We start from the raw sequence: 84428 nt of genomic DNA on the forward strand, positions 1-84428 counted from the left end.
ATTTTATTCCATTTTTCCATTATTGTCTTTAGAAAAATACAAAAATATAAAAAAGAATGCAAAAAACTGTATACACCCAGTAATCTATACAACATTTCAATATATGAACTATAAACTAAAATCCATTTTTCTATTATTTAGATTACTATTTTTTCATCACAGTCATAAAATGAAACCTCAATCAGCGGAGTTCTTTATTTAAACGAAGGAATAGACCCCCTTTTAAAAGGGGAATCTTTTTCTAAACGTTATTATTAATATTTACCGTAAAATGAATTAGCCTTCATTCGCCCATCATTTGCCATAATCATTTCTTCCAAAATCTTTTGCTTATCTCGGATATGCTGAGCTGCCTTAATAATGAATGGGCTTACTTCTGCTGCAACTTGCGTACGTTTTTCTTCATCTAGTGTCATCATCCAACGATTTAACATCTCACTCTTCTCAGCAAACTCTTCATCTGACACTTGCAATTCACCGATTTCATTAAAACAGCCGACAAACGTTCGATAAATATCATTGTTCATTTTCAAGCGCTCCACGGTATCCGTCTATTAAATCCTGTAGCACTTGCACAATGGCATCAATATCTTTTACTTCACGCGTGACTTTCATCGTTTGAATTTGAATGCTAATCCAGTCATATAAACCATATAGACTATCATATAAATCTTTCGTAATCTCAGGATTTAATTGAAGCTTTAGTTCTTCAAAAATACGTTCTAATTTTTCAAGAAGTGCGTCCCCTTCTTGTAGTTTAAAAGTATGTAAAAGTTCTTCTAAATTACGAAACTTTACAATACATCTTTCATAAATAAAAATTGTATTTTTAATCGGATTACTCGTCATAATATCATTTTGCATATAACGTTGCCATGCTTGCATACGATCACTTCCTCAACTTTCATTAATCATCACTTTTTTGTTTTGTCATTGCTTTAATTGTTTTTAGTTGGCTATCAAGCGCCGCTAATGTACTTTCTAGTTTTTGATACTTTTTCACAATTTCATATTGTTTTTGTTTATTTTGCATATCAATATCGCTAATTTTTCTATCTAAATCACTTACACGCGAATCTATACTCTTTACTCGTTCCCCAACGACACCTTTATCACCGAAAAGCTTTTCAAGCGGGGCTTCCATCATTTTTCCTAAACCATTTGAGCTAAAGAAAAATTGTTTAGCTGTATCTGGCTTTTCTTTTAATGCCTTTGTTAGAGTTTCATCATCGACTTCTAATGTCCCATCCTGCTTTATTTGGATACCAAAAGTAAATAAATAATTATCATCTTGAGAAAATGTTACAACACTATTCATTACTTGGCGTATACTTTGCATAATTACTTGTCCCTGGAAGGCTCCATCTTTTCCAGCAAAAAGATCTACTGTAGAAACCGCTTTATTATAATCTGCCACCATTTTTTTTATAAGGTTGGATGCTTCTGTTACGTTTGAATCACTTACTGTAAATTTTAAATCTATTCCTTTTGTGTCTGTACCAGTTCCACCGTCCGATACCTTCGATTCAGTTACTTTTAATAACTCCACTTTTACACCAGGGAGTGTTTCAATTGTATTACTAGCACTTTTTCCTTCAATGCCATTAATACTGTATATTGCATCCTGTGCTTCATTAACGACGTTCACTGCTTTACCATCCACTGTAGATAAGCCCATTTTTTGGAACAAATCAGATTTTTCACTTGTAAACTTAATTTCGCCTCCCATTCCCTCTTTTTTAGCAGACATAAATACTTTGCCACCAAGCGTATATGCAGAAACACCATAGTCACCATCATTAATTTTATTAATTAAGTCCTTATAAGTCATATCCGTTGTTACTTTAAGTGGTTTCCCATTAATTTCCAATGTTTCTTCTGTAGGTAATTTTTCATCAATTTTAATATCATTTGAAGCAATTTGATGGCGTTGCGCAAGTTGCTTAATTGTCATATTGAATGTTCCTGAGATCGCTCCGCCATCAGCTATTACATTAATATAGCCATCCTGTGTTGTTGAAACTTTTTTTTCATTCCCTTTAAATGATGCTAGGTTTTTAAATGTTTGTGTAAAAGAACTAAATTCTGTTTTTAAACTTGTATATAATTGTTTATCTTGTGTAAGTTGTTGTTTTTCCGTTGTATACGGTGTTTTTTTCATATTTAATGCTTGCAATTCTAATTCTACAAGATTAGAAGTATCAATCATATTATTTCCTAGGTTCCAAATTTGTTGTCTACCGCCAATACCTGTTAATGTTCCTGCCATGTTGTATCACTCCTTATTCGTTTACATATAATCTAAAATGCTCGTTTTACTCATCGTACTAACTGCTTTAAGCGTCGCTTCATACGTTGCATTTATATATGCTAAGTCAGAAATTGCGACCGCTAAATCGACATCCTCAATTTCTTTACGGTTTTCTTGAAGCGCTAAATTTTGCTCGCTTAAAATTGTTTTAAACGTCTCCATCGTGTTCATTGTTGAACCAACTTCAGTTGTACGGTTAATGATGCCATCTAAGTTTTTCTTATTTTCCCCTAATAACGGTTGTAACGCTTTTTGGTCACCTTTTTGCATCGCTTCGCTCATCTGTTTTAACGTTTTTATAACCGGGGATAATAATGCTTCTCCGTTACGGAACGCCTTGAATTCATAACCGTCATTTAGTTGCCAGTTCACATCATTTTTTCCGCCCTGGTATGTACCATCTTCTGTAAATGGTGGATTCTCTGCACTATCACCACCGAAAATATAACGGCCTTGCTCTTTCGTATTCGCTAAATATACAACTTGTTTTAAAATTTGATCAATCTCTGCACCGATTGCTTTCAATTCTTTTTCACCATTTTGCTCACTTAATGCTTGTACTGTTAATTGATCTGCTCTTGTTAAAGATTTCAAAACACCTTGTAAAGTATTTTCAGTTTGTGTTAATACATTTTTCGAATCCGCTATATCTTTTTGCATTTGCTCCATATTCGCCAATGAATGTTGAATCGCAAATGACTTACTCGCTGCAAGTGGATCTTCACTCATAAGAAGGTTTTTCTTCCCTGAAGTTACTTGATTTCGATGATATTGCTGTTGCACGTTCAAATCCATTAACTGATTCTTTGCCCAGTTTGCATTTTGAAATGTAGATACTCTCATTTCTATCTCCTCCTTATATATTTTCATTCAATTACTATCGAATAATCGAAAATAGACTATCAAACACTTCATTCATCGTAGTAATAGCTTTAGAGTTCGCCACGAAATATTTTTGGAAGGCCATTAAATTTACCATTTCCTCTTCCATATTTACCCCTTCAACGCTCATCTTTTCTTGCTGAATGCCTTCTAATAAGTCCCCATGAATTTTTTGATAAGCATTCACTGCACTTTTATCAGAAGCTACACGAACTATAAATTGGTCTAATGCTTGTTTATAAGAAAGACCTTCTTTATAATCTCCATCTGTAATTGCTGCTAGTTTATTTGCTGTTTCAGCAGATATTTTCATTTTCGAAATATCTTTTTGGAATTCTGGATTTAACTTCATATCTTTCGCATGATCTCCAACGAAGAAATCTTTTCCCATCACTGTATTCACTTGATTTTTCATCGAACTCATTAAGTCTTCAAGATTTTTTTTATACTCAACAATCTTCGCTTTCGTATCAATCGCTGATTTTATCGCCCCGCTAGTTACGGAGATTTCTGAACCGTAAATCTCAACTGACATTGGGTCTTTTTCTTTATTTAATTGAAGTGGATATGTATCTTGTCCATTTACTGTTAAAACACCATTCATTCTAACACTCGCGATATTAGGATTCATAGATTCATAAGATACTTCTATATTTGCATACTTAGACATCTCTGTAACGATACGATCTCGTTCGTCTAAAAGTTGATTCGGCACTTGTGTACCTGCTTGTCCAATTTTATGATTCGCTTCTGCTAAACTAGCAGCAAGACGATTAAATTCATTAACATGCGCTTCAATATCTTCTGCCGTCTGCGCTTCCACTGTATCTAAGTTTTTCGCAAGACGATTTACTTGACTTGTGAACTTCCCAGTTTCAGAAATTAATGTATCGTAGTAGTTTGGTTGTTCTGGATTTTTTGCCACTTCACGAAAGGCATTAAAGAAACCGTCCATTAAACTAGATAATGAATTCTTTCCTGTCGTTCCAACCATAGACTCTACACGTGATAAAGTCGAATTCATATAGTTATAGTAAGAGAGCTGAGATAATTGATCATTAAACTGCTTCGTCTTTACCTCATCAGTAATACGGTCAACACCTAGCGTTTGTACACCGTAACCAATTCTCTGTTCTGGCGTATGACCATTACTTGCTCCAACAGATCCGTAATTCACCATTTGACGCACATAACCCGGTGTATGAATGTTAGATAAGTTTTGTTTCGTTGTTTGTAATCCCATTTGAGCCGCTAGCATCCCTGATAGCGGTGTATTATAATCAGATAATCTCATAAAGCTTCACTTCTCCTTTACAATAGTTCATTCATAAAGATTTGCGAATTATTGTTTCGCTCTAAATTATATTCAGAAACAGAATCCACAATACTTTCTGTAGTTTTTAATAGTACGTTTAAGTAATATTGATTTTTCAAAAGAATCATTTTTACATTCTCTTCTAATTCAGTTACGTTTTTTTGTAATTCTTCCATTTTTTCAATTTCTTCTTGAGAAAAATACGAAAATAATGCACTTACACGAGATGCTTCAACATCTTTTTCTTTACAAAACTGAACAACCATTTCTTCGAATGAGCTAGATAGTCCTTTTAAACCATCAATGTACTGCAATTGTTCTACTTGTAACTTTTGAACTGCATTTATATCTTTATTTTTTAAATTCTCATATATTTGCTCTCCAAGCGCTTGAATATTTTCATACGCCTTTTGTATAATAACGAGTTTTTCATATAATTGTATGTACATATAGCTTCCTTCCTTTTACAAGACTAAATTCACAATTAAACCATGGATTTCTCCAATTTGATTTAACATTTCTAAATGTCCTGTTTTCGTATTAATTAAATTCATAACATCTTCTAATTCATTCAATCCCATTTCTGCCTGTTTCACAATCGTCATTTTCTGTGAATATCCATAACGTGGGTGACGAGACATGACATCTTTATACTGCAATACATTATCAACGTAAAAATTCAAAAATGATTTTACTGTATTTTTGTATTCCATTACATTATCAAGCGTTAATTCCATTTCAATTTTTTCTTTAATTTCTCCAATATTATCGACAAACGCTTCCATTTGTTCTAGTAATTTATCTTTTTTCGGATCTGCATGCAAATTATCCGAAAATGCAAGTCCTGTCCTGACATTTGCATCTTTCGGCATTTGAGTAGCAGGCGGTATATGCGATAAAATTGGATTATGCGAGATAGAACGTAGCATATATATCACCTATTTATTTTTTTATTTCTTCCTAAACTTAATCGTAAAATCCAGTTATTTATAATTATACTCTGAACAGTAATATTTTGCAGTTATTTTTTATAAAAGATATGTTACAATTTAGCATGAGGTGGCACAATTCTATGAATATTTTCCTTTGTGGTTCAAATCAATTAACAGCATTAGATCAAGAAGAAATCAAAAAATTTTTAACTGACTATGCTCACAAACATAAAATTTACATATTATGTTATAAATCTATTGAAAATGAGGTTCTTCGTTTTTTCGTTGAGAATGAAAGACTCGCTCAAAATTTATGCCTTTACACGCTGCAACCATTGCAAGCAATAACAGATGAATTTCAAGAAGTCGTTGATTACTTAAAAAAACACGGAGCCGAATATGTTGCTTTCGATCATCCTTCTGACTCCATTTACCGATCAGATTATATGTTTTTTGTTAAACAAATTATTGAAGACACTGATTTAGTTCTCTGTTTTTATAATGGGGACAAACATACATCTGTCATCCCTGTCGATGTTGCAAAAGAAGCAGGTATTGATGCTGTCATTTATGATTTACCAGGATTACATGAAAAGCAAATGAAAAAAAGCTTTGAACAAAAAATTCGTATGATGTAAAGGGGGCGGCACAATATCATTATTGTGCCCATTGTAAATATGATAATTGAACAAGATTATGATCATTTTATCGCGAGTTTTAAACAACAATTCAATATGGATATCGCTTCGTATAAGCAAGATAGAATGCGCCGTAGAATCGATGCTTTCATTTCGAGAAAAGGCTTTGAAAACTACACTAATTTTTTAAACAAATTACGTGCTGATCAAAATTTATTTTTAAATTTTATTGACTATATTACAATTAACGTTTCAGAGTTTTTTAGAAATAAAGAACGATGGCAAACTTTAGAGTCGAAAGCACTACCTAAATTACTCGAACAAAATAGCGGAAAATTAAAGGTATGGAGTGCCGCTTGCGCTGCTGGTGAAGAACCGTATACACTTTCTTTAATTTTATCAAAGCATCTAGCTCCATTTCGTTTTGAAATTCAAGCAACAGATCTTGATTTTCATATTTTAGAAACTGCAAAACGCGGTCAATATACAGAACGTTCGTTAAAGGAATTACCTAATGATTTGAAAGAACGTCATTTCACAAAAGAGAATGATCTATATTCATTGCATCAAAACATTAAACAAAACGTCTCGTTTAAACAACATGACCTTTTAATGCAGTCGTTCGATACAAATTATGATTTGATTATTTGTCGCAACGTAATGATATATTTCACAGAAGAAGCAAGAGTAAAACTTTACGAAAAATTTAGTCGTTCTTTACGAAAAGGCGGTGTACTATTTGTTGGTAGTACGGAACAAATTTTAACACCCGAGCGTTACAATCTTCAGCGATTTGATACATTCTTCTACGAAAAAATATAAAAAAGGTCGTCACAATGGAGTGACGACCTTTTTACATAACTCGAATTAAAATAATACCGACAATCCATATGAAGAGAAAAAGAAACGTCATAGACCATTTATGTTCTTGCATCGTTTGTTTCAATGCCTGTGATAATTGTGTCATGTTCATTTCCGCAAGCGCTCTCCATACACTTACATCCCGATCTTTAGCAATGCGGTCTGTAACGCTAATTAAAATTGTTTCGTTAGACAATTTCGTTATATAAGCAGTAATAACCGTTACCATCAAATTTATATTTCCTTCTGAAGAATCACTTTCCACTCTAGAAATAAGTGCGCTCACATCTAGTAACGGAATATGTACTTTTCTACCAAATGATAGTTGTACTTCAGCGAAATCATATGTTCCATCTAACAAAGGAAGGTCTTTTATATGCGCCTGCTTAACAAGCCCTTGTAGGCTTCTAATTACTTGTTCAAATATTTTTTCTGTTTGCTTACCTTCTCCAGATAACGTATGTAGCTTTTTAAAAAGTTGTAACACTGTATCCATCTCTTTAGAAAGCATTTCCTTCATAATCTTTCCATCACTTAAACTTGCAAGTAAAATACCTATTTCATTATTTTTCGAAATAATTTTAGACTGTCCAGTAAACACTAAATTGCTACGCTTTCGTTCTTTCTGGATTTCATGCTCCGAAATAGCTGCAGGCTGTTTTAATGGTTGTAGCGTCTTATCTTCAATTGTCGTACGTTTAATCTCCATTTAAGCGCCTCCACTACTATGAAATAATTAGCCCCATTCTTTATTACTCTTTAAAACTAAAAACAGTACGAATAAACCTGACATGATAGTAAACACATCCGAAGCTTGTACTCCCTGTTCACCTTTTTCTTCTTTCTTGTCTTTTGATTCTTCTTTTTGTTCTTTCTTTTTAGAGGCAACTTGTTTGTTATTTTTCTCTTTTTGGTCCTTCGCCTTATGTACTTCCTTGTTGTCTTCGAACGGCTCTTTTATGACGTAAGTAAATTCCTCTTTCTCTTTCAACGGTTCTTTTATAAACTTATTTACTTTCTCATCTTGCTTCGGAATTTGAACAACTGGTAATTTTTCTTCTGGAAGCGGGTTTTTGACTTTCAAATCCTCTTGCTTCTCATTTTCTTTCTTATCTTCTAATTCATTTTCTAGTTTATTATCTAATTTATCTTCTTTCTCTTTCTCTTCTATCTTTTTGTCATCTTCGTTTTTTGGCGCCAAAATAGAAATGGTATATTCACTTTCCTCAACAAGTTTATTACCTGCTGCATCTATTATCTCTACATGTAATTCGTATGGCCCAGCTGGCAATTCTTCTGTTATTTCAAATACTTTTTGCCAATCCATATCATACTTGTTGTAGTCTAATAAAAACGAAAGCTCTTTATTTTCTTTCCCTTTTAATGTAACGCGCACTTCTTTTACAGCCGATTCTATATCTGACGCTTTTACTCGTATATGTATAGAATCTCCCTGTTTTCGTTCAACTAAGTTTTCTTTTACTTCATCAATAGTAACTTCCTGTAACTTTGGCAATTCTTTATCTATAGTAGGCGTTTCATTTTTAATACGAATGAGCGGGACTTTCAATTCATTTTTTATGAGGTCTTCTTTCTCATTCTCTTTGTAACTTTGAAAGAGCTGAAGATTCCAATCACCTTGCAAATCAAAATCCCCTGCTTTATAGTTAGCAACCCAGCTCTTCGTTTCTTCATCATACTCAAAAGATAGCATTCTTTCTTGCGCATATTGCTCGCCATTTTTTTGTAACTGCAATATACCTTTCATGCTTTGAATGTTTTTCCCATTTGGTTCTACAGCAATTCGCACTTCTTCGCCAACTTTAAGCTCCGGCTTATTTACTGTAACAATTCCTTGTTCCGTTTCTATCTTTCTTTCACCCAATTGTTTATTTACTACTTCTTTTTGTTCTACTTCTTGTTGTTTTACTTCTTTTTGTTCTACTTCTTTTTGTTTCTCTTCATCTTGTTTCGTTTCCACTTGCTCTGACTTTTCTTCTTGTACATTCACTTCATTTATTTTTTGATCTGGCTCAATTTGTTCCTCAGCCTGACTTTGCAAGGGGAAGAACAAGCACACATGTATGCATAGCCAACTCATTAGAAAAAACTTTACGTTTTTCATCTACTAGTTCAAACTCCTATTTCATTGCCTTATAGTGATTTCGTCACTTTTACTCCGAAAAATCCATCTACATTTACAAGTTCACCATACGCCACTAATACATCATTTACATAAATACGAATCGGTTCATCAATATCTTCATCTAGTACAACTGCTTCATTTTCTTGTAAACTTAATATATCTTGAATCGTTTTCACTGTACTTCCAAATACAAATTTCACGTTCATTTCTACATTTTGTAGAATGGACGTGTCCATATATACTGGCTCCATTTGTTTTACTTCTTTAAATTCAATAGGTTGCACAACTGGTTCTACAATTTTTTCTTCTTCAATTTCTTCTGTTGCAATCTCTTCTTCCACCATTGGATACAGAAGTCGCCTTACCATTTCTTTCGCTTCATAAATTGGCAAAATTTGATACATTTTCGATTGAAGCAGATCGCCAATTTCAAGATTGAACGTAATTTGAACGAGTTCGTCCACTTCCATTGACTCTCCCAAATACTCCATTTCTTCTTTTAACGTTACAAATTTAACATTTGGCGGCGTCATGTCCATTTTTTCTTGAAACATTTCTGACATCGCCGTAGCAGCATGCCCCATCATTTGGTTCATAATCTCTTTAATACCGCTCAGTTCTAATTCAGTCAACTCTTTTTCCGGATCAACTTCCCCTGTTCCCATCATCATTAAATCTACCATTGTTAAGGCGACATCTTTTGTAAATACGAATACATTCTCATTCTTTAGCCCTTCAACAAAGTCGACATTTAAAATAACAAATGGTACTGGTACTCCATCATAATGCCGAACATTGATTGCTTCCACATTTGGTGTACTAATTGTAACTGGCTGATTTAAAAGCGTTGACAATACTGTTGAAGCGGAACCAATTGAAATATTTGCAATTTCACCAAGCACATCTTTCTCTTCTTGTGTTAAATGCTCTTTTTCAACTTCTTCTACAATCTCAGTTTCCACTACTTCTGCTGTCTCGTCTTTTTCTTCTACTCCACCAGATAATTGCATTAATTTATTTACCATTTGTTTCGCATGCTCAACAGAAACAATTTGTACAAGTTTAGAGTTTACAAGATTATCTATCTTTAAATCAAACGACACTTTAACAATCGTATGATTTCCATCGATTTCAGAGATTTTCTCCATTTCTTCTGATAACTTTACAACTTTAATCGTCGGCGGAGACATATCTACTGTATCTTGGAAGAATTCCGACATAGATGTAGCTGCGAATCCCATCATTTGATTCATCGCTTCTTGTACAGCACTTAGCTCTAATTCACCAAGTTCTTTTCCGTCCTCCACCTCGCCTGTTCCCATCATCATTAAATCAGCAATAGACAATGCAACATCTTGCTTAAGGACAAGAAGGTTTTCCATATCTAATCCTTTTGTAAAGTGAATGTTTAATACAACATGTGGAACTTCGACATCTCTTGAATCATATAAATCTACCAACTCTATGCGAGGAGCAGTAATGCTTACTTGCCTATTTAAAATTGTTGATAATACAGTCGAAGCTGAACCAAATGATATATTTGCAATTTCGCCAAGAATATCGCATTCTTGAGGCGTTAAATGCTCATTTTCTTTTTCTAGCACAATCGTGCTCGTATCCCCTTTTGTGTGTTGCTCAGGCATTTTCCCTGCCTCCTCATTTCTGTTTTTCTATCAAATGATATAAACTCTCATTTGATTTTAGCAAACTTATTATATAAAACGTTAATATGTATTTATTGCCATTATTAGAGTAGTAACGATTAGTCAAAAAGCTCCCCAATTGTATACAAGTGGGGAGCTTTCCTTCATTCCTATTATAAACCTTCTGGGTTTAAAATGAGGACCACTCGTCCATCACCGAGAATCGTCGCACCAGAGAAATAATTAGAACTCTCTGCAAAGAAGTCACCTAATGACTTTAAGACTATTTCTCTTTGACCGATAATTGTGTTTACAATAAGTCCATAGCTGCGATGTGTATTACGAACAATTAACACAGGAACCATTTGACCATCATATGACGCAAACGCCTCATCTACTGTTTTTTCACCAAATACAGTACTTAAATGTTTCACTTCAATAATTTGATTACGATAATTTAACACATCTTTTCCTTGTAAGGATTGGATGTCTTCTTTCTTAATTCGAATTGCTTCAACGATATTTCCAAGAGGTAAAGCATAACGCTTATCATTCGTTTGAATAAGCATAGATTGAATAATAGACAACGTTAACGGAAGTTCAATTCTAAATGTACTTCCCTTTCCTTCCTCAGAATCAATGATTAAATGTCCACCTAAACTATGAATCGTATGTTTTACAACATCTAATCCGACACCGCGTCCAGAAAGATCTGATACAACTTCAGCTGTACTAAATCCTGGTTGGAAAATAAGATCAAACACTTCACGATCTGTTAATCTATTTGCATCTGCTTCAGTTACAACGCCATTTTTAATCGCTTTTTCTAATACTTTCCCTTTATTAATACCGTTTCCATCATCCGTAATTTGAATAACGACATGATTTCCACTATGAAAGGCTTCTAATTTAATAGTACCTGTCTCATTTTTACCTGCATCACGTCGTTTTTCAACAGTTTCAACACCGTGATCGATTGCATTTCGAATTAAATGAACGAGCGGATCACCGATTTCATCAATAACAATTTTATCTACTTCAGTATCTTCACCTGTAATTTGTAAATCGATTTTTTTCCCTAAATCTTTCGCTAACATACGTACCATACGCGGGAAACGATTGAACACAGTTTCAATTGGCACCATACGCATATTTAATAGTACATTTTGAATATCTTTTGAAATATCGCCTAATCGATTTAAATGTTCAATTAGTTCCTTGTTTTGAATCGTTTGAGCCAATTCATCAATGCGCCCACGTTCAATTACACTTTCTTCAAACATATTCATTAATCTTTCGATTTTCTCTAATTGAACACGAATTGAACGATTCTCCACTTTAGCATTTTTCGTTTTTGTAGTACTTTTAGCTGGCTGATTCGTTGCCACTATCGGTGATTCTACCTGCGTAGCCACAGCTGGTTGTAGCGTTTCTTCTACTTGCACAACTTCTTGTGTAACGACTTTTTTAGAAGCTACTTCCCTCGATATAGGTTCTCCTTGCTTTACTTCCACTTTCTCAATTTCAGAAACATGAAGTACTACTTGTTTCAATTCTTCTATACTACAATCCGTATCCATAAATACTGTAAATTCAAATCCGAAAGCATCTGCTTCAATTTCTTCAATACTCGGAGCTGTTTTTTGTATATTCCCCACATTTTGTAATGCTTCAATACACATAATGGCACGTACTGCTTTTAAAATTGCTTGCTGTTCAACTGTTATATGCACTTCATGTGAAACTGCATCATCGTTGTCTATATGATTTTGCTCTATACGTTCCGTAGTAGTTTCTACATTGCCGTTCAATAATGCTTCTAATTTCTGTTTAGTTGAGACTACATCAATATTGCCCATTCCACCTTGTTGCACATCTGCAACCATCTTCTCCAAATTATCAATGCACTCAAAAATCACATCAATAATATCCGCATTTACAACTATATTCCCATGACGAATTTCATCTAACACATTTTCCATCTTATGCGTTAAATCAGCCATCTCTGTAAATTCCATACTCGCAGACATACCTTTGAATGTATGAGCGGAGCGGAATATTTCTCCTACAACATCCATATCAGCAGGATTTTGCTCTAACACTAGCACATTTTCATTTAGCGACTGTAAATGTTCTTCTGACTCTTCAAAAAATATATTTAATAGATCTGTTTGCATTTTTATCCCCTACCTGTCTAACAAACATTTCATTTATGTATAACAATTTAGTGTTTTATAATGAGAAAAAAGGGGGCCACACGTCGATCCGCTATCACTGTTTTGATTCCTTGTGGCACCCCTTCTATATTAACTGTTTGCTACTTTTGTTAAAGCTTCAATTACACGATCCGCTTGGAATGGCTTTACAATAAAGTCTTTTGCCCCGCCCTTAATTGCATCTAATACCATACCTTGTTGTCCCATCGCAGAACAAATGACAACCTTTGCACTTGAATCAATTTTAATAATTTCTTTTAATGCTTCAAGCCCATCCATTTCTGGCATAGTAATATCTAATGTTACAATATCAGGTTGAAGTTCTTTATACTTTTGAATTGCTTCTATCCCATTCTCTGCTTCGCCAATAACTTCAAATTCAGCATTACTTTTTAATAAGTTTTTAATCATCGTTCGCATAAACATCGCATCGTCTACTACTAAAATTTTATGTGCCATTCTTTTTAATTCTCTCCTTCTATGTATAAATATATCTTAATATTTCACCTTATCATTCTCACTCATTATACAAAATAAAATGATAAAATTTAATATTTTTTTAAAAGAATTTTCGTATTTTTATTATTTTATTATTAAAATAATAATATACTACTCTTTTATATAAATAACAACGCGACGGTTTTTTTCCCAGTTTTGCGGTGAATCATTTGGTACAATTGGCTTTGTGTCTGCATATCCTACCGCAGCTAGCCTTTTATCATCCACATTATACACTTCAATTAAATGGTGAATCATATTTGCCGCTCGTGCTGAAGATAACTCCCAATTTGAAGGGAATTTCTCGTTATGAATAGGTCTACTATCTGTATGTCCCTCTACAACAATTGGGTTAGGTACGGATTGAAAAAATCCAACTAATTGACTTATTATCCCTTTCGCTTCGGGCTTAACGTTTGCATCGCCTGTATCAAATATTAAATTATCTACTATAACGACGCTTACCCCTGTATCCTCTCGATATACATTCACTTGACTAATACCGTTATTATCTACATACGCTTTTAACTTCTTATATAATTCATCCATTCTCTTTTTTGAGATCATCTTTTCATCATTTTTTTCATGTGAAATATCCGGTATTGTATTTTCCATTACTTTTGCATCTACTTGCCCCGTATCACTAAACTTTTCAAGCATCTTTGACAATTTTACTGCATCTTGCTTTGATGTAGCAACTAGTAATACAAAGAAAGTTAATAATAACATTGTTAAATCTGTAAAAGTCGTCATCCAACGAGGCGATCCCTTTTGCGGTCCTTTACTCATCATACCACTCCTTGAAATATTAGGCTGCTCCTTTTACCTTTTTTACCTTTGTTTCGTATACGTATGTATCCAGTTTCAACTTTAATTTAGAAGGGATTTGTCCACGATACAATTCTGAAATTGCTTCTATTACAAACTTCTTCTCTGTATATAAATCTTCAATACCACGATATACTTTTTCCGCAAGAGGGATTGCAATCATATTCGCAAGTACGGACCCATATAATGTCGTTAACATCGCAACTGCCATCCCTGTACCAATTTGCGATGTATCTTGTAAGTTTTGGAGCATAATGATAAGACCGATTAACGTACCAATCATTCCCCAAGCTGGAGCAAAATCACCAATTTTATCTAATAATGCTGCTCCTTTTCTTAACTCATACACTTCCGTTTCAATATCTTTCAGTAACACTTCTTTTAATTCATCTTCATCGTAACCGCTTAACATTAATCGAATTCCTTTTTGAATAAAAGGATTGTCTACTTGCTCTCCATCAACCTCTAAAGAAAGCAAGCCGTGCTTTTTAGACTTTTTCGAAAAATCGACAAACAAATCCGTTAACTGTTCTAAATCTTCTTCTCTTCTATGTAAAACAGTAAAAATGCTTTTCGTATATTTTTTTATTTCTCCAAATCGATATGCCACAACAATTGTCGCTGTTGTTCCCCCTATGACAATTAAAATAGATGAAACATCTAAAAAGTTTTTAAAAGCTTTTATTCCACCGCCGCCAAGCATAATTGCCGCTATCACTATAATGAAACCTACTATAATGCCCACTGGGCTAGAAATATCAAACTTCCTTTTTCTTCTTTGTGGTCTAGCTAATACTTGATTTTTCTCTCCCATATTTCTGCCCTTTCCTTTCCATTTTTATATAACATTTTTTTATTTTAATAATACGTTTTCACATATAACATGTATTATACGCTTATCATCTGTTTATCGCAATATACTCATGAAATTGACACATTTCATTTCTATATTAGAATTATAGTATGGATAAATGAGGAGGATCACGATGGAACACAACATTTTACAAGTCATTGCATTAGCAGAAAAACTAAAATATGAAATGCGACATAGCTGGCTTTCTAACGGACGTCAAGAAAGTGTTGCCGAACATACATGGCGTATGTCTCTAATGGCTATTTTAGTTGAACCTTATTTGGATCAAAAAGTAAATATTGAGAAATTACTTAAGATGGTTATTATTCACGACCTAGTCGAAGCCGAAGCTGGTGATATCCCTGCTTTTGATACAATGAATAGTCACGAATTACAACTACAAAAACAAAAAAATGAACTAGAAGCTATTTTAAATATTAAACAAACATTAACAAGTTCTCTCGGTGAGGAATTATATGACTTATGGATGGAGTTTGAAGCGAAAGAAACGTACGAAGCAAAAGTTGCTAATGCACTCGATAAACTTGAGGTGAAAATCCAACATAACGAAGCTGATATTGATACGTGGTTACCAATTGAACATAAAATGACATTCCAAGTAGCAAAGCATACAAACTTTGATTCTTTCCTATCTAAATTACAAAAAATTATTGAACAAGATGGAGAAAAGAAGTTAATTGCTGCCGGTATTGATGTTGAGGCATGCAAGCAATAATGAAATAAGACACTCAACAAGAGTGTCTTATTTCATTATTGTTGATATAGCCTGCTTATAAATAAGCTGTTGTTTTCCATCCACTAATATTAAAACTGTAAATTTATCTACTCCAACAACTTCTCCTACTATTCTAACGCCACTCTTTAAGAAAATTGTAACTGTACCTTTTTCTTCTTTTATTTGTTTATACAATTCTTCCTGTAAATGTTCCAATTACTGTCCTCTCCTTCTCGTGAAACATCTTAATATAAAAAACTACAAATTTTTTATTTATGCACTTTGTCTTTTCCATTCATAAACTTATTAATAAGTATATCTAAATCACGACTAAATAACAAAACTTTATCATGATCCAATCCGTGTCTCGCAACAAGTTGAATTAACTCTTTCTTTTTGTTTTCTATTTTATTTTGTAATTGTCCCATCTCCATCTCTATACTAAAACTCCCTTTTCCCATAATATTACTTGTAAAATTATAGTACATATTCTCTCATAAAAAAATAAGAAAATGGTTTTTTTTACAACTTTTTATTTTTTATGCCTAAATTATGAATTACGTAAAGGTTTATTTACAAATCACTAACATGCAATCCTAATGAATCTACAGGCATTTGTCTAATTATAAATGAGACTGGCTCGTTTTCTATACAAAAAACATACTGTATATAGTAGTCCATGAACCATATAGATTAACTTACTAAAAAGGAGGAAAACATATGAGTTATGGTGGAAGTTGCGCTGGTTTCGGCGGTGGATTTGCTTTGCTTATCGTACTATTCATCCTTCTAATCATCATCGGATGTAGCTGTTGGGGTGGCGGCGGATACGGATATTAATATATCCTATCCTTAACAAATGAACGAAAAAATATAGAAAAACAGCTCATATTTGAGCTGTTTTTTTCATACTTTCGTATGAATTTATATCCCTCTTATTTGCGATTTCAACTAACAAAATATCGTTTAATATGGAATAAGAAACATTTTTCACTGATATAAAAGATCGTTATACATACATATTACAAACAAAAATTATTTTAACATTAATTCTTGTCGGCATTTCATGGGGCATTATTGGAGGCGCTTATCAGCTACTCCTAACGATCTATGCCGAGAGAATTTTCCACACTAACATTGGAATTTTATATACAGTTCAAGGCATTGGGCTTATGATTGGAAGCCTCCTCGTTAATCTTTATATGTCTCATAATAAAGAAAAAATGAAAAAAGTATTCGGTTGAGCCTAATTATTACAAGGAATTTTCTTTCTCGGATTCATTCTATCCGATCAACTTATTATCGGTATCGTTACTTTATTCTGTATGCGCATAGCAGGAGGAATCCTCGTTCCACTTGATACGACATTACTTCAAACTTACACACACGAAAATATGATGGGTAAAGTTTTTTCATTCCATTATTCCGTTTACGGATCTCTTATTCAGTTATCTATGTTTTTTACAGGAGGGCTGTTAGAAATTCTTTCTCCTCAAATAATTGGCAGTTTATTAGCTACATGCTGTATTTTTGTAAGTTTTATATGGCTGTTCTTGTTTTATCGCGGGGATCTCAGTGAATAATTTAATGATAATCAATACATTTTGATCCCATTCCTTATTTGTTTCCCCATAATAAAATTGTTTAAAAATACAAGTCAGATTTTTTAATTAAAGAGCCTTATATGGCAACACTATTTGAGAAAAAACTAGATATTTATGTTAAAATACAAATAAGTTTGTGAAACATTGCACTTAAATAATAGACTTTAACTAGTTAAACTTGATTAAATAGGAGGGCTGTTTTGAGTATCACATTCATTTTCATATGTATTATATTAGTGGCTTCTATTCTGCAAGCAAGTACAGGTTTTGGCTTTTCCATAATGGCAACCCCTTTCTTACTTATGTTATTTCTACCACAAGAAGCTATACAAATAAACATTATTTTATCTTTAATTATCTCCATTTCACTTATTTGGAAAATAAGAATGGACGTTGATTTTGTTCTACTGAAAAGGTTTATTTTTGGAAGTATAGTTGGTGTTCCTTTTGGCATTTTAATTTTCATTTCCGTTAACATAAACACTTTTAAATTAGCAGTTAGCATCCTACTCTTACTATTAACATTGTTGCTAATATGCAACGTTAAGGTTAGATCAACACAATCTAGAGATTTCATAGTTGGCGGATTATCTGGTCTTTTAACGACAAGTATCGGTATGCCAGGTCCACCCCTGTTACTTTATTTTACAGGAACTAATACTGAAAAAGAGAAGTTAAGAGCAACTACATTAGCTTTTTATCTGTTTATATATTTCATTAGTCTAGTAACTCAAATACTCTTTACTGGCACAAACAAAACCATTTGGGAATCAAGTTTTTATGCCATTCCAATTGTATTTTTAGGTTTGTTTATAGGTCAAATTATTTTTAAATGGCTTAATCAACGGATTTTTAAAATATTTACGTATATCCTTTTAAGTTGTACGGGTATGTATCTTCTTATTGAAAGTTTGCATTTATTATAGAAGTTGCTTTAGGTTATGCATTAAGAATTAGGTTTCGAATGAAATATCATGATATATTTTTAAACGTGATAACGATAAAAAGCGGCTATTATGCCGCTTTTTACATTATCAAATTGGTCGATATTAAACCAAATGACAGTAAATACATCGTTATAACAATCATCCACATATTGTTTTTCAATAGGGGTACTTAATGATTTATGAATAATGTACAAAATTAATTTTCCATATTGATCAATCACTTCTTTCAAAGCATCTTGATCATGTTTTTTCATAGCTATAATTAAATCCTCTTCAGAATTGAAAATCATAAGCATCTTCCTTCCTCAGTTCCCCTTTAGCAGCTGCTTTTACTTACTATTGGCATTTCATTCTCTTTTTCTATCACTTTTGTAAAAAATTATTAATTTTTATTTCTATGTATATGATAACAAACCAAATACCTAAGTTCAGAAAGAATAAAGAACTTTCTGGCCTTAGGTATTTCTCCTTCCAAAAAAGGCAAACCCACATCACAGGTTTGCCTCTTTACTCACTTCTTATTTAAACCTTTTTCACTTAAAAACTCTTTCATATGCATTCTTTTTTCTTTGGACATAAATGAACTCATTGATTCCGTCCACGTTACGTTTTTTTGATTTGATGATCTTTCTTTGTAATACGCGCTCATCGTTTCATCATATTCATTTAGTAATTCATCATATTTCTGTTCATTATATCCATTTTCATGAAGAACTGCTGCTACTGGTAAACGTGGTTTAACTCCATGTTCTTCATCTGGTACACCGACTGTCATTCCGAATACAGGATATACTTTATCCGGTAAATGAAGCAATTCGCTCACTTCTCTCGGATTATTACGAATACCACCAATATAACAAATACCGTAGCCTAATGACTCTGCCGCTAGTGCTAAGTTTTGCGCAAAAAGTGATGCATCTACCGTCGCAACGATAAAGTCTTCTACTCCCTCATGCTTTATCTCTGTACCATGTTTTTCACATGCAATTTCAAGTCGTTTTAAATCTGCACAACAAATAAAAAATGCTGCACAGTCTTTCACATGGCGATTTCCGGATAGCTCTGCTAGTTTAGCTTTTAATTCCTGATCTGTTACATATATAACAGAATACGCCTGTACAAAATGTGATGAAGCTGCATGTTGTGCAGCGTGCACCATCTTTTCTACTACATCTTTCGGAATTGATTCTTCTTTATATTTACGAACTGAAACATGTTGCTCCATCTTATGTATCATCTCATTCATGAAAATCACTCCTTTTTTCTCTTCATAATGAAAAATTAACATATCTTTTTCAATATTCACAACTTATAAGCACAAAAAGAGCAATTCTTTTTGAATTGCTCTTTTTTAAAACGTTTATCAATACGGTAAATGAAATTATACTTATCTTATTACGCCGTTTTCAAAACTTTAATACCTCTGACAATATTCCAAATAAAGTAATAAATTCCTACAAGAATGAACACTGCATATGTGATAATCATTCCAATTCCAGCACCGTCAGATTGATCGAAACCTAAACCGTACATTCCTGATACTGCTAGTCCTCCAAATAAGATTGCGTATGGGAAAACATGTGACCAAAATGCTTTTTTCGCGTGATACTTCACTTCATCTTCTGCAACAAAGTACACGATAATTGGTAGTAAAAATGGTGCAAAAAATATACTAAAGTAACATAACGAAGATAAAATATTATTTCCTTTCATCCGATTCACCTCTAAATAGTTTTTGTTACCTTCATTATGTCAGGAAACCATTCCAGAAACTATCGCTTTACCTTTCACGAACGTGACATATTTGTAAGATTTTCCTCTAAAATAATCCCGCCTGAAATTTCAGGCGGGATTATTTTCTCTATATTCGATTCATAAACCAATATTGTGTAATTGCTAAATATTCTCGTACATTCGATGGAATGATGATTGGTTTCGGTGTTTTTGCCGGAAGGCCTTCTAATTGTAAACCTTGTTTGGCCGCTATTTTTTTTGCTCTAAACATATGAAAATCGTTTGTTACGATCATACCTTTTTTCATATCGGCTGGTATTAACGGTTTTGAGAATGTAATGTTCTCATCTGTGCTCGTAGATTTGTCCTCCATTATAATACGGTCTTCTGCGATGTTTTGTTTTATTAATCCTTGTTTCATTGCTAATGCTTCTGAAATGTCTTCACCTTTTCCTTGTCCACCAGATACAATAGCAATTGTTTTCTCATGTGATTTTAAATATTCAGCTGCTTTATCAATACGATATTGCAATGAATAAGATGGTTTCGTCCCATTTACTTTCGATCCTAGTACAATTATGTAGTCAGCATCGTAGGTTGCATTCATATGCCCATGCTTATAAATGTGATATTGTAAAAAACCCATATACACGGCGCAAATCATTATGACAACTAAAATGCACTTCATTATTTTCTTCTTTCTCATATTCATATACTCCTATTTTCTTTTACTTCCTTCATGATAATATCCATTTATTTGTTTGTATACAGACAGATTTCAATAAACCCTAATTTATCCTCTGAAAGGTAATATTTATATTACTTTCGGGAATAGTAAGTACAACTTTACACAAAGGAGTGTCTCTATTGCTTCTCTTTTTATGTAACGTGTCGTTCTTTTTTATCTTATTTTTACTATCGCTTAAGTTACTCGGTAAATCCGCGTTAGCACAACTAACTCCTCATGATTTTGGGGCTATAATTTTTTTATCTTATTTAGCTTTCCAGGCCATACCCGTCTCTGGTGCTTTACAAGCATTTCTCGGTATGGTTGTTATCACATGTTTACATTTACTCCTTACAAAATTAAGCCTATTTAACAAACTAAATCGCTTTATTCTCGGACACCCTATCATTTTAATTAAACATGGTGATATTATTTTTGAGAACTTACAAAAAAGTAGATACCCCATTGCAGAACTCCTTTCTAATCTTCGCGTTGCAGGATATCCAAGTGTTCATGAAATTGAATACGCTATTTTAGAAGCGAACGGCGCTATTAGTATTTTACCAAAAAGAGAACTTGTACCATTAACTCCAAAAGATTTAAACATAAATGTTAAGTATGCCGGGTTACCAATTGCCCTTATCGTCGATTCACAAATTCAATATGATAACTTAAAGTTAATACATAAAAATGAAAAATGGTTATATAAAGAATTAAAAGAAAAAGGAATTACAAATATTAAAAACGTTGCCTTTGCTTCTGTTCAAGAAACGGATGGATCTTTTGCGATTAGTTTAAAGGAATAAAAAATCCCCTTAATTGCTTAAGGGGATTTTCTTCATCATATCGCTTCTTTCTCTCCTGCCATATTTAATGGAACAGGATGTTTTATACGATTCATCGTAAATACGATAATCGCTGTCATTACTTCCGCAACTGGCATAACGAGCCAAATTCCGTTTATCCCAAATAATTTTGGCATAATCCATAACAATGGAAGAATAAATAGTAATCCTCGGCTCATTATAATAAGTACTGATTTCTTCGTTTGTCGCACTGATTGGAAGTACTCTCCATACACAATGTTATAACCTAAAAATACGTATTGGATAAAGAATAAACTAATACCTGTTAAGGTTAACTCCAATAATTCTGGAGATTGAACATCAAATAAACCAATGATATATTTCCCGAAGAATAATCCGACAATTATCGCAATGCCTCCGAGGACAACTGCAATTTTCACAGCAAACTTCAATCCTTCACGCAATCTTTCTGATAAGTTTGCACCATAATGGAAACTAGCAATTGGTTGCAATGCAGCACCTACACCGAAGAATAATAGTAATGTCATTGCATGAATACTATTCACCATCGCATAGGAAGCTACTCCTACTTCTCCTGCATATTGGACGAATGCGATATTAAAACCAATCGTTACGATTGCAACCGTACTTTCTGCTGTAAAACTTGGGAAACCAATCACCATAATTTGTTTGACAGTATCCCATTCAAAATGGAATTTCGTCCACTTTAAGATACTACTTTTTCTAAAGAAATGAGTTAATAATACAAGGAAACCAATCGCTGCTGAAAGAATAGTCGCTGAAGCAGCACCTGTTACGCCCCATCCAAAAATAAAAATAAAGATGTAGTCAAACACGATATTTAATACAGCCGTTACAACAAGACCTGCCATCGCTAAATTAGGATTTCCATCATTTCGAATAAATGTACTTAAAATATTTTCTAAAACGTATATCATTCCAAATGTTAATAATACGTGTAAATAGTCTAATGCATACGGTAAAATCACTTCATTTGCACCAAATAAGTATGCTAAATCTTCTATTCTCCATAAGCAAATAGCTGCTAAAACACCTACGATAACAACTGCTACCGTCATTGATTGAGTAAAAATAGACCTTGCTCTCTCTCGTTTATTTTCACCTAATGCAATGGAATATAACGTTGCCCCGCCCATTCCAATCCATAATGAAATAGAGAAGAAAATCGAAAAGGCTGGAATAGCCACGTTCACTCCTGCTAAACCGTTCGCCCCAACTCCTCTACTAATCATAACCGCATCAATTACAATATTCACTGACATTAATACCATTCCGAGGACGGCTGGTATTAAATAAGAAATAAATAAACTTTTAATTGGTTTTTCTCTTAATTTTTCTGTTGCTTCCATACTCTAATATGCTCCTTTTTTTCAACTCTCTTTTCTTAGTTTAAACCTTCAAGTAACTTTAAGGTCAATAGAGAATTGAAAATTAGGTAACTGACTTATATGAATGAATGTAAATTTGTAATCAATTCAAAGGTTTTCATCTTATTTTTTTACTACAGGAATTTGAATTTCTGTTACTTGCTCCTCAGGATCTTCTGTTACAGACCAATCAATCAATCCAATCTCAATCGAATCTCCATGTACTTCGTAACCTTCTTTATCAATGTATGTAAGTAACTCCTTGTACGTTGCATCTGTTTCTTCATATGGTCCATGATGATAAGAACAAGCATATAAACCTTCTTTAATTTCATCTGAAGTATGCACTTCATACGGCATATAATCCAAAAGAATAAATACACTGCTATATGCTTGAAACTCATTTTGCATTAATCCTTTTTTCGCAACAGTTACACCAATATCTCCAGAAAATAAACTATCATCCATTTGCCTCATATTTTTTTGCAACGAATGGATGTAGTACTCAAACATATCATCCGTCGTATTTGGAGCAACCGCAATTGCTGTAATTTTCCGCTGCGGGATCTCTTTAATTACCATTTGTTCAGCTTTTGCTTTTGTTGCTTCCTTAATTAAATGAATTCTATGCTCCATTTTCGCCAAAGCATACTCAATTTCTCTTTGTTTTTTCAACATCATTTCTTGTTGTTTTTCCAGTAAATTGAGTGCGTATGCTGGATTTCTTTCATCAATATATTTCTTAATTTCCTTTAACGGAATATTTAACTGGCGTAAAAATTTAATCGTATCTAATAGTGAAAATTGATCGATTGTGTAATAACGATAATTTGTTTGCGGGTCCACAGTGGACGGACGAAAAATTCCCTTCTCATCATAATAGCGTAAAGTTGATTCCGCTATATTATGCATTTTTGCCATTTCTCCAATTGTAAAGCGTTTATTTAATAACATCTTTTATTTCCTTCCATTTCTATTTATTTCATTATATGTTCATTTTGTCTTCAAAACAAAAAAGAATTCCCATACGAGAATTCTTTTTTTACTATTAAACCTCTATTATTATAGGAAGAATCATCGGCTTTCGTTTTGTATTTGTATATATATACCTCCCTAACGCTTCTCTTACCTCCCTTTTCAAAATACCCCAGCTATTCACATTCTCTTTCTTTAAATTATTAATTGTAATAACAGCTAATTTATTTAATTCTCTTAAAAATTCTTCTGAATCACGAACATAGACAAATCCACGAGAAATAATATCAGGACCTGAAATTATTTCTCCATCCACTTTATTAAAAGTAATAACTATAACGAGCATTCCATCTTCTGAAAGTTGTTTACGATCACGTAATAATGCATTTCCAACATCTCCAATTCCTAATCCATCTACATATATATTTCCTGCCTGTATTCTTCTAGATTGAATTGCCACTTCATTACTTATATCTACAACATCTCCATTACGTACGATAAAGATATTTTCCTTTTCAATACCAATTGATTCTGCTAACAAACTATGGTGATGTAGCATTCTAAACTCTCCATGAATTGGAATAAAATATTTTGGCTTCATTAATGTAAGCATTAACTTCAACTCTTCTTGATATGCATGACCGGATACATGCACTCCAGTAGAACTACCTGATCCGTAAATCACCTTTGCTCCTAATGCAAATAAATTATCGATAATTCGAGAAACGTTACGTTCATTTCCTGGGATAGGGGTCGCGGCTATAATAACCGTATCTTCTGGTAAAATATCCACTTGTCTATAGTTTCCACTAGCTAAACGCGCTAAAGCTGCCATTGGTTCTCCTTGACTTCCTGTACAAAGTAATGCAACCTGCTTTGGATCTAAACGATTTACCTCATTTGCTTCAATTAACATACCTTCTGGAATATGTAAATAACCTTTCTCTAGAGCAACCTCTACTACATTTACCATACTTCTCCCTAGCAAAGCTAGTTTTCGATTTGTTTTTATACATGCTTCAACTATTTGCTGAACACGATTCACATTAGAAGCAAACGTAGAAATAATTACTTTTCTATTTGCTTTCATAAATATTTCCTCTATCCGTTCTCCTACTGACCTTTCTGATGGAGTAAAACCTGGGCGTTCTGCATTTGTGCTTTCAGATAATAAAGCTAGTACACCTTCACTTCCTATTTTAGCCATTTTATGAATATCAGGATGTTGATTGTTTACTGGTGTTAAATCAAATTTAAAATCACCTGTATGTACTACAGTACCTTCTGGTGTATGAAAAACAATACCGAGACAATCCGGAATACTGTGGTTCGTTTTAAAAAAGGTTGCCTTAATAGAACCACAATCAATTTCTGATTCTGAATGAATAACGATTAATTCCGTATCATTTTGAAGATTGTGTTCCTTTAATTTAATTTCAATTAAACCTAACGTTAACTTTGTTGCATAGATTGGTACATTTAGTTGTTTTAAAAAATATGGTATTCCGCCAATATGGTCCTCATGCCCGTGCGTTACTACTAAACCGCGAATTTTTTCTTTATTTTCTTGCAAATATGTGACGTCTGGAATTATTAAATCAATCCCTAATAAACTTTCATCTGGAAATTTAGACCCACAATCAATGACGACAATATCATTTTCATATTGGATAGCATACATATTTTTTCCTATTTCATTTACTCCACCTAAAGCAACAATAGACAAGTTATTTTTTAATGAATTCAAATGATAAAACCTCCTTTTCACATTTATAATTCGTGAAATAGCATTTAGGCTTTATTATTTGTAATGAAAAAGGAATTCATACTATTTTATACATATAAAATTCACACGCTACTCTTACACCTATATCTCAATAAGACAGCTTCTTCCTCAAAAAGCTCCCATTTTTTCATTGATTTTTTATAAAATCTATTATATATTAATTACAGGTTCAAATCACGAGTTCAAAAGAACTTGTAATCAGACCCTTTTGTTTAATGGGTTTTACATATTTTCATTAGGCAAATTCCGAGAAATCGTATGATAAAACTAAAAATGATGAGGAGAGGATCAGATGGAATTCGAATTTTTCTTTCAAATTGCACTTATTTTATTAAGTACAAAGCTTGCTGGTGATCTTAGTGTTAGATTAGGTCAACCTTCTGTGCTAGGTAAATTAATTGTCGGTATCGTTATCGGCCCAGCTATATTAGGTTGGATTGAAAATTCAGAGCTTCTAACACAATTAAGTAATGTCGGTGTTATTCTTTTAATGTTTATGGCAGGACTTGAAACAGACTTAGATGAATTAAACGCAAATCGCAATTCTTCTTTAGCAGTTGCACTCGGGGGTATCATTCTTCCATTCGTAGGTGGTTACGTTTCCGGTCTTGTTATGGGAATGGAACAAGGAAACGCTGTATTCTTAGGGTTACTTCTGTGCGCGACAAGTGTTAGTATTTCCGTTCAAACACTTCGTGATTTAGGTAAAATGAAAACACGTGAGAGTACGACGATGCTTGGAGCCGCTGTATTTGATGATATTCTTGTTGTTATTTTATTAGCATTCGCAATGAGCTTCTTAGGCACTGATGATGTTAACTTAACAATGATTATCTTGAAGAAAGTAGTATTCTTCGCTTCTATTATTTTAATTGGATGGAAAGGTGTACCAGTGATTATGCGTTGGTTATCACCATTGCGCGTATCTGAGTCTATCGTGAGCGCAGCTCTTATCATCTGTTTCTCATTCGCATATTTCGGCGAATTATTAGGAATTGCTGGTATTATTGGTGCTTTCGCTGCTGGTATTGCAATTTCTCAAACAAACTACAAACATGAAGTAGAAAAGAAAGTAGAACCAATTGCTTACGCTATGTTCGTTCCAGTATTCTTCGTTAGTATCGGTATGAATATTACATTTGACGGTATTGGCAATCAAATTTGGTTCATCCTAGCATTAACAGTAATCGCTGTATTAACAAAACTAATTGGTTGTGGTGTTGGTGCACGCATGACTGGATTTGATGCAAAGTCTTCTGCAATTATCGGTTCTGGTATGGTTTCTCGTGGTGAAGTTGCACTTATCATCGCAGGAACAGGACTCTCTTCAGGTCTATTAGCACAAGATTACTTTACAGCAATCGTTATTGTCGTTATTTTAACTACAATGATTACACCACCAATGTTAAAATACACTTTTGGTGCTAAAGATAAAGCAATGAATAAAAGCAAGTAAATAAGTTTACTATAATAAAAGGAGATTGCTATCTTATAAAATAGCAATCTCCTTTTTGTTTTACCCTTAAACAATCTCGTTCTTTTTTAACCATTTTTCAAAAATAATTCGTGCTTCTTCATCATCGATATCATTACTAAATGAATACACCTTAATGCCATAATCATCTATATATTCGCCTAGTTTCATTTCCTCCACTTTCTTATAAAAACCGTCTACCTCATAGTGCGGAAGATAAGCATCCCAAACTGGTTCATTTATTCTTTTGTACGCCGTCACTTCTAAATCATATCCATCTTCATAATATCCGATGTGATAATGTTTGTTCGGATCATATTTCTCCATTAAAAGTCCCCTCCTACTAAACAAAAGCGAGCCTTATATTACAGCTCGCTCCTCTCTCTATTTATTAAATACGTTCCATCGCCGTCTTCAACGTTCCAACAACAAAGGCAATTTCTTCACTTGAAATAATAAGCGGCGGTGCTAATGTTAAGACGTTATTATATCCTGCTGTTGTCATACCGTTGCGTCCTATAATTAAGCCCTTTTCTTTACAAGCATTTACGACACTTGCAATTTTGTCGTTATCAATTGGCTCTTTCGTCTCTTTATCATTTACTAGTTCGATTCCAACTAATAGACCTTTTCCTCTAATATTCCCAACAAGCGGATGTTCTCCAATTTCATCTTTTAGTTGCTCTAATAAAAGGGAGCCCATTTGTGCAGATCGCTCGATCAAATTTTCATTTTCCATAATCTCTAAATTTTTAAGTGCTAATGCACAAGCTGCTGGATTTCCACCAAATGTATTAATATGGCGGAAAAATTCATATTCTCCTTTACCTTTAAAAGCCTCATATATTTCTTTTTTCACAGCCGTTGCAGATAATGGTAAATATGCGCTCGTAATGCCTTTTGCCATTGTAATAATATCTGGCTTCACATCATAATTCATAAATCCAAATGCTTTTCCTGTACGCCCGAAACCGCAAATCACTTCGTCACTAATAAGTAGCGCACCGTGTTTTTGACACGTCTGATGAACAGCTTTCATATAGTCTTGTGGTGGCATTAATATGCCACCGCCTGTGATAATTGGTTCCATAATAAAAGCGGCAATTGTTTCACTTAATTCCCACGTCATAACACGATCGACTTCTTTCACACATTCTACATCATAAATATGCTGCCCTTCAATTTCAGGCATACGGTAACAATCCGGTGGTGTTACATGTAAAAAGCCTGAAGCAAACGGTTCATATTGATATCTACGCTGCGCTTGTCCCGTCGCTGCCATTGTCGCCATTGTATTCCCGTGATACCCACGATAACGTGACATAAATTTATAACGATGTGGTTCACCTTTTTGAGCATAGTATTGTCTTGCTATTTTAAAAGCTGTTTCGTTCGCTTCTGAACCACTATTTGAGAAGAAAATAACATACTCTCCCCCAAGCCACTCATTTAACTTTTCAGCAAGCTTTATAGCTGGTTCATGAGATTGTGACATTGGAAAGTATGATAATGTTTGTAATTGCTTATAAGCCGCCTCTGCGAGCTCCTTTCTTCCATATCCACTATTCACACACCAAAGACCACTCATACCATCTAAATATCTTTTTCCTTGTATATCTTCAACCCAGCACCCTTCAGCTTTTGCCCCTACCATTGTACTATTTGGACTAAAGGGACGCATTCCGTGCCAAACATATTGCTCATCTTTTGCTAATAATTCATCAGTTTGCTTCGTTTTCATCATTACTTCCACCTTCCATAACAACTTATTTTTCACAAAAGCTGCCCTGGTGCCATGATGACTTAAATTTCTCCCTGCTATTTTCATTCCACAAAATTAAGACAAATCCTACTTACAAATCAGTAATATTTACAAGAAAATGACAAAAGAAAAAAGAGCTTTTCTTATCTATCGAAAAGCTCCTCTTTTATTTAATGTGAAGACGCATCGCTAATACCGTGACCAGTATTAGATTTCACGAGAATTTCATCAAATTTCGCTTCATCTTCTTTCTTACTAGATAAAACAGTTCCTAAATACGCTGCAAGAAATCCGAGCGGAATTGAAATAATTCCTGGTGTCGTATATGGGAATAACGCTTCCCCAACAAAAATAGCTTTTCCAGCTACAGGGTTCCAAACATTAGGACTCAAGGCTACCAGAACAATTGATGATACGAGACCTACAATCATACCAGAAATCGCACCCGTTGTGTTAAAACGCTTCCAATATATTGTAAATAATATAACTGGTAGGTTTGCACTCGCCGCAACAGCAAATGCTAAAGACACTAAAAATGCTACGTTTAATGTTTGGGCAAATAATGCAAGTATAATAGATAGTATCGCTACTCCAATAGATGCATAACGAGCCATGGATACTTGCTCTTTTTCCGTTGATTTCCCTTTGCGAATGATCTCATTATAAAAATCATGTGCAAATGCTGATGCTGCTGTTAATACAAGACCTGCCACTACAGCCAAAATCGTCGCAAAAGCAATTGCTGATACGAAAGCAAATAAGAAATCTCCACCTAACGCTTTTGCTAATAAAGGTGCCGCCATATTACCAGCTGGGTTCGCTTTAATAATCGCTTCATTTCCTACAAAAGCCGCCGCACCAAATCCTAAGAAAATCGTCATAATATAAAATGCACCAATTAACCACGTCGCATATACGACAGATTGACGTGCAGTTTTTGCATCACGTACTGTAAAAAAGCGGACAAGTATATGTGGTAATCCAGCTGTACCAAGTACTAGTCCTAAATTTAAAGAAAGTGTATCAAGACCATCCTTATACTTTACACCTGGATTTAAAAATGAATCTTTTAATGGTGTAGCTGTTTTCATTTGAGCGAACATTTCAGTCACGCTGAAGTTGAATTTTGCGAAAACGATAGCAGAAATAATAAACGTACCAGCCATAAGTAATACAGCCTTTACAATTTGTACCCAGCTCGTTGCTGTCATACCACCAAAAATAACATACACCGTCATAAGTGTTCCAACGATTAATACAGATGTCGTATATTCAATTCCTAATAATAATTTAATAAGTGCACCCGCGCCAACTAATTGTGCAATCATATAAAAGATAGAAATCGTCATCGTATTAAGAGCTGCGACTCCGCGAACTTTTTTCGCATCAAAGCGTGCTGCAATCATATCCGCCAAAGTGTACTTCCCTAAATTTCTAAGCGGTTCTGCAACAAGATATAGTACAACTAAATAAGCAACTAAAAAACCGATACTATAAAAGAATCCATCAAACCCAGTTAATGCGATTGCTCCGGCTATACCAAGAAATGAAGCAGCAGACATGTAATCTCCAGCAATGGCCAGACCATTTTGCCAACCAGTTAATCCCCCTCCAGCCGTATAAAATTCACTCGCATTTTTCGTTTTTTTCGATGCAAAATAGGTTATGACAAGCGTACCAAGAACAATAATTAAAAATAGTGCAAACGCAGTAGTATTCAAGTTCAGCCCCTCCCTTTTTGCATATCTTGCAGAATTTTTCGGGAGATTTCATCAAATGATTCTGCTTTTTTGCTATAAATCATACATAGTGCCCATGTCATGATAAATTGGGAAAAAGCAAATACCCACGCCCATGTAACGTCACCAAATGCAGGTGTATTGAGCACCTTTGAATACGATGTTAAAATAGGTAATGCGATAAAAAAACTAAAAAAGAAAATACTCATTGGAATGATAAACTTCTTTTTCGTATTTAATAACAATTGAAATTCTTCCGACTGAACGACCTCTGTATAATTCACCTCATTTTGCAACTTACGTGCTGACGTATCATCTCGTTTCATTAACCGATCCCCTCTCTTACTTGAAATGCACTTCCCCCTTGCATACCTAAAGACTAAATTTTATAAATATTCAGAAACTTATACTTATTGTAGACAATCCGTGCATTCATGCAAAGATTTTTTGATAGACATTTTTCGGCAATTTCCCCTAAATTTTTAATATACTTTTTCAACATAAAGTGACACCTTACTTATTTTTTCCTCATTAAGACAAAAGCAGTGCTTAACGCACTACTTTTGTCTTTTTTTCCTTTTCTAAATTACGAGCTGTTTCGCTTAACTCAACCTCTTTTCCGTCTTTAAGTGTTCCAAATATAAAATCGAATAATGGATTTGAAACACCGAACCAAAACTTTTCGTTTTTATAATGGTGTAATATATGTTGTTTTTTTAGCCATCTTCCAAACTTAGTGACGGGACGAATCGGTCTATGGGCAATATAATGTTTCCATTCGTAAACGAGCAGCATAATAATCATTCCGATTCCAAATGAAAGTGTAATAGTAACACTTTTTGTAATACCATATGCTATAAGTAAATATATAGTAAAACTAGGTATACTAAACCATACAGGTAAAAACAAAAGTTTTAAATCATCTGGATATACGTGGTGATCATAATGTAATCTTCTTAACATTTTTAATAGAAATGTGTTTTTAGGTGGCTTTATATGGAATAAAAAACGATGTGTCATATATTCATTCAGTGTATAGAAAACAATCCCAAACATACATGCTAACATGCCAAACCACGTTAAAAATTGCATTTTTAAAATAATAATGAAAATAAATAGAATGCTATACATAATGACGATATCATATTGTAAAAAGAACTCTTTCCCCACTTTCTTCATCTTGTTTCCCCCTTTTCCAAAAAAACAGCCGCAACATATCGTTACGACTATTTCTTTTCTATTCTTATTCTATTCACTTTACAAATTTGCCTGCTGTTCTATTGCCGAGAAAAAATTGTTTGGTCCAAATATATTTTGCTTCGGAATAATATGTTCCACTGCAAACACTGTTACTTCTCCTCTTTGCACTTCTCCAATAATGAGACCAAATATTTGATGATTTACTGCAAACGTCGGTTGCTTTGTTTGTAGCAATCTTGCAGCATTATGAAATACTGCTTCATATAGTGGATTTCTATCAGTAATTTCTTTTCGGATTTTTGGCGCTAACGTAATTATAATTTCTTTTCCGTCAATAGTGGTTCGATACATAAAAATCTCCCCTTCAATCTTATGTGAACAACTGTAAAGCTTTGTATGCAAAATGTATAGAGTAACCTACTAAAATAATACCTGCTCCGGCTGTTATGTAGCCAAGCGCTTTTGGTTTTAATAAAGTTCTTCCAAAATGTACAGAAAAAGCAATATTTAAATTCCATAAAATAATACCTGCAATAATGCAAAGACTGTACAAAAAAGCTTCTTGTTTCGTTACCTTCGTAAGTAATGAGCTAAGTGTACTTCCGTATATACCAAACCAAAAAACAAGATTTAATGGATTGGATATCGCAATTAAAAATCCTGCCATAAACGATTGCTTAAGACCACCTACCTCTTCTTTTTTATATTCCATGTTTGAGTGGGAAATTCCTTGTTTTACACTTTGAAATCCTAAATAAAATAACAAGAAAAAACCCGTGCAATACATGAAGGCTTGTACATATGTATACATAAACACAGAAGATAAACCGAAATAAATGAGAAGCATAAATAAAACATCTGCAGTCATTCCACCAATTCCAACAACCCAAGCATGCCAAAACCCACGTTCAATTCCTCGTTTTAACATTTCAATATTAATCGGCCCTACTGGTGCAGCTAATGAAATACCTAATACGATTTGCTGTATAATTGCTCCAAACATCGCTCTATCCTTTCTACTCTCTTTACTACTAGTTAATGATGTAATTTGAAAAAATGGACTAGCTTTCATAATAAAATACCCTTTTTTATCCAAAATATACAAAAGAGCCATCTAGGTGATGGCTCTTACTTTTCTATCCTATGAAGAAAAGGACATTTCCCTTTTATTGGTTCTACATCGTCTCCTATGAAATATTGTTTCCATTCACGATGCTCTGGGTCACCATAATGACTAATGTTAGGATGTTTCGGCAATTGATCCCACTTTTCAACTCGCTCACGGACCATTTGTCTTGAATATGCTCCTTTAGGACGATCCCCCTCTAATCCATCAAAAATAGTGCGTGGTTGAAACCCAATAACGAGAGAATTCCCTAAATGTCTAGTTTTTCGTTGTTTATAAGCTGGCGCGTTTCCAAATGCGAATATTGGCTCACCACAAAATGAAAATTCCCATAAATAATGGTCTGGATCCTCAGGAATTTGCTTTGGCCATGCTTGATTATCGTTTTCATGTAAATACTGTAACACTTTCCAAAAGGAATCACGGTAATATTCGAGTGATCGTTCTTCACATTCCGGTTCTACAAAAAGGAAAAAGCCCCTTCTTACAATCGGCCTCTCTTTCATTAACTCTAAAAAAGATAACATTGTATGCGGCAAATGACTCCAATCATTATGAGAAAGAAATGAATAACGAAGTTCATTCTTTTTCAAAGCTGTTAAACCGAAATAACATGGAAAAGTTGGTTCTAACACGACACTTGAAAAAATCTCAAATTCTTTTGCAACCCAATCCGGTATGTCGGTTCTCGTTCTCATTCCTTCATTATCTAATAAGTACGACCTATTCATTCTTTCACCTCGTTATGTATAGCATTCAATTAAGAATATTACATACTCGGCCTGTCCTATACCTATTTAAAAATTTGATTGGAAAATTATTTAAAAATATAAAAAATAAAACCGCTTACTTGACTAAATTCTCCCAATTCGTGTATATTTAAATTAATCATTTAGCAGAATATTCAAGAATATAGCATTTTTAGTTTATATTATTTCTTTAAATGAATTTCACTAAATGAAAATAGTAAACGCTTTTAGGAGGAATTGTAACATGCAAGGAAAAGTAAAATGGTTTAACAACGAAAAAGGTTTTGGATTTATCGAAATGGAAGGCGCTGACGATGTATTCGTACATTTCTCTGCTATTCAAGGAGACGGCTACAAAGCTTTAGAAGAAGGTCAAGAAGTATCTTTCGACATTACTGAAGGTAACCGTGGACCTCAAGCTGCTAACGTAGTAAAACTTTAATCCAACATATAACAGGAGGTTACCTTACTTGGTAACCTTCTTTGTTATTCCTTTGTATATTTCCGTTTTACAGAGCAAAAACTATGTAAAATGCGCACTATACAAAGGAGGAATTATTAATGGGATCAGAAGTAAATGATTTTGAAGAAGTAAAATTCCGTGTAGAAACAGCACAAAAGATGGTAGGTTCTGCAACAATTTCAATGGATCCAGACACATTAGAGCATGCCACTACTGCAGTAGAAGCAGCTCGCTCACAGCTTGAAATTATGAAATCTGTTGCAGTAGATTTAGATGAACCATTTTTAATGAACGAGGAAAAGAAACTAAGCAAATGCGAGCAGCAATTAAACGAAGCAAAGCACTAAAAAACATCCAGAGAATTTTCTCTGGATGTTTTTTTATGACAACTGTTCTCCATACTTTTTCAATGTTTCTCCAACTGTACATTGTCTTATACAAAATGAATGTGCATAATATTTACTATTTGTCTTTCGATTATGTTCTCGCAAGAAACATCCTTCACAATATGTTTCTAATAAGTCATTTACCTCTGTAATGAGTTGCTTTTTATCCACCTTTGCACCTCTCTATTCGGTTATTTCTTTATGACTATCAATGACTGTCCCTTCTAATGCTTGCGTTGCTAATTGATGTGCTTCTTTATTTTGTTTTCTAGATATCGGATCACATACAAGTTTTAATTTCATTTGCTTCGCCTTTTGTTCAATTTGATCTAAATAATGGTTTAAATGCTCATCATAACAAGGCCATTCTCCCGCCAATTGCTGCAATACAACTTGAGAATCTCCGCGAAGTGTAACTGCTTCATATTTAATCCCTAATTCCTCGAGTATATTCATACCGTATAATAGTGATGCATATTCCGCTTCATTATTATCATCTATACCTTCTATATATGCATTGCGGCGAATGCGGTAGTTTGTATTTCCTTTTTTATAGTACACACATATACCAACGCCAGCTTCTTTCGTTTGCACATCATACCCCCCATCAAAATAAACGAGTATTTCTTGGGGCTCTTCCTCTACTTGTTTACTCAGTTTTTTCATTTCCTTTAATGACCATTCTGCATCCATTTCATCGTAAAATAAAAGTTCCTTAGCTCTTCCTGTTTTCTCAAAATCCTCTGCAAATTGAAGTATTTCTTCTATGTTCATATAATCTGTTGTTAATTCCGTCTGCAATCCTCGCTTCGTTTTATACAACCAATGAATTTTATATTTCATACTAGATTCCCCTTATATAAGACTTCTTATATGTAGCCAGCTAATGAAAGCCTCACTTTATTTTATTATATTTTATCTAGAGTCACAGCATTATATTCAATATGATTACATACAAAAAGAGCTATCCCTATAGGAATAGCTCTTTCATCTATTACATAAATCTTTCAAATTGTACTCGCTTATTAATCCAGTACATTACAGGCATACCAATGGCCATTACAACAAATTCACCGACTGCACATGTTAACCAAGACAACATAAATGGTAAACCCAATGCAAGATGAAGTTCAATTGCAATCATAAACATTGTAATCGTAAAGATAACCGTATTAAAAATCATACGAGCCCAAACACCTTTAATAAATCGCATAGAAATAATCGTTGCAACTAATGCAAGAATAGATTGCCCTACTCCAAATACTAAATCATAAGCGATCATAGGTGAGAAAAAGAGATTCGTTAAAAATACACCTAATACAATTCCGTAAATTGCTTTCTTGTTAAATACAACGAGATGATTAAACATCTCTGAAATACGAAATTGTACATTCGTAAAGCCAAATGGCTGAATAAGCATAGAAACAGCAATATATAATGCCGCTAAAATACCATTGCCGACTAAAGTTCTAATATTCATGACAAAATCTCCTTAGTTTTTTTACGTGGGATGGTTTCGAACCACGTTATTCTTTTTTTTAGCAACAAGATTATATTTTACGTGGTAGCCCCTCTTTCGTCAATAGATTCCTATCATGAACTACCTTTTTTCTTTTAGACAACGTATAATGAAACATATGAAAGATTTAGGAGGTTTCACTTCATGATAGCAACAATCCAAAATGAAAAAGTGATTGTTTCCATTTCTGACAAAGGTGCAGAATTACAAAGCGTTCGCTTAAAAGAAGACAACACAGAATATTTATGGCAAGGTGATTCTACATATTGGGGACGTCGCGCACCAATTTTGTTCCCAATTGTCGGCCGATTAGTAGATAATACATACTACGTAGACGGTAAACCATATTCATTAACACAACACGGTTTCGCTCGTGATCTTACTTTCTCTGTGAAAGAACAAAGTGAAACAAAGATCACTTATATCGTTACTAATAATGAAGAAACGTTAAAAAAATACCCATACGAATTCGAATTACTCGTTTCTTATGAGCTAGAAGGACAAAGCGTTCATGTAACATATGAAGTAAACAATCCTACTTCTAAAGAGATGTTCTTCTCAATTGGGGCACATCCTGGATTCAACTTCCCTTTATTGGATGGTGAATCATTTACAGATTATCACTTATCGTTTAATGGTTCGGAACACTTAGAAACAAGCGTATTAGAAGGACCTTACCTTTCAAACAAAAAGCAATTAATCGCTGAAAATACAACTGAATTGCCACTTACATATGATTTATTCAAAAATGATGCGCTTATTTTTGAAAATATGAATACGAATGAAATTTCGATTCGTTCTCATAAACATAATAAATTTGTAAAAGTAGAATTTGATGGCTTCCCATTTGTCGGCGTATGGACACCAGGGGATAACGCACCTTTCTTATGTATTGAACCTTGGTATGGAATCGCTGATGAAGTAAATCCAGCAAAAGATTTCAAGGACAAAAAGGGAATTCAATCTTTACAAGCGAATGAAACATTTAAATGTCGTTACAGCATCACAATCGGATAACTACTCTATCCCCTACTTCAAAAAAATATTTAAGTAGGGGATAACCTTATAATTTGGAGGTTTCTCATTTTGATTGAAGTATATATTGATGGTGCATCAAAAGGAAATCCTGGTCCTTCTGGTGCAGGAGTGTTTATTAAAGGCGTTCAGCCACCTGTACAATTATCATTACCACTTGGAACAATGTCCAATCATGAAGCAGAATACCGCGCTTTACTTCTAGCATTAAAATATTGCATCGAGCATAATTATAGCACTGTCTCTTTTCGTACAGATTCCCAGCTTGTCGAACGGGCTGTTGAAAAGGAATACGCAAAAAATAAAATATTTGCACCTCTTTTAGATGAAGCACTACAGTACATAAAAAACTTCGATCTCTTTTTTATTAAGTGGATTCCAAGTAGTCAAAATAAAGTAGCTGATGAATTAGCTAGAAAAGCTATATTACAAAATTAACGGGGGTATGAGTGTGAAAAAAGATTGGATTGCTCCTCTTGCTTTATTATTTGTCTCTTTTATTTGGGGAGCTACGTTTGTTGTCGTTCAAAATGCTATGTCTTTCGTTGGTCCATTTACCTTTAATGGTATTCGCTTTTTATTCGCTGGAATTATTTTATTATTCGTTCAAATGATTTTCTCAAAAAACACTTCAAAACAAGATATAAAACAGAGTAGCCTCGCTGGATTAATCGTTGGGTTCTTTTTATGTGTTGGCTATGTATTACAAACATTTGGCTTACTTTATACAACTTCTTCAAAAGCAGGTTTCTTAACAGGGCTTAGTATCGTTATGGTACCAATTTTGTCTTTTATCTTTTTAAAACAAAAAGCTACCATTTTTATCGTACTTGGTATTGCTGTAGCAACAGCAGGTTTATACTTATTAACAGCTGCTGATTCTTTCCAATTAAATATAGGAGATATACTTGTTCTCGGTTGTGCAATCGCTTTCGCTGCCCATATTCTTATTAACGGCTTCTTTTCTAAGAAAATATCACCTTTATTATTAAGCACATCTCAAGTATTAGCTGTTGGTATATTTTCTTCTATTTGCGCTTTCTTGTTTGAAGATTGGGAAAAATTATTTTCAGTATCACTATGGACGAATCAATCTTTTTTATTCGCACTCTTTCTAACTGCCCTGTTTGCAACATCTATTGCTTTTTTCATTCAAACATCGGCCCAAAAGCACACTTCTCCAACGAGAGTAGCAATTATTTTCGCAATGGAACCCGTTTTTGCTGCATTAACAGGCGTTCTCGTTGCAAATGAACAACTTTCTATTTCTGCTATTATCGGATGTCTATGTATTTTCCTGGGCATGATTTTTGTTGAATGGCCTTCCAAAATAAAAAAAGAAGCGCAGGCTGCGTGAAGTTATGCTTGTAACTTCCGCATAAAAGCCTTAGCGCTTTTTTTATCTGTAATTTCTTCCTCTTTCAATCGTTCTAATAACGCAACGAAATAACTACCATCAAACTGCAATTGATGTTTAATTGTCGCTTCTATTGCTGCGTTCACAATCCCATCAGACGCACCAGTATATCCTTGTCCGAACATAATAAACCCTTGTGCTTCCTCTGATAATTTAAATCCTTTCGTATGTAAGAATGAAAGATAATCTTCTACTGTTTGCATGTTATTCCCACCTACTCAAAAATTCTCCATCTCCTATCATACATGTTTTTACACGCTATGAGAATGAAATTTCTTTGACAACTTTGTAAATCGCTCTTCTAATTCGCTTGCAATGGAGGATTTCCTAACAATCTGAAGGAATATGTACAGTGGAACTTATTTCATATTAAAGGGGAGACACGATGAAACAAGCACTATTAATTATCGACGCTCAACAAGAATTAATTGATGGAAATGAGCAAGAAAATGAAGTTTTTCGTAAAACCGAGCTATTATCTACACTAAATACAGCCATGCAGAAAGCAATAGATTCCAATGCTCTTATTGTTTTCGTAAGAGATATCGATGTTGCTTCTGGCAGCGGAGAAGGATTTGAAGTACATAATCAAATTCAAGTACCTCAGTCTGCAATCTTTATTAATAAAGCAGCAACCAATTCATTCTACGGCACTTCTTTACTTGAACTTTTAAAAGAAGAGAAAATTGGCCATATCGTTATCGGTGGATGTAAAACAGAGCATTGTATCGACACCGCAGTTAGAACTGCGACTGTACAAGGATTTGATGTTACATTAATTAAAAACGGTCATTCCACAACTGATTCTAACGTATTATCTGCAGAGCAAATTATTACTCATCACAATAAAACTTTACACGGTCATTATAACGTTGATCATTTTTCTATGGTGAGAGATATCGAGGAAGACCTCTTTCAGCCAACTCATGACCAATATCGTGATTAAATTAGCTCAAAAAAGAATCCTTCATTTAAAAGGATTCTTTCTTTATCCAAAAATTTGTGCTGCAATACTATATAGTTCACTATTTCTTTTTATTAACCGATTACTATTTTTCATCATAATTGGTGGTGTATTCACCTTTTTAAAACCAGCAATCTCTAATTCTTTCATGAAATCGTTCTTTCCTTCTGGTACATCCATTCTTAATTTTCCATTATGCCCTCTTGCTAAATCATGTACTATTCTCATCGCCATCGCATTATTTTTAGCAACGACTGGTCCTATTATTTTATTTTCTGGCGTTTGTATACTTATACCGTATCCTACTACATTTTCTTTCGTATCCTTTACAACGACACACTGCTCACTTTGCATAATTCTTTGTTTTAAAAACTCGTTTCGGCTTGTCCCAAATGCGCCTTTATCTATTTTTATTATTCCTTCTAAATCACTCTCTTTATAAACCATCATATATTCTTCATTTTCTGCACATTTATGATTCGCATTGTACGAGTTACAAATATATTTAGAAACATAGCTTACTACCCTAAATCCTAATGTTTCATATAAGGGCTTCCCTTCATCCGTAGCAATAAGCATACATGGAGTTTGAGCTGATACGCTATTCATGCATGAATTCGTTATCATCTTTCCAATCCCTCTCCCCTTATAATCTGGATGTACAATTACCATTCCAATAGATGCCAACGCCTCCCCGTATAATATAATTGCTGCGCTAGCAATAAGTTCCTTTCTCTCATTCCAGACGCCGTATACAATACCTGAGTTAAAAACTGCTTCAATTTCTTCTCTGTTATAATCCCAGCCAATATAAGAAGATAACGCTACAATATCGCCTATTTGTTCTTTCCTAAGACGCTCCACCCTAATTTCCAATTCAATCATACTCCATCCCCTTATCTAGACATTTAAATCATTATTACTAAATCAACTTGTACATGTTTCCCTTTATTTGTCACACACATATGTTATTTTGACCAAGACTATATTGTAAATGAGGTGACAACATGCCCATTACGAATCGATTTTCTACCACCACTAACGGCGCACTCGCTATTACAGGTAATACTTTAGGCTTAAGTAAAATTAGTAATCAAAACCGTGCTGGTACAATCGGGGCCATTGGTGCGTTCGTAACTACGAATACAGCTTTACAAGTTCCTACTTTTCCTGCTGGTACAACGTTAAACTATACACAAAATAGTTCTACCGCTATTTTAAATATCCCTGCTGGCAGTACTATTCTTTACGCAGAACTCATATGGGGAGGAAATTATTTAACTCGCGATCAAAATATTACAAGTGTTCTAGGAAATCCCATTTCATTTACGACACCCGTTTCAACATACTCAATTACTCCTTCAGCTGTTACAGCTTCAAATCAAACATTCGTTTCAAACTCTATTACATTTGGCTTTTATACTCGTTCAGCAGACGTAACAACTCTTATTCAAGCGGGAGGTTCTGGTTCCTATACTACAGGAGCTGTCCCTGGACTTGTTGATCCTTTAGATGCTTCAAATGGATCTATTAACTCGGCTGGATGGACACTCATTGTCGCTTATCAAAACGGGACATTGCCTGCAAGAAACTTAACCATTTATGTAGCGGGTAACCGTGTTTCTGCTGATACCGGTAGTGCAGATGTAGCTGTTTCTGGATTTTTAACACCTTCAGGAGGACCTGTAAGCGGGAGATTATTTTTAAGTTCTATTGAAGGAGATGCAGATTTAATAGGGGATCAAGCATTATTTGGACCAAATTTCAGTTCATTAAATGCTTTATCTGGGCCAAATAATGCTGTAAATAATTTCTTCGGTTCTCAAGTTAATAATGCTGTTGGAAACTTAGATACAACTGGGACATTTGGAACGCGAAATCAAAGTGCTTCTACAGGCACAAACATCTCCGCTGGGAGACAGGGCTGGGATATTACTTCTATTGATATTTCTCCTTATTTAACAAACTCACAAGTGTCCGCCGCAATCCGTTTAACAACTAACGGAGATGCGTATATGTTAAATACAGTCGGTTTACAAATCAACATAAATTCACCTACTATACAAGCAACAAAAAGCGTGAATAAAAGTGTTGCTGCAATTGGAGATATTCTCACTTATACAGTTACAATCCCTAACACCGGACTTCTTCCGGCGAATAATGTTACCTTTACAGACATTCTCCCTAACGGGACTTCCTTTATACCTGGCACTGTAACAGTAGATAATGTCCCGCAAACAAACGCAAATCCCGCCGCTGGTATATCTCTTGGAACAATCAATAATGGTGCTTCTCGTACAGTAACTTTCCAAGCTACTGTCGTTTCTCTTCCAAGTCAAAACCCTATCTCTAATACCGCTAATATTACATTTCAATATACACCTATCGCCGGAGGAACAACCTTTAACGGTCTTGCAACAAGCAATTCTGCTGGAACACAAATTAACCTGGCAGATATTAATGGAACAAAATCAGTCAACAAAATTTTTACCGATATTGGTGAAACATTAACTTACAGTATTGCCTTAGCTAATATAGGAAATATCGCTGCAACGAACGTTATATATACGGATCCGATTCCTAGCGGAACTACTTTCATTCCAGGAAGTGTAACTGTTAACGGAGTTACTCAAGCTGGAACAAATCCCGCTAATGGTATATCAATTGGTTCGATTGCCGCAAATTCCACTACTACTATTTCATTCCAAGTGCTCGTTCCTTCTATCCCTCAAACAAATCCAATATTAAATAGTGGAACAACAACATATCAATATATTCCTGTACCAAATCAACCTGCAGTAAGTGGGACTGATACGACAAATATCGTATCTACTCAAGTGAATAACGCTACTGTAACAATGGTAAAAGCAGTAGATAAAAATTTTGCAGATATTGGTGATACACTAACGTACACCGTTTCTTTTACAGGTACAGGTAATACAAATGCGAACAATGTTATTTTTACAGATGTCATTCCTACTGGAACAACTTTTGTTCTAAACAGTTTAACAATAGATGGCACTACACAAGTGGGCGCAAATCCCGCTAACGGCGTGAACATTGGATCCATCCCAAGCGGCACAACAAAAAATGTTACATTTCAAGTAGTAGTAAACACAATACCCGCGTCAAATGTCGTATCTAATGGATCAAGTGCTTCTTATCAATATACCGTCAATCCTATCCAATCACCCGTTACAAAAAACATTTCTTCTAATCTCGTTTCCACTCAAATTAACAATGCGAATGTAACATTAACAAAATCAACTAACAAACAATTTGCCACAATTGGTGAAACGATAGGTTATACAATCCTTATTACAAACAGTGGAAATACAGCCGCTAATAACGTACAACTAACAGATCCACTTCCAAATGGAACGATATTAACATTAGGTTCGGTAACGCTCAACGGCGTTTTGCAAAATGTAGATTCTCTCGTTGCTTTACCTATTGGCACAATTCCTGCTGGAGCTACTTTTACCCTCTCTTTCCAAGTAACAGTTATTAATATTACTTCACAAAATCCTATCCTTAATAACGCTTTTGCCTCTTACATTTACACTGTAAATCCAAGTCTGCCACCAACTTCAAAAACAGCAAATTCTAATTCTGTTACATCTACAATTAGACTAGCAAATCTCCATGCTAATAAATCTGTAGATAAGACGTTTGCGGAAGTTGGCGATGTATTAACTTACACCTTTGCTCTTACTAACGATGGAAATGTTGCAGCGAACAACGTATTACTATCCGATTCCATCGCGAATGGCACTTCCTTTGTACCGAACAGTGTTATAGTTAACGGTGTTACTCAGCCGGGCATAACACCAGCTAGCATCAATATTGGTAGCATCAATGCTAATACTACAATTACAGCTTCATTCCAAGTAGTAATAACTAGCATTCCAAATCCAAACCCTATTTCAAATAGCGCTTTCGTCTCCTACAACTTTATCGTTGATCCAAACGCTTCACCTGTAAATAAAAACACTACTTCAACCACTACATTTACTCAAGTAAACGATGCAAATGTCATTTCAGCAAAAACAGTGGATCAAGCGTTCGCTACCGTAGGGGATATATTAACTTATACTGTTACTTTGACGAATGCAGGAAGTGTTTCTGCTGATAGTCCTACTTTCGTAGATACAAATCCAGACGGTACTACCTTTATTCCAAACACTTTTCTTATTAATGGTGTACTCCAAAATAACGCAGATCCAAATATAGGTGTTCCACTACCTTCCATTCCTGCTAACGGCTCACTTACCGTCTCTTATCAAGTAACCGTCACCTCTTTACCAACACAAAACCCAACGATAAATTCATCTAGTACACAGTATAGTTTTATTCTAAATCCGGGAGATCCACCAACTATAGAAATATCTGTAAGTAACACTGTAAGTACACAAATTAATTTAGCTAATGTAGTTATTGTCAAAGAAGTAGATTTAACTATCGCCGATGTCGGGCAACCAATCACATATACAATTTCTTTAGCTAATCTTGGCAATACTACAGCAAATAATGTTATTGTTACTGATATAATCCCTAATGGCACCACTATCGTACCAAATAGTATTTTTATAGGTGGTGCTTTACAACTAGGTGCAGATCCCAGTACCGGTCTTCAAGTCGGCTCCATTCCTTCGGGTGGTTTTACAACGATTGTTTTTCAAATAAGTGCAAATGGGCTACCTTCACCAAACCCAATTCAAAACAGCGCTTCACTTCAATATAGCTTTATCGCTGATCCAAATTTACCTGCTCTTGTTAGAAACGCTGCTAGCAATATAGTAACTACACAAATTAATACTGCTAATATCATTGCTACAAAGCTAACAAGCACAAACTTTGCTGATGTCGGTGATATCATATTATATGCGACTATTTTAACAAATAACGGGAATATCCCTGCTGCTAATGTAACGTTTACAGATATCATTCCAGCGGGTATCCTCTTCATTCCTAATACTGTAACGATTAATAATGTCCCTATAGCTAATGCAAATCCTGCTAACGGCATTTCGATTGGTATGATAGGAGCAAATTCATCACGCACCGTTGCATTCCAAGTTTTTGTACCAACTATCCCTGCTGTAAATCCGATTACAAATCAATCAGGCACAACATTCCAATATACGTATGATCCATCCAAACCCGCTGTGATGCAGATGGTTGCTTCTAACACTGTACAGACAACTATTAATAACGCCTCAATTGCCGCTACTAAATCGGCAGATAAACAGTTTGCTAACGTAAATGATATTATTACGTACACGACTACTTTAACGAATAACGGGAATACACTTGCATCAAATGTAATATTTACAGATGTAATTCCAAACGGGACATCGTTCATTCCTAATAGTGTTTCTGTAAACGGGAATACACTGCCTAATGTCAATCCAGCAAGCGGAATTGCAATCGACCCAATAAATCCGAATGCAAATACAATCATCTCGTTCCAAGTACAAGTAAATTCTATCCCGAACCCGAATCCAATCCCGAACCAAAGTAATACAACGTATCAGTATGTCATAGATCCTAACTTACCTCCAGCATCCGCTAATGCGCTGAGTAACGTAATAACAACTCAAATCAATAATGCCACGATTATCGCTACAAAATCAGTGAACACACCGAATGCTGCAATTGGAGATATCGTTACTTATACAATTGCAGTTACGAACACAGGAAATATCCCTGCTAGCGCTACAGTTTTAACAGATGGGCTTGGACCAGGTGCATCCTTCATCCCAAATTCCGTTACAATAAATAACGTTTCCCAACCTGGATTAGATCCTTCATTAGGGATTCATTTAGACGATATTTCACCAGGAAACACTACTTTCATTACATTCCAAGTGAAAATTCTGGCTATTCCACCTAGTGGAACTTTAACGAATAATGCTCTTGTAAACTACGAATATGCAGTGAATCCAGCTGAAACGCCAGCTATTGGTAGTACCGTTACAAACACAACAGTTACACCGATTATTGACGCTACTTTAGTAATAAATAAAAGTGCTAGTACAACTTTCGCTACGATTGGTGATACAATTACATTCACTTCATCTGTTACAAACACAGGAAATACTACTGCGAACAACATTGTTTTTACAGATACAATTCCAAACGGTACTACCCTTGTCCCAAATAGCTTTAAGATAAATGGTGTAACCGTCCCGAATGCAAATCCACAAAACGGTATCAATATTGGTAACTTAAATTCAAATGCATCGGTTACACTCAGTTTCCAAGTAAACATCACAACGCTTCCAAACCCTAATCCAATTCCGAACAAATCATCGCTTCAATATAGCTTTATTGTTGATATAAATGAACCGCCTGTTTCACGAACAGTTCAATCCAATACAACTTTTACGCAAGTAAATTCAGCTTCCGTTATCGCAACGAAAACTGCGAGCAGTGCATTTGCCGCTGCTGGCGATACAATTACGTATACAACTACTCTCACTAATAGCGGAAATACTACCGCAAACACACCTGTTTTTATCGATATATTACCACCTGAACTTTCATTCGTTCCTGATAGCGTACAAATTAATACCATCCCACAACTTGGATTTAGACCAGATAGCGGGATCTCTTTAGACTCAATTCCAGTTGGAGGAACGACAACAATTAGCTTTCAAGCTATCGTTGGCTCAATACCAGCTACAAATCCAACTTTGAACCAATCCAGTACGACATACTTGATCATTGTTGACCCTACCCAGCCACCGGTGACAGAAACAGCTACAAGTAATCCAACTTTAGTTCAAATTAATGAAGCAATTATTCAAGCAACGAAAAGTGTGGATCGACTATTTTCTGACGTAGCACCTGGAAATTCATTTTTAACGTATACAGTTTTATTAGAAAATGTAGGGAACACAACTGCTACGAATATCATTTTTACAGATCCTATTCCAAATAACACAATATTTATAGAAGATAGCGTTCGAGTCGGCGGAGTTTTATTGCCTGGGGTAAATCCAGCGAATGGAATACCAATTGGGGATATTATTGCAGGAGATTTTACAAACGTCACCTTCCGCGTTCAAGTAGTTAGTATTCCAAATCCAATTTTCACAATTGGACCTGGTGGACCAAACTCACCGGTTGTAAATAGTGCCTCCATTGACTATCAATTTATTACAGGACCTAATTTACCACTCGTTTCAAGAAGTACGACATCCAATCCCGTTGCGACACAAATAAATTCCGGAGAAATTGTGGCAATCAAATCTGTAGATAAAACTTTCGCAACGATTGGCGATACAATTTCTTATACAATTACATTAAGTAACCCTGGAAATGTCACTTCACAAAATATAATTTTCACAGATATTTTACCTGACGGAACGACATTCATATCTGGCACTCTTACAAACGATTCTGGTACACAGCAAATCGGAAATCCAGCTAGCGGGATACAGATTGGAAATATAAACCCAAATGGAACGGCCGTTATTTCTCTCAACGTACTTGTTACAAACATTCCAAGTATAAATCCTATCTCTAATTTTAGTTCCATACAATTTGAACATGTGATTGATCCTAGCCAACCTTCTGCATTACAAACAGCTGTATCTAATACAGTTTCAACGACCATTAATAGCGCAGTATTAACTACAACAAAAAGTGTTGATAAATCTATTATTTCCGTCGGGGATACACTTACGTATACAACGACTATTACGAATACAGGAAATACACCAGCTACAAATATAACTTTTACAAGTGCGATTCCTCCTAGTACTACTTTTGTACCAGATTCGATCACTATAAATGGCATCCAGCAGCTTGGTGCACAGCCAGCACTCGGAGTAAATATACCAAATATCGCTCCTGGTGAAACAGTAACTGTTACTTTCCAAGTAAATGTGATTTCTGTTCCCCCTTCAAGCTCAATTATGGGTAACGATACAATTTTATATTCTTATACTGTTGATCCAAACGGAACTCCTGCTACTACTTCTACTTCAACAAACATTGTTACAAACCCTGTATTAGATGCTATGATAATGATGATTAAATCAGTTGATCAAACACTTGTAACGCTAGGTGATACCATTACCTATACGACAATTTTAACGAATAATGGTAATACAAATGCAACGAATATTACTTTCACCGACCTTATACCAGATGGTACAACGTTTATTACTGATAGCGTTACAATAGATGGCATCACGCAAATTGGTCTTAATCCTAATACAGGTATAACGATTGGAGCAATTGCTCCTAACAGCTCAATATCTATAGCATTTCAAGTGACGGCTACTTCTACACCTGTTCAAAATCCTATTGCCAATTCCGCTAGTGCTTCTTACACATTTATCGCTGACCCAAATGCCCCTATTGTTTCAAGAAATGTTACTTCAAACACAGTGTTCACTACGATTAATACAGCTACCATTCTTTCATTAAAACAAGTCGATAAATCCTTTAGTCGTATTGGAGACACACTCACTTATACTGTCGCTTTAACAAACAATGGAAACTCATCCGCACAAAATGTTATTTTCACAGATACAATGCCGAGTGGAACTACTTTTATTGCAAACACATTCTCTATTAATGGGGTTCCTCAAAGTGGTGCGGATCCATCAAATGGTGTGAATATTGGGACTATAACAGCCGGGACTACAGTAACCGTTTCGTTCCAAGTTACTGTAACGTCATTACCAACGGAAAACCCCATTGTAAATTTCTCATCAACATCGTACCAATTAGTCTCACCACCTGATGCAGAAACTTCAATTAGTAATCCTGTTTCAACGCAAATTAAAGAAGCCATATTATCCATGACGAAAAATGAAAGTGTATCCTTTGCAGATATCGGGCAAACTGCTTTTTATACTACTTCTATTACCAATGTAGGAAATACCGATGCAACTAACATTGTATTCACAGATGTATTACCAAGTGGACTCACATTTGTTCCTAACACATTAACTGTCAATGGCGTTTTACAACCTAACGCGAATCCAAATACAGGTGTATTACTTGCAACACTTCCACCAAATGAAATATATAGTATCGTCTTTCAAGTGACAGTGAACAGTATTCCTCCTAGTAACCCAGCACCAAATACAGCATCAACGACGTATGAGTTTACTGTTGATCCAGGTAATCCGCCAGTATCGAGTACAGCTACTTCCAACACTACACTCCTTCAAATAAACAACGCAACTATTATTAGCATAAAAACAGCAGATCTTACTTTCGCGGATGTTGGTAATACAATAACATTTACACTTAACCTCCCTAATACCGGGAATGTGACTGCAACTGATGTAACTATTATTGACATTCTTGATAGTAATTTAAGTTTCGTTCCAAATAGTTTCACAGTTAATGGGCAAACCATTCCAAACGCTGATTTATCTACTGGTGTAAATATTGGTTCCATTAATGGTGGTAATGCGGCAATCGTTACATTCCAAGCAACTGTTATTACACTTCCAACACTTAATCCCATTTCTAACTCTGCTTCTATCACATATCATTATGTCGTTGATCCTAGCCAGCCACCTATTACAACTTCCAATCAATCTAATACAACGACAACACAAATTAATAGCGCTACCCTTACTGCACAAAAAAATTCAAATGTATCTACGGTAGATATCGGGCAGGATATTACCTACACCGTTACAATTACAAATAGCGGAAATGTTAGTGCAACGAATGTTATTTTTACCGACCTTATTCCAGACGGAACTTCCTTTGAACCGAATAGTTTTACACTGAACGGAACTAGCATCCCAAATGCAAATATCATTACAGGCGTTCCAATTGGTGATATTGCGCCAAACGAATCTGTCATCGTAGCATTCCATATTAATGCCAATGAAATTCCGCCTATAAATCCAATTACTAATCAAGCTAGCGTTAGCTTTCAACATATCGTTAATCCAGCTAATCCTCCAGTTTCAAAAAACATTACTTCTAATAGCGTTTCAACACAAATTGAAAGTGCTATTTTAAATACGATTAAAATAGGAGATAAAGCATTTGCAACGATTGGTGATACGATTACGTATACAACAACTATTACGAATACAGGAAATATCCCAGCTAACAATGTTGTATTCTCAGACCCTATACCATCGTGGACACAATTTGTTGCAGGATCAGTTGTTGTTGATGGAACTCCATTAACATCCGCTTCTATCATTGACGGCGTTGGCATAAATACAATAACTCCAAATCAAATCGTAACAATCGTATTCCAAGTTCAAATTGTAAGCAACCCAACAACGCTCACACCTGAACTCCAAAACTTAGGATTTGTTAACTTCCAATATAACGTAGGCAATGCATTACAGGCTCAACCTGGCAATGTGGAAACGAACGTCTTCGTTACCTCTATTAATTCAGCAATACTTTCAGCTGTAAAAACTACTAATACAGCCTTTGCAAATATTGAAGATACAATCACTTATACAGTTTTGATTCAAAATAATGGCAATACAAACGCTACGAATGTAAATTTCTCAGACATGGTTCCAGCAGGAACAACCTTTGTTGAAAATAGTTTTACTGTAAATGGAAGTAGCCTTCCAGGCGCAAATCCAAATAACGGAGTTAATATCGGAACAGTTAACGCGGGTAGTTCCTTAACCATTACTTTCCAAGTCATAGTTACATCAACCCCACCTTCAAATCCGATTACAAACGTAGCATCTATTCAATACGCATTCATCGTTGATCCAGCCTCTCCTCCTGTTACAAGTACGATAAATTCTAATAGCGCTTCAACACAAATTAATAACGCGACTGTTACAACTGTTTTACAAGCAAATCGAACAATCGTATCTCTCGGAGATGTAATTACGTATACAGCAACATTAACGAACACTGGAAACTTCCCTGCAAACTCTGTATTACTCATTAACGGCATTCCTGAGGGAGCATTATTTGTTCCAAATAGTGTCACGCTCAACGGAGTTTCACTTCCAGATGCAAGTCCAACTCTCGGTATTCCAGTTGGTATTATCGCACCAGGTGATTCTGCTACTATTACGTTCCAATTTCTCGCTAGTTCTATTCCACCGCAAGGAGCAATTATCAATCAAGCCATTACAAGTTACACGTATATCGTCAATCCAAGTCAACCTCCAGTTACAGCAACATCCTCATCTAATACGGTTAACACAGCTGTTGTTGATGCATCGTTATCCGCAATTAAAAATACAGATTCTCTCGTACAATCTACTGACGGTACAATCACTTACACAGTAGTCGTTCAAAATAACGGAAATACTACTGCAAATACAGTTACTTTAACAGATTTGGTTCCAGAAGGAACTGCATTTATTCCTAATAGCGTAACTATTAATAACGTTTCCGTTCCAGGTGCCGATCCTAATGTAGGAATACCATTAAACTCCATCGCACCGTCAGAAATAGTTACCGTCACATTCCAGGTTATCGTTCAATCCATTCCAAGCGTGAATCCAATTTCCAATACGGCCCGTATTGACTATAATTTTATCGCTGATCCAACTGCTCCCATCATCTCTCGAACAATTACGTCTAATCCTGCTTTCACACAAATTTCGGATGCGACTATCCTTTCTTTAAAAGCAGTCAATGCACAACAAGCAACAACAGGTGATATTTTGACTTATACAATAACATTAGAAAATACAGGAAATATCCCAACTACGAATCTCACATTTTCAGACACTATCCCTCAAGGGACTACCTTTGTAGAAAATAGTTTTACACTTAACGGAACAGCTATACTTGATGCCAATCCTAATGTAGGTGTTACTTTGCCTAACCTAGCTGCAAACGCTACGCACCTTATTTCGTTCCAAATTCTTATTAACGATTCATTCTCGCAAGAATCAATTACAAATCAATCCAACACAACTTATACAATTCAGCCAGACCCAGGGCAACCGCCTATTACTGAAACATCTACTAGTAATATCGTCATTACAAATTTCGTGCAAGCACAATTGACAATTACAAAAACATCCAATCCAACAACTGTTGATATTGGCGGAACTATACTTTATATTTCTGAAGTAAAAAATATCGGCAATGTTGACGCAATAAATATTAATTTCACAGATTCTATTCCAGCTGGGACTACATTCGTTCCCGATAGTGTCACAATTAACGGTATCCTTCAGCCAGGTGTAAATCCAGAAAACGGAATACCGATTGGAACAATTCCAGCAAACAGTTCCAAAACGATACTATTTCAAGTGCAAACAAATAATCCACCTACTGAAACCGAAATTGTAAATCAATCTTCAGCAACTTACCAATATGTAAGTATTCCTGCAGCCCCACCAGTAAATCGTTCTGCAAATTCTAATATCGTTACAACATCACTTCAAAATGCAAATATTATTTCTGTTAAAAGTGCGGATGTAACTTTCGTATCAATCGGGCAAATTATTACCTACACAAATACACTTCAAAATATAGGAAGCGTTCCAGCTAACAATACCGTTTTCATTGATAACATTCCAGAAGGTACTATATTCATTGAAGATAGCTTAGCAATAAATAATGTAATTCAGCCTGGCGCTAATCCTGAAAACGGAGTAACTCTCGGCACGATACAACCAAATGAAACAGTCACTATTTCATTCCAAGTACAACTTACAAATATACCAGAGGGCAATACAGTCATTAATATTTCAGACACTTCGTACGAATACCAAATTGACCCTAGTTCTCCAATTATTCAGCGTAGATCGTTATCAAATGCAGTAAATACTGAAGTGCGGACGGCAAATGTTAGTGCCATTAAATCCGCCAATAGATCCATTACACGCATTGGTCAAATCATCACATATACAGTCGCAGTTACAAACGCCGGTACAGTACCTATTACAAATACTCTCCTAATTGACGCAATTGCAGCTGGGACCACATTCGTTCTAAATAGCATTCTTGTAGATGGCATACCGAGACCTAATGAAAATCCAATTACCGGTATCAACCTTGATATTATCCTTCCAAATAATACAATTATTGTTACTTTTCAAGTAAGCGTAGTCTCTATACCGCCACAAAATAACATTAATAATATCGCAGTCATTCACTATGAGTATGAACCAGACCCAAGCGCACCACCAATTTCAGAAACGACATCTTCCAATAGTACAAATATACAATTTATTGATGCTATTCTTATTGCTACAAAATCCGCTAATACTGTATTAGCTAACATTGATGAAACCATTGAATATACAGTATTCATTCAAAATAACGGATCGACTACAACTAACTCCATCTTTTTTACAGATACTATAGCGGATGGAACAGTATTTATTCCAGGAAGTGTAATAGTTAACAATACTGTACTTCCTGCAGCAGATCCGAATATCGGCTTTTCCATTCCTAATGTCGCAGCAGGTCAAATAGCTACAATAACATTCCAAGTTTCCGTTACGAATTTACCTGTTGTAAATCCAGCACCTAATACTGCAAACATCGTCTACGACTTTATTTTCAATCCTGACTTTGCACCAATTCAAAAATCTACTACTTCCAATACTACTTTCGTTCAAATTAATGATGCTGATATCGTTTCACTTAAAACTGTTGATTTGACCTCTGTAACAATTGGTGACATTTTAACTTATACAACAACTTTAACGAATACAGGGAATACGGATGCCACTGCTGTTGTATTTACAGACAATATACCTGATGGAACAACTTTTATTGACGGTAGCGTTTTAGTAAATAACATTCCTCAGCTTAACGCCAATCCAAGTGCAGGTATACTTGTAGGAACGATTACTCCTAACACTTCTATCCCAGTCACATTTTCTGTTACCGTCGTAGCTCTTCCTGCTAGCGGCCATGTTCAAAATCAATCAACTTCTCGTTATACAATAAACGCGGAAGAACAAATATCGACTAGCAATATTACCTTCACTGAAGTTATTTCTGCTAATGTAATTGCGACAAAAACAACGCCTATCCAATATGCTGACTTACAAACTATCATCCCTTATACAATTTCCATCATAAATAACGGAAATATACAAGTCGAAAACATTATTGTTACAGATATCATCCCAGCAAATACGAGCTTTATAGAGAATAGTGTTATCGTGAACGGCAATGCTCGGCCAAATGACAACCCTCTTAACGGTATACAAATTGATAACATTCCGCCTAATACGACAGCAACTATTCTATTCCAAGTACGGGTTACTTCGATTCCACAAACAAATCCAATCTCTAACACGAGTACAATTGAATATGAATACACGGTACCAGATCGACCACCTATTACCGAAACTATTATTTCATCAGCTGCCGCAACAGAAATTAATCACGCGAATTTGAATAGTAATAAGGCTGTTGACCTTGCATTTGCAACGGTTGGTGATACGTTAACGTATACGATTACACTAAATCAAACCGGTAATGTTGCAACAAATGATGTAAACATTCAAGATATTATTCCTCAGGGTACTACGTTTATAGAAAATAGCGTCATTGTAAACGGAGAAGCTCTTCCGGGAGTGAATCCAGTAAGCGGCATACCAATTGGCACTATAATTGTTGGTGGAGATGCTATCGTTTCATTCCAAGTAACTGTGACTTCTATTCCAACACCAAATGAACTAAACAACAACGCAATTACTACTTTTAACTATATAGTCAACCCAAATAACGTACCCGTTACAAATACGACTACAACAAATACCGTCACAACTACTGTCCAAAATGATAATGTCATTGCCATAAAATCTGTTGATGTAACGAATGCCTTACCTGGTCAAACTTTAACGTATACAATTACGATTACGAATAGCGGTAATGTAACGATTGAAGACCTTCTTGCCATAGACACCGTACCAATAGATACGACTTTTGTTGCTGATAGTGTTACGATTAACGGAATCAATCAGCCTAATGAAAATCCTGAAAATGGTATTACGTTAGGAAATCTTGCTCCTAATGAATCTGTTATTATTACGTTCCAAGTGACAATATCTTCTTCTACTCTTCAATCTACAATTAATAATGATGCTTCTGTTTCCTATACCGTTATCATTGATCCAACAAAACCACCTATTACAATTACAAAACAAACAAATACCGTTACAACGACAGTCATTGATCCGATGGTTCGCATTGAAAAAACAACTGACAAATCTATTGTCGTTATAGGAGATATCATTACATTCACATTAGCGGTATTTAATCACTCCCCCATTCCGACAATCAGTACTTCTGTTATAGACAGCATTCCAGCTGGTACAACATTTATAGAAAATAGCGTAACAATTAACGGTACTTCGGTTCAAAATGTTCGTCCAGACACTGGTATTAATATTGGTTCTTTATCTGCAGATACAGTAGCAACTATAACATTTCAAGTTCTCGTAACTTCTATTCCTTCAAACAGTACAATTATAAATTCTGCAACAGTTACCGCTGCTTTTCAATTGACACCACAGGATCCAATTATTACTTTCATTGTTAATTCAAATATTGTTCGTATACCAGTTCAATTTGTAACTGCAACAGTCACGAAAAACGCTTCCGTCAGCTCCGCTTATTTAAACCAATACTTTGATTACACGGTGCGTATTACAAATACTTCCGAAATTTCACTCTCAAATATTTCTTTACAAGATACCATTCCAGCAGGTTTACAATTTATAAACGGCACTGTCTTTATTAACGGTGAACGCTCTCCACTAGCGAACCCAAATATCGGTTTCCTAGTTGCCACTAATTTAGAGCCAAATGAAACAATTATCGTGTTATTCACAGTACAAGTAATAAGTCCACCTATTAATAATCAATTTAAAAATACGGCCAATATTTCGTTACAACTTCAAGTCTCGCCTACCGATCCACCAATTACAGTAACCGTTACAAGCAACGAAAACATCGTCACCTTTGTTCCAGAAAATCCAGACGAAACACTTCCAAATTTAAATTGCTTCTTTGACGGTGAACGCTTCATACGGATTACTCCCCAAAATGCAAGAAATTACCTTTGGACTTGGATTTGGTGGAATTAAATTAAAAAAGAGATTGTAGTTTTGTTGAAACCAAATTACAATCTCTTTTTCATTGCCTTTATCACACTACGTTATAACTCGTCCAAGGATATACAATTAAGCATCACCTCAAGTTATTTTAGTCGTAATAAGTTGGCCAGCTTCATTAATAGTAACTTTCCATTTCACTCCACTAGCTGTCTTCATGATTATGCCTTTACTTGCCTCTATTTCAATATCTCCAAACATTCTTCCACCAGTTGTAGCTAACCAAGCATTCCCATTTTCCATAGAAGACCTTGCAAAAATGCGATTAATTCGAAAACGCTTATGATCTTGAGAATAACCACTTAATGTAATTCTTACTTTATATAGTTGATTCGCCTTCATATTCGATATAATTGTATCGCCTACATTTAATGGAACATCCGATGCGATAACCCAATTTCCAGTTGCGCTTAATGCATATTCAATTTTAATTTTTTTTGGACTCTCTCCCCATCCAAAATACATTCCGAAACAATTTAACATTTGTATTGGTTTTTTCGTAAAATCCAGTTCAATAACAACTGGATTACTATCTGGAACGTCAATATAGTTTACACTTTGTTCATCTATTAAATTAAAGCAATTTGCTAGATTTCCACCGTACGGTACTTTCCCACTTACTTGCTTAACAATATACTTTTGCTGAGCATTTACTAATATATCATCTTGATTGCCTATTAAGTGAGGTTTATTTAACGTAATCGGTAACTGAATTCGAAGAGATTCTTCATAGGTAGACTTACAAACATTATATTGCCCTTTATCTACAATAGTTGTCGAAAGCAGATTTGAAAAAAGGTAGTTACGATGAGAATTAGAAGAAAATTCAATGACAATTTGTTCACTACTCATCCGGTACGTATCCCAGATCATACAATCAAATGTATTATACGCACCTGAGCAACGAATTACTTTTTTCGTTTGTTGTCTACATTGTACTTGAATATCATGAAACGTATTTCCTGAACTTTCATTTGGTAAATCACTATTTCCATCTACTTCAATCCCATACACACATCCATCAATAAATATAGATTGAAATACATTGGCGTTAATCCAACAAGGTGTATTGATATCATTTATATATTCTGTCTTCAAATGTATTGCAGTTTGAAAGTTTTTAATTTGAATAAATTTAACTTGAAAGAAACTAATAAAATCCCATGCCTTTTGACAATAAAAATGTATAGCTTTTCCTTTATACGATGGGGTTGCATTTACTATATTTATATTTGATATAACAGATTGATTAGGTACTTCGATTTGTTGTGAACCAGAAACATAAATAACAACAGATTGAAACAATGGATTTATAACTTGAAGAGTACCACCAACTATCGAAGCGTTACTTTGTAGCTCAAATGCATTAAAATCTCCATCAATTTGCAGCGTTACGGTAGGATCTAACTCTAATCTTACGTTTGATTTAATAACAATCGGCTTTACAATTTTGTACGTATTTACCCCGGTAATTCTAACCGTCGAAATTCGATTCGCTACACAATAATCAATAGCTTGCTGAATTGCTAATGAGCTATCATTTCCCGAGTTTGGAACTGCGCCAAAACAATTAATGTGAACGCTACTTTCTGGCACACAATCTTCTTGGGAAGAAATATATTCTGACAAAATAAATTCACTCCTCATATTACCTTTTTCATATAATATGTGAGTTGTCTCTTAAAAGTTTCTATAATAAAAAAAACAAACGACCTACCCGGTCATTTGTTTAATTCATATATATTTTTCGTTTCCTCTATCATTTTAGTTAACGAGAAATACATCATTGCTTTCTCTCGTGCTTTTAGTCTAATAGCAATTACCTTTTCTTCATTCCCTTGTAGTTCCTCAAGCGCACTTGCGAATTCATATTCGCAATATTCAGATATCAAAATACCTGATTCTCCATCTATTACTGCTTCATGTATTCCACCAACATCTATTGAAACTATTGGTGTCCCTGTAGCCATTGCTTCAATTACTACCATTGGAAACACTTCACGAAAAGATAATAAAAGTAAGGCATCCATATTCCCTATAAACTCATGCGGCTCAGAAATATTTCCTAGCATCTTTACACTCTGTTGCAATCCATATTTTTCTATTTCTTTCATAATCGGTTCTTTCTCTGGTCCATCACCAGCAATATAAAACATAAAATCATTTCTCTTTTTCAACACATTTGCAATTTTGACAAATAGTAGATGGTTTTTCTCTTTGGATAATCTAGCTAATATCCCTATTTTATATGTAGATTCTTTCTTTTTCTGCTGGAATAAAAACTTTTCAATATCGACACCGTTATAAATTGTATTTATTTTTTCTTCTGCTACATGAATTGAAATTAAATTATTCTTTTCAAACTCACTTACTGTAATAATATTGTTTACATATTTATTCATGAAATAACGAAAAAGCGTTGGCATTTTCTTTTCTAATATCGTTACATTATGTTTCGTATAAACAATTTTCATCTTTTTTTTAATAAACTTTTGAAGTAGCAAAGCATATAATACCATTCGCAAACTATTTGCATGAATAAGTTCTATCTTTCGTTTACAAATTTCGTTTCGTAAATAATAAATATTTCTCAAATGATTCCATCTACTAAGTAAGATGAAATTTTCTTTTCTAGTAAGAGATTCATATAGTTCTCCATCACCTGCAGCTGTATAAATCTTAAAATCCTCATAACGCAAATTACTTTCCAATTTACAGAAATAGCTCTCGGCTCCGCCAGTTATCAATTTATCTGTCATCAACAGTATATTCATAATTGCGTCTTCCCAACTACATTGATTTTATTTTTTTTATAAGCATGATAAGCATACTTGCTGAAATAGTAAAAAATTTGTACCGAATTCAGTCTTTCTTGTTCCCTTAACAATTTCCAATACCGGAAAGCTGCTCTAATTTTATTTCTAGAAACAGAATTTGTAACAATTCTATATTTTGCTAACACTTGCTGTATCCCTTTTGCTTCATACCCTTTATGTAATAAGTTCAGCCATAACGCTGTATCTTCCGGCTGTATACTAGGCATTTCTACATACGGAATTTTTTCACGATCAATCATCACTGTTAAACACCCGATAATTGTATTTCCTACTAAATAATGATAGTCAACAGATTTTGGTACACTCACTTCGCGATTTAGTTCATTACCATTTTCATCAATTAAACTATACGACGCATATGAAAAAGCAATATTCATTTCTTCCATAAATAACAATTGTGTCTTCAATTTATGCGGCAACCATATATCATCACTATCTAAAAAGGCAATATACCTTCCTCTTGCCTCTTGGATCGCTAAATTCCGAGCTTTAGCAGCACCAACATTTTCTTTTAATGATAATAATCTAATTCGTGAGTCTCCTTCTATTATCTCTTTAATTTTTTCCGCAGATTGGTCGGTTGAACCGTCATCAACGATAATCATTTCCCAGTTTTCATACGATTGATTCTGTACAGATAAAATTGTCTCACCTATAAATCGTATACTATTATAAGAAGGTGTTATTACAGAAACATAAGGCGGCTCGTTATGTGCTGATAGACATTTTACCATCTATCTTTCCCCTTCCTTCATATATTGAAATATACTTCACAACAACTGCTAAAAATAAAAAGAACGCTTCGTTAATAATGAGTGACAATGACATCATCTGAAATAAAAATGCAATCATAGTCAATAGAAGGTATGGTTTTTCACGAAACAAAGTATGCTGCGCTAGCTTGAATATTAATATGAATAAAAACGCGCTATATAGAAGAAAACCAATTGTACCCGATTCAGACAAAATTTCTAAAAATGTATTGTGTACATATAATTTTTCATTAAATTGATACTCATAATAATTCGAAAAGTTAAAAGCACCGATTCCGATATATGGATTGGATAAATAATATTTAAAAGCAGCTTCCCATAATGTAAATCTACCACTTCCATTATCATGGGAAAAATCAGAGATTCGTTTATTTAATATGTCATCTAATTGGCCCCCCATTACACTATTCGATAAACTAAAAATAACTACACTAAACAATACTAAACTCATAATTATTTTTATTTTTTTAGCGAAACTAGACATACATATATATACAAAAACGACAAGCACAAGCGCTAATATACCACCCCTTGAAAAGGTTAATAGACTCGTCGTAACACATAAAATTAACCCTAGGATGTTAGTGATATTTTGTAAATTAGTCATATAGTACATAAAAAATATTGTATTATAGAAAATAAAAATGTTAGGATCATCTAGCAATCCAATTAACCGTGGATATCCTCTATCAACTAATAAACCAGCAAAAATTTCTCTCTCTTCTCCACCGTATAAACTAAAGTATTGTAAATCGATTATATAGAGTATTAGACTTACAATATTAAATACTACTCCTACATAAGCAATAGATGATTCAAGTACCACTATTTCAGTATTCCCCAATAAATTCCTCATTATAAAATAGCATCCTAAAACGAGTAGCACGCCAAAAATCATACGAATACTAGCATTTAAATACATAGAAAGAATTCCACTTAAACAATAAATGAAATAAAACAGTAAAAATATAACTTCATGAAAATATAACTTTTGAATATGAAAGTTTTTAATTGCTAAACAAAAATATATGACTAAAAAAATCATATATATTTTCAATGAAAATCCAATATATAAATTGTATTTACTTAACATAACAAATAATATTAGAAGAATAATCCATCCCATCGATACTTTCATACTATTTTCCATAGGCTATATCCCCTGTTTCGTAATATAATCCTTTTTGCGTATTTTTCTTATAAAAGAAAGAAAAAGTTTTTTTAGCTCATAATCATATAGGAATATGGCAGCTACTACAATTAGTATATTAAGAACAAGCGCAATTAAATGATATGTATGCAATATATATTGCACTCCAATAAAGGTTACGCCAAAATAAATTGTATACGGCATTACAATTTGGAATACAATTTTTTTCTTCACTACACTTACCGCTATATATCCCACTAAAGCGACAATTTCAAATAAAACCATAGCGTATGCCGCTCCTATCACTCCACCAATACTACTAAAGCTATAAAGCATAACCCCACCTATCACCAATGCTACACACTGCACAACAGTTCTCTTATTTTGACATCCGCTCGTCGTTAAACCGTCAGCAATGGCAATATTTAAACTTTGTAGCACAATAAGAAATGATAATATTTGGAGTGGTTCTACTGCATTGCTCCATTCTTCATGAAAAAATATAGAAATAAAGTATGGTGCTAAATGATATAAACCAATCGTCATACATATTCCTATAATCGCCATTGATTTAATTTGAAGCAAATTTAATTTCGTATGCGCTTCTAAATTATTCTGGTTATAATGCTTAAAGAGCACTGGAAAAAATGCACCTGCAATTACCCCCGGTACTTGATATAAAGCTGCCGGCATCCGGTAGGCTACTGCAAAAACACCTACCATACTTAATGGCAATGTATAGTTAAGCAAGATAGGTGCTAATTGTGGCGTACTCATTATTAAAAAACCGCTAATAATAAAGGGAGTTAATTGCCAAAATAACGCTTTATGAATTACGACTTTCATATTCATTTTCGTCTTTCTTCTCATGATATATATACTGAATACACCACCGATCATATACCCAAAAGCATATAAGCGAGCCGTTACATACACCGGTAACTCTCCGAAAATACAAAAACATGTAATTATAATGATAACCGATGCTGATACAACTTTAATGAGCGCTATATACTCCATACGTTCCATCAGTTGAAAATAGACAATTCCTATGTTTTGCCAAGTTAATCCTATTAACATGAAAAACATTACGTTTATCATCATATAAATTAAATTTTTATCTACATACATATAATGAATAGCAACATAACCGATGATAGAAATAAAAATAAGTAGAATCATCCTTATTTTTATATACGATGATAAAATCTTCTCTAAATCTGCTCCATCCTTTGCCCCTTCTCGAAGAAACGTATTACTAAGTCCTAAGTCTGTAAAAAATAACATAACAAACGTCACTGCTATGGCAACACTAAACATCCCATAATGTTGTGCGTTAAAAAAGTTTGCTAAAATAATTAAACTGACAGCCTGAAGAAGGTTAGCTAAAATCGTACTATAAAATAGATGGATAATATTGTTTAGAATAGATCTACCCATACCAGTTCTCCTTTGCAAGTAACCTACTTACATATGTTGTTTGTTTACATATATATTTATCTTGCACCATTACCGTTCAATACAATTAAAACGGTCTTACATAAAATACGGATATCCATCCGAATCGTTTTCATTTCAATATACTCCATATCCAGCCTCAACTTTTCCTTTGGATCAAGATTATATCCTCCATTTATTTGTGCCCATCCTGTTAATCCTGGTTTTACCATTAAACGATCCTTAAATTCTGGAATATACGCATCAAATTCATTATAAAAAAACTCTCTCTCTGGTCGAGGGCCTACAAAAGACATATCTCCTCTTAAAATATTTAAAAGTTGCGGTAATTCATCAATTCTCGTTTTTCTTATGAACAATCCAACTTTTGTAATTCTTGAATCATGTTCTTTTGCCCATTGCGGGCCATTTATTTCAGCATCCTTTACCATCGATCTTAATTTAAATACATTAAACTTCTTCCCGTTTATACCTAAACGTTCTTGAAAGTAAAATGGAGCACCTGATGTTTCTAAAGTAATCATAATACAAAAGAACAACATAATTGGTATCGTTAATAGTAACAATATGATTGAAAATATAATATCAAACAAGCGTTTTACACTTCGATTCAATATACTAGGCTTTTCTTGAGCCGGAATCGTATACAACTTGGCTTGATTTGTTTCACGAATCATGGATCGTTACCCCCACATTCAAGAATATAAAATTATACCTATTAATTCACATTCTTTCCTCTTTATATCCACTATTACTTTTTGCACTGTACGTAGTGAATCTTTTCGCTTTTTAACTGCTAAGACCACTCCATCGCATTTCCCTGCAATAATGTGCGTAGCAGGAAGATCAAATACTTCAGAAGAATAAAAGAAAATGTAATCAAAATCTTCTTTCCACTTAGCAATCGCATTATCAAATTCATCCATAGCAACTAAGGGGGCCCCTGTGTGTACTGTTTTTTTTGCAGGAATACAATATAAGTATTTAGACAAATTACTAGAAAAAGATTCATAATTGCAGGGGGAAGAGCTTATTATATCGTTTACTGTTATCATGTGATCACTTTGTAATAATACATGTAATTTAGGATCAGAAAAATTCACATCAATAAGTAACACCTTTTTCTTCATTTCCGCAAACACTAGACCCATATTTACTATAAGCGAGGCAACAACCCCTCTGTCCTTCGTTGAACTAACTGTGAACAGTTGTTTTCCAGATTTTTTTAGCTCGTGATACACCGTATAAAACTGTTCTTTCATCAGATCATCATGCAGATCGAATGGCAGCTGTTTCTTTGTCCTAAACATCAACATGTTCACCTCGATATATAGATGATTGTTTATCAATCTCTGTAGGTTTCTTTTTTCTATTCGGTTTCATATTTATGTGACCAATAACAGAGACTGTTGTTATTTTCTCTAAATCTTGTTCCGTGTATATACGTTCATCAAAATGATCTCGAAATACAGCTAAACCTATCCCAACAAAAAAACTAACAATTAAAGAAATAGGAATGATTAGTTGAAATTTTGGAAACAATTTTTCAGCCTGTTCCTGTAACTCAGGATCCGTCAACACTTTCACACCTTGTACATTTGTGTACTGTTGAAAACTTTGTTGTGATTGCTCTGCCAATGTCTTTACTATGTCTTTCACGACTTTCGGATTGGAATCTTTTACTGTAACAGTTACAATTTGTGAGTTGTCCGTATTTACCACCGAGATTTTTTGTGCTAATTCATAACTTGATTGCTCTAATTTCAAAGTTTTTTTAACTGTTGAAATAATTAATGGGCTTTTTAAAATATCGACATACGATGTTACTAGTTGCTTATTTTCTTGTGTTTTATTTGTTGAATTTTCCTTATTAAACTCATCTAAATTCCCAACAAGAATTTGCGTTGAATATTGATATGACGGCTTTAAAACATACATAGAGATAAGAACTAAAGAAGCGGTTAAACAACACATCGTTAAAATAATCGTTACGAATCTTCTTTTCAATAATTGTTGAAAATCTTTTATACTCATTTCTTGCTTCAATTATTTCACCGCCCTTTTCTGAATAACATCCTGCAAGTCACTCTTTACAGATAACCCTTTCTCCTTTCTATCCACTTGTTTTGTTACATACTTTCCGACTCTCAATGCAAATTTTTCTACATATATATACGAAAGCATTGCAAATATAAACGAAAAAACAAGTGAAAAAATTAAAATAATAAGCAACGGTAATATTTTATGGAGCATGTATATAAGGGAAAATAACGATATAATATGATATAAATAAAGACTGTAAGAAATCTTCCCCAAATATAACAAGTATTTATTACGTAGTAAGGACGACAAAGTTGATATTGACAAGCTTAATATGACAAATAGACATGCACTTATCGCCACTACATAGTCTCGAAATATAAAATTATTGAGCACTTTCATTTCTCCAATAAGCCCTTCATACATAAAAAGTAAAATCGCAAATAAAAACCATGCAATTTTCGTGTTTTTAGTACAATTACTATAAAAAACTATTAAATTATTTTTATACTTCGCAACTAGTGCTCCTAGTAAAAATAGCACCGTATAATGCAAAGTTAATGCATAGCTTGTTAATGTTAAGCCCGAACGAAACAAAAATAATATGATGACAGAACATATACTAAAACTAAACAATAATAGTAATGAACCCCTTAACGTTTTTCGTAAGCAAATCATCAAAATTAACGGGAAAATTATTGATATTCGCATTTCATGGACAAGCGACCAAATCACACCGTTATATGCATCTATATTATATTTCCCAACCAATAAAATATGTTGTGCGATTAAGCTTGAAGAACTTTCAATCGTCCATGAGCGATTAAACCATTCACTTAAATAAGAAATACCATATTCACTAATTGTAGTCTGGCATATAATCGCTATAATTATTGCCACAATATAAGGAATATATATTCTGCATATACGTTTTAAAAGGTATGACCCATAGCTACTATAGTTTTTTTCAATAGATTCATACAAAACAAATCCGCTCAAAACAAAAAAGATAATAACAGATTCGTTACCACTACTAAAAATTAGACGAGCAGGTGTTTCTTTTAATAGATACATAACAAATGGTTTATTATCTTCATAACTGTAATTTTGAAATGCTGAAAAAATCATTAAATGATGACCAATCATTACTACTAATGAAGAAATCCCTCTTATAGAGTCCAATTCTTCGTATCTCTTCATCTTTTTACATCAACTCCTAATGAAATGATACTAATCATTTCAAAGCGACATCTTTATTCATATTCCTCTCCTTTCTTTTCATTCCAATTTTTCATATTAAAATGATTTTATAGTATAAATTTGAGTGTATTGTAACATTTTTTGTAATATTATGAATAGTAAATCTCGAAAATTGGTATATACCAATTTCAACCTCGAAAAATGAGTAATATTGATAGAAAAACACTATAAAAATATCTTGCATATTTACAAAATTAAAGAGATGAATAGCGTTTTTTCAATATAAAATAAAAAAGATAGCCTATATAGGCTATCTTTTTTATTTTATTTAATTACTGGCACCACTATATGCTACATGTCGTTTCTCAATTCTTTCTTCAATTTCTTTCATATTTTCTTTATTATTTAATAGTGATTGTTTATTTTCAATTAATAATTGTTTAAAAGATTTTCTCACTTTTTTTCTCATTTTCATTGTCCTCCTTGGGGGATGGTTTATATAAAAGATAAAGAATTATCTGTGTGTCCTTATAATAATTGATTGTTGTGAATTCTATTTGAACTTCATATGAAAATTCCGTTTATTTTCTGACAACTTTGTGAACACGAAAAAAAGACTCTCTAAAACTATGTTGAAATTAATTCACTTCATTATAAAAATTACTATTTCCATCAACTTTTATCATTATATCTTGTCGAAACATTTATATATTTAAAATTGATTTCGACATAATTTTATTTACTATAATACTGTTTACAAAAACAAAAAGAAGGTGTTGCATAAGTCAAAGTTCGACTTATGCAACATCCCTCTTTCTAAACTATTTATAGCATATTTATTAATATTTCAGGTCTTCCCCAATTCATTTCTTCACAAACAAATTTAAGTTTTTCTTCATCCATTGTGTGTAGTCCCTCTTCTAGTGAACATGAAATTGGAACTTCACAGTGAATTTGTGCTAATTGCAACGAAATATTTAAGTTCTCTAAATCACTTTCAATCTTCGTACGCTGCGCTTTCGTTAATGATTCTACATTTTCTAGTACAGCGGATACTGTTCCGTGCTCTTGAATAAGCTTATACGCTGTTTTTTCACCGATACCTTTTACACCTGGATAATTATCACTTGTATCTCCCATGAAAGCTTTTGCATGGACGATTTGCCACGGCTCTACACCTTTTTCTTCCATAATTTTCTCCGGTGTGTAATATTCGTAATTTCCAATTCCTTTACGCAGAAGCATAACTGTAACGTTCTTATCAACAAGTTGAAGTAAATCTGTATCACCAGTTAAAATATAAACTTCAGCTTCATTGCAATATTGTTTTGCAAGCGTACCGATACAATCATCGGCTTCGTAGCCTTTCATACCGATAACTGGAATGGATAATTTCGCAGTCATTTCTTGCACTAAATCAAATTGAGGAATTAATTCTTCTGGTGGCGCTGCACGATTTGCTTTATAATTCGAGAACGATTCTGTTCTAAATGTCGTACTTCCCATATCCCAGCATGTAACGATATGTGTTGGTTCGATCGCTTGCGTAGCTGTTAACAAGTGTTTCATATAACCATGAATCCCGTTTGTAGGGGTTCCATCTTGTCGTTTCATAAATTGTCCGTAGACACTTGTTGCGTAAAAAGCACGAAATAATAGTGCCATACCATCAACTAATAATACTTTTTTCATAATTCCTCTCCTATTAAAAAAATAATAACCTCACGTTATCACGTAAGGTTATATAAATAGATTACCATTCTACGTTTTTGCTCAACTTTGTCTATTATACATGGTTTTTGTATATTTAGCACCATTAACACATTAAGACATCCTACTACAACAAGTATGCAATATGCCTGAATACGTATTTTTTCCAGTAGAAACAACGACAGCCTTTGCATTTCCACTAACAATATGCGAACCTTTAAAACATACATTTTCAAGCTCAAGTGGATTATAATCTTTCATCCGTTTTAATGGGATAAATCGTTTACGTTCAAGGTGATAGCAGCTTTCAAACTTCTCTATACTCGCTTCGTTTCCCGTTAACACAGACTCATTTACTAATAAATCATCTGCATAAATAATACGTACATCAGCTGGCACAGCATCTCCAGCCGAAAGAAAAATCATATCTCCAGGTACAAGTTCTTGCACTGGTATCTCCATCATTTTCAGTTCACTATTTAGCCCTGTACTACTAGAACATTCTACTCTAGATACAGTAATCGTTTCACGTTGTAATTCATCACACACACGTTGTTTTGAAAAACCTGGGATCATGCCACCAAGCTTCATCATTACTTCTGCAAGAAGTGCTCTTTTTGAAGTTAGTTCATTTCGGCCATATACTTGAATACGTTTTTGTGCCTCTTTCATTGATAGTCCGTCTCTTGTTGTTTTAAAATATGCAAATACAGATTTTACATCTCTTGTTGCAATTTCAATTAATAAATCTTTATTTTTTTGAAGCATTGTTTGTTCTTTTATTGATTTTTTACTTAGTTTATATGACGTGTTACCCACAGTTTTGTTTGCATATAACATATTATCGTCTCCTCCTTTACAACATAGGAAGAAACGCTTTGTTTCTCAATTTATCCACTTTACTGTGAAAGTGTCTAGCGCTTTATAAACGCTACATTGTGATAAATATAGAGGGAGGAACAAATCGTTTCCTGCCTACATCATATATTTTTGATTTGAAGTATATGGGTAACGGAACCGAGTCAGAATTTGACATGCTCCTCACCTCCTCGTTTAATTTTATAGTTTATACTATGAAATTACTCATAGCTTGGTAACAAAAAAGACCCCTACCCTTAAGAGAGTAGTGGCCATTACATACACAAATAAACGATTTCTAATATAATTAGAAATCTACGGACCTCTCCCTCGCCGAGTTTTAGCACTGTATAGCATAGGTACATTACCAGCTACGTTAAGAAAAACCTTAATTCGATCATTCCTGTTGACCCATTGGCGTCTCTCGACATTTTTGGGCAGTAGCATTTCTCTATACAGGAGCCTCACCTAACAGAGACTTATTTTCATTACATTGAAAATGTTACTCTTATTTAAAATAGATGTCAACCGTAGCCTACAATTTTTTCAAAAGGTATGGCAAACTAACATATATAAAGTGAAACTTTAATCAGTGGGGTTTTGTTCATCCCCCACTGATTATTAGCCCTCACCAATCGGGCTGCCCGGCAAATAGCGGAATAAAATAAAAAACTTTACGTTTAAACGTAAAGTTTTTAATAAGTTATACAGCCAGCAATTACAATCCCAATTGAAAGCGATAAAAACATAAGAAAAAGACCGACTGCTTGATTATCTTCTTCAAGACTTTTGTTTATATTAAAGCGTGGTGTAAGCCACTCAGCTAAATAAAAAACGATAATTTGAGCCAAAATCCCAACTGCTCCCCACGAAATCATATCAAGAAGTGAAATTGAATTAGCTGCTGTCGAATATAAAACAATAGCTAACCCAAGTAATCGTCCTCCAAGCACATAGCTTACCGCCTTATTCCCTTGAGCCATTAACTTAAATTCCTTAACTTTCGTTGTCACTTCCATCAAGAACAGACCAATACATAAAAGTCCGAGTGTTACTGCTAAATATGATAAAAAATTAATCATTTTTCCCCCTCCTTTTTATACCTACCGGTAAATAGTACGATTCATTTCCTGTAATCTTTTCTCCCGCGCGAATACCGATACTACTCGCTTTTCCAGCAATTAAAAAAGAACCAAACACATACGACAGTTTCTCCATCCCTTTTTCTGTTTCCAAGGATACGACTGGAAGTTCTATATACTTTTGAAATATCGGCAGTGAAGTTTTATACGTTTGATGTGCATTTTGAAGCATAATATTTTCATCCTTATCGCGAATCGTAATTGTATCTCCTTCTCTACCAAATGAAGGTTTTTGAACGAAAGAACCTTTTCCTAAAAATAAATCTGGTTCTAAATATGTAGGTAACATATATTCTTTAATCCACTGTTGTTCCTCGTTTGTATAAAAGACCTCTTCTTCTGCTAACCCCCAAATAAGACACTGAATTGATTTTGGCTGAAGTAAAAATGCTGACAAAGGATTTATTATAAAAAGCTTTCCGGCTTTTACAAGTTGCAGCAGTTCCACACCTATCAAATCTCCTGTTTCAGGATCTTGATCCTCAATTAAATCTTCTATCGGATATGTTTGGCGATATAAAACATCAATCTTCGCCCCATCTTTATCAACTAGAGCACCTTTCGTAATTCTAAGTTCTGACATTGGCACTACTTTATTTTCAACATGGCATAACTGACTTAAATACATAGTCGTATTCCAATCCTCAATATGTTCATGATGTGCTGTAAAAACAACATTTGGATTGTCTAATCCCTTTGTCGCTTCCATTACAGCTTTCGTAACACCAGAAGATAGTAATCGTTCTTGATCCGAGTTTGGATCATCATAACCTAGGTTTTCACAAACTTTTCCATTCATTTGAAAGCATTCCATAATAAAAGTTGGTGTATCACTATTAAACTCAAGCATTTTAATTTGGTTATCAACCGTTATAACGAAATCAAATCGTGAAATAACAGATTCAGGATATAATCCTTTCATTCTAATGAATGATAAGCTCGCAGGAGGAAAACCAAGCTCAAGAAGCTGTTCGTCACTTAAATTTCGCAAAAGTCTAGCAGTCTTAAAAAATATTTTACCCATTCGTTCAGTCGCTAAGTGTAATTGTTCCAAAGTCTGATTTGTTATAGAAAAAACATGAAACAAACTATATTCACATTCATATAAATCCGACCAAAAATTCGGATATTTTAAATAAAAATCTTTTCGATCCCTTATGTATTGCGACATATTTTAGCCCCCAAATCCTCCCTTTGAACCGCTTCCAATTCCACCTTTAAATTCAGCAGACGATTGATACGATTTAAACGCCGATGAATTTTTAAAAGTGGATTTATTTTGATAGTATCGCCCACCATAGAAATAATGCCCACGATAACCTGAACTACTATCATCACACTGCCATACCCCAAGTTCATCATCCCAATCCCAATCAGAACAACTATTATCATTCGGTTTTGGGGGAAGATCTTGTGCGCAACCAAATAAAGTGCCAGTCATTAAAGACGTTACGACACCACCTACTAGCCATTTCGTTTTTGTCACCTTCGCACTCCCCTTTTTAAATTCTATTCCTATTATATAGGATGACATGATAAAGTAGAAGAAAAAGGAAGAAGAGGGATAAAATGCGCTTAGAATATCGACTTAATGATGGAACGAAAGGGTATCCTGCTTTATGGAACTACGCCAATATTTCTAATTCTGAAATTATCGCACGCATGACTTGTGAATATTTTATTAAAGAGAAAAATACTTATGTTGTCACTGCAACTTCGGTTGATCCAGACGGAACAGCAGTTATTTATATTCAAAAAGAAGTTTTCGCCAATGACCCTTCAGACCCTACATACTCCCACATCGGTTTTGAAATTAGAGAACTAAGTGAAACGAGTTCAAGCTTAGTAGATAGTCAAGATGTATGGAACTACGAAGAAATTTTACCATCTCTTCATTCAGATATTATATATATTCAGCGAGACGGCATGTCTATGGAATTCTCCTTGGATTCAAGAGAGATTGATGAAGACAGAAAGTGCTACATTTATTACGGAAACTTCACAGGTGAATCAAGATAATATTGATATATCTATGCAACAAAAAAACCTTACGTATAAAACGTAAGGTTTTTATATAGCCCCACATATGCCGTTCTCTCTAGATGTCCATAAACCTGCTCTCACAGGTGGATGCTCTCACAAATGTTTGTAACTTCCTTCTTAAAAAGATGGCATGTTAGCTACATTTAAATATTGAACTTCCATATTAAACTTATTGGTTTAAGACATGCATAAGCTACGTACACCGTAGGAATTTTATATAAGGTTAGTTGAAATAAGACCCCCGCACGTGCCGCTCCTCGTAAATGTCCAAAAACCCGCTACTCGCAGGTGGATGCCCTCACAGTTACCGTACATCTTCCTCCACAAGGAAGGCTTGATGATGGTCGCTAAATATTGAGCTTCCGTATAACTAACATCGGTTTTAGACATAAATAAGTTACGTACACCGCAGGATGTATTATTTACTTGTCGTTATATTATCACATTGTTTCCAATGTGTAAAATACAAAGTTTTTCGAGCAATCTCTTGCTTGTGACCTTATTTTAATACAAATTATTTTTGCATGCAAGTGATTAATCTTCTTCTTTTGCAATTTGATTTTCTGGATAAGAAATCCAATCACTCCAGCTACCCGCATACAATTTAACATTTTGGAATCCAGCCAATTTTAACGCAATGATATTTGGACATGCCGTAACACCAGAACCACAATATACAATGGTTTCCTTATCTTTCGACAGATTTTGGAATCGTCCTTGTTGCTCAGCTTCATTCTTAAATTGTCCTGATTGCAACATTCCATCCTTCCAAAAATAGTTTGCTGCTGTCGGAATATGTCCTGCTTTATGATCGACAAGTTCCTCTACACCAGCATAACGTTTTGGCTCTCTTGAATCAATTAACGTAACATCTGCACCTGCCTGGATATTCTCTCTTACTGTTTCCATCGATACAAGCATATGATCTTGTATGTTTGTTTTGAATGTTTTTCGTATAACAACAGGAATTTCCGTTGTTGTCGGTAGTCCATTCTCTTTCCAAACCGGGAAACCACCATCTAATATATATACTTTCTCATGTCCTACATAGTTACATAACCACCATAAACGAGCAGCATTTGCACCAGCTTGACTGTCATACGCAATTACTGTCGTATGTTCATCAATACCAACCTCCGAAAGCTTGTCCGCAAACTCTTCAATGCTTGGCAACGGGTGGCGGCCACCATGCTCTACTATAGGACTTGATAAATCTAAATTCAAATCAAAATATAAAGCATGAGGAATATGTTCTTCTTCATACTTTTCTCTACCCCAATTAGGATTCGCTAAATCAAAACGACAATCGATTACACGGACGTTCTCATCTTCTATATGCTCACGTAACCATTCGACTGTAACTATCATCTTTAACGACCTTCTTTCTCTTGTAAACGACTTACATACTCCATAACCATTTCTTCTGTAACATATTTACGCTGCAAGGTAACACCATTTTTTGCAAGATCATTAATTTGCTTTGTTACAACATTAATGACATCAACCGAAAATTCTTTCCCATTTGACGCAAGAGATACGGCTGCTTCAATAGCTGCTTCACGCTGCGCATCTAATTGTAAACATGCTTTTACACTTTCATTTTGTTTACGAGAATGTGCTGTAATTGCTTTATGTACTTCCATCTTCTCTTCCCCCTAAATAAGTTATACGTTCTAATTCAATTCCATTGCAAGCCGAATCATATCACGGCATACAATGCCATTTTCAATAATCTCTTCTTCATAATGCTTCGAAAAGTAATCAAAATCAATAGAAAAAATACGAAATCCACATTTTTGATATAAAGCAAGTTGTGAAACACTAGAATTGCCTGTACCAACTTCCAGTTTTGACATACCATATCCTTTAGCAGTTTCTACAGCATGACTTACTAGCTTCTTTCCAATCCCTTTTCCTTGCACATGCTCTGCAACCGCAATATTCATGATTTCCATCGTCTTTGGCCTTGTTTCCAAAAGAACATATACACCGATAACGCTACCCTCTTGCTTTGCTACGTATGTTAATCCTCTTTGTACATATGTAGCTATTTGCCGTTCACTTGGATCAGCAAGTAGCAATAAAGACTTCGGTATAGCTTCTTCTTTCGAAATATGCTCTATTACTACACCCATAAAAAATTCCCCTTTCTCTATTGTTCTAAACCCTCCTTGTCTACCATAAGTAATAGAAAGGAGGGGTTCATCATGGACAACAATGAGAAAAAATGCAACGTCATCTCTATTGATGGAAAGAAGAAGAAAAGCGACACGTATTCCTATCCAAAATTAGTAGTAGAAAATAAAACATATGAATTTTCTTCATTCGTCTTATGCGGTGAAACACCAGACGGCAGACGACTCGTTCTTACTCATATGATTTCTACCGATGAATTTGCTGGATTTGTAAAATCTTTAGATACTGTACTGCAAAAGAAAATTGAACGAATCTTTTTCTCATAACGACTATATAACATAAATTTCTTTTTCAATCTCTACTAACTGCTTGTGCAATTGTTCTTTACTTTGCTCATATAGAGATACATCAATCGTTTCAGCCAATGCAAATAATATACTTTCATAATAATTCATCACATCTTGCTGCATTACTTTTTGGAATAAGTTCCATTTCAAATCCCACTCTTGCTTATAATGATGAACAAATAAATCTTTTTCATCAGCTACATAGTTTGATACGAAAGGTTCTAATACAACTTTAGCCTCTTCTTGCATGAATGCTTTATCATTTTTTTCAAAAAAGCTTTTTTCATTTTTAAAATGTGCCAGTGCTTTTTTGAAATCTTTTATTTCAACTGAAGGGAACGGTTCTTTATGTGTAATATCTTTATATTCATACTCCACTGTTCCATTCATAGAAATTGATTGATTTTCTACTTTACAGTTCACTACAATTTCGTCCTTTGCACGCTTCATCGCTTCGTCTATCCATTTTTCAAGACGTAATGATGTCGCACGCATTTCTTGTAATAAATCATGCTGAATAAATGCTACTAATTCCATAACACACTGTTGCAATTGTGTTTTCACATTTCCATCCGTTCGAAGTGACGCCGGATTAATAAATTCAGTAAACACATCGTTATAACGTAGGAATAGACGCTGTTGCACGTAATAAAGCAACTCTTTCACTTCATTTTGCATCGCCTGTTCTTCAGCAAGTACACTATATGATGAAATGATATGAAGTAGTTGATCACGCTCTGCTTCATATTTTTTCGTTTGCTTCTCTTTCTCTTCATTCCCCTGCTTTGCACCATTTATCATGTTTACTAAAAGCTGATCTGCCCCTTGCAACGCACCGTATAGAGCATGCACAGAAACAAGCATTAAATCTCTCATCATAAAGGACGTAAATGATTCCTCAAACTTAGTAATTCCAGAGTTTTGTAAAATACCATACTTCTCTTTTTCAACACTCTTTCCTTGTTTCTCTTCAAGCGCACATAAACTTGAAATTGCAAATAAACGCGGATTTCTAATACCGTATTGCAGTAGCTGATCTGCGATATAACCTTTTACCATTTCAAGTTCTTCTTCAGACTCTGCTAAATCCGCCGCATTAATTAAGAAGAACATTTTATCAAGAGCAAAAGTATCCTTTACACGACCAAGCTGAATTAAAAATTCACGATCCGCACGAGAGAATACATGGTTATAATATGTTACAAATAAAATAGCATCTGCGTTTTTAATATACTGGAATGCAACATCCGTATGGCGAGCATTAATAGAATCCGCTCCAGGTGTGTCTACAAGCGCTACTCCCTGCCTTGTTAAAGCACAATCATAATAAAGCTCCATATACTCAACGAAGCATGATTTTTCTTCGTTCGCTACATAATCAGAGAACTCTTCTAATGTAACTTGTACTTGTTCTCCTAAATAAGTAGAAACTGCATCATACCCTTTTTGTACCGCTCGTAAAAAGCTAAATGTTGTTTTTTGCTTCCCAGTTGGTGAAGGATATTTCATAACTTTATCAATTTGTGCTAACGCCTCATCTAACGTAGTAATCTCATAATGAAACAGCTTATAAACAGCTTTCATATCTTCTAATAAAGCTTGCTTTGATTTGAATTGAACCATTACTGTTCCGTGTGGTTTTTCCTCTGTAACCGGCAAAATTTGATTAATCGTTGCCGTCGTCGGATTTGGTGATACAGGAAGTACCTTCTCACCTAGTAAGGCATTGGCAAATGATGATTTCCCAGCACTAAAAGCTCCGAATAACGCTACTGTAAATTGTTTCGTTTCCACACGACGCCTTTTTTCTATTACCTCTTGCTGTACATGTTTCAGCGCTGGCAATGGCTCTAATATCATTTCAGCTTTCTTCACTTTCTCTAATATACGCTGAATATTTAAAACTGCTGTTCCTTTTATCTCTTCTTCATGAGCCGCCCCGTTATCATTTACAATCTCCTGCTCTTGTAGTGTAAATTTCTCACTAACAATTTGTTTTTCACGTTGCAATATCTCCTCTATTTGCAATCCTTCTGGTGTAGCAACACGCTCGCGCCAAATATTTTGTAAATAACTTTCATATGTCTCTAAATTGTTACTGTATTGTAATTCCGTCTCTTTTGCCGTTTGCAACATCGTATATTTTTCAATCTCTTGTTCCATACGAGCAACTGCTTCCTTCACCTTTTGCTTTAAAACGACTGCACTTTTATCAAAAATTTGCTGAGCTTTTGTAAAATAACGTTTCTTCAGTTCATTCGCTACATCCGCTGTATAAAGAAGTAAGTAATCACCTGTGAAACCTGCACCTTGTTTAATGACTTCAGCTAACATTTCTGGTCCAAAAGCAATTTCTAAAGCATATATGTCTTTCCCAATTTCCTCCGTGAACAATCCTTCTTCTTTTAAGAAGGCCACAATAAATTCTTTCACATGAAAATCAAGTTGCGTTTCAACAGTCTTTTGAAGGGCAGAATAAAACGCCTCTACACGTCTTTGTTTTTCTTGCTCCGTCTTTCCTTTTGCAAATAGCAAACCAACTTTAAACTTTGTTAATTTCGTTTCTAAATATGCATTTGCCAATTCTCTCATTTCAAATGGCATTAAATACGCGTTATCTAATATAGCTTGTAAACCTTTTATAAATTCGTTTCTCACATGAGATTCTTTACTAGCCTCGCGATGTTTAATTTCCGTTAGCTCTTCTTTCTTTTCAACTATTTCTGAAATCGAAAGCGGTGATGCTAACTCTTCCTCATATGTCAAAAGAGCTTTTTCATTTTCAGAAAGAATAAACGAGAAATGTTCCCCCATTAAATATTCTGTTTCTCGCTCCATTCCATCTCTTACATACTGCTCTTTTTCTTTCATAATAGATGTAATTAATGTTTCTAAGCTTCCAATTTCATTATGTGGATGGTTCATCATTCTTAATGACGTATAATAAACTCCATCTACTTCAATATCCCAGTTAGAGAACGATTGTTTTACACTATCTTTATAATCCTCAAACGATAATTCATTTTCTTTATGTTTATCTATTTGATTTACAACGAGATAAACCGTTTTATTACGTTGTTTCAATTCTTTAACAAATTGTAAATTCACTTCCGATTGGACGTGATTATAATCCATCATATAAAAAATTACGTCTGCTAGATGCAGCGTTGATTCTGTCGCTAATTGATGGGCATCATCTGTTGAATCAATCCCTGGTGTATCAACTAACATAACACCCTCAGGAATTGGCGCATCATTCCGATAAATATGAACACCAATTACTTCATCACCGTCTTTACAAATTTGTTTTAATTCTTCCGCTGAATATGCACCATCATATTCGTACTGTTCTCCAGATTTAATCGTTACAACAACACGATCAAATCCCTTTTCAATTTTAACGACGTTAGCGCTTGTCGGAATTGGACTTGTTGGTAACAACTGTGCTTTATATAGATGATTCATCATCGTTGATTTCCCTGCAGAGAAGTGACCGCAGAACGCTATCATAAGCTGTTCTTGTTTATATTTTTGAATCACCTCAAACAACTTTAAACTATTCTCTGCATCGCCGTGTTTTTGCCACTCTTCATAAAAACAAACAAGTTTTCTCATACCGTTTGTCTGTACTATGTTTGTCATCCCCTTGTTCCCCTTTATCCAAGATGTATATACTTTTCCCTGCTATTTGCGAGCTCATAACCAGTGAGAGTTACACCTACCCATTGATTACAGTTTCACTTTACTATCATACTAAATTTTCAGCATATTCTCATTAAAAATAAAAAATCCCTTTCATTCTTTTTACAAATGAAAGGGATTTTATGTCATATCACTCATTTTGCTGTTCCTACTCCATTTAAAACATACTTTGTAATAACTGCATATACAACGACTGTACCTGCTACTAATGCATATACCATACTTACGCACCAACCTTTTTTGATAATGATTATCACTTTTGAATACAGTTTATCATTAAAGAGAATCATTATCAACACTTTTCATAAAGAAAGCCCCTTATAGGAAGGAGCTTTACTGCCTGTTTTGAAGAAGGTTAAAACTTGTTGTGCACTCTTATTATATCTCATAATACGCATCTTAACAGTTTTAAAAATTGGAAATTACCTATATACCCTCTTCTTTACATTTTGTATAATAAAAGGGAATTACTTAACAAGGAGGAAAATAATGACACAAAACATTTCACAAGGCGAGAGGATACATTCCATCGATATTATTAGAGGAATAGCTGTATTAGGTATTTTTCTTGTTAACTGGCCAATTATTGCCGGGGTTGACTCACGTGATATTACAGGAATTTACGAAGGGATAGACAGCTATATTCGCCTATTTTACGATATGTTTATTCAAACGAAATTTTATACAATTTTTTCGTTTTTATTCGGATTAGGTTTTTATATTTTTATGAATCGTGCTGAGGCGAAGACCGATCGTCCAAAAACTTTGTTTGTTCGCCGCTTACTTATCTTATTATTATTTGGGTTCTTACATTACGTTCTTTTATGGGACGGTGACATTTTACATACTTATGCAATTACCGGGTTTTTCTTATTTTTATTTTACAAAAGAAAGACACGTACTATTTTAATATGGTCAATTGTACTATTAAGTTTCATGCAATTGTTCACATTATTAGGTTCTCTTGTCATGTTATTATTGCCAGTAGATGAACTAGGCCTTTCCATAGCCATTATGCCGTTAGAAAACTGGGGCTTACAAATTACAGACAGATTCTATTCTTTCTATTCTGAAGCAATAAGTAACAGTCTTATTATGCTTCCTGAAACACTAGGATTGTTTTTACTCGGATTATATGCCGGTAAAAAAGACATTTTCCGCCGTGCTAAGGAATTAGATCCAAAACTTAAAAAATGGCAAATCATTATGTTCATTTTAACATTACCGATGTGGTTTATTATGGTTTACTTCTTTATGAACAATCAACCATACACACCATTTTCACTTATGGGTATTACGATGATAAGCGGAAAGACATTGTTCATCTTCTACATTGTCACGTTAATGCGTTTATTACAAAAAGAAAAATGGCAAACAGTATTACGTCCATTCCAATACGTTGGACGAATGGCGTTAACGAATTACATCTCACATACAATTGTTACATTACTTGTATTTGGGCTACTATTCAAAAATGATTATCTTGCTCCATTATGGGTTGGACCACTATTCTGCGTCGGTTTCTACACGTTACAAATCTTTATTAGCCGCTGGTGGCTTTCACATTACCAATACGGGCCACTTGAGTACATTTGGCGTCTTGGTACTTACGGGAAAATGATGCCACTTAAAAAGAAAAGCAAGGTCTCATAACGAGACCTTGCTTTTTTACGCTTCTCTTACTGCACTTTGCATAGACACCGGCTCTTCTTTTACTTTCACTTTGCGCTGCGGCACCATATTAAATACGATATTTAACAATACTGCTGATGCACTTCCAAGTACAATTCCGTTATCTGTTAAAATACGAATGCTTTCTGGAAGTTGTGAGAATAATGTAGGAACGACTGTTACGCCAAGCCCAATTCCAACAGAACATGCAACGATTAATAAGTTTTCTTGTCTTCCAAAGTCAACGCTACTTAACATTTTAATACCATATGCCATAACCATACCAAACATTGCGAGCATAGCACCGCCAAGTACTGACTTCGGAATAATTGTTGTGATAGCTGCAATTTTCGGAATAAACCCAAGAGCGATTAACATACCACCGCAAGTATAAATAATAACGCGATTTCTTACTCCAGTTAATTGAACAAGTCCTACGTTTTGAGAGTATGTTGTATATGGGAACGCGTTAAAAATACCACCTAACACCATCGCTAATCCTTCTGCACGATACCCTTTTGTTAATTCTTTTTCACCGATTTTTTTATTGCAAATATCAGATAATGCAAAGTATACACCTGTTGCTTCTACAATCCCTACACAAGCAACGAGAATCATTGTAATAATTGGTGTTAATTCAAATGTTGGTGTACCGAAGTAAAATGGCTGAATACCATGGAACCAATCCGCCTCTCCAACTGCTTGCAAGCTTACTTTCCCCATAAATGCTGCAACGATAGTACCGAACAACAAACCTAATAGAATAGAAATTGAACGGATAAACCCATCAAAGAAACGATACATAATGATGATAAATAATAACACTCCAAATGCTAACGCTAAGTTTTCAAGACTTCCGAAATCTTTGCTTCCTACTCCACCAGCCATATCATTAATAGCGGCTGGAACAAGTGTAACTCCAATTACTGTAACGACAGACCCTGTTACAACTGGTGGAAACAGTTTTACAAGCTTTCCAAATAATTTCGCAAAAATAACAACGAATAACCCGGCAGCAATAATTGCCCCATAGATAGAAGACACACCGTATTGTTTTCCAATTGCAATCATCGGCCCAACCGCTGTAAATGTACAACCAAGTACAACTGGGAGTCCAATACCGAAAAAGCGATTTGATAATGCTTGTAAAATTGTCGCAACGCCGCACATTAATAAATCAATTGAGACTAAGTATGTTAACTCTTTTTGATTTAAACCAAGTCCGCCGCCTACAATAAGCGGTACGATAATTGCGCCAGCATACATAGCAAGCATATGCTGCATACCAAGCGATGCAATTTTAAATGGATGCTGCTTCATTGCTTATTTCACCTCCGCAGTTTCATGCTGTACAAATGTAACTGTGCCGTTATCAAGTGATGCAATTTCTGCTAGTGATTCAACACGAACGCCTTGTTCACGAAGCTTCTTTCCTCCATCTTGAAATGCTTTTTCAATAACAATTCCAATTCCTGCAATACTCGCTCCAGCTTGCTCTACTAAACTCATTAAACCTAAAGCAGCCTGACCGTTTGCTAAAAAGTCATCGATGATTAATACACGATCATTTTCATCGATATGATTGCGAGATAATGAAATTTCATTCGTTTCTTGTTTCGTAAATGAGTATACGTTTGCAACGTACATATTATCTTGTAACGTTAACGATTTACGTTTTCTTGCAAAGATTACTTTTACACCAAGCTCTAATGCAGCCATAACTGCTGGTGCGATGCCTGAAGATTCAATCGTTACGATTTTTGTAATGTTCTCTTCTTTAAAACGTTTAGCAAATTCTTTTCCAATCTCTTGCATAAGTACTGGGTCAATTTGATGATTTAAAAATGCATCTACCTTTAATACGTCACCAGATAAAACCTTTCCTTCGTTCAAAATCTTTTCTTGTAATACTTTCATGTTTGTTCCCCCTCTTATGCAATAAAAAACTCCAAAAGCCGCCACCACTCGTTACAAGTGAGAGACGCGCTTTTGGAGTTTCGCAAAAAAGAATGCTAAACAAGCAATATATTCGTCCTCACTCATAGTCAAAGTATTTACGGTACTTCGGTAGAAACTTGCAGGCCATATCCCCGCGATTATATGAGTGTAGCTAACTATTTATTTTATAGATGGATTATAACGCACTTTTTATACTTTGAAAAGTATTTATTAACAAAACACGTACAAATTTTATAAAAACATCATTTTCGTTCGAGTTTTGTAAACTCTTACATATTATTTCAAAGCGTCGTTAAAACAATTGGCCCATCTTTTGTAATTGCAATTGTATGCTCATATTGCGCTGATAATTTCCCGTCCATCGTTCTTGCAGCCCATCCATTTAAATCTACTTTCGAATATCGCATACCTACATTTACAATTGGCTCAATTGTAATTACCATTCCTTCTTGCAACTCAGGCCCTTGTCCTTGTTTCCCAAAATGAAAAATTGCTGGTTCTTCATGGATCTCTTTACCTATTCCATGTCCCGTAAAGTCTCTTGCGACAGAAAAACCTTCATTTGCTACGTAACTCTCAATTGCATACCCAATGTCCCCTACATGATTACCGATTACCGCCTGATCAATCCCTTTATACAATGCATTCTCAGCTACTACCATTAACCTTTCCGCTTCCTCAGAAACATTTCCAACTCTATACGTCCAAGCAGAATCTGAAAGACCACCATTTAAGTTTACTACCATGTCAATTGTTACAATATCTCCTTCATTTAAAGGAACATCGGCCGGAAACCCATGACACATTTCATCGTTTACAGATGCACATATCGCATATGGATACCCATTGTAACCTTTCTGTTCAGATGTGGCACCATGCTGTTTTAAATACATTTCAACAAACGTATCAATCTCTTGTGTCTTTATACCTGGCTTTATCATTTTCGCAATTTCTTTATGACATGAAGCAAGTAATTTTCCAGATTCATGCATCAAATCTATTTCATTTTTCGTTTTAATTGTAATCATACTACCTCTACCTTTCCTTGCTAAACCTACTATTTACTACTAAAATTCTATCATACACATCTTCTTCCACAATTTCCAATTACAAAAGCAAATATCCTTTATCTCTATTTTCCGAATATAAATTTTTAGTTAATTCGATTTTTAAGATATTATATCTAGTATTTTTTATTGATATTTACTTATAAACAAAGTATAGTGTTACCATACTATTAAAAGGAGGATTATTAAAGATGATGCACGCAGGAAGACTACGTCAGCAAACTTTGAACAATAAGTAACTTAATATGTTCAAAGGCTCTGTTTTCATAAAGCAGAGTAAACGGGATTAGTCTGCACATTTTTAATAATCTTCAACGGAAGAGTACACTTTCCACATGAAGAAAGGCAGATATACGTCTGTCTTTTTTTCGTATATTTTTTCATACAAAGAGAGGCGTTTATTCATTATATCCTCGTTTACTCTTAACCACAGACAGAAGCTCGTCTGTGGTTTTTTTATGATTACATTTCCTTATATCTCGCTACTTTAATCATATTGATGTAGTTAGAAACAATTAGTAACAGAAAACATTAAAATTAGAATAAACATTTGGAGGAAATGGGAATGAATACACTTAAAGTTAAACAATTAGCAAATAAGGAAGGACTAAATATATTAGAAGATTCAATAGTAATTAATGAATCTGGCGTTGACTTTCAAGTAGCACACGTTAAAGAACAAAACGGAGATAAATGGATACTAAGAATTCCTCGTAGACCAGAATCTATGAGACATGTCCAACGAGAAAAAAAAGCATTAGAACTTATGAAAAAACATGTAGAATTCCAAGTTCCTGATTGGTCTATATTCTCTGAGGAACTAATCGCTTATAAACAACTAAGTGGCGTTCCTGCCGCTACTATCGATATAGAACGACAAGAATATATATGGAACTTTAATGAAAAGAATGCACCAACTGAATACAATATTTCATTAGGAAAAGTTCTAGCGAATTTACACTCATTACCTCAGCAAAAATTTAATAATATAGGTGTTGAAATTCTTACTGCTAATGAATTAAGAACTTCTATGAAACAAAGGATGAATCGAGTGAAGGAACAATACCACATCAATCAAAACTTATGGGATCGTTGGCAAGCATGGCTAGCTGAAGACTCTTTTTGGCCATCTCATGTAGGAGTAAAGCACGGGGATATACATCCAGGTCATATCCTGATTGATAAGAAAAATAATGTAACTGGCTTAATCGATTGGACAGAAGTAGGGATAGCTGATGTATCTATCGATTTCACTTCCCATTATCTGCTCTTTGGGAAAGATGGACTAACAAAGTTAATTAGTTCTTATGACAATTCTGGCGGTAAAACTTGGTCAAGAATGGATGAACATATTATCGAACTTCTAACAACAAGTAGTATCACTGTTGCTGAATACGCTCAAGTATCAGGTTTGAAAGACATGCATGAAATAGCTGTACACATGCTATCAACTGAAAGTTAATGAAGTTGCAAAAAACAGAAGAACCCTCTTCTGTTTTTTGTTATTTTCCACATATATAATTCATTTTCAAAAACTCAAAACAACTACCGTTTGTTTTTTGTATAAACGTCCCAACTGCTTCAAACCCTGCCCTTTTATATACTTTAATAGCTCTCTCATTAAATTTCACTACTGATAGTGTTATATGATTGCACCCATATTTTTCTTCACTAAAAGCTAGTCCCGCATTCACGAACTGTAAACCAAATCCATTGCCAGTTATATCAGGTCTCATTCCAAGTCCTATATCAACCGTTCCATTATTCATTTTACAAACAGTAAAAAAACCAATGAGAGTGCCATTTTCCTTTACAGAAAATGTATGATTCCCTCTACTCTCATCATGTAAAAACTCATCTAAATCTTCTTCATCTGCCGCTATATCATAAAAAGAATATTTCCCTTCATAGTGCCAGTTATATGCAATCTCTTCCGCTTCTTCTTGCGTCATTACTGTATATGTATAAAGCATTCTTTTATCCCCCTTAAAAAAAGAGCTGCAATTAAGTGAAGTGACCCCTAAAAGTTAGACACGGTTATTTGATTAGGCAGCTTGATAAAAGTGAGTCCGGTATTGTACCGGGCTCATTTTTAATTTTGCCTTAATCCGTTTCGTATTATAATAATCTATATATTTTTCTAATTCTATTTTAAAGTGCTCTACATTTTCAAATTCTTTTATGTAGAGGAACTCCGATTTCATAATCCCAAAGAAATTTTCTATTACTGCGTTGTCGTAACAGTTGCCTTTTCGAGACATACTCTGGACGATAGCTCTTGATTCTAGTGTACGGACGTATTGTCTCATTTGATAATGCCATCCTTGATCCGAATGCATCAGTAGCTGGTGCGTTTCAGGTAAACGTTCCAATGCTTTCTCTAACATGTCTGAAACAAGCGAATACGTCGGTCTAGAACCAATTGTATAGGTAATAATTTCACCATTATACAAATCTAATACAGGTGATACATACAGTTTTTCTCCAAACAATTTAAACTCTGTGATGTCTGTTACCCACTTTTGATTCGGTGCATCTGTATGAAAATTACGCTCTAAAATATTAGGTGCAATTCTACCGACTTTTC

79 protein-coding genes, 2 other RNA genes, 1 pseudogene and 3 riboswitches are annotated in these 84428 nt (G+C 34.4%); of the genes and pseudogenes, 19 read left to right on the forward strand and 63 right to left on the reverse strand.

Annotated features, from left to right (window positions below):
• Nucleotides 1-254: 254 nt before the first annotated feature.
• From ACYFX0_RS15710 to ACYFX0_RS15740, 7 genes are read right to left on the reverse strand one after another with little or no spacing between them, the layout of a single operon-like run.
• Nucleotides 255-527 carry a hypothetical protein gene (locus ACYFX0_RS15710; RefSeq protein WP_001058075.1) on the reverse strand — a complete coding sequence of 91 codons (273 nt, stop codon included), beginning with the start codon at nt 525-527 and terminating at the stop codon, nt 255-257.
• The gene (locus ACYFX0_RS15715) at nt 517-885 is read right to left on the reverse strand and encodes a flagellar export chaperone FliS (RefSeq protein WP_460270897.1); all 369 of its coding nucleotides are present in this window, start codon (nt 883-885) and stop codon (nt 517-519) included. Before ACYFX0_RS15715 ends, ACYFX0_RS15710 begins: the two co-directional genes overlap by 11 nt.
• A 22-nt stretch (nt 886-907) precedes the next feature.
• Nucleotides 908-2269, reverse strand: coding sequence for a flagellar hook-associated protein 2 (locus ACYFX0_RS15720; RefSeq protein ID WP_460270899.1), 1362 nt, complete (start codon nt 2267-2269; stop codon nt 908-910).
• A gap of 21 nt (nt 2270-2290) precedes the next feature.
• Nucleotides 2291-3154 carry a flagellar hook-associated protein 3 gene (locus tag ACYFX0_RS15725; protein WP_001266416.1) on the reverse strand — a complete coding sequence of 288 codons (864 nt, stop codon included), beginning with the start codon at nt 3152-3154 and terminating at the stop codon, nt 2291-2293.
• A 34-nt stretch (nt 3155-3188) separates the two neighbouring features.
• A complete protein-coding gene (gene flgK / locus ACYFX0_RS15730) occupies nt 3189-4487 on the reverse strand; it encodes a flagellar hook-associated protein FlgK (RefSeq protein ID WP_001239717.1) in 1299 nt (432 codons plus the stop codon).
• A 17-nt stretch (nt 4488-4504) separates the two neighbouring features.
• Nucleotides 4505-4957, reverse strand: a complete 453-nt coding sequence (flgN, locus tag ACYFX0_RS15735) for a flagellar export chaperone FlgN (RefSeq protein WP_000275875.1) — start codon at nt 4955-4957, stop codon at nt 4505-4507.
• 15 nt (nt 4958-4972) lie between these two features.
• Complete coding sequence (locus tag ACYFX0_RS15740) at nt 4973-5437, reverse strand: YaaR family protein (RefSeq protein ID WP_000946318.1); 465 nt, start codon at nt 5435-5437, stop codon at nt 4973-4975.
• A gap of 143 nt (nt 5438-5580) precedes the next feature.
• Here ACYFX0_RS15740 and ACYFX0_RS15745 point away from each other — a divergent pair, with 143 nt between their 5' ends.
• A complete protein-coding gene (locus ACYFX0_RS15745; protein WP_001020110.1) occupies nt 5581-6078 on the forward strand; it encodes a flagellar motor switch protein FliG in 498 nt (165 codons plus the stop codon).
• A 39-nt stretch (nt 6079-6117) separates the two neighbouring features.
• Entirely contained in the window at nt 6118-6900 is a 783-nt protein-coding gene (cheR, locus tag ACYFX0_RS15750) for a protein-glutamate O-methyltransferase CheR (RefSeq protein ID WP_000582876.1), read from the forward strand.
• Between the two features lie 31 nt (nt 6901-6931).
• Here cheR and ACYFX0_RS15755 read toward each other — a convergent pair whose 3' ends face one another.
• From ACYFX0_RS15755 to ACYFX0_RS15785, 7 genes are all read right to left on the reverse strand, one after another.
• The gene (locus ACYFX0_RS15755) at nt 6932-7648 is read right to left on the reverse strand and encodes a hypothetical protein (RefSeq protein ID WP_000403964.1); all 717 of its coding nucleotides are present in this window, start codon (nt 7646-7648) and stop codon (nt 6932-6934) included.
• Between the two features lie 27 nt (nt 7649-7675).
• Entirely contained in the window at nt 7676-9064 is a 1389-nt protein-coding gene (locus ACYFX0_RS15760) for a transglycosylase (RefSeq protein WP_106081397.1), read from the reverse strand.
• A gap of 29 nt (nt 9065-9093) precedes the next feature.
• On the reverse strand, nt 9094-10728 hold the full coding sequence (locus tag ACYFX0_RS15765; RefSeq protein ID WP_001115008.1) for a flagellar motor switch protein: 1635 nt from the start codon (nt 10726-10728) through the stop codon (nt 9094-9096).
• Nucleotides 10729-10901: 173 nt separating this feature from the next.
• On the reverse strand, nt 10902-12905 hold the full coding sequence (locus ACYFX0_RS15770) for a chemotaxis protein CheA (RefSeq protein WP_001192627.1): 2004 nt from the start codon (nt 12903-12905) through the stop codon (nt 10902-10904).
• Nucleotides 12906-13034: 129 nt separating this feature from the next.
• Nucleotides 13035-13403, reverse strand: a complete 369-nt coding sequence (locus ACYFX0_RS15775) for a response regulator (protein WP_000940566.1) — start codon at nt 13401-13403, stop codon at nt 13035-13037.
• 150 nt (nt 13404-13553) lie between these two features.
• Nucleotides 13554-14231, reverse strand: a complete 678-nt coding sequence (locus tag ACYFX0_RS15780) for an OmpA family protein (protein WP_000033627.1) — start codon at nt 14229-14231, stop codon at nt 13554-13556.
• Between the two features lie 19 nt (nt 14232-14250).
• Complete coding sequence (locus tag ACYFX0_RS15785; RefSeq protein WP_000504191.1) at nt 14251-15084, reverse strand: flagellar motor protein MotP; 834 nt, start codon at nt 15082-15084, stop codon at nt 14251-14253.
• Between the two features lie 172 nt (nt 15085-15256).
• Between ACYFX0_RS15785 and ACYFX0_RS15790 the strand changes: the two genes are divergently transcribed.
• A complete protein-coding gene (locus ACYFX0_RS15790) occupies nt 15257-15859 on the forward strand; it encodes an HD domain-containing protein (protein WP_000400770.1) in 603 nt (200 codons plus the stop codon).
• A gap of 27 nt (nt 15860-15886) precedes the next feature.
• Here the strand turns inward: ACYFX0_RS15790 and hfq are convergent, their stop codons facing one another.
• Both hfq and ACYFX0_RS15800 read right to left on the reverse strand, forming a co-directional pair.
• Nucleotides 15887-16075: an RNA chaperone Hfq gene (hfq, locus tag ACYFX0_RS15795; protein ID WP_000400665.1), complete on the reverse strand. Its 189-nt coding sequence runs from the start codon at nt 16073-16075 to the stop codon at nt 15887-15889.
• A 53-nt stretch (nt 16076-16128) separates the two neighbouring features.
• Entirely contained in the window at nt 16129-16347 is a 219-nt protein-coding gene (locus ACYFX0_RS15800; protein ID WP_000291690.1) for an aspartyl-phosphate phosphatase Spo0E family protein, read from the reverse strand.
• 232 nt (nt 16348-16579) lie between these two features.
• Between ACYFX0_RS15800 and ACYFX0_RS15805 the strand changes: the two genes are divergently transcribed.
• The 3 genes and pseudogenes from ACYFX0_RS15805 (at nt 16580) to ACYFX0_RS15815 (ending at nt 18389) form a co-directional block, all read left to right on the forward strand.
• Nucleotides 16580-16699 carry a YjcZ family sporulation protein gene (locus ACYFX0_RS15805; protein ID WP_000120179.1) on the forward strand — a complete coding sequence of 40 codons (120 nt, stop codon included), beginning with the start codon at nt 16580-16582 and terminating at the stop codon, nt 16697-16699.
• Nucleotides 16700-16839: 140 nt separating this feature from the next.
• Nucleotides 16840-17442, forward strand: a pseudogene (locus ACYFX0_RS15810) (MFS transporter); the annotation flags it as partial.
• A gap of 221 nt (nt 17443-17663) precedes the next feature.
• Nucleotides 17664-18389, forward strand: coding sequence for a sulfite exporter TauE/SafE family protein (locus ACYFX0_RS15815; RefSeq protein WP_106081399.1), 726 nt, complete (start codon nt 17664-17666; stop codon nt 18387-18389).
• 59 nt (nt 18390-18448) lie between these two features.
• On the opposite strand, the gene ACYFX0_RS15820 is transcribed toward ACYFX0_RS15815, so the two are convergent.
• From ACYFX0_RS15820 to ACYFX0_RS15835, 4 genes are all read right to left on the reverse strand, one after another.
• Nucleotides 18449-18700 (reverse strand): hypothetical protein, encoded by a 252-nt coding sequence (locus ACYFX0_RS15820; protein ID WP_003300677.1) that lies wholly within the window; start codon nt 18698-18700, stop codon nt 18449-18451.
• Nucleotides 18701-18921: 221 nt separating this feature from the next.
• A complete protein-coding gene (gene nfsA, locus ACYFX0_RS15825) occupies nt 18922-19656 on the reverse strand; it encodes an oxygen-insensitive NADPH nitroreductase (RefSeq protein ID WP_001004528.1) in 735 nt (244 codons plus the stop codon).
• 149 nt (nt 19657-19805) lie between these two features.
• Nucleotides 19806-20123: a DUF4870 domain-containing protein gene (locus tag ACYFX0_RS15830; protein ID WP_000678054.1), complete on the reverse strand. Its 318-nt coding sequence runs from the start codon at nt 20121-20123 to the stop codon at nt 19806-19808.
• A 148-nt stretch (nt 20124-20271) separates the two neighbouring features.
• Entirely contained in the window at nt 20272-20850 is a 579-nt protein-coding gene (locus ACYFX0_RS15835) for a YdcF family protein (RefSeq protein ID WP_001227671.1), read from the reverse strand.
• Between the two features lie 161 nt (nt 20851-21011).
• Here ACYFX0_RS15835 and ACYFX0_RS15840 point away from each other — a divergent pair, with 161 nt between their 5' ends.
• Nucleotides 21012-21677, forward strand: coding sequence for a DUF421 domain-containing protein (locus ACYFX0_RS15840; protein WP_106081401.1), 666 nt, complete (start codon nt 21012-21014; stop codon nt 21675-21677).
• Between the two features lie 35 nt (nt 21678-21712).
• Here ACYFX0_RS15840 and ACYFX0_RS15845 read toward each other — a convergent pair whose 3' ends face one another.
• From ACYFX0_RS15845 to ACYFX0_RS15855, 3 genes are all read right to left on the reverse strand, one after another.
• Entirely contained in the window at nt 21713-23068 is a 1356-nt protein-coding gene (locus ACYFX0_RS15845; protein WP_460270907.1) for an MATE family efflux transporter, read from the reverse strand.
• Nucleotides 23069-23209: 141 nt separating this feature from the next.
• Entirely contained in the window at nt 23210-24040 is an 831-nt protein-coding gene (locus ACYFX0_RS15850; RefSeq protein ID WP_106081402.1) for a MerR family transcriptional regulator, read from the reverse strand.
• A 94-nt stretch (nt 24041-24134) separates the two neighbouring features.
• Nucleotides 24135-25808, reverse strand: coding sequence for a ribonuclease J (locus tag ACYFX0_RS15855; protein WP_001086702.1), 1674 nt, complete (start codon nt 25806-25808; stop codon nt 24135-24137).
• A 331-nt stretch (nt 25809-26139) separates the two neighbouring features.
• On the opposite strand from ACYFX0_RS15855, the gene ACYFX0_RS15860 reads away from it, so the two are divergent.
• Nucleotides 26140-27303, forward strand: coding sequence for a cation:proton antiporter (locus tag ACYFX0_RS15860; RefSeq protein ID WP_106081403.1), 1164 nt, complete (start codon nt 26140-26142; stop codon nt 27301-27303).
• 66 nt (nt 27304-27369) lie between these two features.
• On the opposite strand, the gene ACYFX0_RS15865 is transcribed toward ACYFX0_RS15860, so the two are convergent.
• The 8 genes from ACYFX0_RS15865 to ACYFX0_RS15900 form a co-directional block, all read right to left on the reverse strand.
• A complete protein-coding gene (locus ACYFX0_RS15865; RefSeq protein ID WP_000417071.1) occupies nt 27370-27648 on the reverse strand; it encodes a DUF3986 family protein in 279 nt (92 codons plus the stop codon).
• Between the two features lie 64 nt (nt 27649-27712).
• Nucleotides 27713-29062 carry an aspartate aminotransferase family protein gene (locus tag ACYFX0_RS15870; RefSeq protein WP_000850963.1) on the reverse strand — a complete coding sequence of 450 codons (1350 nt, stop codon included), beginning with the start codon at nt 29060-29062 and terminating at the stop codon, nt 27713-27715.
• Nucleotides 29063-29253: 191 nt separating this feature from the next.
• Nucleotides 29254-30804: a solute symporter family protein gene (locus ACYFX0_RS15875; protein ID WP_106081404.1), complete on the reverse strand. Its 1551-nt coding sequence runs from the start codon at nt 30802-30804 to the stop codon at nt 29254-29256.
• A gap of 2 nt (nt 30805-30806) precedes the next feature.
• Nucleotides 30807-31148: a DUF485 domain-containing protein gene (locus ACYFX0_RS15880; protein WP_000817366.1), complete on the reverse strand. Its 342-nt coding sequence runs from the start codon at nt 31146-31148 to the stop codon at nt 30807-30809.
• A 223-nt stretch (nt 31149-31371) separates the two neighbouring features.
• Entirely contained in the window at nt 31372-32001 is a 630-nt protein-coding gene (locus tag ACYFX0_RS15885; protein ID WP_106081405.1) for a sterol desaturase family protein, read from the reverse strand.
• A 78-nt stretch (nt 32002-32079) separates the two neighbouring features.
• Nucleotides 32080-32373, reverse strand: a complete 294-nt coding sequence (locus ACYFX0_RS15890) for a hypothetical protein (protein WP_000286366.1) — start codon at nt 32371-32373, stop codon at nt 32080-32082.
• A gap of 19 nt (nt 32374-32392) precedes the next feature.
• A complete protein-coding gene (locus tag ACYFX0_RS15895; protein WP_142398747.1) occupies nt 32393-33136 on the reverse strand; it encodes a LysE family transporter in 744 nt (247 codons plus the stop codon).
• 14 nt (nt 33137-33150) lie between these two features.
• The gene (locus tag ACYFX0_RS15900; protein WP_001082150.1) at nt 33151-33879 is read right to left on the reverse strand and encodes a YqcI/YcgG family protein; all 729 of its coding nucleotides are present in this window, start codon (nt 33877-33879) and stop codon (nt 33151-33153) included.
• Between the two features lie 262 nt (nt 33880-34141).
• On the opposite strand from ACYFX0_RS15900, the gene cspB reads away from it, so the two are divergent.
• Both cspB and ACYFX0_RS15910 read left to right on the forward strand, forming a co-directional pair.
• Nucleotides 34142-34339, forward strand: coding sequence for a cold shock-like protein CspB (gene cspB, locus ACYFX0_RS15905; RefSeq protein ID WP_001161731.1), 198 nt, complete (start codon nt 34142-34144; stop codon nt 34337-34339).
• Between the two features lie 119 nt (nt 34340-34458).
• Entirely contained in the window at nt 34459-34707 is a 249-nt protein-coding gene (locus ACYFX0_RS15910) for a DUF2564 family protein (RefSeq protein ID WP_000534400.1), read from the forward strand.
• A gap of 33 nt (nt 34708-34740) precedes the next feature.
• Here the strand turns inward: ACYFX0_RS15910 and ACYFX0_RS15915 are convergent, their stop codons facing one another.
• From ACYFX0_RS15915 to ACYFX0_RS15925, 3 genes are all read right to left on the reverse strand, one after another.
• Nucleotides 34741-34917 (reverse strand): zinc-finger domain-containing protein, encoded by a 177-nt coding sequence (locus tag ACYFX0_RS15915; RefSeq protein ID WP_000358801.1) that lies wholly within the window; start codon nt 34915-34917, stop codon nt 34741-34743.
• 12 nt (nt 34918-34929) lie between these two features.
• On the reverse strand, nt 34930-35589 hold the full coding sequence (locus ACYFX0_RS15920) for a ribonuclease H family protein (protein ID WP_000875533.1): 660 nt from the start codon (nt 35587-35589) through the stop codon (nt 34930-34932).
• A 151-nt stretch (nt 35590-35740) separates the two neighbouring features.
• Nucleotides 35741-36226, reverse strand: a complete 486-nt coding sequence (locus tag ACYFX0_RS15925; protein WP_001026475.1) for a QueT transporter family protein — start codon at nt 36224-36226, stop codon at nt 35741-35743.
• 6 nt (nt 36227-36232) lie between these two features.
• Nucleotides 36233-36277, reverse strand: a riboswitch (PreQ1 riboswitch).
• 132 nt (nt 36278-36409) lie between these two features.
• On the opposite strand from ACYFX0_RS15925, the gene ACYFX0_RS15930 reads away from it, so the two are divergent.
• From ACYFX0_RS15930 to ACYFX0_RS15940, 3 genes are all read left to right on the forward strand, one after another.
• On the forward strand, nt 36410-37282 hold the full coding sequence (locus ACYFX0_RS15930) for an aldose 1-epimerase family protein (protein WP_460270915.1): 873 nt from the start codon (nt 36410-36412) through the stop codon (nt 37280-37282).
• Nucleotides 37283-37351: 69 nt separating this feature from the next.
• On the forward strand, nt 37352-37738 hold the full coding sequence (locus tag ACYFX0_RS15935) for a reverse transcriptase-like protein (RefSeq protein WP_000573877.1): 387 nt from the start codon (nt 37352-37354) through the stop codon (nt 37736-37738).
• A gap of 13 nt (nt 37739-37751) precedes the next feature.
• Nucleotides 37752-38657, forward strand: a complete 906-nt coding sequence (locus tag ACYFX0_RS15940; protein WP_142398748.1) for a DMT family transporter — start codon at nt 37752-37754, stop codon at nt 38655-38657.
• Nucleotides 38658-38659: 2 nt separating this feature from the next.
• Here the strand turns inward: ACYFX0_RS15940 and ACYFX0_RS15945 are convergent, their stop codons facing one another.
• Nucleotides 38660-38920, reverse strand: a complete 261-nt coding sequence (locus ACYFX0_RS15945; protein WP_001195212.1) for a DUF6123 family protein — start codon at nt 38918-38920, stop codon at nt 38660-38662.
• 182 nt (nt 38921-39102) lie between these two features.
• Here ACYFX0_RS15945 and ACYFX0_RS15950 point away from each other — a divergent pair, with 182 nt between their 5' ends.
• Nucleotides 39103-39663, forward strand: a complete 561-nt coding sequence (locus ACYFX0_RS15950; RefSeq protein ID WP_106103116.1) for a cysteine hydrolase family protein — start codon at nt 39103-39105, stop codon at nt 39661-39663.
• Nucleotides 39664-39705: 42 nt separating this feature from the next.
• Here the strand turns inward: ACYFX0_RS15950 and ACYFX0_RS15955 are convergent, their stop codons facing one another.
• Nucleotides 39706-40566 carry a GNAT family N-acetyltransferase gene (locus ACYFX0_RS15955; protein ID WP_000571019.1) on the reverse strand — a complete coding sequence of 287 codons (861 nt, stop codon included), beginning with the start codon at nt 40564-40566 and terminating at the stop codon, nt 39706-39708.
• Between the two features lie 122 nt (nt 40567-40688).
• On the opposite strand from ACYFX0_RS15955, the gene ACYFX0_RS15960 reads away from it, so the two are divergent.
• Nucleotides 40689-55721 (forward strand): DUF7507 domain-containing protein, encoded by a 15033-nt coding sequence (locus ACYFX0_RS15960; RefSeq protein ID WP_460270918.1) that lies wholly within the window; start codon nt 40689-40691, stop codon nt 55719-55721.
• 108 nt (nt 55722-55829) lie between these two features.
• Here the strand turns inward: ACYFX0_RS15960 and ACYFX0_RS15965 are convergent, their stop codons facing one another.
• The 15 genes from ACYFX0_RS15965 to ACYFX0_RS16035 all read right to left on the reverse strand — a co-directional run bounded on the left by ACYFX0_RS15965 (nt 55830) and on the right by ACYFX0_RS16035 (nt 70402).
• Nucleotides 55830-57377, reverse strand: a complete 1548-nt coding sequence (locus tag ACYFX0_RS15965) for a glycoside hydrolase family protein (RefSeq protein ID WP_017762959.1) — start codon at nt 57375-57377, stop codon at nt 55830-55832.
• Between the two features lie 92 nt (nt 57378-57469).
• Nucleotides 57470-58522, reverse strand: a complete 1053-nt coding sequence (locus tag ACYFX0_RS15970) for a glycosyltransferase family 4 protein (RefSeq protein ID WP_001023711.1) — start codon at nt 58520-58522, stop codon at nt 57470-57472.
• Nucleotides 58519-59319 carry a glycosyltransferase family 2 protein gene (locus ACYFX0_RS15975; RefSeq protein ID WP_000237679.1) on the reverse strand — a complete coding sequence of 267 codons (801 nt, stop codon included), beginning with the start codon at nt 59317-59319 and terminating at the stop codon, nt 58519-58521. The genes ACYFX0_RS15970 and ACYFX0_RS15975 overlap by 4 nt, the downstream gene beginning before the upstream one ends.
• Nucleotides 59294-60508: an O-antigen ligase family protein gene (locus ACYFX0_RS15980; RefSeq protein ID WP_460270920.1), complete on the reverse strand. Its 1215-nt coding sequence runs from the start codon at nt 60506-60508 to the stop codon at nt 59294-59296. Before ACYFX0_RS15980 ends, ACYFX0_RS15975 begins: the two co-directional genes overlap by 26 nt.
• A 3-nt stretch (nt 60509-60511) precedes the next feature.
• Nucleotides 60512-61948: an oligosaccharide flippase family protein gene (locus tag ACYFX0_RS15985; protein ID WP_460270922.1), complete on the reverse strand. Its 1437-nt coding sequence runs from the start codon at nt 61946-61948 to the stop codon at nt 60512-60514.
• Between the two features lie 56 nt (nt 61949-62004).
• Nucleotides 62005-62643, reverse strand: a complete 639-nt coding sequence (locus ACYFX0_RS15990) for a sugar transferase (RefSeq protein WP_106081413.1) — start codon at nt 62641-62643, stop codon at nt 62005-62007.
• An 18-nt stretch (nt 62644-62661) separates the two neighbouring features.
• Nucleotides 62662-63282, reverse strand: a complete 621-nt coding sequence (locus ACYFX0_RS15995; protein WP_142398750.1) for a CpsD/CapB family tyrosine-protein kinase — start codon at nt 63280-63282, stop codon at nt 62662-62664.
• On the reverse strand, nt 63269-64012 hold the full coding sequence (locus ACYFX0_RS16000; protein WP_106081414.1) for a YveK family protein: 744 nt from the start codon (nt 64010-64012) through the stop codon (nt 63269-63271). The genes ACYFX0_RS15995 and ACYFX0_RS16000 overlap by 14 nt, the downstream gene beginning before the upstream one ends.
• Nucleotides 64013-65206: an acyltransferase family protein gene (locus ACYFX0_RS16005; protein ID WP_460270924.1), complete on the reverse strand. Its 1194-nt coding sequence runs from the start codon at nt 65204-65206 to the stop codon at nt 64013-64015.
• Nucleotides 65207-65534: 328 nt separating this feature from the next.
• Entirely contained in the window at nt 65535-65675 is a 141-nt protein-coding gene (locus ACYFX0_RS16010) for an FbpB family small basic protein (protein ID WP_001228048.1), read from the reverse strand.
• 356 nt (nt 65676-66031) lie between these two features.
• Nucleotides 66032-66898 (reverse strand): 5'-3' exonuclease, encoded by an 867-nt coding sequence (locus ACYFX0_RS16015; protein ID WP_000757071.1) that lies wholly within the window; start codon nt 66896-66898, stop codon nt 66032-66034.
• Nucleotides 66899-67030: 132 nt separating this feature from the next.
• The gene (locus tag ACYFX0_RS16020; RefSeq protein WP_000964950.1) at nt 67031-67756 is read right to left on the reverse strand and encodes a P-type ATPase; all 726 of its coding nucleotides are present in this window, start codon (nt 67754-67756) and stop codon (nt 67031-67033) included.
• A gap of 335 nt (nt 67757-68091) precedes the next feature.
• Nucleotides 68092-68257: riboswitch (M-box (ykoK) riboswitch) on the reverse strand.
• A gap of 212 nt (nt 68258-68469) precedes the next feature.
• Nucleotides 68470-68856, reverse strand: a complete 387-nt coding sequence (locus ACYFX0_RS16025; protein ID WP_000606873.1) for a DUF350 domain-containing protein — start codon at nt 68854-68856, stop codon at nt 68470-68472.
• Nucleotides 68849-70087 (reverse strand): glutathionylspermidine synthase family protein, encoded by a 1239-nt coding sequence (locus ACYFX0_RS16030; protein WP_106081416.1) that lies wholly within the window; start codon nt 70085-70087, stop codon nt 68849-68851. Before ACYFX0_RS16030 ends, ACYFX0_RS16025 begins: the two co-directional genes overlap by 8 nt.
• A gap of 3 nt (nt 70088-70090) precedes the next feature.
• Complete coding sequence (locus tag ACYFX0_RS16035; RefSeq protein WP_000169030.1) at nt 70091-70402, reverse strand: hypothetical protein; 312 nt, start codon at nt 70400-70402, stop codon at nt 70091-70093.
• Nucleotides 70403-70485: 83 nt separating this feature from the next.
• Between ACYFX0_RS16035 and ACYFX0_RS16040 the strand changes: the two genes are divergently transcribed.
• Nucleotides 70486-70935: a hypothetical protein gene (locus ACYFX0_RS16040; RefSeq protein ID WP_106081417.1), complete on the forward strand. Its 450-nt coding sequence runs from the start codon at nt 70486-70488 to the stop codon at nt 70933-70935.
• A 54-nt stretch (nt 70936-70989) separates the two neighbouring features.
• Here ACYFX0_RS16040 and ssrS (ACYFX0_RS16045) read toward each other — a convergent pair.
• The 5 genes from ssrS (ACYFX0_RS16045) to ACYFX0_RS16065 all read right to left on the reverse strand — a co-directional run bounded on the left by ssrS (ACYFX0_RS16045) (nt 70990) and on the right by ACYFX0_RS16065 (nt 73094).
• Nucleotides 70990-71173, reverse strand: a non-coding RNA gene (ssrS, locus tag ACYFX0_RS16045) — 6S RNA.
• Nucleotides 71174-71194: 21 nt separating this feature from the next.
• A non-coding RNA gene (gene ssrS, locus ACYFX0_RS16050) (6S RNA) lies at nt 71195-71377 on the reverse strand.
• Nucleotides 71378-71493: 116 nt separating this feature from the next.
• Nucleotides 71494-72327 (reverse strand): sulfurtransferase, encoded by an 834-nt coding sequence (locus ACYFX0_RS16055; RefSeq protein ID WP_000637581.1) that lies wholly within the window; start codon nt 72325-72327, stop codon nt 71494-71496.
• A gap of 2 nt (nt 72328-72329) precedes the next feature.
• Nucleotides 72330-72602: a YpbS family protein gene (locus ACYFX0_RS16060; RefSeq protein WP_000451820.1), complete on the reverse strand. Its 273-nt coding sequence runs from the start codon at nt 72600-72602 to the stop codon at nt 72330-72332.
• A gap of 30 nt (nt 72603-72632) precedes the next feature.
• Nucleotides 72633-73094, reverse strand: coding sequence for a GNAT family N-acetyltransferase (locus ACYFX0_RS16065; RefSeq protein WP_106081418.1), 462 nt, complete (start codon nt 73092-73094; stop codon nt 72633-72635).
• Between the two features lie 72 nt (nt 73095-73166).
• On the opposite strand from ACYFX0_RS16065, the gene ACYFX0_RS16070 reads away from it, so the two are divergent.
• Nucleotides 73167-73421, forward strand: a complete 255-nt coding sequence (locus ACYFX0_RS16070; RefSeq protein ID WP_000369740.1) for a DUF3931 domain-containing protein — start codon at nt 73167-73169, stop codon at nt 73419-73421.
• A gap of 3 nt (nt 73422-73424) precedes the next feature.
• On the opposite strand, the gene ACYFX0_RS16075 is transcribed toward ACYFX0_RS16070, so the two are convergent.
• Entirely contained in the window at nt 73425-77084 is a 3660-nt protein-coding gene (locus tag ACYFX0_RS16075; RefSeq protein WP_098829764.1) for a dynamin family protein, read from the reverse strand.
• 194 nt (nt 77085-77278) lie between these two features.
• Entirely contained in the window at nt 77279-77434 is a 156-nt protein-coding gene (locus ACYFX0_RS16080) for a hypothetical protein (RefSeq protein WP_000600126.1), read from the reverse strand.
• 199 nt (nt 77435-77633) lie between these two features.
• Here ACYFX0_RS16080 and ACYFX0_RS16085 point away from each other — a divergent pair, with 199 nt between their 5' ends.
• Nucleotides 77634-78797 (forward strand): DUF418 domain-containing protein, encoded by a 1164-nt coding sequence (locus ACYFX0_RS16085; RefSeq protein ID WP_017762956.1) that lies wholly within the window; start codon nt 77634-77636, stop codon nt 78795-78797.
• Between the two features lie 15 nt (nt 78798-78812).
• On the opposite strand, the gene pbuX is transcribed toward ACYFX0_RS16085, so the two are convergent.
• The 3 genes from pbuX to ACYFX0_RS16100 form a co-directional block, all read right to left on the reverse strand.
• A complete protein-coding gene (gene pbuX, locus ACYFX0_RS16090; RefSeq protein WP_000809215.1) occupies nt 78813-80135 on the reverse strand; it encodes a xanthine permease PbuX in 1323 nt (440 codons plus the stop codon).
• A gap of 3 nt (nt 80136-80138) precedes the next feature.
• Entirely contained in the window at nt 80139-80732 is a 594-nt protein-coding gene (locus tag ACYFX0_RS16095) for a xanthine phosphoribosyltransferase (protein ID WP_000866482.1), read from the reverse strand.
• Nucleotides 80733-80837: 105 nt separating this feature from the next.
• A riboswitch (purine riboswitch) is annotated at nt 80838-80939 on the reverse strand.
• Between the two features lie 116 nt (nt 80940-81055).
• A complete protein-coding gene (locus tag ACYFX0_RS16100; RefSeq protein WP_000628412.1) occupies nt 81056-81802 on the reverse strand; it encodes a type I methionyl aminopeptidase in 747 nt (248 codons plus the stop codon).
• Between the two features lie 604 nt (nt 81803-82406).
• On the opposite strand from ACYFX0_RS16100, the gene mphL reads away from it, so the two are divergent.
• Nucleotides 82407-83303 (forward strand): macrolide 2'-phosphotransferase MphL, encoded by an 897-nt coding sequence (gene mphL, locus ACYFX0_RS16105; RefSeq protein ID WP_106081419.1) that lies wholly within the window; start codon nt 82407-82409, stop codon nt 83301-83303.
• Between the two features lie 40 nt (nt 83304-83343).
• Here the strand turns inward: mphL and ACYFX0_RS16110 are convergent, their stop codons facing one another.
• Together ACYFX0_RS16110 and ACYFX0_RS16115 are read right to left on the reverse strand one after the other, a co-directional pair.
• Complete coding sequence (locus ACYFX0_RS16110) at nt 83344-83814, reverse strand: GNAT family N-acetyltransferase (RefSeq protein WP_106081420.1); 471 nt, start codon at nt 83812-83814, stop codon at nt 83344-83346.
• Between the two features lie 72 nt (nt 83815-83886).
• Nucleotides 83887-84428 (reverse strand): IS3 family transposase (locus tag ACYFX0_RS16115; protein WP_460270783.1); only part of this gene is annotated, 542 nt, incomplete at its 5' end.

This window comes from Bacillus sp. NEAU-Y102, from assembly GCF_054788175.1.

What these genes read in the sequence shown, in the direction of transcription:
- ACYFX0_RS15710 (WP_001058075.1), bottom strand. Translation starts at nt 527, where the DNA reads ATGAACAATGATATTTATCGAACGTTTGTCGGCTGTTTTAATGAAATC.
- ACYFX0_RS15715 (WP_460270897.1), bottom strand. Translation starts at nt 885, where the DNA reads ATGCAAGCATGGCAACGTTATATGCAAAATGATATTATGACGAGTAAT.
- ACYFX0_RS15720 (WP_460270899.1), bottom strand. Translation starts at nt 2,269, where the DNA reads ATGGCAGGAACATTAACAGGTATTGGCGGTAGACAACAAATTTGGAAC.
- ACYFX0_RS15725 (WP_001266416.1), bottom strand. Translation starts at nt 3,154, where the DNA reads ATGAGAGTATCTACATTTCAAAATGCAAACTGGGCAAAGAATCAGTTA.
- flgK (WP_001239717.1), bottom strand. Translation starts at nt 4,487, where the DNA reads ATGAGATTATCTGATTATAATACACCGCTATCAGGGATGCTAGCGGCT.
- flgN (WP_000275875.1), bottom strand. Translation starts at nt 4,957, where the DNA reads ATGTACATACAATTATATGAAAAACTCGTTATTATACAAAAGGCGTAT.
- ACYFX0_RS15740 (WP_000946318.1), bottom strand. Translation starts at nt 5,437, where the DNA reads ATGCTACGTTCTATCTCGCATAATCCAATTTTATCGCATATACCGCCT.
- ACYFX0_RS15745 (WP_001020110.1), top strand. Translation starts at nt 5,581, where the DNA reads ATGAATATTTTCCTTTGTGGTTCAAATCAATTAACAGCATTAGATCAA.
- cheR (WP_000582876.1), top strand. Translation starts at nt 6,118, where the DNA reads ATGATAATTGAACAAGATTATGATCATTTTATCGCGAGTTTTAAACAA.
- ACYFX0_RS15755 (WP_000403964.1), bottom strand. Translation starts at nt 7,648, where the DNA reads ATGGAGATTAAACGTACGACAATTGAAGATAAGACGCTACAACCATTA.
- ACYFX0_RS15760 (WP_106081397.1), bottom strand. Translation starts at nt 9,064, where the DNA reads ATGAAAAACGTAAAGTTTTTTCTAATGAGTTGGCTATGCATACATGTG.
- ACYFX0_RS15765 (WP_001115008.1), bottom strand. Translation starts at nt 10,728, where the DNA reads ATGCCTGAGCAACACACAAAAGGGGATACGAGCACGATTGTGCTAGAA.
- ACYFX0_RS15770 (WP_001192627.1), bottom strand. Translation starts at nt 12,905, where the DNA reads ATGCAAACAGATCTATTAAATATATTTTTTGAAGAGTCAGAAGAACAT.
- ACYFX0_RS15775 (WP_000940566.1), bottom strand. Translation starts at nt 13,403, where the DNA reads ATGGCACATAAAATTTTAGTAGTAGACGATGCGATGTTTATGCGAACG.
- ACYFX0_RS15780 (WP_000033627.1), bottom strand. Translation starts at nt 14,231, where the DNA reads ATGAGTAAAGGACCGCAAAAGGGATCGCCTCGTTGGATGACGACTTTT.
- ACYFX0_RS15785 (WP_000504191.1), bottom strand. Translation starts at nt 15,084, where the DNA reads ATGGGAGAGAAAAATCAAGTATTAGCTAGACCACAAAGAAGAAAAAGG.
- ACYFX0_RS15790 (WP_000400770.1), top strand. Translation starts at nt 15,257, where the DNA reads ATGGAACACAACATTTTACAAGTCATTGCATTAGCAGAAAAACTAAAA.
- ACYFX0_RS15800 (WP_000291690.1), bottom strand. Translation starts at nt 16,347, where the DNA reads ATGTACTATAATTTTACAAGTAATATTATGGGAAAAGGGAGTTTTAGT.
- ACYFX0_RS15805 (WP_000120179.1), top strand. Translation starts at nt 16,580, where the DNA reads ATGAGTTATGGTGGAAGTTGCGCTGGTTTCGGCGGTGGATTTGCTTTG.
- ACYFX0_RS15820 (WP_003300677.1), bottom strand. Translation starts at nt 18,700, where the DNA reads ATGATTTTCAATTCTGAAGAGGATTTAATTATAGCTATGAAAAAACAT.
- nfsA (WP_001004528.1), bottom strand. Translation starts at nt 19,656, where the DNA reads ATGAATGAGATGATACATAAGATGGAGCAACATGTTTCAGTTCGTAAA.
- ACYFX0_RS15830 (WP_000678054.1), bottom strand. Translation starts at nt 20,123, where the DNA reads ATGAAAGGAAATAATATTTTATCTTCGTTATGTTACTTTAGTATATTT.
- ACYFX0_RS15835 (WP_001227671.1), bottom strand. Translation starts at nt 20,850, where the DNA reads ATGAGAAAGAAGAAAATAATGAAGTGCATTTTAGTTGTCATAATGATT.
- ACYFX0_RS15845 (WP_460270907.1), bottom strand. Translation starts at nt 23,068, where the DNA reads ATGGAAGCAACAGAAAAATTAAGAGAAAAACCAATTAAAAGTTTATTT.
- ACYFX0_RS15850 (WP_106081402.1), bottom strand. Translation starts at nt 24,040, where the DNA reads ATGTTATTAAATAAACGCTTTACAATTGGAGAAATGGCAAAAATGCAT.
- ACYFX0_RS15860 (WP_106081403.1), top strand. Translation starts at nt 26,140, where the DNA reads ATGGAATTCGAATTTTTCTTTCAAATTGCACTTATTTTATTAAGTACA.
- ACYFX0_RS15865 (WP_000417071.1), bottom strand. Translation starts at nt 27,648, where the DNA reads ATGGAGAAATATGATCCGAACAAACATTATCACATCGGATATTATGAA.
- ACYFX0_RS15870 (WP_000850963.1), bottom strand. Translation starts at nt 29,062, where the DNA reads ATGAAAACGAAGCAAACTGATGAATTATTAGCAAAAGATGAGCAATAT.
- ACYFX0_RS15880 (WP_000817366.1), bottom strand. Translation starts at nt 31,148, where the DNA reads ATGAAACGAGATGATACGTCAGCACGTAAGTTGCAAAATGAGGTGAAT.
- ACYFX0_RS15885 (WP_106081405.1), bottom strand. Translation starts at nt 32,001, where the DNA reads ATGAAGAAAGTGGGGAAAGAGTTCTTTTTACAATATGATATCGTCATT.
- ACYFX0_RS15890 (WP_000286366.1), bottom strand. Translation starts at nt 32,373, where the DNA reads ATGTATCGAACCACTATTGACGGAAAAGAAATTATAATTACGTTAGCG.
- ACYFX0_RS15895 (WP_142398747.1), bottom strand. Translation starts at nt 33,136, where the DNA reads ATGGCTCTTTTGTATATTTTGGATAAAAAAGGGTATTTTATTATGAAA.
- ACYFX0_RS15900 (WP_001082150.1), bottom strand. Translation starts at nt 33,879, where the DNA reads ATGAATAGGTCGTACTTATTAGATAATGAAGGAATGAGAACGAGAACC.
- cspB (WP_001161731.1), top strand. Translation starts at nt 34,142, where the DNA reads ATGCAAGGAAAAGTAAAATGGTTTAACAACGAAAAAGGTTTTGGATTT.
- ACYFX0_RS15910 (WP_000534400.1), top strand. Translation starts at nt 34,459, where the DNA reads ATGGGATCAGAAGTAAATGATTTTGAAGAAGTAAAATTCCGTGTAGAA.
- ACYFX0_RS15920 (WP_000875533.1), bottom strand. Translation starts at nt 35,589, where the DNA reads ATGAAATATAAAATTCATTGGTTGTATAAAACGAAGCGAGGATTGCAG.
- ACYFX0_RS15925 (WP_001026475.1), bottom strand. Translation starts at nt 36,226, where the DNA reads ATGAATATTAGAACTTTAGTCGGCAATGGTATTTTAGCGGCATTATAT.
- ACYFX0_RS15930 (WP_460270915.1), top strand. Translation starts at nt 36,410, where the DNA reads ATGATAGCAACAATCCAAAATGAAAAAGTGATTGTTTCCATTTCTGAC.
- ACYFX0_RS15945 (WP_001195212.1), bottom strand. Translation starts at nt 38,920, where the DNA reads ATGCAAACAGTAGAAGATTATCTTTCATTCTTACATACGAAAGGATTT.
- ACYFX0_RS15950 (WP_106103116.1), top strand. Translation starts at nt 39,103, where the DNA reads ATGAAACAAGCACTATTAATTATCGACGCTCAACAAGAATTAATTGAT.
- ACYFX0_RS15955 (WP_000571019.1), bottom strand. Translation starts at nt 40,566, where the DNA reads ATGATTGAATTGGAAATTAGGGTGGAGCGTCTTAGGAAAGAACAAATA.
- ACYFX0_RS15960 (WP_460270918.1), top strand. Translation starts at nt 40,689, where the DNA reads ATGCCCATTACGAATCGATTTTCTACCACCACTAACGGCGCACTCGCT.
- ACYFX0_RS15970 (WP_001023711.1), bottom strand. Translation starts at nt 58,522, where the DNA reads ATGAATATACTGTTGATGACAGATAAATTGATAACTGGCGGAGCCGAG.
- ACYFX0_RS15975 (WP_000237679.1), bottom strand. Translation starts at nt 59,319, where the DNA reads ATGGTAAAATGTCTATCAGCACATAACGAGCCGCCTTATGTTTCTGTA.
- ACYFX0_RS15980 (WP_460270920.1), bottom strand. Translation starts at nt 60,508, where the DNA reads ATGGAAAATAGTATGAAAGTATCGATGGGATGGATTATTCTTCTAATA.
- ACYFX0_RS15985 (WP_460270922.1), bottom strand. Translation starts at nt 61,948, where the DNA reads ATGGGTAGATCTATTCTAAACAATATTATCCATCTATTTTATAGTACG.
- ACYFX0_RS15990 (WP_106081413.1), bottom strand. Translation starts at nt 62,643, where the DNA reads ATGATTCGTGAAACAAATCAAGCCAAGTTGTATACGATTCCGGCTCAA.
- ACYFX0_RS15995 (WP_142398750.1), bottom strand. Translation starts at nt 63,282, where the DNA reads ATGTTGATGTTTAGGACAAAGAAACAGCTGCCATTCGATCTGCATGAT.
- ACYFX0_RS16005 (WP_460270924.1), bottom strand. Translation starts at nt 65,206, where the DNA reads ATGAAGAGATACGAAGAATTGGACTCTATAAGAGGGATTTCTTCATTA.
- ACYFX0_RS16010 (WP_001228048.1), bottom strand. Translation starts at nt 65,675, where the DNA reads ATGAGAAAAAAAGTGAGAAAATCTTTTAAACAATTATTAATTGAAAAT.
- ACYFX0_RS16015 (WP_000757071.1), bottom strand. Translation starts at nt 66,898, where the DNA reads ATGAAAAAAGTATTATTAGTTGATGGTATGGCACTATTATTTCGTGCT.
- ACYFX0_RS16020 (WP_000964950.1), bottom strand. Translation starts at nt 67,756, where the DNA reads ATGTTATATGCAAACAAAACTGTGGGTAACACGTCATATAAACTAAGT.
- ACYFX0_RS16025 (WP_000606873.1), bottom strand. Translation starts at nt 68,856, where the DNA reads ATGATTAATTTTTTATCATATTTAGCAGTAACACTCGGACTTTTATGT.
- ACYFX0_RS16030 (WP_106081416.1), bottom strand. Translation starts at nt 70,087, where the DNA reads ATGTCGCAATACATAAGGGATCGAAAAGATTTTTATTTAAAATATCCG.
- ACYFX0_RS16040 (WP_106081417.1), top strand. Translation starts at nt 70,486, where the DNA reads ATGCGCTTAGAATATCGACTTAATGATGGAACGAAAGGGTATCCTGCT.
- ACYFX0_RS16055 (WP_000637581.1), bottom strand. Translation starts at nt 72,327, where the DNA reads ATGATAGTTACAGTCGAATGGTTACGTGAGCATATAGAAGATGAGAAC.
- ACYFX0_RS16060 (WP_000451820.1), bottom strand. Translation starts at nt 72,602, where the DNA reads ATGGAAGTACATAAAGCAATTACAGCACATTCTCGTAAACAAAATGAA.
- ACYFX0_RS16065 (WP_106081418.1), bottom strand. Translation starts at nt 73,094, where the DNA reads ATGGGTGTAGTAATAGAGCATATTTCGAAAGAAGAAGCTATACCGAAG.
- ACYFX0_RS16070 (WP_000369740.1), top strand. Translation starts at nt 73,167, where the DNA reads ATGGACAACAATGAGAAAAAATGCAACGTCATCTCTATTGATGGAAAG.
- ACYFX0_RS16075 (WP_098829764.1), bottom strand. Translation starts at nt 77,084, where the DNA reads ATGACAAACATAGTACAGACAAACGGTATGAGAAAACTTGTTTGTTTT.
- ACYFX0_RS16080 (WP_000600126.1), bottom strand. Translation starts at nt 77,434, where the DNA reads ATGATTCTCTTTAATGATAAACTGTATTCAAAAGTGATAATCATTATC.
- ACYFX0_RS16085 (WP_017762956.1), top strand. Translation starts at nt 77,634, where the DNA reads ATGACACAAAACATTTCACAAGGCGAGAGGATACATTCCATCGATATT.
- pbuX (WP_000809215.1), bottom strand. Translation starts at nt 80,135, where the DNA reads ATGAAGCAGCATCCATTTAAAATTGCATCGCTTGGTATGCAGCATATG.
- ACYFX0_RS16095 (WP_000866482.1), bottom strand. Translation starts at nt 80,732, where the DNA reads ATGAAAGTATTACAAGAAAAGATTTTGAACGAAGGAAAGGTTTTATCT.
- ACYFX0_RS16100 (WP_000628412.1), bottom strand. Translation starts at nt 81,802, where the DNA reads ATGATTACAATTAAAACGAAAAATGAAATAGATTTGATGCATGAATCT.
- mphL (WP_106081419.1), top strand. Translation starts at nt 82,407, where the DNA reads ATGAATACACTTAAAGTTAAACAATTAGCAAATAAGGAAGGACTAAAT.
- ACYFX0_RS16110 (WP_106081420.1), bottom strand. Translation starts at nt 83,814, where the DNA reads ATGCTTTATACATATACAGTAATGACGCAAGAAGAAGCGGAAGAGATT.